Annotated in this window: 96 protein-coding genes and 3 rRNA genes (2 of these 99 cut by a window edge); 85 read left to right on the top strand and 14 right to left on the bottom strand. The window is 37.1% G+C overall.

The features are described from left to right. A protein-coding gene (cls, locus tag CACET_RS18295; RefSeq protein WP_044825527.1) for a cardiolipin synthase crosses the window boundary here: on the top strand, positions 1 to 934 show its 3' portion. Its footprint begins 506 nt before the window's first position; the window shows 934 of its 1,440 coding nt (coding positions 507-1,440); its start codon lies beyond the left edge, outside the window; the stop codon is at positions 932 to 934. 277 nt (positions 935 to 1,211) lie between these two features. Here the strand turns inward: cls and CACET_RS18290 are convergent, their stop codons facing one another. Next, complete coding sequence (locus tag CACET_RS18290) at positions 1,212 to 1,586, bottom strand: class II SORL domain-containing protein (RefSeq protein ID WP_044825526.1); 375 nt, start codon at positions 1,584 to 1,586, stop codon at positions 1,212 to 1,214. Between the two features lie 151 nt (positions 1,587 to 1,737). Continuing rightward, entirely contained in the window at positions 1,738 to 3,135 is a 1,398-nt protein-coding gene (gene argH, locus CACET_RS18285) for an argininosuccinate lyase (RefSeq protein ID WP_044825525.1), read from the bottom strand. A 194-nt stretch (positions 3,136 to 3,329) separates the two neighbouring features. Here argH and CACET_RS18280 point away from each other — a divergent pair, with 194 nt between their 5' ends. The 7 genes from CACET_RS18280 (at position 3,330) to CACET_RS18250 (ending at position 9,614) form a co-directional block, all read left to right on the top strand. Further along, on the top strand, positions 3,330 to 3,815 hold the full coding sequence (locus CACET_RS18280) for a dUTP diphosphatase (RefSeq protein ID WP_044825524.1): 486 nt from the start codon (positions 3,330 to 3,332) through the stop codon (positions 3,813 to 3,815). A 252-nt stretch (positions 3,816 to 4,067) separates the two neighbouring features. Next, positions 4,068 to 4,772, top strand: coding sequence for a FadR/GntR family transcriptional regulator (locus tag CACET_RS18275; RefSeq protein ID WP_044825523.1), 705 nt, complete (start codon positions 4,068 to 4,070; stop codon positions 4,770 to 4,772). A 250-nt stretch (positions 4,773 to 5,022) separates the two neighbouring features. Further along, a complete protein-coding gene (locus CACET_RS18270; protein WP_044825522.1) occupies positions 5,023 to 5,391 on the top strand; it encodes a CidA/LrgA family protein in 369 nt (122 codons plus the stop codon). After that, positions 5,388 to 6,089, top strand: a complete 702-nt coding sequence (locus CACET_RS18265; RefSeq protein WP_044825521.1) for an LrgB family protein — start codon at positions 5,388 to 5,390, stop codon at positions 6,087 to 6,089. Before CACET_RS18270 ends, CACET_RS18265 begins: the two co-directional genes overlap by 4 nt. Before the next feature lie 87 nt (positions 6,090 to 6,176). Then, the gene (locus CACET_RS18260; RefSeq protein ID WP_044825520.1) at positions 6,177 to 6,965 is read left to right on the top strand and encodes an electron transfer flavoprotein subunit beta/FixA family protein; all 789 of its coding nucleotides are present in this window, start codon (positions 6,177 to 6,179) and stop codon (positions 6,963 to 6,965) included. A gap of 24 nt (positions 6,966 to 6,989) precedes the next feature. Then, positions 6,990 to 8,207, top strand: coding sequence for an electron transfer flavoprotein subunit alpha/FixB family protein (locus tag CACET_RS18255; RefSeq protein ID WP_044825519.1), 1,218 nt, complete (start codon positions 6,990 to 6,992; stop codon positions 8,205 to 8,207). Between the two features lie 12 nt (positions 8,208 to 8,219). Continuing rightward, positions 8,220 to 9,614, top strand: a complete 1,395-nt coding sequence (locus CACET_RS18250) for an FAD-binding oxidoreductase (protein WP_044825518.1) — start codon at positions 8,220 to 8,222, stop codon at positions 9,612 to 9,614. Between the two features lie 477 nt (positions 9,615 to 10,091). Here CACET_RS18250 and CACET_RS18245 read toward each other — a convergent pair whose 3' ends face one another. Next, positions 10,092 to 12,047, bottom strand: coding sequence for a molybdopterin-dependent oxidoreductase (locus tag CACET_RS18245; protein WP_044825517.1), 1,956 nt, complete (start codon positions 12,045 to 12,047; stop codon positions 10,092 to 10,094). 623 nt (positions 12,048 to 12,670) lie between these two features. Here CACET_RS18245 and CACET_RS18240 point away from each other — a divergent pair. From CACET_RS18240 to CACET_RS18225, 4 genes are all read left to right on the top strand, one after another. Further along, positions 12,671 to 14,434, top strand: a complete 1,764-nt coding sequence (locus CACET_RS18240) for an aldehyde ferredoxin oxidoreductase C-terminal domain-containing protein (protein WP_044825516.1) — start codon at positions 12,671 to 12,673, stop codon at positions 14,432 to 14,434. 275 nt (positions 14,435 to 14,709) lie between these two features. Beyond that, on the top strand, positions 14,710 to 15,042 hold the full coding sequence (locus CACET_RS18235; protein WP_044825515.1) for a MoaD/ThiS family protein: 333 nt from the start codon (positions 14,710 to 14,712) through the stop codon (positions 15,040 to 15,042). A gap of 150 nt (positions 15,043 to 15,192) precedes the next feature. Then, positions 15,193 to 15,417, top strand: coding sequence for a MoaD/ThiS family protein (locus CACET_RS18230; protein ID WP_044825702.1), 225 nt, complete (start codon positions 15,193 to 15,195; stop codon positions 15,415 to 15,417). A 252-nt stretch (positions 15,418 to 15,669) separates the two neighbouring features. Further along, the gene (locus CACET_RS18225; protein ID WP_044825514.1) at positions 15,670 to 17,562 is read left to right on the top strand and encodes a sigma-54-dependent Fis family transcriptional regulator; all 1,893 of its coding nucleotides are present in this window, start codon (positions 15,670 to 15,672) and stop codon (positions 17,560 to 17,562) included. 427 nt (positions 17,563 to 17,989) lie between these two features. Here the strand turns inward: CACET_RS18225 and CACET_RS18220 are convergent, their stop codons facing one another. Next, on the bottom strand, positions 17,990 to 19,477 hold the full coding sequence (locus tag CACET_RS18220; RefSeq protein WP_044825513.1) for a sodium-dependent transporter: 1,488 nt from the start codon (positions 19,475 to 19,477) through the stop codon (positions 17,990 to 17,992). A 237-nt stretch (positions 19,478 to 19,714) separates the two neighbouring features. On the opposite strand from CACET_RS18220, the gene CACET_RS18215 reads away from it, so the two are divergent. From CACET_RS18215 to splB, 10 genes are all read left to right on the top strand, one after another. Then, positions 19,715 to 20,209, top strand: coding sequence for an ACT domain-containing protein (locus tag CACET_RS18215; protein ID WP_242846944.1), 495 nt, complete (start codon positions 19,715 to 19,717; stop codon positions 20,207 to 20,209). A 44-nt stretch (positions 20,210 to 20,253) separates the two neighbouring features. Then, positions 20,254 to 21,555 (top strand): homoserine dehydrogenase, encoded by a 1,302-nt coding sequence (locus CACET_RS18210; protein ID WP_044825511.1) that lies wholly within the window; start codon positions 20,254 to 20,256, stop codon positions 21,553 to 21,555. Beyond that, positions 21,555 to 22,628 (top strand): threonine synthase, encoded by a 1,074-nt coding sequence (thrC, locus tag CACET_RS18205; RefSeq protein ID WP_044825510.1) that lies wholly within the window; start codon positions 21,555 to 21,557, stop codon positions 22,626 to 22,628. The genes CACET_RS18210 and thrC overlap by 1 nt, the downstream gene beginning before the upstream one ends. Then, positions 22,621 to 23,508 (top strand): homoserine kinase, encoded by an 888-nt coding sequence (gene thrB, locus CACET_RS18200; protein ID WP_044825509.1) that lies wholly within the window; start codon positions 22,621 to 22,623, stop codon positions 23,506 to 23,508. Before thrC ends, thrB begins: the two co-directional genes overlap by 8 nt. A 131-nt stretch (positions 23,509 to 23,639) precedes the next feature. Then, a complete protein-coding gene (locus tag CACET_RS18195) occupies positions 23,640 to 24,974 on the top strand; it encodes a hypothetical protein (protein ID WP_044825508.1) in 1,335 nt (444 codons plus the stop codon). A 179-nt stretch (positions 24,975 to 25,153) separates the two neighbouring features. Then, the gene (locus CACET_RS18190) at positions 25,154 to 26,452 is read left to right on the top strand and encodes a glutamate--cysteine ligase (RefSeq protein ID WP_044825507.1); all 1,299 of its coding nucleotides are present in this window, start codon (positions 25,154 to 25,156) and stop codon (positions 26,450 to 26,452) included. Between the two features lie 7 nt (positions 26,453 to 26,459). Then, a complete protein-coding gene (locus CACET_RS18185; protein ID WP_044825506.1) occupies positions 26,460 to 27,794 on the top strand; it encodes a glutathionylspermidine synthase family protein in 1,335 nt (444 codons plus the stop codon). Between the two features lie 68 nt (positions 27,795 to 27,862). Continuing rightward, complete coding sequence (locus CACET_RS18180; RefSeq protein ID WP_044825505.1) at positions 27,863 to 28,576, top strand: DUF421 domain-containing protein; 714 nt, start codon at positions 27,863 to 27,865, stop codon at positions 28,574 to 28,576. Positions 28,577 to 28,897: 321 nt separating this feature from the next. Beyond that, positions 28,898 to 30,076, top strand: coding sequence for an AI-2E family transporter (locus tag CACET_RS18175; RefSeq protein WP_044825504.1), 1,179 nt, complete (start codon positions 28,898 to 28,900; stop codon positions 30,074 to 30,076). Between the two features lie 97 nt (positions 30,077 to 30,173). Further along, entirely contained in the window at positions 30,174 to 31,199 is a 1,026-nt protein-coding gene (gene splB, locus CACET_RS18170; protein ID WP_044825503.1) for a spore photoproduct lyase, read from the top strand. A 79-nt stretch (positions 31,200 to 31,278) separates the two neighbouring features. On the opposite strand, the gene asrC is transcribed toward splB, so the two are convergent. Genes asrC through asrA form a run of 3 tightly spaced genes read right to left on the bottom strand, consistent with a single transcriptional unit; the run spans position 31,279 to position 34,082 of the window. Continuing rightward, positions 31,279 to 32,274 carry a sulfite reductase subunit C gene (gene asrC / locus CACET_RS18165; RefSeq protein WP_044825502.1) on the bottom strand — a complete coding sequence of 332 codons (996 nt, stop codon included), beginning with the start codon at positions 32,272 to 32,274 and terminating at the stop codon, positions 31,279 to 31,281. A gap of 11 nt (positions 32,275 to 32,285) precedes the next feature. After that, a complete protein-coding gene (gene asrB / locus CACET_RS18160; RefSeq protein WP_044825501.1) occupies positions 32,286 to 33,074 on the bottom strand; it encodes an anaerobic sulfite reductase subunit AsrB in 789 nt (262 codons plus the stop codon). Continuing rightward, positions 33,075 to 34,082, bottom strand: coding sequence for an anaerobic sulfite reductase subunit AsrA (gene asrA, locus CACET_RS18155; protein WP_044825500.1), 1,008 nt, complete (start codon positions 34,080 to 34,082; stop codon positions 33,075 to 33,077). It lies immediately after the preceding gene. 520 nt (positions 34,083 to 34,602) lie between these two features. Here asrA and CACET_RS18150 point away from each other — a divergent pair. Continuing rightward, positions 34,603 to 34,938, top strand: coding sequence for a hypothetical protein (locus CACET_RS18150; protein WP_052661499.1), 336 nt, complete (start codon positions 34,603 to 34,605; stop codon positions 34,936 to 34,938). An 85-nt stretch (positions 34,939 to 35,023) separates the two neighbouring features. Here the strand turns inward: CACET_RS18150 and CACET_RS18145 are convergent, their stop codons facing one another. Beyond that, positions 35,024 to 36,637, bottom strand: coding sequence for a putative manganese-dependent inorganic diphosphatase (locus CACET_RS18145; protein ID WP_044825499.1), 1,614 nt, complete (start codon positions 36,635 to 36,637; stop codon positions 35,024 to 35,026). 349 nt (positions 36,638 to 36,986) lie between these two features. Here CACET_RS18145 and CACET_RS18140 point away from each other — a divergent pair, with 349 nt between their 5' ends. From CACET_RS18140 to CACET_RS18110, 7 genes are all read left to right on the top strand, one after another. Further along, positions 36,987 to 39,176 (top strand): methyl-accepting chemotaxis protein, encoded by a 2,190-nt coding sequence (locus CACET_RS18140; protein ID WP_044825498.1) that lies wholly within the window; start codon positions 36,987 to 36,989, stop codon positions 39,174 to 39,176. Between the two features lie 121 nt (positions 39,177 to 39,297). Then, the gene (locus CACET_RS18135; protein ID WP_044825497.1) at positions 39,298 to 40,212 is read left to right on the top strand and encodes a PstS family phosphate ABC transporter substrate-binding protein; all 915 of its coding nucleotides are present in this window, start codon (positions 39,298 to 39,300) and stop codon (positions 40,210 to 40,212) included. Positions 40,213 to 40,668: 456 nt separating this feature from the next. Further along, positions 40,669 to 41,607: a phosphate ABC transporter permease subunit PstC gene (gene pstC, locus CACET_RS18130; RefSeq protein ID WP_082058249.1), complete on the top strand. Its 939-nt coding sequence runs from the start codon at positions 40,669 to 40,671 to the stop codon at positions 41,605 to 41,607. Next, positions 41,608 to 42,453 (top strand): phosphate ABC transporter permease PstA, encoded by an 846-nt coding sequence (pstA, locus tag CACET_RS18125; protein ID WP_044825496.1) that lies wholly within the window; start codon positions 41,608 to 41,610, stop codon positions 42,451 to 42,453. It begins immediately after the preceding gene. 37 nt (positions 42,454 to 42,490) lie between these two features. After that, the gene (pstB, locus tag CACET_RS18120) at positions 42,491 to 43,243 is read left to right on the top strand and encodes a phosphate ABC transporter ATP-binding protein PstB (RefSeq protein WP_044825495.1); all 753 of its coding nucleotides are present in this window, start codon (positions 42,491 to 42,493) and stop codon (positions 43,241 to 43,243) included. Between the two features lie 15 nt (positions 43,244 to 43,258). Next, on the top strand, positions 43,259 to 43,909 hold the full coding sequence (phoU, locus tag CACET_RS18115) for a phosphate signaling complex protein PhoU (RefSeq protein ID WP_044825494.1): 651 nt from the start codon (positions 43,259 to 43,261) through the stop codon (positions 43,907 to 43,909). A 186-nt stretch (positions 43,910 to 44,095) separates the two neighbouring features. Continuing rightward, on the top strand, positions 44,096 to 44,713 hold the full coding sequence (locus CACET_RS18110; protein ID WP_048407557.1) for an FMN-binding protein: 618 nt from the start codon (positions 44,096 to 44,098) through the stop codon (positions 44,711 to 44,713). A 96-nt stretch (positions 44,714 to 44,809) separates the two neighbouring features. Here CACET_RS18110 and nhaC read toward each other — a convergent pair whose 3' ends face one another. Then, positions 44,810 to 46,225, bottom strand: coding sequence for a Na+/H+ antiporter NhaC (gene nhaC, locus CACET_RS18105; protein ID WP_341411039.1), 1,416 nt, complete (start codon positions 46,223 to 46,225; stop codon positions 44,810 to 44,812). Between the two features lie 486 nt (positions 46,226 to 46,711). Between nhaC and CACET_RS21255 the strand changes: the two genes are divergently transcribed. After that, positions 46,712 to 47,005, top strand: a complete 294-nt coding sequence (locus CACET_RS21255) for an iron-sulfur cluster biosynthesis family protein (RefSeq protein WP_332925431.1) — start codon at positions 46,712 to 46,714, stop codon at positions 47,003 to 47,005. Between the two features lie 44 nt (positions 47,006 to 47,049). Here the strand turns inward: CACET_RS21255 and CACET_RS20765 are convergent, their stop codons facing one another. Beyond that, positions 47,050 to 47,220 carry a hypothetical protein gene (locus CACET_RS20765; protein WP_169747298.1) on the bottom strand — a complete coding sequence of 57 codons (171 nt, stop codon included), beginning with the start codon at positions 47,218 to 47,220 and terminating at the stop codon, positions 47,050 to 47,052. Positions 47,221 to 47,518: 298 nt separating this feature from the next. Between CACET_RS20765 and CACET_RS18095 the strand changes: the two genes are divergently transcribed. The 21 genes from CACET_RS18095 (at position 47,519) to CACET_RS17995 (ending at position 69,726) form a co-directional block, all read left to right on the top strand. Continuing rightward, positions 47,519 to 47,956, top strand: coding sequence for a MarR family winged helix-turn-helix transcriptional regulator (locus tag CACET_RS18095; RefSeq protein ID WP_044825492.1), 438 nt, complete (start codon positions 47,519 to 47,521; stop codon positions 47,954 to 47,956). Positions 47,957 to 48,106: 150 nt separating this feature from the next. Further along, positions 48,107 to 49,543 (top strand): N-acetylmuramoyl-L-alanine amidase, encoded by a 1,437-nt coding sequence (locus tag CACET_RS18090; protein WP_044825491.1) that lies wholly within the window; start codon positions 48,107 to 48,109, stop codon positions 49,541 to 49,543. 172 nt (positions 49,544 to 49,715) lie between these two features. Beyond that, positions 49,716 to 50,021: a Veg family protein gene (locus CACET_RS18085; protein WP_479722642.1), complete on the top strand. Its 306-nt coding sequence runs from the start codon at positions 49,716 to 49,718 to the stop codon at positions 50,019 to 50,021. A gap of 476 nt (positions 50,022 to 50,497) precedes the next feature. Continuing rightward, on the top strand, positions 50,498 to 51,490 hold the full coding sequence (gene argF / locus CACET_RS18080; RefSeq protein WP_044825490.1) for an ornithine carbamoyltransferase: 993 nt from the start codon (positions 50,498 to 50,500) through the stop codon (positions 51,488 to 51,490). Positions 51,491 to 51,675: 185 nt separating this feature from the next. Beyond that, on the top strand, positions 51,676 to 54,039 hold the full coding sequence (locus CACET_RS18075; RefSeq protein WP_044825489.1) for a YcdB/YcdC domain-containing protein: 2,364 nt from the start codon (positions 51,676 to 51,678) through the stop codon (positions 54,037 to 54,039). A gap of 197 nt (positions 54,040 to 54,236) precedes the next feature. Then, the gene (locus CACET_RS18070; protein WP_044825488.1) at positions 54,237 to 55,811 is read left to right on the top strand and encodes a DUF3794 and LysM peptidoglycan-binding domain-containing protein; all 1,575 of its coding nucleotides are present in this window, start codon (positions 54,237 to 54,239) and stop codon (positions 55,809 to 55,811) included. Between the two features lie 132 nt (positions 55,812 to 55,943). Next, positions 55,944 to 56,822, top strand: a complete 879-nt coding sequence (gene ispE / locus CACET_RS18065; protein WP_044825487.1) for a 4-(cytidine 5'-diphospho)-2-C-methyl-D-erythritol kinase — start codon at positions 55,944 to 55,946, stop codon at positions 56,820 to 56,822. Further along, positions 56,815 to 57,522 carry a GntR family transcriptional regulator gene (locus CACET_RS18060; RefSeq protein ID WP_048407556.1) on the top strand — a complete coding sequence of 236 codons (708 nt, stop codon included), beginning with the start codon at positions 56,815 to 56,817 and terminating at the stop codon, positions 57,520 to 57,522. The genes ispE and CACET_RS18060 overlap by 8 nt, the downstream gene beginning before the upstream one ends. 12 nt (positions 57,523 to 57,534) lie before the next feature. Next, positions 57,535 to 58,269 carry a nucleotidyltransferase family protein gene (locus tag CACET_RS18055; RefSeq protein ID WP_044826554.1) on the top strand — a complete coding sequence of 245 codons (735 nt, stop codon included), beginning with the start codon at positions 57,535 to 57,537 and terminating at the stop codon, positions 58,267 to 58,269. A gap of 160 nt (positions 58,270 to 58,429) precedes the next feature. Further along, positions 58,430 to 58,651 (top strand): hypothetical protein, encoded by a 222-nt coding sequence (locus CACET_RS18050; RefSeq protein WP_044826555.1) that lies wholly within the window; start codon positions 58,430 to 58,432, stop codon positions 58,649 to 58,651. After that, a complete protein-coding gene (locus tag CACET_RS18045; RefSeq protein WP_152640010.1) occupies positions 58,590 to 58,826 on the top strand; it encodes a CLC_0170 family protein in 237 nt (78 codons plus the stop codon). Before CACET_RS18050 ends, CACET_RS18045 begins: the two co-directional genes overlap by 62 nt. Positions 58,827 to 58,837: 11 nt before the next feature. Beyond that, positions 58,838 to 60,421 (top strand): spore germination protein, encoded by a 1,584-nt coding sequence (locus CACET_RS18040; RefSeq protein WP_044826557.1) that lies wholly within the window; start codon positions 58,838 to 58,840, stop codon positions 60,419 to 60,421. A 37-nt stretch (positions 60,422 to 60,458) separates the two neighbouring features. After that, entirely contained in the window at positions 60,459 to 61,703 is a 1,245-nt protein-coding gene (locus CACET_RS18035) for a Ger(x)C family spore germination protein (protein ID WP_044826558.1), read from the top strand. Positions 61,704 to 61,727: 24 nt separating this feature from the next. Then, positions 61,728 to 62,837: a GerAB/ArcD/ProY family transporter gene (locus CACET_RS18030; protein WP_044826559.1), complete on the top strand. Its 1,110-nt coding sequence runs from the start codon at positions 61,728 to 61,730 to the stop codon at positions 62,835 to 62,837. Between the two features lie 37 nt (positions 62,838 to 62,874). Further along, entirely contained in the window at positions 62,875 to 63,987 is a 1,113-nt protein-coding gene (locus CACET_RS18025; protein ID WP_044826560.1) for a GerAB/ArcD/ProY family transporter, read from the top strand. 89 nt (positions 63,988 to 64,076) lie between these two features. Beyond that, entirely contained in the window at positions 64,077 to 64,739 is a 663-nt protein-coding gene (gene spoIIR / locus CACET_RS18020; protein WP_044826561.1) for a stage II sporulation protein R, read from the top strand. A gap of 271 nt (positions 64,740 to 65,010) precedes the next feature. Further along, entirely contained in the window at positions 65,011 to 65,562 is a 552-nt protein-coding gene (locus tag CACET_RS18015) for a CBO0543 family protein (protein WP_158386131.1), read from the top strand. 45 nt (positions 65,563 to 65,607) lie between these two features. Further along, the gene (locus tag CACET_RS18010; RefSeq protein WP_044826563.1) at positions 65,608 to 66,867 is read left to right on the top strand and encodes a hypothetical protein; all 1,260 of its coding nucleotides are present in this window, start codon (positions 65,608 to 65,610) and stop codon (positions 66,865 to 66,867) included. A 176-nt stretch (positions 66,868 to 67,043) separates the two neighbouring features. After that, the gene (locus CACET_RS18005; protein ID WP_044826564.1) at positions 67,044 to 68,093 is read left to right on the top strand and encodes a D-alanine--D-alanine ligase family protein; all 1,050 of its coding nucleotides are present in this window, start codon (positions 67,044 to 67,046) and stop codon (positions 68,091 to 68,093) included. An 18-nt stretch (positions 68,094 to 68,111) separates the two neighbouring features. Continuing rightward, positions 68,112 to 68,534, top strand: coding sequence for a YwiB family protein (locus tag CACET_RS18000; RefSeq protein ID WP_044826565.1), 423 nt, complete (start codon positions 68,112 to 68,114; stop codon positions 68,532 to 68,534). A gap of 97 nt (positions 68,535 to 68,631) precedes the next feature. Beyond that, on the top strand, positions 68,632 to 69,726 hold the full coding sequence (locus CACET_RS17995) for an HD-GYP domain-containing protein (RefSeq protein ID WP_044826566.1): 1,095 nt from the start codon (positions 68,632 to 68,634) through the stop codon (positions 69,724 to 69,726). 102 nt (positions 69,727 to 69,828) lie between these two features. On the opposite strand, the gene CACET_RS17990 is transcribed toward CACET_RS17995, so the two are convergent. Next, positions 69,829 to 70,812 (bottom strand): P1 family peptidase, encoded by a 984-nt coding sequence (locus CACET_RS17990; RefSeq protein ID WP_044826567.1) that lies wholly within the window; start codon positions 70,810 to 70,812, stop codon positions 69,829 to 69,831. A gap of 787 nt (positions 70,813 to 71,599) precedes the next feature. On the opposite strand from CACET_RS17990, the gene CACET_RS17985 reads away from it, so the two are divergent. Further along, positions 71,600 to 72,754 carry an iron-containing alcohol dehydrogenase gene (locus CACET_RS17985; protein ID WP_048407555.1) on the top strand — a complete coding sequence of 385 codons (1,155 nt, stop codon included), beginning with the start codon at positions 71,600 to 71,602 and terminating at the stop codon, positions 72,752 to 72,754. A 49-nt stretch (positions 72,755 to 72,803) separates the two neighbouring features. Here the strand turns inward: CACET_RS17985 and CACET_RS17980 are convergent, their stop codons facing one another. After that, positions 72,804 to 73,898: a GerAB/ArcD/ProY family transporter gene (locus CACET_RS17980; protein ID WP_044826382.1), complete on the bottom strand. Its 1,095-nt coding sequence runs from the start codon at positions 73,896 to 73,898 to the stop codon at positions 72,804 to 72,806. A 135-nt stretch (positions 73,899 to 74,033) separates the two neighbouring features. On the opposite strand from CACET_RS17980, the gene CACET_RS17975 reads away from it, so the two are divergent. Together CACET_RS17975 and CACET_RS17970 are read left to right on the top strand one after the other, a co-directional pair. Beyond that, entirely contained in the window at positions 74,034 to 75,449 is a 1,416-nt protein-coding gene (locus CACET_RS17975; protein WP_044826388.1) for a spore germination protein, read from the top strand. Continuing rightward, positions 75,446 to 76,558 carry a Ger(x)C family spore germination protein gene (locus CACET_RS17970; protein ID WP_044826381.1) on the top strand — a complete coding sequence of 371 codons (1,113 nt, stop codon included), beginning with the start codon at positions 75,446 to 75,448 and terminating at the stop codon, positions 76,556 to 76,558. The genes CACET_RS17975 and CACET_RS17970 overlap by 4 nt, the downstream gene beginning before the upstream one ends. A gap of 368 nt (positions 76,559 to 76,926) precedes the next feature. On the opposite strand, the gene CACET_RS17965 is transcribed toward CACET_RS17970, so the two are convergent. Next, positions 76,927 to 78,015 carry an HD-GYP domain-containing protein gene (locus tag CACET_RS17965; protein WP_052661588.1) on the bottom strand — a complete coding sequence of 363 codons (1,089 nt, stop codon included), beginning with the start codon at positions 78,013 to 78,015 and terminating at the stop codon, positions 76,927 to 76,929. Positions 78,016 to 78,763: 748 nt separating this feature from the next. On the opposite strand from CACET_RS17965, the gene CACET_RS17960 reads away from it, so the two are divergent. The 25 genes from CACET_RS17960 to CACET_RS17840 all read left to right on the top strand — a co-directional run bounded on the left by CACET_RS17960 (position 78,764) and on the right by CACET_RS17840 (position 108,713). After that, positions 78,764 to 78,967 (top strand): helix-turn-helix domain-containing protein, encoded by a 204-nt coding sequence (locus tag CACET_RS17960; RefSeq protein ID WP_044826380.1) that lies wholly within the window; start codon positions 78,764 to 78,766, stop codon positions 78,965 to 78,967. A gap of 382 nt (positions 78,968 to 79,349) precedes the next feature. Beyond that, a complete protein-coding gene (locus CACET_RS17955; RefSeq protein ID WP_144414803.1) occupies positions 79,350 to 79,679 on the top strand; it encodes a hypothetical protein in 330 nt (109 codons plus the stop codon). 24 nt (positions 79,680 to 79,703) lie between these two features. Then, entirely contained in the window at positions 79,704 to 80,852 is a 1,149-nt protein-coding gene (locus CACET_RS17950; protein WP_044826378.1) for a THUMP domain-containing class I SAM-dependent RNA methyltransferase, read from the top strand. Positions 80,853 to 81,013: 161 nt separating this feature from the next. After that, complete coding sequence (gene kamA, locus CACET_RS17945; protein WP_044826377.1) at positions 81,014 to 82,267, top strand: lysine 2,3-aminomutase; 1,254 nt, start codon at positions 81,014 to 81,016, stop codon at positions 82,265 to 82,267. A gap of 74 nt (positions 82,268 to 82,341) precedes the next feature. After that, the gene (locus CACET_RS17940) at positions 82,342 to 83,076 is read left to right on the top strand and encodes a vWA domain-containing protein (protein WP_044826376.1); all 735 of its coding nucleotides are present in this window, start codon (positions 82,342 to 82,344) and stop codon (positions 83,074 to 83,076) included. 147 nt (positions 83,077 to 83,223) lie between these two features. Further along, positions 83,224 to 84,048 carry a protein kinase domain-containing protein gene (locus CACET_RS17935; protein ID WP_048407554.1) on the top strand — a complete coding sequence of 275 codons (825 nt, stop codon included), beginning with the start codon at positions 83,224 to 83,226 and terminating at the stop codon, positions 84,046 to 84,048. 110 nt (positions 84,049 to 84,158) lie between these two features. Beyond that, positions 84,159 to 85,550, top strand: a complete 1,392-nt coding sequence (gene tilS / locus CACET_RS17930) for a tRNA lysidine(34) synthetase TilS (protein ID WP_044826375.1) — start codon at positions 84,159 to 84,161, stop codon at positions 85,548 to 85,550. Between the two features lie 103 nt (positions 85,551 to 85,653). After that, positions 85,654 to 87,597, top strand: coding sequence for an ATP-dependent zinc metalloprotease FtsH (gene ftsH / locus CACET_RS17925; RefSeq protein WP_048407553.1), 1,944 nt, complete (start codon positions 85,654 to 85,656; stop codon positions 87,595 to 87,597). A gap of 236 nt (positions 87,598 to 87,833) precedes the next feature. Further along, entirely contained in the window at positions 87,834 to 89,381 is a 1,548-nt protein-coding gene (locus CACET_RS17920; protein WP_044826373.1) for an acyl-CoA carboxylase subunit beta, read from the top strand. Positions 89,382 to 89,411: 30 nt separating this feature from the next. Then, on the top strand, positions 89,412 to 89,819 hold the full coding sequence (locus CACET_RS19680) for an OadG family protein (RefSeq protein WP_052661584.1): 408 nt from the start codon (positions 89,412 to 89,414) through the stop codon (positions 89,817 to 89,819). Positions 89,820 to 89,993: 174 nt separating this feature from the next. Beyond that, complete coding sequence (locus CACET_RS17910; RefSeq protein ID WP_044826384.1) at positions 89,994 to 90,359, top strand: biotin/lipoyl-containing protein; 366 nt, start codon at positions 89,994 to 89,996, stop codon at positions 90,357 to 90,359. A gap of 33 nt (positions 90,360 to 90,392) precedes the next feature. Further along, complete coding sequence (locus CACET_RS17905; protein WP_044826372.1) at positions 90,393 to 91,523, top strand: sodium ion-translocating decarboxylase subunit beta; 1,131 nt, start codon at positions 90,393 to 90,395, stop codon at positions 91,521 to 91,523. Positions 91,524 to 91,882: 359 nt separating this feature from the next. Beyond that, on the top strand, positions 91,883 to 92,863 hold the full coding sequence (locus tag CACET_RS17900) for a biotin--[acetyl-CoA-carboxylase] ligase (RefSeq protein WP_044826371.1): 981 nt from the start codon (positions 91,883 to 91,885) through the stop codon (positions 92,861 to 92,863). A gap of 323 nt (positions 92,864 to 93,186) precedes the next feature. Next, positions 93,187 to 93,726, top strand: a complete 540-nt coding sequence (locus CACET_RS17895; protein WP_044826370.1) for an ECF transporter S component — start codon at positions 93,187 to 93,189, stop codon at positions 93,724 to 93,726. A gap of 26 nt (positions 93,727 to 93,752) precedes the next feature. Next, positions 93,753 to 94,544, top strand: coding sequence for a type III pantothenate kinase (locus CACET_RS17890; protein ID WP_044826369.1), 792 nt, complete (start codon positions 93,753 to 93,755; stop codon positions 94,542 to 94,544). 83 nt (positions 94,545 to 94,627) lie between these two features. Then, positions 94,628 to 95,605 (top strand): tRNA dihydrouridine synthase DusB, encoded by a 978-nt coding sequence (dusB, locus tag CACET_RS17885; protein WP_044826368.1) that lies wholly within the window; start codon positions 94,628 to 94,630, stop codon positions 95,603 to 95,605. A gap of 302 nt (positions 95,606 to 95,907) precedes the next feature. Next, positions 95,908 to 96,816, top strand: coding sequence for a hypothetical protein (locus CACET_RS17880; RefSeq protein ID WP_044826367.1), 909 nt, complete (start codon positions 95,908 to 95,910; stop codon positions 96,814 to 96,816). A 295-nt stretch (positions 96,817 to 97,111) separates the two neighbouring features. Next, the gene (gene greA, locus CACET_RS17875; protein ID WP_044826366.1) at positions 97,112 to 97,603 is read left to right on the top strand and encodes a transcription elongation factor GreA; all 492 of its coding nucleotides are present in this window, start codon (positions 97,112 to 97,114) and stop codon (positions 97,601 to 97,603) included. Between the two features lie 50 nt (positions 97,604 to 97,653). Beyond that, positions 97,654 to 99,150 carry a lysine--tRNA ligase gene (gene lysS / locus CACET_RS17870; RefSeq protein ID WP_044826365.1) on the top strand — a complete coding sequence of 499 codons (1,497 nt, stop codon included), beginning with the start codon at positions 97,654 to 97,656 and terminating at the stop codon, positions 99,148 to 99,150. A 448-nt stretch (positions 99,151 to 99,598) separates the two neighbouring features. Beyond that, positions 99,599 to 101,239 (top strand): 16S ribosomal RNA (locus CACET_RS17865). Between the two features lie 129 nt (positions 101,240 to 101,368). Further along, positions 101,369 to 104,305 (top strand): 23S ribosomal RNA (locus tag CACET_RS17860). A gap of 49 nt (positions 104,306 to 104,354) precedes the next feature. Then, positions 104,355 to 104,471, top strand: a 5S ribosomal RNA gene (gene rrf, locus CACET_RS17855). Together the 16S, 23S and 5S rRNA genes form the textbook arrangement of a ribosomal RNA operon. A 411-nt stretch (positions 104,472 to 104,882) precedes the next feature. Further along, the gene (locus tag CACET_RS17850) at positions 104,883 to 105,392 is read left to right on the top strand and encodes a thioredoxin family protein (RefSeq protein ID WP_044825894.1); all 510 of its coding nucleotides are present in this window, start codon (positions 104,883 to 104,885) and stop codon (positions 105,390 to 105,392) included. A 329-nt stretch (positions 105,393 to 105,721) separates the two neighbouring features. Beyond that, positions 105,722 to 108,076, top strand: a complete 2,355-nt coding sequence (gene nrdJ / locus CACET_RS17845) for a ribonucleoside-triphosphate reductase, adenosylcobalamin-dependent (protein ID WP_044825893.1) — start codon at positions 105,722 to 105,724, stop codon at positions 108,074 to 108,076. Positions 108,077 to 108,224: 148 nt separating this feature from the next. Next, the gene (locus tag CACET_RS17840) at positions 108,225 to 108,713 is read left to right on the top strand and encodes a pyridoxamine 5'-phosphate oxidase family protein (protein WP_082058280.1); all 489 of its coding nucleotides are present in this window, start codon (positions 108,225 to 108,227) and stop codon (positions 108,711 to 108,713) included. A 54-nt stretch (positions 108,714 to 108,767) separates the two neighbouring features. Here CACET_RS17840 and CACET_RS17835 read toward each other — a convergent pair whose 3' ends face one another. Then, complete coding sequence (locus CACET_RS17835) at positions 108,768 to 109,286, bottom strand: superoxide dismutase family protein (RefSeq protein ID WP_044825891.1); 519 nt, start codon at positions 109,284 to 109,286, stop codon at positions 108,768 to 108,770. A gap of 645 nt (positions 109,287 to 109,931) precedes the next feature. Between CACET_RS17835 and fusA the strand changes: the two genes are divergently transcribed. The 5 genes from fusA to CACET_RS17810 form a co-directional block, all read left to right on the top strand. Beyond that, complete coding sequence (gene fusA / locus CACET_RS17830; protein ID WP_044825890.1) at positions 109,932 to 112,001, top strand: elongation factor G; 2,070 nt, start codon at positions 109,932 to 109,934, stop codon at positions 111,999 to 112,001. A 184-nt stretch (positions 112,002 to 112,185) separates the two neighbouring features. Next, on the top strand, positions 112,186 to 112,644 hold the full coding sequence (locus tag CACET_RS17825) for a CtsR family transcriptional regulator (protein ID WP_044825889.1): 459 nt from the start codon (positions 112,186 to 112,188) through the stop codon (positions 112,642 to 112,644). Positions 112,645 to 112,657: 13 nt separating this feature from the next. Continuing rightward, positions 112,658 to 113,167, top strand: coding sequence for a UvrB/UvrC motif-containing protein (locus CACET_RS17820; protein ID WP_044825888.1), 510 nt, complete (start codon positions 112,658 to 112,660; stop codon positions 113,165 to 113,167). 11 nt (positions 113,168 to 113,178) lie between these two features. Beyond that, positions 113,179 to 114,201 (top strand): protein arginine kinase, encoded by a 1,023-nt coding sequence (locus tag CACET_RS17815; protein WP_044825887.1) that lies wholly within the window; start codon positions 113,179 to 113,181, stop codon positions 114,199 to 114,201. 16 nt (positions 114,202 to 114,217) lie between these two features. After that, positions 114,218 to 115,343: the 5' end (the start) of an ATP-dependent Clp protease ATP-binding subunit gene (locus CACET_RS17810; protein ID WP_044825886.1), read on the top strand. It continues 1,319 nt past the right edge of the window; 1,126 of the gene's 2,445 nt are visible here — the first part of the coding sequence; its start codon is at positions 114,218 to 114,220; the stop codon falls past the right edge of the window.

The following is a 115,343-nucleotide window of genomic DNA, read 5'->3' as shown; positions in this document are numbered from 1 at the left end:
GGAAGGCTTAGAGGTAAGAGTGATCTACGATGCAGTAGGTTGTTGGCATTTAAAAGAAAACTTTCTAGGACCCTTACGGGATGCTGGTGTAAAACTAAAACCTTTTTTGCCAGTAACATTGCCTTTCTTTGGAAGCAGGTTGAACTATAGAAACCATAGAAAAATTTTAGTTGTGGACGGAAGGATTGGGTTTGTAGGAGGTTTAAATATTGGTGACGAATACCTGGGAAAAAATAAAAAAATGGGATTTTGGAGAGATACCCACTTAAAAATAGAGGGGGAAGCTGTCTATTTATTACAAGTGATCTTTTTAAGAGATTGGTTTTTTGTCAGTAAGGAGGAAATAGAGGATGCTGTATATTTTCCTGCACAAGGAAATTGTGGACAACAAATGATTCAGGTAACCTCCAGTGGCCCGGACTCTTACTGGGAGTCCATACATCAGGCTTATTTTGCTGCTATCACTACCGCTAATAAGAGGGTATTTATAACAACGCCTTATTTGGTACCAGACGAAAGTATTTTAATGGCCTTAAAAACTGCTGCCATTAGAGGGGTGGACGTGAGAATATTGCTACCAGGAAGACCAGATCATCGTACAGTTTTTTGGGCTTCCAAATCTCATTTTCTAGAACTATTAGAAGCGGGGGTAAAAATCTACCAATATAAAAAAGGGTTTGTTCATAGCAAAATTTTTATTGTAGACGATAACTTCTCTTCTATAGGGACCGCAAACTTGGACATTCGCAGTTTACAGTTAAACTTTGAAGTAAATGCTTTTATCTATGATGAAGAACTTAATAAAAAACTAAAGAAAAGTTTTTATCAGGACATACAACAAAGCAAAGAAGTAATATTACAACAGTATAGAAAAAGACCTGTGCACCATCGGTTTAAGGAATCTATCGCTCGATTATTTTCACCAATACTTTAAATAAGCTAGGTTAAAGTTAAACATGAAGATCATAAACGTTAACTTAATACAATTATTTCCAACATTCTATGAAACTGTCATCCTGAGGGTAGCGAAGGATCTTGTAATAACGAGGAGATAACAAATTACGGTTTAGGTTAACGCTAATGACATAAAGATAAAGTTATAGAAAACCTAAAAATGATAGATATGTATCCTAGCTTTAAAAGTGTATATCTACAGATACAATAAAGGGTAGCTTTTGAAAAAAGCTACCCTTTATATTGTCCTACAACTATTATTCTACAGTTATTTTTTTGCTGTTTTCCCATACACCATGGATATTACAATAGGTAATAGCATGAATCGTACCGGATTTATCTAACTTTATTTTTGTTAGACCTACTGGTTCTGCAAAATTACCACCTTCTCCATGAGCATTAAATTTAAAGGTTGCAAGTTCTACAGGGAATTTACCTCCATCTTGAAAGAAATATACCTTTCCCCATGCAATATAATGTTCTAATGAATTGGGGTGAGGAATTTCATCCCCAACAGAGATTTTTAATTCAAAAGCCTCACCAGCTTTAACACTTTCAGGGGCATGAATAACAGGTACATGTTTTTCGCCCTTCCAGTCTCCTGATTGTAAAAATTCTCCAAAGCTCTTCATAAATTTTTCCTCCTTTTACTATAACTATAAATCTTTTTCTACACTATTTATAACCAAAGTGTCGGGGTTATAACCATAAATTTATAAAAACCATATAAATTTTTTAAAATAGCAAAAACCTGCTGTGGAGGATCAGCAGGTTGATAGGAACCTAAAGGTTAAAAACCTCTAGGATGTTTTTTCCTTCTTGGATTTGGCGATTTACTTCACTACGTGCAGTACCACCAAAAGTTTTTCTTCGGTCTACCGCCAGTTGAGGAGATAAGATATCATAAACATCTTTTTCAAAGGCGGCACAATAATTTTGCCATTCCTCAATCGTTAGGTCCTCAAAGGTCTTGTGATGTTTAATACAATACTGAACCAAGTTACCCACAATTTCATGGGTCTCTCTAAAAGGAACGTTCTTTGAAACTAAATATTCTGCTACATCTGTAGCTAGTAAGAAGCCTTTATTTAAATGAGGTTTGATACTTTCTTCTTTGGGAGTAATGCCTGCCACTAAAGGTGTCAACACATCTAGAATCATATTAACCGTATGTATGACATGGAGTACTGGACGCTTGTCCTCTTGTAGATCTCTGTTATAAGTTAAAGGAAGCCCTTTGATGTTAATCATAAGATCATACAAGCCGCTTAACACGCCGCTGGTCTTACCTCGTGTTAATTCTAAAGCATCAGGGTTTTTCTTGTTGGGCATCATACTAGAGCCTGTACAGAAAGCATCTGGCAGTTCGATAAAATCAAACTCTGAAGTGCTCCATATGATCAAGTCCTCACTTAATCCGCTGGTATGCAGCACAAGGGTAGAGGCAGCAAATAGAAACTCTAAAAGATAGTCTCGATCAGATACAGTATCTAGACTGTTTTGAGTATTTACTTCAAAGCCTAGTTCTTCTCTAGTAAACTCTCTGTCTAAAGGCAAAGTGGACCCTGCTAAAGCTCCAGCACCTAAAGGATTTACATTGGTTGTATCATAAGCTGCTTGAAATCTTTTTAAATCGCGGGTAAACTTCCAGAAATAAGCCATCCAGTAATGACCCAAAGAAATAGGCTGAGCATGCTGAAGATGTGTAAACCCAGGAATAACAACGTCAATATCTTTTTCTGCCCGTTGTAGTAAAGCTTCTAAAAATAAAAGCACCTTTCCTTTAATATCATTAGTAGCCTTCTTCATATATAATCTATAGTCTGTAGCTACTTGGTCATTTCGTGAACGACCTGTATGAATTTTTGCTCCTAAAGGACCCAATTTTTCAATTAGTCTTGCTTCTAGATTCATATGTACATCTTCTAAAGAAATCTTGGGTTGCAGGGTACCTTGATCCACTTCTTCTTGAATTTCTTCTAAAGCTGTTAAAATTTGTTGCAGTTCTTCTTCAGAGAGAATTCCAATGTGGTGCAGCATCTTTCCATGAGCCTTACTTCCCTGTAGATCTTCTTTATATAAGTGCCAATCAACATCTAATGACTGACTATACTTTTGCATAATTTCTGCTGGAGATTCAGCAAAACGTCCGCTCCAAAGTGCTTTATTTTTATCATCCATAAAATAATCAACCTCCTAAAGAATGTATATTTATACTATATATTACATAAATATATAAGTCAAGAATAGAAATAAAATTTACTTAAAGGGAATAGAAAGAAATTACACCTTAATAGAGATTTTCATAGTTTTTTCAAAGGAGATGTGCTACAATATTGTCAAAACCTTAAGGGGATAAAAGGAGGAAGTTCCTTATGGATATGCAGCAGTTATTTACTATTCAAAAACAGTTAGATGAAACTATACTTAAAAATCATCATTTATATGATCAAGATTTAGTACCTGCTAAAGTATTAGCCCTCGAGGTAGAACTTGGGGAGCTAGCTAATGAAACAAGATGTTTTAAGTTTTGGAGCACAAAAACATCTTCTCCAAAGGCAGTTGTCTTAGAAGAATTTGTAGATTGTTTACACTTTTTATTAAGCATAGGCTTAGATAAAAATTTCCATAATAGAGAATTTCAAGGAACCAATAATGATCATAATCTTTTACAACAATTTCAAGAAGTCCTTAAGCTTAGTACTGAATTCTATCAATCTTTATCAGAAGAAGGTTATACTCAATTATTTGAAGGATTTTTAGCGCTAGGCATAAAATTAGGTTTTACCTTCGATGAAATAAAAGAAGCTTATTTAATGAAAAATCAAATTAATCATCAACGACAGGCAGATGGTTATTAAAATATATCACTCCCTTCTATAATATTCTGTACTGTGAAGCAGATCAATATGCTTTGGAATTGTAGGAAACTTTTATTAAGATATCACTAGCATTAACCTAAACCATAATTTGTCATCTTTTCATTATTCCAAGATCCTTCGCTATCTTCAGGATGACAGTTTAACAGGATTTTGCAAATGATTGTATTAAGTTGACACTTGTGATTAAGATATAACTTTAGATGAACAAAGTAAAGATGAAAGAGGAGGATTATGTTTAAACCTATAAAAAATACAAAAGTGTATGAACATATTATTGAGCAAATTCAAAATATGATTGTAGATGGAACCTTAAAACAAGGAGACAAATTACCTTCAGAAAGAGACTTAGCTGAATCTTTAAAAGTAAGTAGAGCTTCTGTAAGAGAGGCTTTAAGGGCTTTGGAAATTATAGGAATAACTGAGGTAAGACAAGGAGAAGGAAACTTTATCAAAACAAGTTTTGATAACTGTTTATTTGAACCACTATCGGTGGTTTTTATGTTGAATAAAGGGAAACCAGAAGATATTTTAGAATTGAGAAGTATCTTAGAAATTGAAACAGTAGCTTTGGCTGCTGCAAGGATTACTGAGGAAGAGTTAAAGGAACTAGAGGAATTACTAGTACAGTTGCAAGATACAGAAAACGAAGAGATTAATGTTCTTTTAGATAAAAAATTTCACTATAAAATTGCTCAAGCTTCTAAGAATTTTTTAATTGTGAATGTATTAAATGTTATATCTTCTCTCATGGATACCTTTATTAAAGAAGCCAGAGGAAAAATATTAAATAATAAAGATAATGCAGATATTTTAATGCAACAGCATGAAGAAATATATTTATCCATAAAGCATAGAAACCCTAAGGCAGCTTCTTTAGCTATGTCAAAGCACTTACAATTGATTTATGATACGTTAATGAAGAAAGAACACCTATAAAATGCCTATAGGTGTTCTAAAATTTCAGATAAAGTAAACGATCATTAGCATCAGCAAAATTCTTCGTTATTCCAAGATCCTTCGCTATGCTTCGGATGACAGTTCCAGAGAATTTTGGTAATAGCTGTGGTAGGTTAACGTCTATGAGTAAACTATAAAATAACAGTTGAAATATTTTAAAAACAGTGATAATATCTTGATAACTGGTAAGACCACTATACCTAAAGATTTTTATAAAGGAGGAATTTGTTTGGCTATATTTAGACAGCTTTGTATTATTCTAATAGTTTGTTTAGCCGGAGAATTCGCAAACAAAGTAATAGGTATCCCTATACCAGCAAATGTACTAGGGATGATCTTCATGTTGATATTGCTTTTAACGGGAATTGTGAAGCTAGAGATGATTGATAAAATTACTAAATTTTTATTAGATCATCTGGCTTTCTTTTTTATACCAACAAGTGTTAGTTTGCTTGCTAATTTACACCTTATCCAAGAACAGTGGCTAGCTATTGTTAGTGTTATTCTTTTATCTACCGTCATTGTTATGGGTGTTACAGGTTTGACAATACAACTTATAAGAAAAAAAATAGCAGTAAAGGAGAAGAAGACAGCATGATGACTTTTTTAGATACCCCTTATTTTGGTATTGTTTTATCACTTTTATTTTTTGAGCTAGGCGTATTCATTTACAAGAAAACAAAAATAGTCTTTTTTAACCCTCTATTACTTAGTATTATCTGTATCATGGCGGTCTTAACTACTTTTAACATTGATATAGAATACTATAATAAGGGGGGAGATTTGATCATGTTTTTTTTGGGTCCAGCTACAGTGATTTTAGCAGTACCTCTTTATAGACAGAGGGAACTTTTAAAAGCTAACTTGGCTGCAATCTTGATAGGAATCACAGCTGGATGCGTTGCTGCGGTAAGTAGTATGATCATCCTTACAAATATTTTCAATATAGAAGGAGCAATTGCTGCGTCTTTAATCCCCAAGTCAGTAACAACCCCTATAGGGATAGAAATATCCAGACAGATAGGAGGAATTCCTTCTATTACAGTGGGAGCCATCACTATAGCAGGGATTTCCGGAGCAGTAATTGGACCAATGGTATGTAATGCTTTTAGAATAAAAGATGAAGTAGCTGTAGGGATTGCTATAGGTACCGCCTCCCATGCAGTAGGAACCACAAAGGCTATGGAACTAGGAGAAACTCAAGGGGCCATGAGCGGTTTAGCAATAGGTGTGGCAGGTCTGACTACTGTACTGATTGTGCCATTATTAATGCAGTTATTTAATGTAGCATGGTAAAAAAGTAATCCCTCAAAAGACTTTTCAACTTACTATTAGCAACATCTATCTTTAATACAGATTATTAAAAAGCAAAGGAGAAATGATATGGATATTTTAGTATGTATTAAACAAGTTCCTGGTACTACCAAAGTGGAAGTAGATGAAGTGACAGGGGTTTTAAAGAGAGATGGTATTGAGGCTAAGATGAATCCCTATGATCTATATGCTGTAGAAGCTGCCCTTAAAATCAGAGAAGAAGTCGGTGGAGAAGTAAAGGTAATGACAATGGGACCTCCCCAATCGGAAGCAGTGATTAGAGAATGTTTTATGATGGGTGTAGATGATGGGATTTTGCTTTCAGATAAAAAGTTTGCTGGTGCAGATGTACTAGCAACCTCCTACACCCTTGCACAGGGTGTAAAAAAAGCAGGTCCCTTCGATTTAATCATCTGTGGTAAGCAAACAACAGACGGAGATACTGCCCAGGTAGGACCAGAAATGGCGGAAATTTTGGGTATGGCTCATGTGACCAATGTAAAGAAGATACTACAAGTCGATACAAAATCCATCTTAGTGGAAATCGATATGCCAACTACGGTAGAAACTGTAGAAGTACAGCTGCCTTGTTTGATTACAGTAGAAAAAGGAATATTCCAACCTAGACTGCCTTCCTTTAAGAAAAAACTAGCCACAAAAAATAAAGAAGTTGCTGTATATGGATTAAAGGATTTTGAAGAAAAGAACGAAAAGTGTTATGGATTAAATGGTTCTCCTACACAAGTAGAAAAAATTTTTCCGCCGGATACCAATAGAGATCAAGAAATATGGAGGGGAACTGGTGAGGATTTGGGAGTGAGGATTTCTGACAAACTTAGAGCCTTAAAATTTATTTAATAAAGATCCGGGAGGTTTAGAAAAATGGCGAGAATTATTATAAACCAAAACAAAATTAAAAATATCAAAGAAACTTTGGAACTCTGTCCCTTTAATGCTATAGAAAACAACAATGGTGTGATAGAAATAAATGCCGCCTGTAAAATGTGTAAAATTTGCATCGACAAGGGAGATGAAGGTGCTTTTCAATGGATGGAAGAAAAGACTACGGAGATAGATAAAAAGCTTTGGAGGGGTATCGCTGTATATGTAGATCATCTAGAGGGAGAAATCCATCCTGTAACTATGGAACTGATAGGGAAAGCCAAGGAGTTGGCGGCAAAGTTAAATAACCCAGTTTATGCGGTATTCATTGGACATAATATTTATGAAAAGGCTCAAGAACTGCTATATTATGGAGTAGATGAGGTTTTCGTCTATGACGAAGAACCCTTGAAGCATTTTAAAATAGAGCCCTATACTGCAGCATTTGAAGACTTCGTGTATAATAAAAAGCCTTCTATTGTACTAGTGGGAGCAACTACCGTAGGGAGATCTCTAGCACCAAGGATATCTGCTCGATTCAAAACTGGGTTGACTGCTGACTGCACGATATTAGATGTAAAAGAAAACTCTGATTTAATTCAGATTAGACCAGCCTTTGGTGGAAATATTATGGCAAAAATAATTACGCCAAATCATCGACCACAGTTTGCTACCGTACGCTATAAGGTGATGACAGCAGCAGAACCTAACCAGGAGGCTTTAGGAAAGATAACAAAATGTTCGATAGCTAAGGAAAAGCTAGTATCTCAAATCAAAGTAATAGATGTGAAACCGAAGGAACAGGAAGAAGACCTCTCAGAGGCAGAAACCATCGTAGTAGCCGGCAGAGGTATTAAGTCTCAAAAAGATTTAGATATGATCTATAAATTAGCAGAAAAACTAGGAGCACAGGTGGCTTCTACCAGACCTTTAATCGAAGCCGGATGGGGAGATGCTAAAAAGCAAATTGGGTTAAGCGGTAGAACAGTGAGACCAAAACTCTTAATCACTTGTGGTGTGTCTGGATCAGTACAGTTTGTAGCAGGTATGAGTAATGCTGAGTGTATTTTTGCCATGAATCAAGATGAAAATGCACCGATATTTAAAGTAGCTCATTATGGTATCGTGGGAGATATTTATGAGATTATACCTAAGTTAATAGAGGAAATAGATAAAGGGAGCATAAAAATAGAAGAACTAAAGACAAAGATTGTATAGGGAGGTAGGAAGATGGCTTACAAAAAAGTAGATGAAAGAGATGTAGAAGCTTTAAAAGCTATTTGTGGTGAAGATAGCGTATTCTTTGGAGAAGAGATTAATGAAGATTTCGGACGGGATGAGCTGTCAGAAATTAAATCTATGCCAGAGGTATTGGTGGAACCCCTCTCTACACAAATCGTTTCAGAAGTGATGAAATACGCTTATGAAAAAAATATCCCAGTTACTCCTAGAGGTCAGGGTACAGGGTTAGTAGGGAGCTCTGTAGCCATTTACGGAGGAATTATGATAAATATGAGCAAGATGAATAAAATTTTAGAACTAGACGAAGAAAACTTAACATTAACAGTAGAACCAGGGGTACTACTGATGGAGATAAGTAAGTTTGTAGAGGAACAGGATCTTTTCTATCCCCCAGATCCTGGAGAAAAAAGTGCCACCATTGCAGGAAATATCAATACCAACGCTGGGGGGATGAGGGCGGTAAAATATGGTGTTACTAGAGATTATGTGAGGGGCTTAGAGGTGGTACTGCCTAATGGAGAAGTTATGGAAATAGGGGGCAAGGTGGTAAAAAACAGTTCTGGATACAGCTTTAAAGACTTGATTGTCGGCTCAGAGGGTACTCTGGCCATCGTAACAAAAGCTATTTTAAAACTTTTGCCATTGCCTAAAAAAACCCTCAGTTTATTAATTCCCTTTGAAAATTTAGAAACTGCTATTGAAACTGTACCTAAAGTTATAAAATCAAAGGCCATTCCCACTGCCATAGAGTTTATGGTAAGGGATACAATTATCGCTGCGGAAGAATTTCTAGGCAAACAATTTCCAGACAGCTCTTCTGATGCCTACCTATTGTTGACCTTTGATGGAAATAGCAAAGAAGAAGTAGAAAAGGCCTACGAAACAGTAGCACATATTTGTCTAGAAGAGGGAGCTTTAGATGTGTATATCTCAGAGACGCAGGAAAGACAAGAGGCTATTTGGTCTGCTAGAGGGGCCTTCTTAGAAGCAATTAAATCATCCACCACAGAAATGGACGAATGTGATGTGGTGGTTCCAAGAAATAAAGTAGCAGAATTTATCAAGTATACAGATGAATTACAGCATCAATTCAATATTAGGATTAGAAGCTTTGGACATGCAGGAGATGGTAATCTTCATGTATATATTTTAAGGGATGCATTGTCGGAAGAAGACTGGAAAAAAACCCTACAGGATGTAATGGATTGTATGTACAACAGAGCAAAAGAACTAAGGGGCCAAGTCTCAGGAGAGCATGGTATTGGTTTTGCTAAAAAAGGATTTTTAAAGGACTCCTTAGGAGACCAACACTTAATCTTAATGAAGGGCATTAAAAGTACCTTTGATCCTAAAAACATATTAAACCCAGGAAAAATATGCTAATAACTTCAAAATTATTTGGAAGTATAAAAACCTCTCCTATTTACAAGCTTAGGAGAGGTTTTAGGTTTTACAACTTAGTCATAGGCGTTAACTTAGTACAATTATTACCAGAATTCTCTTGAACTGTCATCCTGAGCGTAGCGAAGGATCTTGGAGTAGCCAAGAATTTTACTAACACTAAGATCCTTCGACTCCGCTTTGCTCCACTCAGGATGACAAATTATGGATTAAGTTAACACTAATGACAACTTAGTATGAAATAGCGTAGTCATGGGGACGGCAGACTGTGTAGAAACTAACCTTATTCGTGTTTTTGTCATTCTGAACGTAGTCAAGAATCTTGAATTTTAGAGGTTTAAGACCCATTCGCTACGCTCAGGGTGACAATTCTCACCCAGTCTGACGGTTCATCTGGCACGTTTATTTTTATGTGCCAGTGTCCCCGTGGCGTAGCGAATGTAACATATCTACTACAACTTATATAGCTGCAATTTTACATCGACAATTATTATAAATCGCCTGATCTCCGATATCAGAAACCCCTTCAGGTGTAAGAGAATTTACCCCTTGGTTTTTTAACCACCAACCCTCGTAAGAAATAACGATATCATGACCTACACCATCGTCAATCAAGATTTTTACCTTTAATTCCCCCTGTGGAGAGATGAGCATTGCCTCTTGACCTTCTTTTAAATGCCATTTTTCTAGGGTGGATTTATTGACGAAGGCTTCAGGAAGTCTATTTTCTTCTATATCTATAAAATGCTGAGAGTGCAGAGAAGCTTTAGGGTGTAAGGTTAAGAATTGTAGTGGATAATGAGGTTTATCTATGGTGCTTTTCTCTAAAACATCCTGCTGTGGTAAAATAAATTCAAACCTTTTAGAAGGGGTAGCAAACTGTTTATCTTGCCAAGGAATATCCCCAACTTCTAGCTTTAATCTCTTACCTTTGATAGCTTCAAGGTTGCAGTCTAGCTTTTCTAATAAAGGGGCTAGCCCTCTTTCCAGATACCTCTGTGGATCACTGTAATTCCTAAGAAAATCCTTCATCTCCATATATTCCGCTAAAAGATGAAAAATTTCAAACTCATGCTTTGTATTTTTAGGGGCAGGAAGAATCTTTTCTGTGTGGGTAAAATAGCTATGCCACATAGAGGAAAACATAAAATCCTCTTCCTCGTAAATGCCAGTACAGGGCAATATATAATCAGAAAGGGCAGCGGTGTCGGTGATAAAATGATCTATAACGACTTTAAAAGGGATGGATTTAAAGGCTTCAATGGCCCTTTGCGTATTGGGAAGCTGTAGAACAACATTGCTTTTCGTTACAAAAATTCCCTGGATTTTATCCTTCTTTTCCTCTAAAACATACTTCGAAAACAAAGGACGTTTAAAGGTAGGAGACAGAGGAGGGTGATTTTTTATATAATCCCAATCAATAAATTTTGCAATAGATCTATTGGCATAGCTCACACCGCCGCCAGACAGGCCGAGATTACCTGTCAATGCCCCTAGAGCATCAATAAAACGAATATTGTTGCCTCCTCGTCTATAGCGTTGCAAACCATAGCCCAAAATGATACAGGAGGGTTTCTGCTGACTATAAACAGCAGTAAGCTGATATACCTCTTCTTCCGTAAGACCTGTAGCTTTAATAAGCTGTGATAGCTGCAAACCATCAATAAACTCCTTAAAACCACTAAATCCGATACAATGTGTTTCTACAAAGGCAGTATCATATTTTCCTTCCTGAAGAATGATCTTTGCCATTGCCAGTGCTAGATCACCATCGGCCTCAGGCTTTACTTGATAATAATAGTCGGCTAAAGCAGCAGTGGCTGTTCTGACAGGGTCAATTACAACGAGTTTGGCACCTTTTTTTTGAGCCTCTTTTAGAAAAGGGACAAGATGAACATTGGTAAAGGAGGGATTTCTCCCCCACACAAGAATCGTTTCAGCGTTAAGATGGTCATGAGGATCATGGCCGAGAACATCACCAAAATCTAAAAGCTGTGCCTCGATACCGGCACCCCAGCAGAGGCTACCTTCAGGTGTTGTTACTCCTCCGTAGCCACTGAAAAAAGCAGTATCTATATTTTTTAAAAGTCCCCCATGGCCAGATTCGCTATAATGAATAAGGGAGTCAGAACCATGCGTTGTTTTTATTTCTAAAAGTGCATCTCCAATTTCTTGAATGGCCTTCTCCCAACTGATAGTTATCCACTGTCCTTCTACTTTTTTTAAAGGCGTAGTAACACGGGTCCTATGGTTTAGTCTCTCCAAAAGACTGTTGCCTTTTTTACACAAGAAACCCTTAGTGATAGGATCTCCAGCATCACCTCTTACAGCTGTTAGTTTACCTTCCTTCATATCCACTTCAATAGAGCAGACATCAAAGCAGTCCAGTGGACAGGCAGTTTTAAAAGTCTTCATAGCTTTTCCTCCTCTTTAAAATAGATATCATAGGTGTTAACCTAACACAGTTATTACCAAAATTCTCTCCAAATGTCATCCTGAGGGTAGCAAAGCATCTTGGGATAAGAAAGAATCACAAATTATGGTTTAAGTTAACGCTAATGAAAAATATATAAGCCTATTATATATTTTTGCAAAGAAGAATAAAAGCTGTAGTTTTTAGACCAAAATTTCGAGATCACTGCCTTTAGCTAGAATTTCCCATTTAAATACAATACTTAATGTTGTTGGTATAAATGTAAAATATTAGAACCGGATAAAAAAAGGAATTTTCACATAAAAATAGAATATTAATCAAAGAAGAATAATTTTCAAATTAGGAAGTCTTTCGTAAAAAAAACTGTAACAAAACGATACACTGTAACGAAATGGTACAACCCTTAAAGGGTTTTGTGTTTCGTTTTAGAACATTTATTTAAAGGATAAAAAAATATACTGAATTTTATAATAAGAAAACGTTGTATTTCAGTATCTTCCTTAAAAGAAAAGAGTTCTCCGTAGCAATTGGCATAATAATTGCATTATACTTAATTGAACGAAATTTTGAAAAACAACATAAATTATTCAAGGGGGTTAGTTTAATGAACAAGTTTATCAGGGTTGATATGACAACATTAAAGGTTACTACTGAAGAAGTACCTGCTCAATACGCAGGATTAGGTGGACGTGCTCTTACTTCTAATTTTGTAGCAGCAGAAGTAAAGCCTACTTGCCATGCATTAGGAAAAAATAACAAGTTAATTTTTGCTCCTGGTTTATTAAGTGGTACTAGTGCTCCTAACTCTGGCCGTCTTTCTGTTGGTGCTAAGAGTCCATTAACTGGTACAATTAAAGAAAGTAACGCTGGTGGTTCTTTCTCTCAAAAAATGGCTAAAATGGGTATCAAGGCTTTTACAATCGAAGGAATGCCTGCTGATGACAAGTTTTATGTAATCAAAATTGATATGAATGGTGTTACTATTGAAGAAGCTCCAGCTGAAATTCTTGGTGGCTGTGGTAACTACGAAGCAATCAAAATCTTAAGTGAAAAATATGGTGCAAAAGTTGGTATTGGTTTAGCTGGACCAGCTGGTGAAAACCGTCTACCTTCTGCTAATATTTCTTTCAAAGATCCAGAAGGCAACATCCGTAGTGCTGGCCGTGGTGGTTTAGGTGCGGTATTAGGTTCTAAGAAAGTAAAAGCTATCGTTATCGATGACAATGGTGCTCCTGGAGTTCCTGTAGCAGATCCAGAGAAGTTCAAAGCAGCTTCAAAAATATTTGCTAAAGCTATGTTAGATCACCCAGTTGCTGGTCAAGGTTTAGCTGCATACGGTACTAACGTATTAGTTAACATCTTAAACGAAGCAGGTGGTTTACCAGCGAAGAACTTTACTGCTGGACGTATTGATTACAACGACAATATTTCTGGTGAAACATTAAACGCTACAATCACAGAGCGTGGTGGAGACGGTAAAGTTTCTCATGGTTGTCATGCTGGTTGTATCATCAGATGTTCTCAATGGTACCCAGACAAAGATGGTAAATACATCACAAGTGGTTTCGAATATGAAACAATTTGGGGTCTTGGTGCAGATGCTGGTATCCAAAGCTTAGATGATATCGCTTACTGTGACCGTGAAATGGATGATATCGGTGTTGATAGTATCGAAACTGCTGTTGCTGTAGCTACTGCTATGGAAGGCGGATTAATTCCTTATGGTGATGGTAAAGCTGCATTAGAAGCTATCAAAGAAATCCGTAAGCCTACCCCACTAGGAAGAATCTTAGGTAGTGGTACTGCTGTTGTAGGTAAAGTTTGTGGTCTATTTAGAACTCCTGTAGTAAAAGATCAAGGTATCCCTGCTTACGACCCACGTCCAATCAAGGGTATTGGTTTAACTTATGCTACAAGTACAATGGGTGCTGACCATACTGCTGGTTACTGTATTTCTGGTAACATCTTAAAAGTAGGTGCTGACATCGATCCACTTAAGAAAGATGGACAAATCGAATACTCTCGTGCTATGCAGATCGGAACAGCTTCTGTTGATAGTACAGGTATGTGTTTATTCGTATACTTCGGTGTTGCTGATAATCCTGGTGGATACCAAGCATTAATCGACATGATCAATGCTCAATACGGAATTAACTTAACTGCTACAGATGTAGATAAGTTAGGTGAATCTGTTCTTAAAGTTGAGCGTGCTTTCAACAAAGCAGCTGGTTTCACTAACGCTCATGACAGATTACCTGAATTCTTCGAGTATGAGCCATGTCCTCCACACAATGCTGTTTGGGACTTTACTCCAGAAGAAATCGATGAAGTTTATGCTTTCGAAAATGAAGGCGCTTGTAACTGCTAATTAAATCTCTATAAGATATATATTAAATTAATTGAAGCCGGACTTAGGTCCGGCTTCAATTTTCTAATCTTTTAATCCCACACTTTTAATTGATGTTTAGAAAATGACATTTCTATCGATTCATAAGGTTATCAGGATGATTTTTAAGCATGGGCTTGTTAGTAAATTTTGTGATATAATAAAATTATGGAAATATTGACACCCTTGTTTCACAGAATTCATTGATGAACCTTTATGAGAGGAAATCACAGTAATTAAGGGAGGGGTATGTTTATATGACGGAAGAAGGTAAAAAAACCATTGAAGTAAGAGGATTTTTAAAGCTGGATGCACATCTTAGAAAGAAGTATGGGTCTATACCTGTGATTATGGAGCTAGAGAAACCCATAAAAGGTACAGAACTGGCTGACATGATGGAGGTTTCTTGGGAGGATGTGGAGGTTATTTTTGTAAATGGCTTCGTTGAAGCATTAGACCATATCATTCACCCAGGGGATAGAGTAGCTTTTCTACCACCGGGATGTCCTGGTCCATATAGAATAGCTATGGGCTTTTATGGAAAAAATAAAGGAAATCCAGCTAGTTTTAAAATCCCAGGAAGAGAATAAGAGTTTGACATAGAAAGTAAATATTATGAAGAAACTGAAAATCTCTAAGGTGGGAGCATAAAGCTCCAATGGGGAAGTGGATTCTTGTTAAACTCTCCTCTTTGCTAGGGAAAATACATTATAGTATAATAAAGATAGGAGGTGAAGATGGTGCAGGTAAATGTGAGATTGTTTGCGACTTTTAGAGAAAATCGTGAAAAAGAGATGATGATGGATTTAGCACAAGGGGCTACTCCTAGAGATGTGATAGAGTATCTAAATATTCCTGAAGAGGAAGTAGCAATTATATTGATTAACGGAAGACATCAGGAATTGGGGACGGCTTTGCAGGACAACGATACCTTATCTCTTTTCCCGCCAGTAGGAGGAGGGTGAAGCCTACCTACATTATACATTGAAGAAAACAATAGGAGTTTTTAAACATAATATAGAAGATGATTTTTATAGCGCAGAAAAAAACTTCAGAATATCTTGGGTTCTGGAGTTTTTTTCTGTGCTGTTTTGTTTAAGAGGAAAAAAATTTTCAACTTAGAATAAAAATGGTAGTTTTCATAAAAATAAAAAGAAGGAATCTGTATAAGGAAGTTGAATAGTTTAAAAAACGGTTTTTAAGCTGGAGGGTTACCTATGAGTGCAAAAGACTATATCACAAGATCCCATCAAAGATCTATCAAGTTTGGGATAGATGACAATCGAATCTACAGCAGTAGAATTTTAAATGAGGATGAACTGCAAAAGCGGCTTGAAGCCAATAGTAATCTTATTGTAACTACAGAACCCTTTATGAACCAGATGTATAACTTTGTAAAGGGCTCCTATTTCTTTGTAATTTTAACAGATGATGAAGGATGTATCTTAAATGTTATAGGTGATGAAGATGTATTGGAGGAAGCTTTTAACCTAGAAATGATACCAGGGGCTTTTATGAATGAAGAACATATAGGAACCAATGCGATGGGAACAGCTTTAGCGGAGGGCATCCCAGTACAAATTTCAGGAAAAGAGCATTTCATAAAAGCCTATCATCGATGGACTTGTTCCGCTGCTCCCATTAGGAATGCTAAAGGAGATATGATAGGAACGCTAAATCTTACTGGATACAGCCATCTTGTACACTCCCACACACTAGGGATGGTGGTGGCAGCTGCCCATGCCATAGAGCAAATGTTGACGATAAGAGAAACCAATAAAAAACTGGAAGTAACAAAAAAATATATTGAAACCATCATAGATTCCATCACCATAGGAATTTTTACCATAGGGCCTAAGGGTTTTATGAAGACCATTAATAAAACTGCCATGGAGATGTTAGGATACACTTATCAAGAAGTGATAGGTATAAAAGTAGAAGAGTTGGTGGAGGGATGGAGGGGAATTCAGGATAGCGTAGCGAGACGTATTACTTACTTGGAAGAAGAGGCTTTTTTGAAAGGTAAAGAAGCAAAAATTCATTGTACATTAAGTGCTTACCCTATAGTAGATCCCAATCGTACCCCACAGGGCATTGTCTGCGTCATTCGAGAAATAAAAAAAGCTAGAAAATTAGCCAACAAAATGACAGGGCAACAGGCTTACTACACCTTTGATAAAATCATAGGTCAAAGTCAACGATTTATGCAAATCATAGAATATGCAAAAAAAATATCTGACAGTCCCTCCACAGTATTGATTACAGGGGAAAGTGGTACAGGAAAAGAGGTTTTTGCACAATCTATTCATAATCATAGCAGTCGTCACGAAGAAAGCTTTGTAGCTATTAACTGCGGAGCATTACCAAGAAACCTCATAGAATCAGAACTTTTTGGATATGAGGAAGGAGCCTTTACTGGAGCTAAAAGAGGAGGACACCCCGGGAAATTTGAGTTGGCAGATGGAGGAACTTTATTTTTGGACGAAATAGGAGAAATGCCTTTAGACATGCAAACTAATCTTTTAAGGGTGTTAGAGGAAAGTAAACTTTTTCGTGTGGGAGGAAATAAGGAAATCGAAGTAGATGTTCGTATTATAGCTGCCACTAATAAAGACTTAAGACAAGAAGTGGAGAAGGGCAACTTTAGGAGAGACCTTTATTATAGGTTAAATGTACTTCCTTTAAAGCTACCTTCCTTAAGAGAAAGAAAAGAGGATATTCCTCTCTTGATTGATTATTTTATGGCCACTAAATCACTAAAACTAGGGAAAAAAACAGTAACTCTTTCCAGAGAAACAGTAGAGAGTATGACAAATCTCCCTTGGCCAGGAAACATCAGAGAATTAGAGAATATGGTGGAACAAATCATTAATGCAGAGGGAAATCACCTATGGGAAACAGGAGATTCTCCTAAAATAGTAATAGAAAAGCCCACTGGTATCTCCCAAGAAGATAGACTTGAGGAAATAGAAAAAAAGCATATTAAAAAGGTACTAGAGAAAACAGGCGGCAATATTAGTTTAGCGGCTGAGGTGCTAGGTATTGGAAGAAATACACTGTACAGAAAAATCGACAAGTATCATATCGATTGCAGTAAAGTAGAAGAATAGCTTAATAAAAAAACCATAGGCGTTAACTTAACACAATTATTACCAAAATTCTCTTAAACTGTGATTTTGCTAATACTAAGACCCTTCGACTTCGCTTTGCTCCCCTCAGGATGACAAATTAAGGTTTAAATTAACGCTAATGATAAAAAAATAGAGTATATAGATGCTACCTATAATATATACACAGTATATTGTGGGTACTGGGGATAAAAACTTCGTTTCAATACAAAATATGTGGATATAAAAAACACGGTAACAACAAAGCTACCGTGTTTTTATTCGTGTTAAGAAGACTTTTTTATTTATTAGCCTTTGACTGAAAAACCTTAGCTAACAAGAAAACAAATCCTAAACCATAAAACCCTAAAACCGTAATCATCATAATGATAGATGTAGTAGACATAATATTTTCCTCCTTAGACCAACATTAGGATACTTGTTTTGTAATATCTTGGCCTTTTATAATTTTGCCTGCAAGCCAGTTGTTGGTCAACCAAGCAAATACCAAGAGAATAGCAAATTGGAATACAATGGTGCCAAAACTAAATACTTCAAATGGATTCCACCAGTCATCAGGATACCAAGTAATGGCTTGCCATAACCACCATCCAGTAATGATTGTAAAAAATACTGGGAATAGTTTTATACATGTGCTCCACCAGCTTCCAACTTGGAAGTCTGACCATGGGGTATTAATAATGGTATTCCTAGCTTTTTCTAATCCGTACTTCATAAGGGCAAAAGCAACGAATAAACCACTTACCAATAAACCGATTCCCCAAACCCAGTCTTGGTTATCTAAGAAATTTAAGCTGTAGGCAGAAGGAACGCCCAATATAAATCCGCTGATTACAATAATTAGAGTAGATTTCTTTCTTTCGAAGCCCATATCCATAAGATTTCTTACCCCTACCTCAATCATCGGTAGAAGGGAGGATAGAGCTGCGATTGCCATAGATCCAAAGAATATTGCTGCAAGCCATCTTCCAGCAGGCATCTGAGCAAATAACTGTGCTAAGTAAATGAAGGTAATGCCTGTATTGCCAGAGGCTAATGCTTCACTGGCAAATTCTTGTGTAGGAGATAAAGCATAAATGGCAGGAAGTACTGTCATACCCGCGATTAATGCACCAAGGTTGTCCCCAAAACCCATAATCATACAGTTTCCTGCAATATCTTCCTTGGCACTTGTATAAACTGAATAGGTGATAATAAAACCCCAACCTGCTCCTGTTGACCAAGCTGCTTGTGTAAAGGCTTGTAACCAGATTTCTGGATTAGCTAACATCTCCAATTTAGGGCTAAATAAGTATTCAAGCCCTTGAGCAGCCCCAGGTAAGGTTAAAGATCTTACAACCGCTAGAATAAGTAGTATAAATAATGTAGGAATCATAATTTTGCTGGCTTTTTCTATACCGTTTGTAACACCTTTATAAATGATAAAACCAGCCAATAGCATGGAAATAAAATGAAAGAATATGGTTTGGGAAGGTGTAGTAGTGAAGACCTGCCAAATTGCCTCGGTAGCTTCTGTAGTCATACCTGGTTCGAAGCTTCCAGACAAGGCTAAAGTAAAGTATTTAACACACCAGCCCATTACAACAGAATAATAAAACATAATACCCAAACACACTACAGCAATCCAGGTCCCCATCCAAGTGAACTTAGGACCTACGAAATCTCGGAAGGCACCAATAGTACCTAATCCGGTTTTTCGACCCATGACCATTTCTCCCATTAAAAGAGGAATAGCCCACACAAATAATGCGATGGTCCAAGCGATAATAAAGGGACCTCCTCCGTTGGCGGCAGCAACTCTAGGAAATCTCCATATGTTACCAGTTCCTATGGCCATTCCAATAGATGCTGCAATAAATCCCCACCTACTGCCCCATTGCTCTTTTTTTTGACTCATTAAACTTATACCCCCTTTGTTCCTTCTTTAGTAAAAATAATATACTTAAAAAGTTCTAATACTCTATATAATATCACACTTTTTCAAAAATTTACAATACTTTACAGAAGGATTTTTCTGAGATAACTATAGGCATATCTTTTTAAAATTAGAGGCGTATGTCTGCTAAGAAAACATAAAAATTTTCTAGGAAAAGTAGTTGAAAGTAAAGACGCTTTATGGTAAGATGTTCATTATATGAAAACATTTGTTTACCATATACAAACAAAAGGAAGTGATAGCCACATGGAATCTGATGGGAATAACTATTATATCGTAAAGGCAGAAGTGTTGCCAGAAGTTTTTATAAAAACCATGGAGGTAAAAAATTTACTGAAAAAGGGAAAAGTTACTACTATTTTTGAGGCAGTAGAGAAGGTAGGCATGAGTAGGAGTGCCTATTATAAGTACAAGGATGCCATCTTTCCCCTTTATGAGATGAATACAAGTAGAATGATTACAATGGCGTTGATTTTAGAACATTCGCCAGGGGTGCTTTCAGAGGTGTTAAATGAGATTGCAGATGCTCAAGCCAGTATCTTGACGATTAATCAAAATATTCCCGTACATGGGGTAGCCAATGTAACTATATCACTAGAGCTAAAAAATATGATGATTCAAGTAGATAAGTTAATTCAGATCCTTGAAAGCATGGAGGGTGTAAATAAAGTAACGATATTAGCAAAAGAGTAAGTTTATGAATAAAAATTAAGTATTGAAAGGGAAGGGATGTAGGAATGAAAAAGATAAAAATAGCTTTGTTGGGCGCTGGAACCGTAGGAGGAGGCGTATGGGAAATTCTTCAGACCAATAAAGATAACATTATAAAAAATTGTGGTTATGACATAGAGGTAGCGAAGATTTTGGTTAAAGATGCTGCTAAAAAAAGAAAAGATATTGTTCCAAAAGATTTACTTACTTCCAATTATGAAGATATTATAGGGGATAAAGAAATTGAGATTATTGTAGAAGTCATGGGAGGCATTGAGCCAGCCAAAGACTACATATTAAAAGCACTAAAGAGCAAGAAACACGTTGTTACTGCTAATAAAGCTCTTTTAGCCAACCATGGGGAGGAAATCATTAAACTAGCTAAGGACCAAGGGGTACATCTCTATTATGAAGCTAGTGTAGCTGGTGGAATACCTATTGTTCAAACCCTTAAAGAGAGTCTAGTAGGAAATAAAATTCAGAAGATGATGGGGATCCTCAATGGTACCACAAACTATATTTTAACAAAAATGACAGCAGAAAAAGTGGACTTTGCTGATGCATTAAAGGAAGCACAAGAAATGGGTTATGCAGAGGCAGATCCTACAGCAGATGTAGAGGGCTATGATGCTGCTCATAAACTTACTATATTATCTTCTTTAGCTTTTGGTACTACTGTGAAGTTTGATGAAGTATACAGAGAAGGAATTTCTAAAATCACGTCTATTGACATTGATTATGCTAGAGAATTAGGCTATGTGATAAAACTTCTTGCTATAGGCAAGGAGGAGGAAGGTATCATAGAGATGAGAGTACATCCCACCTTTATTTCGAAATCTCACCCTCTAGCTTCAGTGAATGACTCCTTCAATGCAATTTTTGTAAAGGGAAATGCTGTAGGGGATTTAATGCTGTATGGTAGAGGGGCTGGAGACTTACCCACTGGAAGTGCGGTAGTAGGAGATATTATTGCTGTAATTAAGGGGAAGGATCAACCGCCAGTTCAAATAGAAGAAACTGCTTCTGTAGACAAAACAATAAAGCCTATGGGCGAGACAGAATCAGAATATTATGTTAGACTGATTGTAAAAGATAAGCCAGGGGTATTAGGAACAATTGCCAGCTTATTTGGCAAGCATAATGTTAGTTTGTCTTCAGTGCTTCAAAAAGGTGAGGGGGTTCCTTCTGTATCCCTTGTATTTATCACTCATTGTACAAAAGAAGCAGATGTACAGGAGGCTGTTGAAGAAATTATGACAATGGAGGAAGTAGTAGAATTAGCAAATCTAATCCGAGTAGAAAACGGTAAAAAGAGAATGGGGGCATAATTATGTGGAATGGAATTATTGCAAAGTATGGAGATTATTTCGGAGTAAAAGAAGGAGAGACAGTCGTTAGCCTTAATGAAGGAAATACGCCACTGATCCCTGCAGAAAACATTGAAAAAATGTTGGGGGGCATAAAACTATACTTAAAGTATGAAGGATTAAACACCACTGGTTCTTTTAAAGATAGAGGGATGACCATGGCAGTAACAAAAGCGGTGCAGGCGGGAAGTAAGGCAATTATTTGTGCTTCTACGGGTAATACTTCTGCATCAGCAGCTGCCTATGCTGCTAAGGCTGGATTAAAGTGTTTTGTACTTATCCCTAACAATAAAATTGCACTGGGAAAGCTAGCTCAAGCAATATTATATGGAGCAGAAATTATCCCTGTGGAGGGAAACTTTGATGATGCACTAAGGATGGTGCGGGAAATAGCTGAGGAGGGAAAGGTTACTTTAGTAAACTCTGTAAATCCTTATAGATTAATCGGTCAAAGGTCAGGGGCATATGAAGTGTGTGACCAACTAGAGGGTCAAGTAGATTACTTATCTATTCCTGTAGGGAATGCTGGTAATATTTCTGCTTACTGGGCAGGCTTTAAGGACTATTATGAAGCTAAAAAAATAGAAAAACTGCCAGTAATGCTAGGCTTTCAGGCAGAAGGAGCAGCACCTATTGTAGAAGATAGGGTGTTCGATGAACCAGAGACAGTTGCCACCGCTATTAGAATAGGAAATCCTGCTAGCTGGGATAAGGCAGTAGCTGCAAGGGATGAGTCCAAAGGTATGATTGATAAGGTAACAGACGAGGAAATCCTACAGGCTCAAAAATTATTGGCTTCTAAAGAAGGGGTATTTGTAGAACCTGCTTCTGCTGCCAGTGTCGCAGGGGTGATTAAATTAAGCCAAAAAGGATACTTTGAAAAAGGTAAAAAGGTAGTATGTGTACTAACTGGGAATGGTTTAAAAGATCCTTCTGTAGTGGCACCAGAAAAAGAATTAAAGGTATATGGTGTAAAGATAGAAGAGATCAAGGCTATTATTGATGACTGTCTAGGAAGTGAGCAAAATGATTAAGGTGACAGTCCCCGCTACAACTGCTAATGTAGGACCAGGATTTGATTGTTTAGGCATTGCCCTTTCCCTTTACAATGAAATAGAGGTAGAGGAGATAGAAGAAGGACTACTGATAGAAGTTGAGGGTAGAGATCAAGAAAAAATAGAAAAGAACAAAAACAACTTAATTTATCAGAGTATGTTAAAAACCTTTGATAAAATAGACAGATATCCAAAGGGGTTAAGGATAAAACAATATAATAACATTCCTCTTGCTAGGGGGTTGGGCAGCAGTGCTGCTTGTATTGTAGGAGGAATTGTCGCTGCAAATAAATTGATGGGCAATCTATTAAGTCAAGAAGAAGTTTTAGAGTTAGCTGTAGAAATAGAGGGTCACCCTGATAATGTAGCTCCAGCTTTGCTGGGTGGCGTGGTAGTTTCCTGTCAGGATGAAGGAAAAACCAGCTATGTAAGATTTCCTGTTCATGAAACCCTGAAGTTTATTGTGGCGATTCCTGAAGTAGAACTAAGTACAAAGGCCTCCAGGGGTGTTTTGCCAGAGAGCGTTCCCTTCAGAGATGCTGTAAAAAACGTGGGAAAGTCTTCTTTACTGGTGGCGGCTTTGATGTCAGGAGAATTAGAAAAAATCCCATATGCTCTACAGGATTGTCTGCACCAACCCTATAGAACGAAGTTGATGGCCTCATTAGAAACTATTTTTTCAAAAGCAGAGAAACTAGATTTAAATCAATTATTTTTAAGTGGTGCAGGTCCTTCTATTATATATTTATCCTGGAAACAAGAAGAAGAAAGGGCAAGGACTTTTATAAATTTAGTAAACACGATGCCGGAACAATGGAATATTAAAACTTTACAAGGAGATAACAAAGGGACTAGCTAAGCTAGTCCTTTCTTTATGTTGCAATTCAAGTTGCTGATCCTCTTCATTTAAATATACAAAAAGACTATCGACTAATTTTAAGCAATACAGGAGAAACTATCAACAAATCAACAGTGGAAAGGAGAATGACTTTGAAAAAAAGCAATGGTTTTTTCAATGTTATGGTATTAATATATATTGTTTTGTTATTAGTCGCCTGTAATGACAACCCAGATAACCATTCAGACAATAAAGAAAACCCAACAGCACTTCAAAAGGTAGAAGGTGTAAAGGGGTTTTCTACCATAAACGGATATAAAGTGGAGGAGGGAAAGTTTTATTTCAGTGCAACAAAGAAAAATGAATGGAATTTTTATTCCCTTGACCTAGAAACACAGGTGCTTGAAAAAAGTCATGAAGAAGCTGGGGAGTATGATTTGTATATACCGATAGAAGAAGAAAGTGCTGTGTATGTTGACTTAGAGGGACAGTTGTTTTATAGAGTAGGAGAAGAGGAAAAAAAAATAGATGAGGAAATAGTAGGTCTGCATCGACCCAACTTGTTGATTTCCCCCAATAAAACTGCTGTTTTATATACAAAGGGTTCTCGAGAAAAAGCAGACTTGTACTTATATTATTTGGACCAAGATCAATCAAAGCTAATTAAAGAAAACATAGGAGAAGATGCTTTTCAAACCTTTTCCTTTACAACTCAGTGGAGTCACAAAACTAACTATTTTATATTTTATAATTCTGAAATCTATGATGATGAAGGAAAATACTACAGCACACTAGAAGCTACTACAGCCAAATGGGCACCAGACGATAAGTACATTGTATATATTAGGAAGCCGCAGGAAAAAGAAGAAGTACTGATAGGTGATTGGAGGACATATATAGGTACAGAACTGGCTCTTTTACAGATAGAAGAAAAGGAAGATAAAACGATCTATGAAAATCCCATGGGACTAGTGGACCCTATAGACAGTATACAGTGGAGTAAAGATGCCTCTAAGGTAAGTATTTCTACCGGAGAAATCATAAAGGCCCCACATGGAGAGATAGAGGCAGTAAAGTATCAAGAAGTATTTGTCTACAACCTTGATAGCGAAAAAGGGATACTGGTAGAGAATATGCCTTATAATTATTATGAAATTTTGTTTGATAACTACCTTTATGGTAGCTCTTTAGGAAAAAGAGATGCTTTAGAATTAGTAGAAATCTACGGAAAAGATAGAAAGGTATATGAAAATCCTGTATTATTAAATAGTCAAGATATGTTTGTTATATCCCATGAAAAAGAGGCTTTTTTTCTAGATGGAGAAAAGTTAATAAGACGATCTCGAGAGGGGAAGGAAGAGGTAGTTTTATCTATACCTTGGGAAGTAAATGAAATATATTTTGATAAGAAAACAAAAAAAATTATTATTACCAGCAGAGAGGTAGCATTATACCTTTTCAAACTTGAAGAAAGGGAGGAGTCATGAAAACAAGATGAATAATTGTTATATTGGAGCTTGTCTGCAACGATGATTTTTAAGAAGGGTAACCTAAGCCTCATATAAAATAAGAGGGAAATCAGCAGTGAGGGAAGAAAAGTTTGTGTATTTTGATAAAAAGGGGGTAAATATTTAACTAGTTTTTACATAATCGAGGTGAACAGATGATGCAATATGAAAAACAAGTAAACGCTATTGTAGAATTTATAAAAGCTGGAGAAAAAGAAAGAAACGATTTTAAATTAGGTGTAGAGATAGAGCATATTGTTGTAAAAAAAGAAAGCTTCGATTCCGTGACTTATTATGAAGAGGAAGGAATCGAAACCATATTAAAGAAGTTAGCCTTACAGGGGGCATACAAGCCTACCTATGAGGATAAGTATCTTTTAGGATTAGAAAGTGATACAGAAGTTATTACACTAGAGCCAGGAGGACAGCTAGAAATCAGCATGCCTCCCACTATGGATATCCGAGAAATAGAAGCAAATTATCTAAGATTCTTGAAAAAGGTCATTCCCATCGTGGATGAGCAAAACCAATTGTTAATGGCAATAGGGTATCATCCTAGGACCTCTATTGAAGAAGTTCCTTTTAATCCAAAGCCACGCTATCAATATATGGCAGATTACTTTAAAGCAAAGGGTAAGTATGCCCATAATATGATGAAGGGAACAGCATCTCTTCAGGTAGTGATTGACTATGAAAATGAAGAAGACTTCGTAAAAAAATTTAAAGTAGCTAATTTTTTGTCACCATTACTTCATTTAATTACAGATAATGCCCCGATTTTCGAAGGAAAACTCTTTGAGAAACACAGTATTAGGAATATTATCTGGGAGAATACAGACCAAGAGCGTAGTAGTATTGTTCCAGGTACCTTTAAAAGTAAATTTGGATATAAAGAATATGCCGAATACATACTAAATACTCCCCCTATCTTTATCATGAAAGAAGGGGTATTCACACCTACTTATGATAAAAAAGCAAAGGATTTAATAGATCCCTATAATATCACTAACGAAGAAATTAGCCATCTTCTATCTATGGTATTTCCTGATGTAAGGGTTAGGAAATACATTGAAATTCGAATGGGGGATGCATTACCTTATCCCCTTAATCTAGGGTATATTGCTTTGATAAAGGGAATTTTCTATAACGACATTGCTTTAGAATATCTGTACGAAATGGCTAATAACATAGAAGAAGAAAAGGTACGGCAAGCAAAAAAAGATATTGTAGAAAAGGGCTTTGAAGGAAGATATAAGTGTAAGGTAATCATGGACTTTATTCCTGTTCTTTTTGATTTAGCTAAAAAAGGACTGCAAGAAGAGGAAAAAGCCTACTTAAAAACCCTAGAGAATTTAACAAGACATGAAAAAACCCCAGCATTGTTATCTAAAAGACTTATAAAAAGTAAAGGTATAGAGTCTCTGACATGGTGTGCTTTAAATCGATACGGGAGGTAAATAGCAGATGGCTGTAATGAATAGATTATTTACTGAGTACCATAAAAATGTTCTGCAAAACAAAGAAGCCTATTTGGAGGAGTACAAAAGAGTTTTAACAGCGGTAGAGACATCCCCTGCTAAGTATAAAAATAAGCCAGTAGAATTTTTATACCAGCCCATGTTTTTAAGCCAAGAGGATGTACAAAGGTTTCAGCAGCTTACAACACAATTATTGGGTATTTTAAAAAAAGTAATTCGTCAGTACCTAGAGGAGGAAGCCTTTAGAAAGCATTTTGGGTTTTCTCCACTGTTGGAAAAACTAATTTTAAAAGATCCAGGCTACAGTATTGATATACCTATGGGACGGTTTGATATTTTTTATCACTTCAACGAAGACTTTCAATTTTGCGAGTTAAATGCAGATGGCTCCTCCGGGATGGTGGAGGAGCGGGAATTACAGTATATTTTCAAAAATTCTTTAGCTATAAGGGATTTGCAAGAGAAAAATACTTTTACTACCTGTGAACTATTTGATAGTTGGGTAGAGGCATTATTGATAAATTACAAAGAGTTTAATAAAGAAGAAAAAAATCCTAAAATTGCCATTGTTGACAGGTTTTCTTCGTCAATACCCAGTGAGTTTATAGAGTTTCAAAAAGCATTTGAGAGAAGAGGCTATGCTACCGTTATTGCAGATATTAGAGATTTGACCTATAGAGATAAAAAACTGTACTATAAAGATTTTCAGATTGACTGTATTTATCGTAGAGCAGTGACTTGGGAGATCGTCGATCATGCTGAAGAGGTACAGGATTTTATAGAAGCCTATTTAGAAGGTGCCGTATGCGTAGTGGGGTCTATTCGCTCTCAGATTATTCATAATAAAAATATCTTTAGTATTCTTCATGATCCTCTAAAAACCCCCTTTCTAACAGAGGAGGAGAGGCGGTTTGTCGAAAAACACATTCCTTATACAGTGGTATTGGGTAGCAGCAATAAAGAGTTAATAGCCTTTGCCATAGCAAATAAGGAGGAGTTGGTATTAAAACCCATGGACAGATATGCCTCCAGCGGTGTATACATTGGAAGAGACTTTACACCAGAGCAGTGGGAAGAAATCATTGAAAAAGAATCAAAAAAAGATTATTTACTACAGCAGCTTTGTCGCATTCCTAAGCTGCCAATGGCGATGTTTACTGAGAATGACGTAGACTTTATAGAAAATAATTATATCATTGGATTATTTATGTATAATGAAAAGCTTCAAGGGGTTTATACCCGTGTAGGAAGAAAAAACATTATTGGGAGTATTGCAGAATGTTTTACTCTACCCAACTTTATAGAAGCCGAAAAACTCTAACCTAGAACTTCCCATAGGTTAGAGTTTTTTCTTTGCGTCAATAATAAGTGGTAAGGAGGTTAGAAAAAATGAGGGACTATATCTTAATATTTGGTAGAATCATAACTATCTTACCGCTATTATTGTTTTTAACTGTATATATTATGGGCAGACGTCCCATTGGAGAACTACCAGTTTTAGATTTTTTAGTGATCATCACCATGGGATCAGTAGTAGGGGCAGATATTGCAGATCCTAATATACACCATCTGCCTACTGCCTTTGCGGTAATTGTATTGGCTCTTCTTCAGAGTATAATAAGTAAGCTTGTATTAAAAAGCAGAAAATTTTCTAGATTTATTTCCTTTGAGCCCACCCTTATTATGGAAAATGGTAGGTTTATTGTAAAAAACATGAGAAACATACGATATTCTATTGATGAGATACTGATGATGCTTAGGGAAAAAGATATATTTCGTTTTCATGAAGTACATTATGCTATTGTAGAATCCAATGGAAAGCTAACGGTTCTTAAAAAATCCGATGTGCAGCCTTTAAAACCAAAGGACATGGCTATTGTTACTGAAGAGGAAGAAATTCCTATGGTAGTGATCTTAGAAGGAAAGCTAGATAAAAAATCGATAGGTAAGATGAAGTTATCAGAAGAAATGCTTGTTTCACTAGCACAGCAGCAAGGGTATAATAAAATGAAAGATATTTTTCTTGCTACTTATTCATTCAAGGAGGGTTTAGTAATTTCTCCCTATAAGTCGGGAGAGGCATCAATCAATATTGAACACTAAAGATATGGATTTATCATAACGTTAACCTAACACAGTTATTACCAAAACTCTCTCTAGATGTCATCCTGAGGGCAGTGAAGGCTCTTAGGATAACGAAGAATGACAAATTATGGTTTAAATTGACACTAATGATAAATTTATTAGAATAGGATAAGAAATGATTTAAAAGATGAGGTAGCAGACGGCTATAAAATCATGTATAATAAAGTCTAAAGTAGTAAACAGGTTTATCTAAAAAAACTCCCGCGTGCGGTATAGACTAACTGTGGAGGCTGGATACCTAAAAAATTGAGATGAATATAGACAATGGAGGTGGGTAGTATGAAGATTCAGTGGGATAGACAGTATTTAAAATATTCTCTGTATGCCAGCATTGCCATAATCTTGCCAATTGTATTTTTTCAGGTACTGGATAATATAGGGATTTTGCTGGGAAATATTTCTGGTAGTTTTGGTTGGGTAAGAAGAGTGCTTAGTCCCTTTATCATGGGTGGATTTATTGCATATATTTTAAATCCTGGTGTTAGATGGTTTGAAAAAAAGTTATACAGTGAGGTAAAATATATTAACGAAAGAAAAACACTTCATAGATTTGTAAGTATACTGACAGTATACGTCGTTTTATTGGGTTTTATTACCACGCTGCTGATCTTTGTGGTGCCACAAATTACTAACAATATACGGGAGATATTAAGAAGAGTCCCTGAATATGATAGAATCACAAGAAACTGGTTGGCAAACTGGGAAAATGATATGGGATTAGATAATTTATATAACATTGCAGAATACATCGAGAAAAATAGTAAGGACATTTTCGATACTGCCAGTCAAGTACTTGAGTACGTTTTAAATAATATCGTCACCAGTATTATGACGGTTACATCAGGAATTTTGAACTTTGTGTTGGCGATGATTATTTCCTTCTACATGTTGTCGGACAAAGAGTCCTTTAAAATTAGCAGTGAAAAATTTCTAAGAGCCATCATGAAGGATGAAACCGTTGATAGAATGAGGGAATTTGGCAAAGAAGCAGATGAACTCTTTGGGAAGTTTATCATAGGAAAATCTTTAGACTCCTTTATTATAGGTGTGCTTTGTTTGATTGGTCTAAGTATTATGAATATTCGCTATGGTCTTTTGTTAAGTACCATCATAGGAATCACCAATATGATCCCTTATTTTGGGCCTTTTATTGGAGGTGTACCAGTGGTAATTATTACCTTCTTCGATAGTCCTATGAAGGCCTTTTGGGTAACGCTATTTGTTTTAGGATTGCAGCAATTTGATGGATTGTTTCTAGGGCCTAAAATATTAGGAGACAGCGTGGGCTTAAGACCATTTTGGATTATCTTTGCTATCGTGGTAGGAGGGGGATTGTCAGGAGTATTGGGCATGTTCTTAGGGGTACCTATTTTTGCCATCATAAGACTAATGGTACTGCGATTTATTGATGAACAGTTGGAGAGGAAAAAGATAAAAAAATTGGATAATACTTTATAATCTGCATACAAAAAAACCTTCTATATATTTCTATAGAAGGTTTTTTGTATGGTTTTTGTTTCATGTGAAAAACTAAGAAAAAAAAGGAGGGATGACCTTGCAGCTTTGGACACCAGATCGTGTTTATTTTGAACCTTCTGCAAAGGAAACAAGTGTAGGAAAAAGAATTCTAGCCTTTTGTGAGGATAAAAATATTCCTATTTTGCACACTACTTCCCACAATCAAGTTAGAGGTTTACCAGGAAAGGATGAAAAAGGAAAGTATGCAGCTGCAAAAAAGACTTTGATTGTAGGGACAAAAAAGAGTATGCAATTAGAAGTATGCAAACCCTCTGCCCACTATCAATTTTCTCTTATGACCAATTGCCCTGGAAATTGTGAGTACTGTTATCTCTTTACAACACAAGGGAAGAAACCCTATGTTAGAGTATACGTTAACATGGAGCAGCTGTTTAATACAATAGACAAATATATAGAAAAGAGACTTCCTCATGCCACCATGTTTGAAGCCGCCAGCACCGGCGATCCTTTGGCAGTAGAACACATTACGGGAACCTTGAAGGATACAATAGAGCACTTTGGTACATTACACAGGGGAAGGCTTCGCGTAGTTACTAAGTTTAGCAATGTAGATCCTTTACTAGATGCGAAACATCATGGGCATACTCGCTTTAGGTTTAGCATTAACTCTAGTCACGTTATAAAAAACTTTGAGCATAATGTGGATGATTTAGAAGAGAGACTGAAGGCAGCAGAAAAGATAGCTAGAGCAGGGTACCCTCTAGGCTTTATCATTGCCCCTATTATATTGCATGAAAACTGGAAAAAGGGTTATAGTGAAATGATGGAAAAGCTACACAACTATCTTAGTTTCAAGGAAAAAAGTACGATTACCTTTGAATTAATTCAACACCGATTTACTATGAATGCAAAAAAAATCATAGAAGAACGCTTTCCAAACACCAACCTAGAAATGAATCCCTACAGAAGAGCGAAAAAGTGGGGGAAGTATGGAAGGGTAAAATATGTTTATAAAAAGGAAGAAGCGATAGAGGCGAAAGAGTACATTGAGAAACTCATCAAAAAGCACTTTCCCTACAGCCATATACAATATTTTACGTAAAGCTTTGATATTGTAGTTTTGGGAGAAAATACAAAGATGACAATAGCTAAGGGGGAAGCTGTTGTCACCTTTTAAGAAATTACCCAAGATCTAAATTGTTATCATATTTATATCCACGAAACTCTATATATTTTGTGACCTTAGCCTTGGGAGTTAAAGTAACACCCTTGAGGGCGTACTCTTTAAACACCTGATAACCTGCTCTGTCTACAATATAACCTATATGCTCCTTGCCTAAAGGAGCCTCTTGATCAATATAGGCTTCAATAAAATCATAGGTATTGGTAATGATTTTTACCACGGTTTCCTCATTAACCCACTGTAAAAAGGTTTCTGCTAGACGGGGATTTTTCTTTCCTGTTCTACCCATAATTACTACTCTAAAAAACTTTTCAGGGTTTCTGGACCACGCTGAAGTGGGACATTTTAAAATACATTCTCCGCAGCCGAGACAACGGTTTTCATCTCTTTCAACTTTTTCGTTAAACATCTCCAATGCTCCTGTAACGCGTTTTTTGCAATTTTTTACGCAGGAACCACAACTAACGCATCGATGTGCATGATACACTGGTTCTACTTGACCAATGATACCAAAATCCTGCATATGTGCCTTGATGCAATCATTAGGGCAGCCGGTACAGGCAATTTTTACATGACGATGATTAGGAAAGATTTCCTTTTCGATTTTAATAGCAAGGGCTGTAGTATTGTAATTAGCAAAGGGACATACCTTATTTCCAATACAGGCGGATACATTTCTCGTGCCAGCAGCGGGATAGCCTTCGGCAGGGTTTTCGATGGCAACACCATAGTCCAGCTCTAGCCCTTTAATAATAGGGGCTATTTTTTCATTGATTTCTGGGATTTTGTCAAAGGAAATACCTGGAATTTCAAATCCTTGTCGAATAGTAATATGAACTGTTCCATTGCCATACTGTTCAGCAATGTCTTTAATAATGTCAAAATACTTTACTTCTAAATGGCCTCCTGGTACCCGGATTCTTAAAGCAGTTTTACCTCGTTCCTTTGTTACACGATAAGCATTTTTTTTAATATTTTTAGTGTGTACAGACATAACTTTACCTCCTAATCCATTAATTGCTTTGCCTTTGTATAGTTAAAAACAGGACCTTCAAGACAAACATAGGTTTCATCAATTTTACAATGACCGCACTTTCCAATACCACAACTCATTTTCCTCTCAAAGGATACCCATATCTTTTCTTCAGGAACCTTTTCTAAAAAGGCTAGGGATGTAAACTTCATCATTGGGGGAGGACCAACGATAATAACTTCAGAATTTTCTTCTATAGAAATTTCAGGGACATATTTTGTAATAAGACCGACATTGCCCTGCCAATCGTCTTCCTCTTGGTCTATAGTTAGTAAAACACGAAAATTTTCCTTCTGTTGCCACATTTTAATTTCATCTAAAAATAAGATATCTTTGCTGCTCTTGAAGCCTATGAGAAGGTCCAACTGTTGTATGGCATGGGAATGATGATAAAAATAATTAATAATGCTTTTTACAGGGGCTAGACCCGTTCCTCCAGCTGCAAGGATAAGATGCTTATGTTTGTAGTTCTCCAAATCAAAGCCATTTCCATAGGGCCCCCGCAGGTATAAAAAATCTCCAGGCTTTAGCGTGTTAAGATAATTGGTGACTTTGCCAACATTTCTAATGGTCATGTCTATATAGCCTTCTCCAAAATCGCTGATGGAGATAGGCGCTTCCCCTATACCAGGGATGGAAATTTCTACAAATTGACCACCTATGGGAGTTTTATCATAAGCCACTCGATAAGTATAGTCTACAGCGGTTTGGGGTGTAATCCCTATAATTTTATGTTTATGGGGTAGATAACAATTTTCCATCTATTGTCCCTCCTCTAATGCTTCTGTAACTTTATTGATACATTTTGAAAAAGATATATATTCAGGACAGGCATCATCGCAACGGCCACAGCCAATACACATAGACATTCCATTTCGCTTTTTAAAGTCATAGATTTTATGCATGGTTTTAAATCTCATGCGATCTCCGTAGTTTTTTCTAAACCCATGACCACCAGCCATGTCAGTAAAACCATCTACATGACATCCTGCCCATACTCTTCTTCGCTCCCCTTGGTGAGGGTTATCTTGATAAGAAATATCCTGCATTGTCCAGCAGCTACAGGAGATACATACAAAATTACAACGACCACAGGCGATGCATCTTTCGCTATATTCCTTCCATAAGGATGAGTCAAAAAATTCTGGAGTGATTTTTTCAGTGGGGGGTAACTTTACTTCTAATTTATTTTTTTCTATAAATTCAGGTTGAAAATCTATTTGTTTTTCCTCCTTAAAGTAGTGCAATAAATCATCATCTTTTAGGTCTATGGAAATATTTTCATCGAAACGAATAGCTGCTGTATATAAGTCGGTTTTGTTGGCCTCCATAGAAACGCAAAAACAACCGTCAAAACCTGTAGTACATTCTATCATGAAAAACTTTATTTTGTTTCGCAGTTTTTCATAGTAAACATCTCTAATATTACCATTTTGTAAAAAAACCTGGTCTAGTTTCAAAATGCCATGGATATCGCAGGGTCTTAAAAAAACAATGATTCCTTCGCTAGATGTGTTAGCTTCTATGACTTCATCCTGTAGAAAGTAGAGCAGGGTTTGGCGAATAGGGTGCAGCACTTCTTTTGGAGAAAAGTGAGACTTTTCATCTAAAACAATTTCCTCAACCTGCTTAATTTCATCATAGCGGATGACATCCGTATCAGAGAACCTTCCTTCCCCTTTAAATCCTACAGGGGCATAAATTTTATAGGACTTACTTAAGGATGCTAGTGTTTTGTTAAAAGCTTCTCTTGTCATGGTATATCCCATTACTTCAACCTCCTTTATTTTAAATAAGCGTTTACATCATAAGCGTTAACTTAATACAATTACTTCCAAAATCCTCTCATACTGTCATCCTTCAACTCCGCTTTGCTCCCCTCAGAATGACAAACTATGATTTAAGTTAACGGCAATGATAGAGCTAGAAAAAAGAAAAAACGCTACATATCTTGTTAATAAAATAACATGAAAAGGGAGGCTTTACTGTGATGATTATCACGAAGTGGTAAGAATTTTTAAAAAATTTAGTGTTAGATTGTTAAAGGTGAATAGCTTTTTTAACAAAATAGCTGAAGTATTATTTACAAGACACAATTCTTAGAAAAGTTAATATAATACTAATATACACTGAAAGAGGTGATAGCCCTCAATGAAGGATTTTCAACGTAACTTTCTTATGATTATTGTATTTATTCTTGCATTTCGTTTTGCTACAGGGAGAGCGGTACCACAGCCAGGACTACAACCACCAATTGTTATTCCAATATAGGTGCATAGGAGGGGTGTTATGTTTTCTTCTGAACAAATCGATGATATGGTAAAGAAGTTAAAGATGCAGTTAAAAGCTGATGAAAAAAATAAGAGTCTTCAACCCTTTGACAAAGAAGATTGTCAGGAGAGGATAAACTTAACACCCTCTCAAATCTTGACTATTTTAGCACTTTTGGCTGGGACACTAGATGTGACCTCAGTTGTTTTTGATAGAGATCAAAGCGTTCAAATTGTCCTTTCAGGCACCCTGCAAAAAGAAGAAGAAGAAAACGAACTGGAAAAGCTCATAGGCCATCTGGGTGCCATGCCTTTTGATCAAGTAATGAAGGCGATGCTGTCTAAATTTCGATAGAAATATATTAAGAAATGTAATGAGAAAAGCAATGAAAATAGACCTCCATCAAGGTGAATAAGAGGTCTATTAAAGGATTTTAGATTTATTTTATTAAATGGATGGCTTCCAGCAATCTAGGGATAACTTGCTTTTTTCTAGAAACAATGTTTTCTACAAAAATTCCTTGAAGCCCTTCCACATGAAATGCAGAGGAGATAAGATGATTGTTTTTACACTGAAATAAAATATAAGAACCTTCCTTGAGAATATCTGTAATCAGTAACAAAGTAATATCATAGTTATTATTCTTATGGGTACGCTCCATAAAATCAATGAAGGAGTCTTTTCTATTGAAAACATCCTCAATATCTAAGGTAAATACTTGGCTAATACCAGTTTTATAGGTTTCTAGATTGAATTCTTTAAAATCTTTATAGAAAATTTGTTCGATACTCTGACCCTCTAGGGAAGTTCCTGTTTTAAACATCTCCATAGCAAAGGTTTCAATATCCATGTGGAGAATTTTATTTAATTCCTCCACTGCTCTTCGGTCCATATCTGTTGTAGTAGGTGACTTAAACAGTAGGGTATCAGAGATAATACCTGCCATAAGCACCCCTGCCATCGCCTTGTGTATTTCTATATTAAAGTCTCTAAACATCCAGTAAACGATGGTACAGGTACTGCCTACTGCATTATTACGAAAATTAATAGGCATAGAAGTAGAGATATCTCCTAGTTTATGATGATCAACAATTTCCAATATTTCTGATTCCTCTAGTCCCTCCGCACTCTGACGATACTCATTATGATCTACTAAGATAGTTTTTTTCCTTTGAGGATTAAGAATATGCTTTTTATTAATAAAGCCTAAGAAAGTATTTTGATGATCTACGATAGGGTAATTTCTAAAATGTGTATTAATAATCTCTTCTTTGATCTCTTCTAAGTAGTCTTCTTCATAAAACTTAATAATATTTTTTGTCCTCATAATAGTAGACACATCATTACATTGATTAATCACTTTTGACACATAGTAGGTATCCATAGGAACAGAAAGAAGGGTAACTTTTTTTTCCTGTGCCATAGCAATATATTTTTCAGGAAGTACTTTACCGCCTGTTATAACGATTAATTGTACTTTTGATTGGATAGCGGATTCAATGACATCATAGGTATCCCCTACAATAATGATATCCTCTTCCCCTAAGGACCCAGCGATGGTTTTATAGTAATAAGTGATAACAGAAATCTTTCCATCAAAATAGTCACGATCTCCTGTTAAAACCTCTCCCTTTAAGGCAGCCACAAGGTTTTCTAAAGAACTTTGTAAATGATAGAAGTCCCCTTTGATTAATCCCATAGCAATATCCTTCATGCTAACGATCCCTAGCAGTTTATGATTCTCATCTACAACAGCTACTGTTTGAAGCTGCTCCTTCTCCATTAACTTATAGATAGATAGAATACAATTATCTCCCGAAACCCCCTCATCAAAACTATATTTTAAATCTTTTACCTGTACCTTTACATTATCAATCAGTTTAGGGGTTGGAAGACCAAAATAATTTAATACATAACTGGTCTCCTTATTCACTTCTCCCAAAACACAAGGAATTGTATCAAAACCCAGCTTGTTTTTCAGATGGGAAAAGGCAATGGCTGAAGAAACAGAGTCGGTATCGGGATTTTTATGACCAAAAACAAAAATAGACATATGTAATTCTCCTTAATATTTTTATATTTATTTATTATGATAGGCGTTAACTCAACACAATTACTTCCAAAACCCTCTCGAGCTGTCATCCTTCCCCTTCACTTTACTCCCCTCAGGGTGACAAATTATGGTTTAAGTTAACAGGAATAATTGCACTACTACTACAAAGTATTATACCAAAAAAGCATGAAAAAATAATCCTTGCTGCTAAATATCTTATAGCAGAAGAAAAAAGCATATGATGAAAGTTAACAGAAACTTAACGTGAACTTAATCTGTTAATAAAAGTTAAAACATATAGTGGTATTTGGAATAAAGTAGAAAATTTCATTCGTAAAGGGGACGTGTTATGAAATTTAAAATTGCAACAAAGCTAATGGCAGTTTTTTTAATCCTATGCACCTTACCTACTTTCGTATTAGGAACCTATGCTTATAGGGCAAGTTTTAAAGCTTTACAGGAGGGAGAGGTACAAAAATACAATATTTTATTGCAGGGTATTGTAGGAAATACAAGAACTACATTACAGGATACGGAGTTTTTATTGAAAAACCTTTCTGCTAATGCCTCCTTTACCCACGTGTTGGAAAGCTATAACCAAGGGAGGGAAGTGGAAGATGAGATTGCCTTAAAGGAGAGTAATCAAATATTGAGAAAGATTTATGTAGATTCTATGGGATACTATGAGAGCATTTTCATTGTGGGGCTGGATGGAAATATTGTTGTAGACAGCTTAGGGCGAACTGGTTATAGTTTAGGAATCGAGGATTTACAGTTTGCTAAAGATGCCATGACTAAGAAAGGTTTTATCATGAGTGATGTTTATCTTTCTTCCTTAAGCCAAACTGGGGTTAAAATACCTACTTTATCTATGGCATACCCTATTATGCATCAAACGGGCCAGGTCTTAGGAGCTATAGCGATTACCTTCGATTTTGCCAATTTTGATAGGGTAGTAAGAAACACAGAGATAGGAGAGGCTGGTTATGGTTTTATCATCAACACAAAAGGAGAAATGCTGAGCCATCCAGATGCAAAGATGCTGATGGAAGAGGGAGAAGATGCTATAAGTCTATCTATTTTGGAGCATATAGCACAAGAACAAACCTATGGTTTTCAACAGATTTCTATAGAAGGTAATAGGTGGAGCTATTTTTATCACTGGGTACCTTCAACAGACTGGGTGATTGCCTTTACACTTCCAGAAAAAGAGTACTTAAGTGTAGCACAAGAAATCAGAAACAATACCCTTTTGATTATTTTAATTGCTGTTATGATGGCTATTGGGTTATCCACCGTCTTTGTTAGAAGACAGTTTATTAGGTATATAAACGAGATGGTAAAGGTAATGAAAAAAATAGCTGAAGGAGATTTTACTATATTTGCCCACTGCAATTCTAAGGATGAATTTGAAGACTTATCCAACAGTATCAATGGCATGGTGACATCACAAAGACAGGTATTGGAAAAGCTTTCTACTACTACAAGAAATCTACATGAGGCTGAAGAGCAGATGCTAGAAACCAGTGACTATGCAGAGCATTACATGGAGGAAATCGCCGCTACAGCCCAACAGTTTTTATCTACTGCAGAGGAAAGCCGCAATGTTGTTTGCAACATCCAACAAGCTATTTACGGTGTGACAAAACAAGCAGAAGAAGTGGAAAACATGAGTGTAGATGCAGTAGCAGAAGGGGTCAAAGCGAGACAGTCTATAAAAGCAGGACTTGAAGCTACAGAAAAAGCAGTAGAAGGAATTGTGGAGATTGATCATGCTATAGAAATGACGGTGAAGGATGTATTGACGCTGGTAGAAGACTCTAAGAAAATCCGACAATTTGTAGACTATATTAAGAAAATAGCCAAGGATACAAACTTATTAGCTTTAAATGCATCTATTGAAGCAGCTAGAGCAGGGCAAGAGGGTAGGGGGTTTGCTGTAGTTGCACAGGAGGTAAGAAAGTTATCTGAGCAAAGTAATGAAACTGCCATTGAGATAACAGCGGTTGTTGCTGATATATTAAATAAGGTGCAGGATGTTCGTAACAAAATTCACTATGCACAGCAACAGTCTATAGAAGGGAAAAAAGCTTCAAACTATGCAAAGCAAAGCTTTAATACTATATATCAATCCATTGAAGCAGTAGGTGAGATGACTTCTAAAAATAATGAAGCGGCAAAAAAACAGGTTTTAGGTATTGAAGCAGTCAATGAGTATATGAAAAAAATCGAAGAAATGATTTATTACACGGTGGAAGGAGCAAAACAGATTGCAGAGGGTACACAACAACAATCCAATACAATGCATAATATCACCCATGTAAGTAATGAATTGAGGGATATGGCTACTGAACTAACCTCCATTGTTTCATGCTTTAAAATAAGTGATGAAGAAAAAGAAGAGTCATCCGTAGACGAAGACCAGGGACTTTCTAATGAAAGCGTAGAAAGGTTACAAGAAGAGCTAGAACTAGAAATCATTCCTTCAACAATGGAAGAAATAGATGAAGAAAAATTGGAAGAAGAGAAAATCGCTTAACATAAACATAACATTCCATTAACTTTTCCTTAACCATAGGAAAAGCAATAAGCAATATAATAGTTTATGTAGTTGAGACCAAAGGTCTAAAAAATTAGGAAGATTGAAAGGGGAATAGGTAATGAAAAAAATAGCTTTATTACTAGTAGTAGTAATGATAGCAGCAGTTGCACTTGTTGGATGTGGAGGCAGTCAATCACAGGAACCAGCCAACACCACCAATGGAGATCAAGCTTCAAACGAGACAAACACATCTAATGATGTAGATTTTAGTAAATTAGTACAAGTTCGTGGATCTGATACTATGGTAAACTTAGGGCAGCAATGGGCAGAAGAGTTTATGGACCAATACCCTGAAGCACAAATCGCTGTCACAGGTGGGGGTTCAGGAACAGGAATTGCAGCTATTATCAATGGCACCGCTGATATGGCACAATCTTCTAGAAAAATGAAAAATGAAGAGATGGACCAAGCAAAGGCAAATGGCTTTGAGTTAAAGGAATTTATAACTGGGACAGACGGTATTGCTATTGCAGTACACAAGGACAACGAAATCGAAAGCTTAACCTTAGAAAATTTAAAAGACATCTTTACAGGGGAGATTACTAACTGGAAGGAAGTAGGGGGCAAAGATGCAGCCATCACCCTGTACTCAAGAGAATCTAACTCTGGTACTTATGCCTTTTTCAAGGAGTTTGTATTAAAGGATGAAGAATACGCAGCACATTCAAATCTAATGCCTTCAACCCAAGCGATCGTAGAAGGATTAAAGCAAGATGTTAATGGTATTGGATATATCGGCTTAGCTTATCTTAGTGGAGATATAAAGGCTGTACCAGTAGCAAAAGAAGCAGGAAGCGAAGCGATTTTACCATCTTTACAAACAGTACAAGGTGGAAGCTATCCAGTAGCAAGACCGTTATTTGTTTATACAGCAGGAGAACCAACTGGTGTTATGAAATTATACATGGACTTTATCATGGGTACAGAAGGTCAAAGAATTGTTGAAGAAGTAGGATTTATACCAAATAACTAAGAAGCATAACAGAGGATTTGTTAGAGGATGGTTAGTGTGCTAACTATAGATAACGAATTTTATACCTTAACAAAATGCGCCCTCCTGCGGTTTCAGAAATGAACAATGTTAGCAATTCATTCCAGTGAAAAATCCTAAAATTTGCAAACTCGCTACCGCTCAAACATGCAAATTTCTTTACGGATTTTTCACTTACATGAATTGAACATTGTAGTCATTTCCTGCAAATGCATACGGTCTGCATTTTGTTAAGCTTTGTAGTTGGTTATCTGTATCCTCCTATCCTTATATTTTATCAATAATTTGTTTCTACTATTTTCTATGGGGATAGAAAAGATAGGACAATTTTTAAGATTAAATGATGTGGAGATTTTAGGCTGTAAATGTAGTTCTTAGTATATTAAAGGGATTAGAGAAATAGCTTTAGTATCCTTTAATGATTGAAAGGTGGTTAGCATGAGGGAAGCAACTGTAAAGGTAAAAGAAATGAAGCATGAAAAGAGCCTTAAAAAAGGCATTAAACATAGATTAGGAGAGTTTTTCATTGAAAATGTGATTATGTTTATGGGGGTTACATCTGTCGTTATTGTTGCTTTAATCTTCTTTTTTCTATTTAGATCAGGTGTAATGCTTTTTAAAGATGTCACTTTAAAAGAATTTTTATTTGGGAGAAGCTGGTTTCCTATATCAGTGAATCCTCAATATGGCATCTTACCATTGGTGGCAGGGTCACTCATGGTAACTTTGGGAGCTATCTTTATTTCCGTCCCCATAGGTATCGGTTGTGCCATCTATATTGCTGAGGTGGCACCACCGAAAATAAAGACGGGTTTGAAGGTGATTATAGAATTTTTATCTGCGATTCCTTCTGTAGTACTGGGCTTTCTTGGAATTGTAGTACTATCCAATTGGGTAAGGATTACCTTTTCTTTATCCTCAGGATTCACTGTGCTAACTGGATCTATTTTAGTTTCTCTTATGGCATTGCCTACTATTATTAGTATTTCTGATGACGCTATAAGTGCATTACCAAAGGAATATAAAGAAGCCTCTCTTGCTCTTGGAGCGACAAAGTGGGAAACCATCAAGCATGTTTTAGTCCCTGCTGCTTCATCAGGAATTATTGCAGCAGTGATGCTGGGGGTTGGTCGTGCTATCGGTGAAACCATGACAGTCATGATGGTAACAGGTAATGCAGCCCAAATACCAGATTCTTTTCTGGTTTCAGGAAGGACTATGACAGCCACCATTGCAGCAGAAATGGGGGATACAGTAAGGAACGGTACCCATTACCATGCGTTATTTGCAGTAGGAATTGTGCTGTTGTTTATGACAACTACCATCAATCTTATAGCAGACGCCGTTCTTTCTAAAGCTAAGAGGGAGGGAATGTAAATGACAAAACAAATGAGAGAAAAGCTTGCTTTTGGCGTATTGACCCTCACCATGCTATTGGTAGTCGTCCCTACGTTGTTGATTATAGGCTACATTATCTACAAAGGAATAGGTGGCATCAGTTGGGAGTTTATTACTGGGATGCCCCGTAAAGGTATGCGAGAGGGAGGGATTTTTCCAGCGATTGTTGGTACCATTTACCTAGTGCTGGGTACCATCAGTATTGCCTTGCCGCTAGGGATTGGTTCTGCTATTTACCTAACAGAATATGCAGCCCATGGAAAGATCTATAGACTTATCCGGTTAGCGATACTAAATTTAGCAGGGGTACCCTCTGTTGTATATGGATTATTCGGTTTAGGCTTATTTGTACTATTTTTAGGTTTGGGTTCTTCGATTTTGGCGGGAGCATTAACCCTAGCTTGTCTTATTCTCCCTATTGTTATTACAGCATCAGAAGAGGCTCTTAAAAGTGTTCCCAAAAGTTATCGTGAAGCATCCTTAGCTTTAGGGGCTACAAAGTGGCAGACGATAAAAAATGTTGTACTGCCTCATGCGATGCCAGGGATTTTAACTGGAGCTATTTTAGGGATCGGTAGGGCAGCTGGAGAAACAGCACCTATCCTTTTGACAGTGGCGGCCTTTTTCCTGCCAAGACTACCAAAGTCTATATTTGATCAAGCAATGGCATTGCCTTATCACCTATACATTATATCAACCCAAGTGCCTAATATGCCAGAAGAAGTCAAATACGGAACAGCATTGGTGTTATTAAGCATTATCTCTATATTTTTTATGATTGCCACCACCATAAGGATAAAATTTAAAAAGGTGAATAGAGCTTAGAGAAAACAAATCAACCCTAGAAGCTGGAGGAATTTTCATGTCTAAACTATCTGTAAGGGATTTAAACTTATATTACAGTGATTTTCAAGCCCTTAAAAATATTTCTTTAAATATAGAGGCGAAAAAGGTAACAGCCTTTATCGGTCCCTCGGGCTGTGGTAAATCCACTTTTTTAAGGACATTAAACCGTATGAATGATTTAATAGAAGATGTTCACATAGAGGGTTCGGTGTATTTAGAGGATCAGGATATCTATAAGGAGGATGTAGATGTCGTTGCTTTAAGAAGAAGAATTGGTATGGTATTTCAAAAGCCCAATCCTTTTCCTAAGTCAGTTTATGAGAATGTGGCCTATGGTCCTAGACGATATGGCATGAAGGATAAAAAGGAATTAGATAGCATTGTTGAAAGAAGTTTGAAAGAAGCTGCCCTATGGGAAGAAGTAAAGGATCGGTTAAATAAGTCAGCCTTAGGTTTATCAGGAGGTCAGCAACAAAGGTTGTGCATAGCCAGAGCTTTAGCTATGAAGCCAGAAGTGCTGTTGATGGATGAACCTACCTCTGCCCTTGATCCCATTGCAACTGCAAAAATTGAAGAACTAATCATGGACTTAAAAGAGAATTACACAATTATTATTGTTACCCATTCTATGCAGCAAGCTGCAAGAATTTCTGACAATACAGCTTTTTTCCTAATGGGGGATTTAGTTGAGGTAGATAAAACGCAAGCTATCTTTACTACCCCAAGAGATAAAAGAACAGAGGATTATATTACAGGAAGATTTGGTTAGAGGAAGGAGAGGTATATGAGAAGCAATTATTTTCAACAGTTGAAGGAATTAAATATTTTGTTATTGAAAATGGGAGCTATGGTGCAGAATATTATTGAAACAGCGGTTCAAGGCTTGGCAAAACAAGATTTACAAATGGCTAGGCAGGTGTATGAATTGGATGATGCTATAGACGAGCTTGAACTAAAGATAGAGCAAGAGTGTATGTCTTTATTGGCTTTACAGCAGCCAATGGCAAAGGATTTAAGAGTAATAGGTACGATACTGAAAATTATTACAGATTTAGAGCGCATGGGGGACTATGCCGTAAACATTGCTAAAGTTACCTTAGATATTGGAGATACCCCTTTAATAAAACCTTTGATTGATATTCCTAAAATGGCTACACTGACGGAAAATATGGTAAAGAAAAGCTTAGATGCATTTATGAAGGCAGATGTTGATTTAGCAGAAGAAGTGGCTCATGATGACGAAGCAGTAGATCGGTTATATGAAGATATCTATATGGAACTAATCAATATGATGATAGAAAACCCAGAAATCATTCAACAGGCAACCCACCTGCTGTTTACTGGGAGATATTTAGAGCGGATTGCAGATCATGCCACCAACATTGGTGAAAGAATTATCTATATGAAAACTGGGAAAATAGTAAAAATCAACTAATTTTTTAAGAAATATAGTAGATGTAGGAAAAAAATTATTTCCTACATCTATATTTTTCTGCAAAAAGGGTAAATAATAGGATGACAAGAGGAGTTAACAACAATAATTGTTAATTAAAAATTATTTTAATTAACAGGAATTTATGTTATGATAGTAGATATAATAACAATCAGGAGGTGCATGACATTGTCAAAACAACAAAAAATTGCTATGGTAATCCTTCCATTATTAACAATTGCCATATTGTTTGGAGGAAATATCGTTTTTGGAGGTCCAGAAAGTCAGTTTTTAGAAGGTGTGGCAGAGGGTTATGGTGGAGAAATTAAGGTAAGGGTAGAAGTAGCAGAGGGAGAAATATTATCCGTGGATATCCTTGAGATCAATGATACTCCGGGTTTAGGTGATAATGCAGCAAGAAGAGTTGCGGATAGTATTATTGAAGCGCAATCAACAGAAGTGGATATTGTATCAGGTGCTACATTATCTAGTAAAGGGCTGATCAATGCAGTAGAGGATGCCTTAGCTAATGGACCAATAGCTTATCCTAATGGCTCCCATGAAGGAGAGGCAAAAGGATATGCAGGGGATATTAAAGTTCAAGTAAATGTAGTCAGCGAAAAAATTCAGTCTATAGAGATCGTAGAAATCAATGATACACCGGGACTAGGAGATACTGCTGCTGATACCATTAAGGAACGTATTATTGAGGCTCAATCAACAGAAGTAGATGTTGTGTCTGGTGCCACGTTGTCCAGTAGAGGAACGATAGAAGCTGTTAGAAATGCCTTAGGATTAGAGGAGTAGTTAAGTTTTTAAAATAAAGTGCAAATATAAAACCTCGAGAAGAATTCTCGAGGTTTTATATTTGCAAAAAGGAACCTTTAAGGTTCCTTTTAAAATCTAGTTAGATGTTACTGGTTTCTTCTCAGTCTCATCAAGTTTTGTGATGGTAAACCCAAGATAACCGTAAATGATGGCTATGATTGGTGTTAGGATATTCAAGAAAGCATAAGGTGCATAGGCAAATGGATGGATACCTAAAGTAGTCCACATATAGGCACCACAAGTGTTCCAAGGAATTAAGGGTGAAGTGATAGTACCAGCATCCTCCAAGGTTCTAGATAAAACCTTAGGATGAATTCCTCGCTTTGCATAAATTTCTTTATACATTCTACCAGGGATTACTAAAGACAAATACTGTTCTCCAGTTAATAAGTTTACAGCAATTCCTGTTAATATCGTAGAGAAGATCAAAGACCCTGTACTATTGGCAAGCTTCATAATAGCCTCACCAATTGCATTAAGCATACCTGTTTTTTCTAATATACCACCAAAGGACAATGCAATTAAAATTAAGGAAACTGTCCACATCATGCCGTCTAAACCACCACGACTTAATAAGTCATCCACGATTTCAACACCTGACTCCATACCAAAGCCATAGTGGGCTGCATCGATGATATCACCTAGACCAGCTCCCTGGAAGATTGCTGCAAAGATACCACCTACCAGTGTACCAGCAATTAAGCCCGGCAGAGCAGGAATCTTGAACATAACAATAATGATAACAAAAACCGGGGGTATTAATAATACCGGTGAAATCATAAAGTAGTCCGTCATAGTAGATAACATCAATTGGATGTTTTGCATATCCAATTCACGACCTGCATATCTAGCACCAATAACGCCATAAAGAATAAGTGCAATGATTAAGCTAGGCACTGTTGTATAAAACATGTGCTTAATATGATCGAATAAATCCGCGCCTGCCATAGCAGGAGCTAAGTTTGTTGTATCAGAAAGTGGTGACATTTTGTCTCCAAAATAAGCTCCAGAAATAATTGCACCCGCCACCATAGGGGCAGGAATATTTAAACCTTGACCAACACCTAGTAATGCAATCCCTACTGTACCAGCAGTAGTCCAGGAACTTCCTGTAGCTACAGAAACGATAGAACAAATAATAACAGTTGCCACAAGGAAAATCCCTGGCGATAACAATTGCAAACCGAAATAAATCATTGTAGGTACAGTACCACTTAAAATCCATGTACCAATTAGGGCACCGATGACCATTAAAATTAAACTGGCCTGCATCCCCATCTTGATGGTATCAATAATTCCTTCCTCTAATTCACCCCAAGTGTATCCCAACAGATAGATTGCCACAAGTGCTGCAACGATGATGGCCAAAATAAGTGGAATGTGAGGGTCTGCACCAAATTTAATAATAGATAAAGATAATATACCGATTAAAAAGGCAATGGGAATTAGTGCATGACTTAGAGTAGCTTGTTTTTTAGGTTTCATACTCATAAATTATCCTCCTTGTTAAAAATTTTTAAGCTTAATAGTGTATAAGATTACTTTATATAGTACAGGGCATTGCTTTGTTATGTTTTTTACCATATCACCTCTTTTCCTAAGAACGACATAGCTTTGTACTATCATATCATAAAATATCAGAAAATTCAAATCCATGTTGGATATTCCAGCGAGATTGAGAGACTTCTGTACTTTAAATAGATCCTTCTACGCATAAGGAAAATGAGGATTTTGTATAAATTCTAAGAAGACTTTTCATAGGGTCAGATATGATAAAGTTAGTTTTCATCCAGTCTGACGGTTTCTCTGACACAGTGGATGTAATGACTTAAATATACACAAAAACAATTATACTTGAAAATGAATAATAATTCAAACGCTTTATTTCATGTAAATATTGACTTTTTTGCTGGTGTTGCATATAATAATGTATACACCCCCCTTCTAAGGGGGTATATACTGGAGGAGGGGAAGGTCATGAAGATTACAGTAACTCAGACAGCAAAAGAAGAAATGCTGAAGCATCATGAAACAAATAAGGCACTACGTATATTTATCAGTGGTATTGGCTGAGGCGGCCCCAAACTTGGAGTGTCTCTGGAGGAGCCGAAGGATACAGATATTATAAAAAGTGTAGATGGCATACAATTTATTGTGGATCAACAGCTGCAGGGTCAGTTTATGCAGAAGGATTTGGTACTGGATTATACAAAAAGTTGGTTTGCAAAGGGTTTTGTCATAGGTCAAAAACATAGCAGCGGATGTTGTTAATCTAATAACAGAAAATAATTAACCCCCTTTTATGCAAAAGGGGGTTAATTATTTTCTGTAAAGGCAACGGCGAAGGTACTACCATCCTCTAATATTTTTAGAATTTGTAATTCACTGGCTCTGGAATAAAAAATTTCTATAAAGCAGTTACTGCAAAAATATCTAGACTTACTAAGTCTGCCTGTATCTTCGTTACCACAAATAGGACATCGCATTATATCCCTCCTAAAGTTTAATAGGATTTCCAATTAAAGTTAATTATATTGTATATTGTATAATTTTTTTTGCGTAAAAATTTAAAAACTATGTAAAGAAACAATATCCCAAAGCATAAAAAAAGTAAAAATCTTTACTTAAGGGAATAGTAAAAATAAAACTTTTCCTTATATTATAACGGATAAAAAATATTTTGACAAGCAAATATTTCTAAAAACAAACTATTTTGACTTGAAACTATTAACACAATAATTATATAATAGATAGCATACACCAAAAAAGAAAGGTTGATGTAGCTTGGAAGAACAACAGATTCCTCAAACACTTCAAAATTTTTATATTTCTTTTGGCGGTTGGATGAAGTATCAGTATAAAAATATTAGGAGTGAAGAAGGTTTAACCTTAGCTCAGTTTCAAGCACTATTTATAATTCACCGTTTTGGTCTTTGTAATATGTCAAATCTAAGTGAAACCATTGAGGTTAGTAAGGGAACCATGACTTGCATGTTAAATAAATTGGTGGAGGATGGTTATGTAGAAAGAAGCAGTTCTGCTAAGGATCGCAGAAATGTTTATGTAAGTTTGACTCAAGCAGGAGAAAAGAAAGTAAAGCAAATAAAAAATAAATTACTGGTTACAATTGATGAAAAAGTGAGGAATTTAGATGAAAGCATGCAAAAGGAAATCCAGGGAGTCTTAGAGATCTTAATGAATATCTTTCAAGAGAAAAAATAAATAAATAAATTATAAAACAATGCCTATATGCAATAGAAGTTGGAATTATGCACAAGGTATTGTTTTTTTTCATATTATATACTACAGTCAGGGATTCCAATAAAGGAAATTGAGATCTGTAGAACTCAAAAGAATAAGGGGGTAAAGGAGTTGAAGCAAGTAGGTGAAAGCATATATGTCGACGTATACAACCCGTATGAAAAAAAAATAATATCAAAGCCGCTAGAGGAACTGGTCAAAGAGTTGGTAGCTTGGAGTATGCCGCTAACTTTTAATATAGAAGCCCTAAAAAGTCAGAGTATTATTATGAGAACAAGAATAGCTAAAAGACTAAAGTTTTTTGGTGGTAATGGTGTTAAGGATATACTAGAGGCAGATCTATCTTTGGATGAATTTCAAGGGGTTTTAACTCTGGAGGACTATCGACAAACTTGGGGAGAAGGTTACGAAGAAAATATAGACATCTTAAAAAGAGTAATAGATGATACAAAAAATATCATTATTTTTTTTAATGATAGACCTATTGATGCAAGATTTCATACGGTTTGTGGAGGAGCCACAGAAAACAGTGAAAATGTGGATGGAAACATTGTTCAATATTTACGACGAGTATTATGTAGTTACTGCCAAGAAGCACCTTATTCCTTTAATTATAAGGATTTGTCTATAGAAGATATAGAAGAAAGATTAGGTGTTCAGTTTGCTAAAGAAAGTGCAACGAAAAACATGGAAATAGAAAATATGTTTTATGATATTACAAGAGATCAACAGAATCGAGTAACAAAATTAAAGGTGGCAGGCAAGGAGTTTGAAGGAAAACAATTAATGGAGCTGTTAAGTTTAAATTCTACTCGGATTAGCTGGAGACCAGAAAAAATTCGTTTCTTTACTAAGGGTAAGGGGGATGGTGTAGGTCTGTGCCAATATGGGGCGAACCAGATGGCGCAAGAGGGTAAAAAAGCAGAAGAAATTTTAAAATATTATTATACCGGCATTGTGTTGAAAAATATCGAAATAAGGGACATAAAAAAACCCCTAAAAGGTAAAACTATCGTTATTGATGCCGGCCATGGTGGAGAGAAGGCAGATGACAATGTAGGTTTCTCAGGCTTAAGAGAAAAAGACGTAAATCTAGAAATCTGTTCTTATTTACGAAATCGTCTGCTGGAGTTAGGGGCAACGGTATACACCACTAGAGAAAAGGATGAGTATATTCCTCTTACTCAAAGAGCTGCCATCGTGAATGAAATTTCACCTGCTTTTTTTATTACGATTCATCAAAACTACTTTAAGCACCCCTCTATTTCGGGTACAGAAATTTATTATTATAGAGGCGATAAGGAGGCCAGAAGATTAGCGAAAGAAATTATAGAAGAGGTCTCGGAAAAGTTGGGAACTATTAAAAGGGGTATAAAGACTGCTGAGTTTTTTTTACTGCGGGATGTAAAGGTAAGCTCCCTTCATATAGAGGTAGTATATATATCTAATCCGGAAGAGGAAAAGCTTTTGATGAAGGAAGAATTTAAGAAGAAGGCTGCATTGGCTATAGCTAATGGTATTGTTAGATATTATGGATATTCTTTATAATAGAGGAAGATATTGAAAAGCTGTTAAAGTTAAAGAAATCAAGGGATTTACCTTTATTATAGAGAAAAAATTAGTTTTTATTGTAAATATGGAAAAAAGATTTATTGACAACCTATGAGTAAACATTGTATAATATTTTATTAAGTGTTTGACAACCTTCTAGAAATGTGATATGATATATGTTGTTATAGATGTGAAAGAAGGTGATGGTTTGGCAGATAAAAATACCTTAAATGAGATTAGAAGAAATATCGAAGGTTATGTAGGACAAAAAGTGACCCTAAAGGCTAACAAAGGGCGGAAAAGAACAATGATTCGTGAAGGGGTTTTAGAAAACACTTACCCCAATATATTTATAGTGAAGATAAATGGAGATTATAATTCCGTTAGAAGAGTGTCCTACAGTTACTCTGATATTCTTACTGAGTCAGTTGAAGTCACCATAAGTAAAGACAATCAGCAAATTAAAGTTAGTTAATATAAGCCACCTATAATAGGTGGTTTATTATTTTTTTGTTGCCCAAGAGGGTTTTATAAATTATGATAGAAGTAAGGCGTTTGAGAAAATTTTCCTAAGATAAGCAAGTTCAAACTTTAATTTTGATATACACGGTCTACGGTTTCGCCCCAAAACCGTGGGCTGCAAATGTAGCCCTTAGTATATCAAAATTAAGTCCTGATGTTGTTTATCTATAGATTATTAAGATACTAATATAGTCTCGACTTGTGCAATTTTCTTAAGTACTTTCCAGAGAAAATTAAATATATTAAGCAAAAACATTTGAAAGTATTGTAACAACGCTTAGTGATCGAAAATGAAAAATCCGTTAAGAAATTTGCATGTTTGAGTGTTAGCCAGGTTGCAAATCAAGTAATAATATTTCATAAAAACTGAAGATTATAAAAGTACTAAGGGAATACTTATAACAAAACAAAATTAAGGAGGAAGAATTTATGCCAGTGAATTTAAAAGGAAGAAGCTTACTTACACTAAAGGATTTTACCCCCCAGGAAATTCGTTATTTGCTAGATTTAGCAAGAGACTTAAAAGCTAAAAAAAGAATGGGTATTCAAGGTAACTTATTGGCAGGTAAAAACATCGTTTTGCTATTTGAAAAGACGTCTACAAGAACGAGATGTGCTTTTGAAGTAGCAGCTTTTGATGAAGGGGCACATGTGACTTTCTTAGGAGCCAATGATTCCCAGATCAGTAAAAAAGAATCTATAGAAGATACAGCAAAGGTATTAGGAAGATATTATGATGGCATTGAATTTAGAGGTTACAAGCAAGAAACAGTAGAGTTGTTGGCAAAACACTCAGGTGTACCAGTGTGGAATGGATTGACAGATCTTTATCACCCTACGCAAATTTTAGCGGATTTATTGACGATTACAGAGCATGTACATAAACCTTTAAACAAGGTGAAGTTTGCTTATATTGGCGATGCAAGAAATAACATGGGAAATTCCCTTATGATTGGTGCAGCTAAGATGGGGATGGACTTTAGAGCAGTGGCACCAAAGGAGCTATTTCCAGCAGAAGAATTAGTAAATCAAATGAAAGAAGTAGCAAATGAGACAGGAGGAAAAATTACTTTAACAGAAGATGTTGCAGAAGGCGTGAAGGGTGCAGATGTAATTTACACGGATGTATGGGTATCGATGGGGGAAGAGGATCAATTTGAGGCTAGAATTAAACAATTATCTGCTTACCAAGTGAATATGGACATGATAAATAAGACAGAAAATCCTGATGTAGTCTTCATGCACTGTTTACCTGCCTTCCATGATTTAGAAACAAAGATAGGTACTGAAATTTATGAGAAGTTTGGTTTGAAGGAAATGGAAGTTACGGATGAAGTCTTTAGAAGCAAACATTCTGTTGTTTTTGATGAAGCAGAAAATAGAATGCATACAATCAAAGCAGTGATGGTGGCAACTTTATAGGGAGCTGGTTCCAGTGAGTGGAACCCTCCCTGTTTTTTTATCTTAACGCTTTCAAAACCCTATGACAAATTTGTTCTCTTACACAGAAAATCTTCATATATTTTCATTTAACTGAAACTTTTTTATAATAACTGCATCTTAATACTTAAGGAAAATATTGTATAAAATGGGAAGGATGTGTTTTTATGAAGTTGAAGAAGACGCTCAGCGGCTTCATTGTAGGAGGATTGTTGGTTTCTCACATTGGTTTTGTTACTGCTGCTCCCCAAGTTGTAGCAGTAACAGAAGTAACTGCACACGCTGCTGTAGATGCTTCTTATGGGATATCAGAAAATACTTTAGTTTCACAGAAGGCCAACTTGACTGAAGAAGAGGCACTGCATTTAGCAAAAAATTATATAAAACAGTTTCTAAGTGTAGATATCGAAGAAGAACAAAATTTTCAGGTGAATGTAAATTATCGTGAAGATTGGAACAGAAATGACAGGTACGTGTGGGAGATTAGGTATACTCAGCAGGGGAGAAATCAATATCTTAGTCTTCAGGCTACTATCGAAGATGAAGATAAAGAGCTGGTTGAATTAAGAAAGTACCAAGATGATAGGGGTCAAGGAAATCATGTCGCCCAATACACGAGGGAAGAGGCAGAAGAAAAAGCCCGTCAATTTTTATTAAGTACCAGCCAGCACCTTCTTAACCAACTGATCATAGAGGATAGTGGCAGCAGTATGCATTATTATGCTGCAGATAGTGGCAGTGGTCTAAACCCTACAGAGTACAACTTTTATTACACTAGGCAAAAAGATGGTATACCAGTGATGCATGATGGGATACAAATAGGTGTTAACAGCGGGAGTGGGGAAGTGACCTCCTATAGAGTGAACTGGAGTGAAAAGGTTTTGCCTGAAAAGAAAGCAGTCATCATAGAAGAAGAAGCCAGAGATATATTTAAAGAAAACTTAAACTTCAACTTAAGCTATTTGCCAGTAAGAGATACCAGTAAGCAGTATGCAGATGTAGTAAAAGAAGTGAAACTTGTGTACTCTCCACACTATGAAGGTGGGGTATGGGTAGATGCCATCACTGGAGAAATGGTAAACTATTCAGGAACACCTACGTCAGAAGCTAAAAAAATCAATGTATCTCAAAAAGATAAAGCAGCTTTTGAAAAGCTATCCTCCACAAGGAAAATCCGTAATAAGGAAATGAACCAGGAAGAAGCTTCTACCTTGGCTAGAGATATTTTAAATAAAATCTATGGTGAAGAAGATGCTAAAATCCAAAATGTAAATTACAGCTCCAACATCATCCATGGAGATGGAAACAAAAGAAAAGTGTGGAATGTCCAATTTCAGTTAAAAGAGGATCCCCATAATAATGGCCACATAATGATAGATGCCTCAACAGAAGAAATTCTTCAATTGAATTACTATAATTGGAGAATGAGGGAAATGATGTTGATGACAGAAGAGAGCTTTCAACCGGTTTTAGCATGGGAAGATGCTTACTACAAGGCGATTGAAGTGCTAAAACAACTATATCCTGAGAAACTAAGGAATCTTGAGTTAGAACAAACCTATCAAGAATCCATTCACTATTATAATGACCATAAAATAGTTAATGCAGAATATTATTTTAATTTCACAAGAAAAGAAAAGGAAATTAACTATCTAAACAATTACATACAAGTAGTGGTTGACAGTGCTACAGGTGACATACAAGGAATACAGTATAGATGGGATGATGTTGTCCTTCCACATCCCCAAAACCTACTTGATAAAGAAAAAGCATTAGATCTCTTTATGCAGCAGTCAGAAACAAAATTATCCTATGTACAACTAAAAGAGGCAAAGGATCAGCAGAAAAATCAAGTAAAATTGGTCTATAGCAATACACCCAAAAGTCCGCTAATATACAACTATTTAGACGCCCAGACAGGCAACTTTTTAGATTGGAGTGGTCAAGAAGCGAGGGTGAAGGATGGAAAAGTAATCACTATAGCAGAAAAATTACAAGACCATTGGGGAGAAAGAGAATTAAAAATCATGGCAGGTAGTGGAGTAATAGATTTAGAAAAATTCGATTTACAAGATGAAGTGACAAGAAATGATATTGTAAAGATGCTGGTAAAAGCTATGGGGCACTGGTATTATCCTACAGAAGAAATAGAAGAATTAGAGTTTACGGATATCGCTGCTGGTGATGAGGTGTACCAATATCTACAGGCGGCGGTTCAATATAAGCTTATAGACAACAAGAGGGAAGCTTTTCGAGGAGGAGATATCGTATCTAAAGAGGAGTTTGCCACTATGTTAATAAAGGTAACACCACTGGAAAAAGCAGCTACAGCAAAAGGAATTTATACCCTTCCAGTAGAGGATGTTGATAAAATAAGTCCTGAAAAATTAGGGGCTGTGGCATTAATGTATGGTATGGATATACTGAGAGAAGAAGGAGAGACTTATCAACCAAATAAAAACGTTACTTTAGATCAGGCAGCAGTGGGGATTTATCGTACTTTCAAGCTGTTTGGCAGAAGTCAGTGGTAAACTTTATATTACAGAGAAGTGAAAAGTAGTATTTTTCACTTCTTTTTTTTATGTCTTATACATATATATGATAGAGAAAAATTTTATGGACAGAAGCTGAAATTGACAAACTTTCTAACATATTTTGCTGAAAGACAAATAAGATATAATAAGTATTTTATTTAAATTTAATGACTCATGAGGGGGGGAAAAATAAGATGGCGATTGAGCTTATGAAGGATTTGTTGAAAATAGACCAGCTAGTAGGCGAAAACACTGTTCAAGCCATTATAGAAGGGGATATATTAGCTCCTGATATAAAGCCAGACATTTCCAGAGTGGTTGCGGTAGAGGGCAACATCCAGGTGACAAAACAAGAAGCTCAGGAAAACAAAATTCTTGTAGAGGGAAGAATTCAATTTAAGGTGTTGTATGTATCAGAAAAGGGAGAAGCACCACTATATAGTATTGATAGCAGCACGGACTTTAAACAGAATATAGAATTAGAAGGTTTAACATCTCAAATGAAAAGTGAAGTAATAGCAGAAATTGAGCATATAGATTACACCTTAAATAATGAACGAAAAATAGGTGTCAAGGCGGTCATCAATGTAGAGGGTAAAGGCAAACAAGAGGGGCATATAGAGATCACCAAGGATTTAGAAGGAATGGAGGATATCGAAGTATTAAAAGAAACCCTACAATACACCGATGTCATCGGCAGCAATAGTTCAGATACCTTAGTGAAGGATGCCTTTGAGCTAGAGAAGGACTTACCAGAGGTAAAGGAAGTATTGAAGTGGCAAGCGGTGGCCATTGAAAAAGAAACAAAAATCACCGACGGTAAGGTGATTGTAGGAGGAAATGTCTTATTAGAGGTATTGTACATAGGAGAAGAGGAAGAAAACTCTTTGAACATTGTAAAAAAAGAGATTCCCTTCACACACTTTATTGAAGTTCCAGAGGCTTATAGTGATATGGAATATAAGCTAAAAATGAAGGTAGACGAGGTATATACTGATATTAAAGAAAATGCTGAAGAAGAAAGAAGAATTCTAGAAGTAGAAGGTATAGTCAATATTGAAGCGGTGGTGATGGAAAACCAAAAGCGAGAAGTTGTAGTTGATGCCTACTCTCCAACGCAAGCTTTGAACTTGGAAAAAAGCAAACTTCAGTTAAAGGAACATTTGGGCATACATCGTTCTCAAGTATTATTAAGGGAAACTTTAGAACTTCCTTCTAGTCATCCACCGATGGCACAGGTTTTCTCCATCAGTGCAAAACCTATTGTAACAGATTATAATATAGTGGACCACAAAGTAATGATGGAGGGGGTATTGGAAACTACAGTGATTTATACCTCTGAAGAAGGACTACAGCCCATCTATAGCTATATGCAGGAAATTCCCTTCAGGAACCATATGGAAATTGAGGGCTTAAAGGGGAATATGGATGCAGATGTGGAATTTGTAGTACAGGACTTAGACTATAACACCATCAACGAAGAACAAATAGAAATAAAAATCAATATAGGCACTACTTGCCAAGCCTATTGCATTAAAAACATTGATGTAGTCGCCAATGTGGAGGAATTGGAAGAACTGGTGGATGTTACTAAGCGACCAAGTTTAACCATTTATTTCTTCCAAGAGGGAGACTCCTTATGGAAAATAGCTAAGAAATACAATACCACTGTTCAGCATATCATGGAGAGCAATGAGATAGAAAAACCTGAAGATATTAAGGCAGGAGATGAGATTATTATAGAAAAAGTATATAATTTTAAGTTTTAACATGAGACCGCAGCTTTACTTCTGCGGTTTTTATTTTTGCAAAAAAGAATTTATTCTAAAAAATTTGCAGGAAATACAGTATATAATATATAATATATAGTATAGTTAGCATATATGAAGGAGTTCATTCCTATGAATAAAATACAATTAAAATCTAGAGCAAAGATCAATCTGTCTTTGGACGTATTAAGAAAAAGGCCAGATGGCTACCACGAAGTACAAATGGTTATGCAGCAAATAGACCTTTATGATCTGATTACGTTGATAGAAAGAAAAGATAAAGAGACGATTGAAATTGTCACCGATTGTGAATACATTCCAAAAAACAGCGGAAATATAGCCTATAAAGCAGCTGAGTTGTTACGAAACCATTTTCATATTTCCCAAGGACTAGAAATCCATATCAATAAACGCATACCTGTAGCTGCAGGGCTGGCAGGGGGAAGTGCTAATGCTGCAGCGGTGCTAAAGGGATTAAATAGGCTTTGGGAGTTAAATCTTTCCACAGAAGAATTAATGAAATTTGGTGTAAAGATAGGAGCAGATGTACCCTTTTGTATTCAAGGGGGAGCTGCTGTAGCAGAGGGTATTGGTGAAAAGCTTACCACGATAAAAGGACTTAAAAATGTATGGATGGTGATGGCAAAACCTTCGATTTCCGTATCGACAGCAGAGGTATATAGCAGGCTAGATCTGTCAAAAATAACAAATAAACCTGATCTTGTTAGACTCCTTCAAGCATTAGAAGATGAGAATTTGTATACATTATGCAAAAATATGGTTAACGTTTTAGAAACAGTAACGGAAAAAAAACATCCAATTATTAGAGAACTTAAGAAAAAAATGGTAGAATATCATGCTTTGGGCAGCATGATGTCAGGTAGTGGACCAACAGTATTTGGTATTTTTAAAAATTATGAAAAGGCAAAAGCAGCATACGAGAATTTAAGGATTATTAACAGGCAAACCTATTTAGTACAAAGCTATAGTAAGGGGTATGGAGATGAATAGTTTAGGGAAACTAAAAATTGAAAATTATAAGCCTTTAAGAGAACTTGTATTTCAGCATTTACGGGAAGCTATTCTGGAAGGAAAACTGGAACCGGGTCGGCGACTGATGGAAATGCAGTTGGCGGAAGAACTGGGGGTCAGCAGAACACCAGTAAGGGAAGCTATCAGAAAACTAGAACTGGAAGGTTTAGTGATGATGGTGCCTAGAAAAGGTGCCTATGTTGCGGATGTATCTGTAAGAGATGTTATGGAGGTATTAGAGATTAGAGGAGCCTTGGAGGGGTTAGCAGCTTCCTTAGCAGCAGATCGCATGACGGAGGAACAAATAGAGATGCTAAAAACAATAGCAGAAGAATTTAAGGACTGTCATTTAAAACAAGATACACAGGGGATGATAGATAAAGATATTGAATTCCACGAGATTATTTTCTTATCTACAAGGAATCAAAAACTTTATCAAGTTTCCCAAAGTCTGCGGGAACAAATCTATCGTTTTCGTGTAAAGTATATTTCGGAGTACAGTAAATCTGACGAAATCGTGGCAGAACACAGGAAAATCTGTGAAGCCATAGCAGAAAGAGACGCTGAAAAAGCTTATGTATGCGGTATGGAACATATCTCTAGTTTAGCAAATCATATGATGGAACAGGTATGGCCTGCCGGCAAAAAGAAGCAGAGGAGCCAAGAACCTAAGCGCTAGGGAGGCGTAAGTATGAAAACAATTATACTAGCGGGGGAAGGTAAAAAGGATGAAACAGGTTTTCCAGTAAGCAAGGGAGCTTTTCCTATGAAGGGGATACCCATGATTCAATATGTGGTTAACTGTTTGAGAAGCAGTGGATGTGTGGATACCTTAATAGCGGTAGGAAACTTACAGGACTTGAAGCCCATTATTGATAGTCAAGTAGACTTGTTGCTACAGCAGAAATCTTCTATGATGGACAATCTATTAGAGGCTTTAAGCTATGTAGAGGGAGAAGAAGCAGTGCTTATTACTACCTGTGACATTCCTCTTATTCACAGGGATGTGGTGAAAAGTTTTATAGAAACTGCATTGGAGATGAAGGTGGATATTTGCTATCCTATTGTGGAAAAGCAGATTTGTCAAAAATGTTATCCTGATGTCAAAAGAACCTATGTGCACCTAAAGGACGGCAGTTTCACAGGTGGAAATATGATTGTGTTATCCCCTCCTGCCATTGATAAAATTGAAGCTCCCGCTAGGTGGATGATAAAGTATAGGAAAAACCCTATAAAAATGAGTCGGGCTTTAGGTTTTAAATTTATACTAGGAGCATTATTTCAGCAACTGACCATTAATGGATTAGAAGGCTATATAGAAAAGCGGTTTGGTATACGGGCTAGGGCAGTGATCAGTCAATATCCTGAGATAGCTAGTGATATTGACAATATACGGGACGTACAACAAATGGAAAAATACTTATAGAGCAGGGAATGATAAAAGCAGAGAAATCATTCTCTGCTTTTTTTGTAGTCTGTAAAAACAATTCTATAGGGATATCATTAGCGTCAACTTAAAGCATAATGTGTCATCCTGAGCAAAACTTCGTTATTCCAAGATCCTTCGCTACGCTCAGGATGACAATTTGAGAAAGTGGAACCATCCCCACGGAGTCATGGGGACGGTTCATCTGGCACGTATGTTTTTTTATGTGCCTGAGGAACTGTCCCCGTGGCGTATATCAAAGATTTTAATGGCTGATGGTATAGAAGTATCCAAAACTGTAAACATTATAGGGAGAAGTTATGAAATGGAAAAGGGTGAAAAAATTGCAAATGTTCATGGGGAAGTTCAAAGAAATTTATGACGGCTATATGTTAGTTTTGGTAGTTTTTGCAGGTACGTTTCTGCTGTTAAGAGATGTACCCCTGCTAAGGAAGAAAAAGCTGATACGAGATATGAAGATTGCAAAGGTTTTAGGATATACTTATATCGTTGGTGGTATTGCATTATTTATTATAGCAAAGATGTATAGAGGGTAGGAGGCATTTAAATGGGACTTTGGCAGAAATGGTTTGGGAAAAAAAATAAAACAAAAAAAGCAGAAGAAATGAAACCAAATAAAAGCTTAGAAAAAAACCTCGCCATAATTAAAGAGGGTTTTTTAAAGGATTGTGAGGATATTGTCTATAGAGAATTTGAAATTGGTAAAGAAGGACAGTACAAGGCAGCCACCATCCACGTAGACGGCATGGCGGACAAGAAGCTGGTAAATGAGTTTGCCCTAAACAATCTAATGGTGATGGCTAGGGATATAGACCCAGAGCCAGGCCTACTAAAGAAGGGTTTGTATGAACTCATAGAAAAGCAAAATATAGCGGTAACCGAGCTGAAGGAAGTAGAAACCATCGATGAAGCTGTGCTAAACATTTTAAGTGGTGAAACAGTTTTATTATTAGATAATTATGAAAAAATTATCATCATAGCTTCCAAGGGATGGCCAGCCCGTTCTCCAGCAGAGCCTGAAACAGAGGCGGTGATTCGTGGCCCTAGAGACGGACTTGTAGAAACTTTAAGGATGAATACCACCTTGATTCGACGTAGAATCAGGGACCATCGGCTCAAGGTCAAAAACTATCAAGTCGGGGTAAGATCCAAAACCGATGTATCCGTCATGTATATTGACGATATTGCGGATAAAAAGGTTTTGCAGGAATTAGATACAAGATTAAATGCTATTGATATCGATGCTATATTAGACAGTGCTCAGCTGGAGGAGTTGATTGAGGACAAATGGCTTTCTATTTTCCCTCAGATACAAAATACTGAACGTCCAGATGTAGCTGCTTCAGCCATTTATCATGGAAGAATTGTAGTCGTAGTGGACAATAGTCCCTTTGCACTCATTGTACCCTCCACCATCAATGCCATGATGCAGTCGGCGGAAGATTATTATGAGCGGTGGCAAATTGCTTCTGTAGTTAGACTATTAAGATATTTTTGTCTACTTATTGCTCTTTTTGCTCCAGCACTTTATGTGAGTATTACTTCCTTTCATCCCCAGATGATTCCTACAGATCTGGCATTGACCTTAGCAGGAACCCGAAGAGGGGTGCCCTTTCCCGCCATTGTAGAAGCCTTAATTATGGAGGTTACTATTGAAATCCTTCGGGAAGCGGGGGTTCGTTTACCGGGGGCTATTGGCTCCACCATCGGTATTGTCGGAGGCTTGGTTATCGGGCAGGCAGCAGTGGAGGCAGGTATCGTAGGACCTTTGATGGTCATCGTGGTGGCGATTACTGCCATAGCCAGCTTTGCTATCCCCAGTTACAACGCTGCTATCTCTATTAGAATGTTGCGGTTTGTTGTATTGTTTGCAGCAGCAGCCTTTGGACTTTATGGGATTATGCTGGTAATACTGTTAGTTCTTATTCATCTCTGTAGCTTGAAAAGCTTTGGAATTCCTTATTTATCTCCATTTACCGCCTGGGTGCAGAATCTCTCTGATCTAAAAGATACGGTAGTGAGATCTCCCCAGCTCATCATGAACGACAGAGACATGAATGCCAACAAGAACCAAAAAAATCGCTTCGATGATAAGCGGCAGGAAAACTTTGATATAGAGGAGCAGGAATAAAAGAACAAAAGGAATTGTTGAGGAAAGGGGAATACAAGTGACGAAGAAGAAAATATTGTTGCTAATAGTAACCATACTCATTATGACATCCACTCTAACCGCCTGTTGGGATGCCATCGAAATCGATGAGCGAGCCTATGTTATGGCTTTAGGGGTAGATAAATATGAAGCACCTCTAGGGGAACCTACTGGTAGGGAAGGAGCAGATAGAGATGAAGAGGGTAATCAGATCAGTGCCAACATTCCTCAGGACACCCCCAGAAACCGATTTAACTTTACTTATGCTATCCCCAATGTAGAATTTCTAGTAGGAGAATCGGAAACAGCCAATATCCTTTACAAGACTGTTGGAGAAAACCTCTATTCAGCTAGCCGGGTACTGACTACCCGCTTAAACAAACAAATTTTCTTTGGTCATTTAAAGGTGTTGGTGGTTGGTGAGAGTGTGGCAAGGGACTCCAAGCTATTTCGGGAAATACTAGATGTAGTAGAGAGAGAACAGTTTATTAGCAGAAGAATCGGTATTGTTATCGCCCCCGACAATGCAGCAAATGTGTTGGAGGTGGAGCCAGAAATCAATCCCATGACGGGACAGTTCATGGCAGATCTCTTCCGAAACAAGGATCGTTCTCCTCGTTCCGGTGGAGGCATGATGGGAGAAGTGCTAGAGGATCTACATCGATGGGGGGATACGGTGATACCAAGGGTGATCCCAGGGGAGACTGCTGTTAAAATTGCAGGCTCTGCTGTTATCAAAAACTATCAATTACAGGGGTGGCTAGGAGAAATAGAAACAAGAGCTTTAGAGATTATGAGGGGGACCGCTCGACCGGGAGGATTAAGTGTTAAATATGATGGGACCATAGATGCTGGAGAAAAAGGTAGAGATCATGAACACATTGTTCCTGTAGACCTTACCTATTTATCTAGAAAGTTTCATCTAGATAGAGCTTCTGATAATATCAAGATTACTATAGAGATTGAAACCGAAGGAGAAATAGAGCAGTTTTATCTTGACCCTGAGCACGACTTGCTGGAGCCAGATACAATACGGGCAATAGAGGATTTACTATGTGAAAAGATAGAAGAGGAATTGAGTGCTACCATTGAAAAGCTACAGAAGGAGTTTGAAGTAGATGTGATTGGTATCAACCATTACCTCAGCAGATTTCATCCAAGGCTATGGGAAGAGGTGAAGGAGGAGTGGGGAGAGATTTTCCCTACGATTGATATCGTAGTGGATGTAGATTCAAAAATACGTCGGATAGGCTTGACCAGGTAGGCTGTCTTAGGAGGAAGAGATGTGATGTTTTCTAATAATGATAAAATATCGGTTTCCCAAATGATTCATATTCTTATCTTAGCTATGGTGGGGGTCGGGATTTTGGATCTACCAAGGAGATTGGTGGAGGAAGGAAGAACTGACGGCTGGATCATATTGGTTTTAGGAGGTTTGACCGTCCTTGGATTTTCCTTTTTACATGGGTATATCGTAAAGGGTTTTCCGGGAAAGAGCTATTTTGAAATTGTCTCCTTGACCTTAACAAAGCCTGCAGCCTATTTTGTGGTAGCCTACTTTTTTATCTACTTTATTGGGATTACAGGTCTTGTTACCCGATTTTTTACGGATGTGATAAAGACCTATGCATTACCCCGTACCCCTAAAGAGATCATTATTCTAGGTATTTTACTTGTTGCTGCTTATCTTAATAGAAAAGGAATCGAGGTATTAGGTAGACTGGCGGAGCTGATAGGAATACCGATGGGGGTAGTGATATTGGCATTGTTTGCAGTATCTTGGCCAGAAGTAGAGCTTGGCAACCTTCTTCCAGTTTTTCAGACACCTTTTATAGAGATACTTCGTGGAATACCCTTTGTATTTTTTAGTTTCTTGGGTTTTGAAATCATCTTGGTTTTTGGCATGTTTCTTAATGAACCCCACAAATCAACAAAAGCAGGACCCATAGCCATCTTCGTTGTATTAATGCTATACATTCTTATCAATACTTCAACTTTAGGAAACTTTGGAGAGCAGCAGATGCAACATCTTATATGGCCCTTATTGGCCAATTTTGAAACCATCCAATTGCCAGGAGCCTTTATTGAAAATGTGGGAATTTTTGTTATGGGGATATGGATTCTCACAGTATTTATGACGATCGCTCCTATGCACCTAGGGGGTAATTACATGATCACCCAGTTATTTCATGGAAGAGAGCATAATTATTTAGGTTTGCCTTTGCTGCCAATCATTTTTTTTGTTTCTATGTGGCCTGATAGCATAACCGATGTCTATGAATATATAGGGATACTTACGGACTATACTGGCTATGGCGTTGTTATCATTATACCTCTGATGATCCTATCATCTATGGTAATTAAGGGAAAAACCAAAGGAGATACTACAGGAGCATAGAAGAAAAAGCATCACAATAAAGAAGGAGGAAATGAAAATGTTTCCCAATAATGATCGTATAACCATTTACCAGATGACGAATATAATAATTTTAGCCTTGATAGGCATAGGTATTCTTACGTTGCCTAGGGATCTAGTAGAGGCAGTAGGAACTGATGGATGGTTGATTTTGATCGGTGGAGGGATTCTTACAATGGCTATAGCTTTTCTTCATGGGTATATTGTAAAATCCTTCCCCAGGAAGAGTTTTTTTGAGATTATTGCCCTTACTTTGACAAAGCCCATAGCTTATTTACTAACAGGATTTTTTATCCTTTACCTAATAGGAAGCAATGGTTTTCTCTTAAGAATTTTTGTTGAGGTAGTCAAGACCTTACTACTTCGAAGGACTCCCCTAGAGGTGACAATCCTTGCGATGTTGGTTCCTATTGCCTATTTGGCAAGAAAGGGCATAGAACCCCTAGCTAGGCTGACCAATATCATATTTCCTACATCGGTGGTCTTTGTTATCATCCTATTTGTCTTGACTCTTGGGCAAGCAGATCCGTCAAACTTACGACCTTTTTTTCAAGCCTCTCCATCAGAGCTATTTGGGGCATTGGATATCGTGTTATTTAGTTTTTTAGGCTATGAACTCCTACTGGTTTTTGGTATCGCCTTAAATAAACCACAGGAGGCCACGAAGATAGGCCCTGTTTCTATATTGGTGGTGCTAATTATTTATCTAGGGCTAAATGCAGCTATTCTATCAAATTTTGGTGTGGCACAAACCAAGCATCTTATATGGCCCACTATTAGTGTGTTTAAAACCATCCAGCTACCGGGAGCCTTTATTGAAAATGTTGAGGTTATTGTGATGGCGGTGTGGGTTTTCACCATTTTTATGACACTGGCCCCCTTTCATTTGGCAACCACCATGTTGATGGCAGATATGGGGGCTACAAAGGAACATAGCTACCTTGCTTTGCCAGCATTACCCTTTGTGTATGCTGTTGCTATGTACAGCAGTAGTATCTCCGATGTTTATTATCACTTAGGGGTTTTTACAGATTATACCGCCTATATCGCTATCATCGGTACACCTGTTGCTATTCTAATAGGAATGGTAATCAGGAAACTACTAAAAAAGAATGGCAAGGAAAGTATGTAAGAAAAGATAAAGGTAGGGCTGTATATTTTTTCCCCTACTTGTACATACTGATAGTAGAACAATCAAATGGAGATTTAGGGGGAAATTATATGTATAAAAAGTTTATAGTGGCTTTTATGATAGTAGGAGTTATAAGTGTTTTAATCTTTCCTATGAAGGAAAGCAAAGGAGCGTTTCAATTGGAAAGACGAGGAAACAACCTTATAAGATTTCATGTATTGGCTAACAGTGATAACCCTGAGGACCAGCTGTTGAAGCTAAAGGTAAGGGACAAAATTATAGCAGCTATGGGAGATACATTAGAGACCTCCAGCGGGATTGAAGAAACTAGAAATATTCTTAGGGAAAATTTATTAAAAATAGAAGAAGTGGCGGAAGAGGAAATTACTGCTAATGGTGAAAACTATAAGGTATCAGCGGCACTAGTGGAGGATACCTTCCCCACAAGACGCTATGGGGGCGTTGTATTTCCTGCTGGAAAGTACGAAGCTCTTAAGGTAGTAATTGGAGAAGGAGAAGGACAGAACTGGTGGTGTGTCATGTTTCCACCCCTCTGCTTTGTAGATGTTAAAAATGGTTTGACGGATGAGAGAACCCAGCGTGAATTAAAGACTGCTTTAACGGAGGAAGAATATACACTGGTTTATAATGCTTCTAATAAAGGAGAATTACCTTTACAATTAAGATCTAAAATCGTTGAAGTTTATCAAACTTCAAAAAATCGCTTAAGTCGTTTTGCAGCTACATTTTAAAAATTAATAGCAAATTTAGTGGCGAAGAATCTTATTTCTTCGCTTTTTCACCTCAAAATAATAAAAATTCAGTAAGGAAACCATTAGCGTTAACCGAAACCATAATTTATCATACTAAGGGGAGCAAAGCGGAGTCGAAGGATGACAGTTCGACAGAATTTTAGAAATAATTGTGTTAAGTTAACGCTTATGATAAAGAAATATCAAACATATAAAGAACGAACTAGGGAAAAAATAAGCGTATATACAGGAAGGAGTGAACAAGTAAATCGTGAATGGTGGAAATGAATTGACCAATAAAATGATAGAGGCAAAAAGACTGTATAGGGACAGGTCTCTTTCCCACTGGTATACATCTGAATTTGGTACATGGCAGTGGTTCCTTCATTTAGCTGTCTTCATTTTTTTGCTATACATATGGTGGAAGATGATTGATAAGAAACGAATCTATGAACTCCTATCCTACGGATTTTTAGTGAGTACAATTTCAATCGTGCTAGATGTTATAGGTACTGAACTTGTACTGTGGACTTATCCGATTCGATTACTGCCCACGATACCTCGTTTATTTTCTATTGATCTTACAGTGATGCCGGTTGTCTATACAATTTTCTATCAAAAGTATCCTGAATGGAAACAATATATTATTGTAGCCACCATCGTAGCCCTTCTATATGCCTTTGTCGCAGAACCTATGTTGGTATGGATAGGTATTTATAAATTATTTCACTGGAGATACATATATTCCTTCCCTATTTATATTGCAATTGCAGTCTTCTGTAAGTGGATCATCATGTGGCTTGGCAGGAGGTCTAAGGTTTAAGTAAAAGTCATAAGGAAGTATGAAGCTTGAAAGGGTGCATTTGTTATGAATAAAGATATAATGAATCGGTTTTCACCCCGTCGCCAAAAGGCCTATGTCAGCATATTCGGCACAACACAATTGCATTTACGAAACCCTTATGTAATCGCATGGTGGTCTGCTGCCTTCCCTGGTGCGGGACATATGCTGCTATCAAAATATCTAAGGGGATTTCTTTTGTTTTTATGGGAAGTAATCGTTAATATACAGTCTAATTTGAATCTTGCAATTCTCTATTCCTTCATAGGAAGATTTGATAGGGCAAAAGAAGTGCTTGATACCCAGTGGCTATTGCTTTATATTGCGACCTATATTTTTGCTATATGGGATGGCTATCGTACAGCAGCAGACATAAATAATTACTATGTTTTGGCAGCAAGGGAAGATGCACAAATTACACCACAAATAGTAAGTGCAATGGAAATCAATTATTTAGACAAAAGAAAACCATTGGTGGCAGCAGGATGGTCCTTTATCATGCCAGGATTAGGTCAGCTTTACATTCATCGAATTGTTACTGCAGCATTTATTCTTATTTGGTGGATTGTTATTATGTACTTTTCAAAGCTGCTTCCGGCAATACACGCATCTTTCTTAGGTAATTTTCAGGAAGCAAAATCTATTGTTGATCCACAGTGGCTTTTAAATATTCCCTCCGTATATATGTTTGCCATATACGATGCCTATGTAAATACCGTTGAGAATAACAAATTGTTTGAGTGGGAACAATCTAAGTTTCTTAAAAGGGACTATCAGAGTCAAAACTTTCCTATGCCGAAGAGAAGAAAAAAGAGCGAGGGTGATCCTGTGTATATCATATCAACATTTGAACATTCAGTGTACTTGGAAATGGCTATTACGGCAATTCAAATGAAGGGGATTCCAAAAGAAGATATTTTTGCTGTTCCTATGGATAAAAGAGGGGAAGACAGGGTACTGTTTGATAGTATGCACTTTTCTGATGGGTTGAGTTTATTTGATTTGCCTGCAATATTAGGAGCGATATTTATGCTTTTTGGGACGATTTATGGCTTTATACTAAAGTGGGGACCTATATGGTGGGCACTAATTGGTTTGGCCTTTGGTTTTAGTTTAGGCTTAATCATAAAGTTAATCATAACAAAAAAATATTCAAATAGACAGGAAAAATATAGAGCAACAGAAGTAGTCCTTATCATCCAGTGCAAAGAGACTCAATTAGAAACAGTAAAAGACACACTTTGGTCTCATTATGCTTTGGGTGTTAGAAAGTTAGATTTAGAGTAGTATGGGAGATATTGAATCAAAGTAAAATTTGTAGAATGTAAAAGAAGGAAAAAGATAAGCTGTCCCAGCGGAGAATTTATTCTCTGCTTTTTTAAATTTTTGGCAAAGATATAAAAGTTGAATAATACTTATGATAAAGGTAGAATATTAATTAAGAAGTAAAGGAAGGTGGAAATATGAAAAAGCTAAATATCATGGTGGTCTTTGGAGGGCAGTCTGGAGAGCATGAAGTATCTCTTATGTCGGCGGCTTCCGTACTAAAGGTAATGAATAGAGAAAAATACAATATTATACCTGTAGGGATTACAAAAGAAGGTATTTGGAAACATTACGATGGACCTATAGATAAAATACCTACCGGTGAATGGGAAGGCTTAGGAAAAAAACAAGAATTTCTTTCTTTGGGTAAAACTGCGACATCTCAAATAGATGTTGTCTTTCCTATCTTGCATGGACCCTTTGGTGAGGATGGTACGATTCAAGGTCTACTAGAAATGATCAACCTTCCTTATGTAGGTGCCAGTGTAATGGCGTCTGCTATAGGGATGGATAAGGCAATGACAAAAAAACTATGTATTGCAGAAAATATACCTCAAGCCAAATATAAAACGGTACTTCATAGCAGCTATATAAAAAAACAAGAAGAATATATAAAAGAGATGGAAGAAAGCTTGGGGTATCCTATGTTTGTCAAGCCTGCTAATCTGGGTTCAAGTGTAGGGATTTCTAAAGCGAAAACGAAGCAGGAGTTGGTGGAGGCTGTAAAAAAAGCCTTTGAATATGATAGAAAAATTGTGGTTGAGGAGTTTATTGATGGAAGAGAAATCGAGTGTTCCGTTTTAGGTAATGATGAAGCTGTAGCCTCCCTGCCGGCTGAGATTATACCCTCTCATGAATTTTATGACTACAAAGATAAATACTTTGATGGTACCAGCAGGTTTCAGATTCCTGCGGACTTACCAGAGGAGGTCACTAAGGAAGTACAGCAGCTAGCTTTAAAAGTGTATAAATTGATGGATTGTTGTGGATTAGCTCGGGTAGATTTTTTTGTTGCAAGACAGGGCGGTCGAATATACTTCAATGAAATCAATACGATGCCGGGTTTTACAAAGATCAGTATGTATCCTAAAATGTGGGAAGCCACGGGATTGTCTTATGAAGCATTAATTGATAAACTAATAACATTGGCGATTGAAAGATTTCAAGAGAGACCGCAACGATACTAGTGAAAAAGGATGGATGAGATGAAGGAAACAAGGATGATCCGAGTAATGGGGATTCAAAAGGATAAAAAAGGCGAAGAGAATAAAATAGAATTAGTAACAGAAGGAACCTTTTATGATAAAAAAGAAAGTCTGTATATTATTTATGAGGAGTCGGAAATTTCCGGGATGGAGGGTGCCACCACCACATTAAAGATTGAAGGAAAAAACAGAGTGTCCATGAAGCGTTTTGGCAGCTCAGGGCTACAACTGGTTTTTGAAAAAGGAAAGAGCTTTATCTCCCAGTATAGTACACAATACGGCGACTTTGAAATGGAGATTTTCACAAAAGAACTAAATGTTCATTTGCAGGATGGGAAAAAAGGTGCCATCGAAATTCACTATGACTTATGGATTGAGGGGCTGGCGGACACTACAAATCAACTAAAAATTCAGTTGATGTAAAGGATAGAAAAATGTGATAATATAAAAAGGGATTTAGAGCCACATAAGAGATATATCTATAGCAAATGATAGCAGTTAAGCAGTAGGAGGAAGGAAAATGAGATATGTACCTATCGATTATGCTAGAGAAGGAGACTTTCTGGCCCAGCCCCTATTTAATGAAGAAGGATTGGTTCTTTTAGCGAAGGGTGTTAAATTAACGGAGGGGTTAATCCATAAGATAAAAAAGCAAGGGTACTATTCTCTTTATATATTGGATGATATCAGCCATCAAGAAATACAGGATATGATTAAACCTGAGATTCGACAAAGGACCACTGCTGTTATAAAAAAAATCATGCATACAATTCCACAAGATAAAAAACTACTATCCAATGAAGCTAGAGAAATCCAACGAAATATGAAGGAACTAGTGGGATTAATGAAAATTATAACAGATGAAGTGTTCACCCAAAAGGCTTTAGTGATGAGCCTTGTGGATATAAGAAATGTTGACAACTATACTTACGCCCACTCTGTCAATGTTATGCTACATGCTCTACTTTTAGGAATTAGTGTTGAGCTAAACCGCAATGAACTTTATGATTTATCTATTGGTGCCACGGTACATGATATAGGTAAGGTCTTTGTACCAGAAAGCATATTAAAGAAACCTGGTGCTTTAACTGACGAGGAGTTTCAAGAAATGCAGCAGCACACTACCAAGGGTTTTAGCTTTCTAAAGGAGTATACAGACTTTTCTGCTACAGCTCGAATTATAAGTCTACAGCACCAAGAGAGGATAGACGGCAGTGGTTATCCAGTAAATCTAAAGGGAGACGAGATACACCTTTACTCAAGAATTACAGCTATCGCTGATGTCTATGATGCCCTAACTGCCGATAGACATTATCGGCGGGCCCTGCCAGCAAAGGAAGCTATAGAGTACATTATGGGTGCAAGTGGAAGATTTTTTGATGGAGAATTGGTAAAAGCCTTTGTTTCTAAGGTAAATCCTTATCCTGTGGGAACCCTAATAAAACTTAGTAATGGTTTTGAAGGCATTGTAGAGGAAGTAAATGATTTTACTTACTTAAGACCAGTGGTGAAGATTTTAACAGAGGAGGGAAAAAAAGTAACACCATGGCTATGTAATCTTTTAAAGGAAAATAGCTTAGTAATTGAAGACACGATTTATAAGCTGAGCACATAAGCAAACCCTATTCTTTGCCAAGAATAGGGTTTGCCTATCTAATAGGATTACTTAAAAATCATTAGCGTTAATTTAAACCACGACTTGTCATCCTTCGTTATTTCAAGATCCTTCGCTATGCTCAGGATGACAGTCAGCATAACACTTTAGGCCATCTAAAGAAGTAGCATGCTTTACTGCTCTTACTACGGCTTCTTCCATTACTTTAGCTGCTAATAAGCCTGTTGCACTGATATCCGCCTCTACCTCACCAGTAGCCATAGTGAAGATAGTGTCTCCATCCACCATGGTATGAGCTGGACGGATACTTCTTGCATAGCCATTATGGGCCATGGAGGCAACTTTGCTGGCTCCTGCTTTTGTGAGTTTTCCATTGGTTGCAATAACACCTATGGTGGTGTTGCCTGTAAATAAATTTTTATTATTATTGTACTGCTGAAGTAGGACCTTTTCTGTATTAGCAAAGGATAGTCCATCAGGGGATAATGCACCGCTAATCACTTCTCCTGTAGAGGGATCTACTACATCTCCAAAAGAATTGACCGCCACCAAAGCTGCTACCATTAAATCCCCCACTTTTATACCGTAACTTCCGACACCTCCCTTCATAGCATACTCAGGCCCTAAGCACTTCCCAATAGTTGCCCCTGTACCTGCCCCTATTGTTCCTTGAAGAGGGGGCTGGCTGCTGGCATTTTCACAGGCTTTATAGCCCATCTCTTTATCAGGACGAATCTTATAATCTCCGACTAGCAAATCAAATAGCACAGCAGCCCCTACAATAGGTACGGTGGTAACACCTACATCAAAACCTATTCCTTTTTCTTCTAAATAGGACATTACCCCTGCTGCTGCATCTAGTCCAAAAGCACTTCCACCTGCTAAAAGAACAGCATGAAGTTTTTCTACAAGATTTAATGGATTTAAAAGTTCTGTTTCCCGAGTACCAGGAGCACCTCCTCGTACATCGACGCCTCCGACAGCCCCTTCCTCACAAAGAATGACAGTACAGCCCGTAGCTGCCTCAAGGTTTTCTGCATGACCTACCTTAATTCCTTTTATAGCAGTAAATAAAATTTCCTCCAAGTGAATGCCTCCTTTTTTCTATACAAAGAACTCAACTTGTACAACTTTTTAGCTACCAGCTTAGTTCTAAGCATATATCTATTATCATATCATAAGCGTTAACTTAAACCATAATTTGTCATCCTGAGGGGAGCAAAGCGAAGTTGAAGGATCTTACGTATTAGCAAAGTTCTTGGTTATTCCAACTATGCTCAGGATGACAGTTGGAGAGAATTTTGGAAATAATTGTGTTAAGTTAACGTCTAAGATTATCATATACGTTTTTTAATATATAGATAAACAACATCAGGACTTAATTTTGAACTTGCTTATCTATCAGAAGAAAATGAATTTAATTGAATTCTTCTAAAATTGGAGAAGTATTACATGGAAATTGTTACTACAAAATCATTATTATTACTATTCAATCGTTTATTTCAACAGTTCATACATAATTTCTTACAATTCATTCAATTTTGAATATATTTTTCTTTGCAATATAGTAAAATAAAAACAGAAAATGAGATTGATAGCCTCTTATAAGTTTAGTGAATATATTGATGATTAAGTTTTTATTGCAATCTTTTGCTGTAAAGGATAAAGAGTGTTAATAAAAAAATATTAAAATATATTCATAAAAGATTCATAAAAGAGAGAGCTTGACAATATATTAAGTTAAAGGGTTGTCTACTTTATTAGGGGAAGTGGACAATTAGACACCAGAAGAAAAACGATTTCATTTGTCTATTGGCCTATTTTAAATAGGCAATATTATAAACCATTAATATTTTAAAAGGGGGAAGATTTAATGAGTCAAGTGTACAGCTATTTTATGCCAAACGTTAACCTAATGGGACCAGGTGCAGTTCAAGAAGTTGGAGAGCAAGCAAAAGCATTAGGAGCAAAGAAACCTTTAATCGTTACTGATGTTATGCTTAACAAAATGGGTATGGCTGATGAAGTAAAAGCTATCGTAGAAGCAGCTGGATTAGAAGTTGTTGTATTTGATGGTGCTGAGCCAAATCCAACTGACAAGAACGTACATGATGGATATGATATGTACAAAGCAAATGGTTGTGACATGATTATCTCTTTAGGTGGAGGTTCTCCTCATGACTGTGCTAAAGGTGTTGGTCTTGTAGCATCAAATGGTGGAAACATCAGAGAATATGAAGGCGTTAACAAGTCTACTAATCCTTTTGTTCCATTTATCGCTATCAATACTACAGCTGGTACAGCTAGTGAAATGACACGTTTCTGTATCATCACTGATACAGACAGACATATCAAAATGGCAATCGTTGACTGGAGAGTAACTCCAAGCGTATCTATCAATGATCCATTAATGATGATGAAGAAGCCACCAGCCTTAACAGCTGCAACAGGTATGGATGCTTTAACTCACTCTGTAGAAGCTTATGTTTCAACTATTGCTACACCAGTAACTGATTCAGCTGCTCTTATGTCAATCAAGTTAATCTCTGAAAACTTAAGAAACGCTGTTGCGAATGGCCAAAACTTCAAAGCTAGAGAAAACATGGCTTATGCTCAGTTCCTAGGCGGTATGGCATTTAACAACGCTAGTTTAGGTTATGTTCATGCTATGGCTCACCAATTAGGTGGATTCTATAACCTTCCTCATGGTGTTTGTAATGCGATCTTATTACCACACGTAGAGCAATACAACTTAATCAGTAATCCTCAACGTTTTGCTGATATCGCTGTTGCATTAGGCGAAAACATAGAAGGATTATCTGTAAGAGAAGCTGCTGACAAAGCTATCGCAGCTATCAAGAAATTATCTCAAGACGTTGGTATTCCAGCTGGCTTAACTGACTTAGGCGTTAAGGAAGAAGATCTTAAAGTTATGGCAGAAAATGCTATGAAGGATGCTTGCGGTTTCACTAACCCAAGAGTACCTACTTTAGAAGACGTTATCCAAATCTTTAAGAACGCTATGTAATTAAAATTATATATACTGAGAGACCTCGGGAAAAGAATCCCGAGGTCTTTTAATGATTTTTTGAAGCAGGGGATTTCTGCTTGCTTTTCTTTATATGAAAGATGGTAAAAACAAAGAAGGGAATGATAATAAAATTTACTAAGGAAAAATAAGTATAGTAATTTAACAGCCTTAAAAGAAGAAACAAATTATTGGCAGCCAAATAGCCACAGACACCAACAAGAATTGTGATAAAATAAGGCACCCACTTCTTTCTAATCCCCATCTCCTCTAGGAGGATTAAAAAACCATAGAAAGTAATGATATATTTTAAGTACCATCCCCCCACCATCTGTAGCATAACAAACAACTCTCCTGCCTCTAGATAACGAAAATAGGTCACCAATTGGGTCTGCAAGAGGTTAGGATAAATCATCTCATTGACGACTTCAATATGAAAGGTTTGAATCAAACCGGTTAGAGAAACAAGCTGCATCTGAATAACAAATAAAAGACCTAAGACACTATGTTTTAATAACTTTTTATTATCTTTGATTTTGGTTAAGTAGGGAAAGATAATAGTAACAGCTCCGTAAAGACCAAGAATTTGCAAAATAGACAATAGAAAGCCTTTAGTGAAACCCCTTTCAAATACTGGCAGCAGGTAGGCAAGGTGTTTATCCTTAGCTGTCAATATAGCTAGGTTAATCCCCGATATGGTTACAAGGGTGATACCAATCAAGGTAACGACAATAACAGGCACAAGACCTTTTGATACTGTATAAAGGGTGGGAAAAATAAAAAACACTAAAAAATACCAAATAGGGGTTTCTACCAACATATTGACATGCATTGCATTTGACTGTACAGCAGCGGCTTCTACTAAAGTGAGGAATAAGGAGAATAAAAACAAAGCAATCAGTAGATTACCTAAACCCTTTCCTAAAGCTTCCTGATAAATTTTATAAAAGTTGTAATTCTTATGACTTTGACAAATTTTCATCATACAAATCAAATAAAGCAAGATAAAAATAGAAGCAACAATCATAGCAATCCAACTTTCCCGCATACCATTTTTAGTATAGACGGTGGGATAGGTTTTTAAGGAAACCACGCTAGTGGCTACAATAAAGACGCCAAAATGCTTTGAGGAAAACTTATCCATGCTGCTAACCCCCTTAAGGAAAAAATTACTTTATATTGTATTATCTATCAAAAAAATAAAAATTATTCCTTAGAATACATATTTCGACTTGTTGCTACAGAAAATAAGCTGGGTGATATAATGAGTAAAAAGTCAATGAATGAAAAAAAATATCAAGCTAGATTGAAAGAAATTAAAGAAAAGTTAGGAGATAACTATGATGTTATTTTAAGAGAAATTCATACCGACAAGGGTGTTATACAGCTGATCTTTCTGGATAGCATCAGCGATAGTACTTATATTAGTCAATACATAATTTCACCACTATTACAGCAAGAGGAAATAAGTGATGATATAGAAGTAATAAAAAGCAGAGTGTTGGCAGCCAATCATATAGGTGATGTGGAGAAAATCGATGCAATTCTATTGCACATTTTATCTGGGGATATCATCTTGCTTTTTAGTTTTATTGACGCTGTAATTTATTGTTCAGCAAGACAGTACAGCTCTAGAGCTATCGAGGAACCCCCCAGTGAAGTGGTCATTAAAGGTCCAAGGGAAGGATTAACGGAAAATATTGCAGAGAACATATCTTTAATCAGAAAAAAAATTCGAAACAGAGATTTAAAGTTTGAAAGGGTAATTATTGGGGAGGAAAGCAACACCACCGTTTTGCTGGTGTACATTGAGGGCAAGGCACCACAGCATCTAGTACAATACATAAAAAGGCGATTAGAAAATATAAATAACCACTTTTTATTTGAAATTAACTTCATCGAAGAAGAATTAAAGTGTAAAAGAACCCCCTTTGATACCATAGGTTATACGGAAAAGCCAGATGTTCTGGTGTCGAAGGTATCAGAAGGAAGGGTGGCTATCCTAGCAGACAGCAGTCCCTTTGCCCTGACGGCACCACATTTCTTTTTAGAAGAAATCCAGATGGCAGATGATTATTATTTAAATAAATATCCTCAAAATTATTTTCGTTTAATTAGGTGGGTGGCTCTTTTAATTGCACTATTGTTACCAGGATTATATGTGGCACTGACTACGTATCATTTTAGCTTAATCCCCTCTATCTTTGTGTTTCGTCTGGCGGTTTTAAGGGCAGGGGTGCCCTTCCCCACTATAGTAGAGGTGGTTATTATGATGTTTTTCTTCCAGTTGTTAAGGGAGGCAGGTATCCGATTGCCTCAGGCGATAGGTCCTGCCATCAGTATCGTAGGGGCATTGATTTTAGGAGATGCCGCCATTCGTTCCGGTATGGCATCGGAGATTACCGTACTGGTGGTGGCTTTGTCGGCAATATCCTTATTTTTAATTCCAAAACTCTATGGGGGAGTTAGTATATGGACCAATATTATCATGATATTTTCTGCTTTATTGGGACTGCCGGGTTTTTTTATTGGTTTTATAGTCTTTTGTTCTCATCTAGCCAGTTTAGACAGCTGTGATTATCCTTATCTTTACCCTCTGGGAACCTTGAAGAATTTTAACTTTAAGGACAATCTTCTTCGAGACGATATGAATAAGATCTCTAAGAATATACTGAAGGGGGATGAGAAGGAATGAAGAAAATTTACGTGGTTGTACTTTTGATTTGTAGTTTGCTGTTAAAAGGTTGCTATAACTACAATGATATTAACAGAATGTTGTTTCCCACCGCCATGCTTATCGATATCAATGAGGAGGGGGACTATGTAATAAGTTTGGAGATTTTCCATGCCTACCGCAGTAATCAGGACAATACAGAGCAGGGGCAGAGGATTTTGTACCAACGGGAAGGAAAGACCTTTTTTGATGCCATATCGGATTTTGAGTTGATTGGTGCTCATCCCTTTGATTATACACAAAATAAAGCCATTATTTTCACTGAAAGAGCAGCCCAGGTGGGGCTGGAAGGAATGATTGATTATCTTCATCGGCATCAGGAGCTATTGCTTCGCCCCTATGTAATGGTATATTTTGGGGACCCAAACGAGCTTCTCGATGTTCCTTTAAAACAAAATGAATACTTAGGTCTGTATCTCTTTGATTTAATGGACCGACCTCTTTCTAGGTTGACGATAGAGCATCGTAAACTATATGAACTGCTAAATGATCGAAGAATGGGGAAAAACACCTCTATTATTACCGCTATTAAGGTAGATGAAAACCATCTAGAGACGAAGGTAAAGAAGGATGGAGCGGCGGTCTTTCATAATGACAAGCTGGTGGATAAATTAGAGGTAAAGGATATGGTGCCAATAGCCTTTATAAACGATAAAGTGCGAAAGGGGTACTTAGATGTTCCTCACCCTGAATTTGCTGAAAAGAAGGTAACCCTTGAAATCGTAAAAAGCAATACTATCACAGATATTCTCTACGAAGAGGGCAGGATCTATCTAAGACAAACCGTCAATGTTCAAACGGTAATAGCGGGGATGGAAGAAAGACTGATTTTGGATGAGGCAGCAGTGAAGACAATAGAGCAAAATGGAGAAAAGATAATTCAACAAAAGTGTCATAGATTATTTAATGAATATAAGGAAAAGGGAATCGATCTATTTGATGTTCAGGAGATCTTTAAAAGAAAATACCCTAGGATGGATATAGACAATGTCATAGAGGTGACACAACTAGAAATGCAGGTGAACCATCATCTGAAGGGCAGTACGGACGTGCTTGATTTTAGAAGATGAGATGGAGAAAATACCTGTAGACATACGCCCCTAGAAGCATATGTCTATAAGTCAAAAGTTGTTCTCGACGATATAGAGTTGTAATGAAACTTCTACAACGCAAAAACTAATCTTATTGGTGTTTTATCATTGTTATGAAAGTACTATTTTGTCCTCCTGAGGGAGATAACGACCGAAGGATCTTAAGATTCTTCGCTGTGCTCAGAATGACACTTTCCTTTATCGTGGTGTGGTCAACCCGTGGAATTCTGAAGGTAGTGAAGAATCTTGTATTTTAGAGCTTTAAGACTCATTCGTTACCCTCAGGATGACAATGCTGACGCAGCCGGAAGAAACTGTCCCTGTGGCGTTTGTAGTAGTGTAGAATATTAAATCTTACTTACGGTACTCTGAATAACTAGCGTACGATTTTCTAATAAATTTACCGTCTGGTTGATCTTTTTCTGGTACTGGTCCATTACTAATCGCACCACGGGCCTTGAATAAAACCGACCATTTACCTGAATAACTACCCCAGTGCTACCGTCATTTAGCTTAACAAGCGTGTTGATGGGATAGGGGTTGATGTGTAAGATAAAAGCCTTGGTTAAGGTGGGGTGAAACAATGTGCCACCGCTCCCCATAATATATTCCAATACCTCTGCCACCGGCAGGGCTTTTCTATAGGGTCGATCAGAGGTCATAGCATCAAAGGTGTCTGCTACACTGATGATCCTAGAAAACAAATGAGTTTCATGATAGGATACTAGGTCGGGGTAACCAGTATCATCATAACGTTTGTGGTGTTGTAAAGCAGGAATACGAATGGTAGGGTTTAAATCTGTTTTTGTTTTTAAAAATTCATAGCCTTTATAGGTATGGCTTTTCACTTCTTCCATTTCTTCTGGAGTTAAGGGACCTTGTTTTTTTAGAATGTTGTCGGAAACAAACATCAGTCCAATATCATGCAGAGCTGCAGCCAATGCCAGCTTTTCTAACTCTGCCATGGCTAAACCCAGGCTACTGCCTAAAACCAAAGAGTGAATCATCACATTGATGGAGTGCTCATAAATATAACCCTCTACAGTTTTTAGGTCTAATAAATCGATGACAATATCTTTTTTAGAAAAAATTTCCTCCACAATGGTAGAGATGGTAGCTTTGGCCATTGTTAAGTCTGTATTAAAGGCTTGCTGTTTATTTGCAGTCTCCTTGGGGTCGTCTTTTGCTATAGAGGCTAATTTTCGAATATGACCAATAGCTTTTTGGCGGACATGGGGTTTGATGATATCTTCAATTTCTTTTTCGCTATACTCATCCTTTATATATACTTTGGTATATCCCATGGCTAATAGCTTAGATGCTAAAGAGGGTTTTAATTTGACTCCTTTAGATAATAGGATTTTTCCTTGGTCATTAAAAAGTGGAATAGCCAAGACGTGGTCTTCAGTAGCGTGGATTAAGTCAATCATTCTCATTTCAATCACCTTTTTCTGTGTTAAGATAGCATAGATATACGTTTTTAAATTTAAAAGTAACCACGTGTGTTTCGCTTTCCTTAATACAATATCATACTTTTAGTAAATTCGTCTAGCTTACAGTCAAAAATGAAGGTTTATCTTGATTCTCCGATGTTTCAGCTTGCTGGAAGGAGTTGGGGAATATTTGTAAGTTTTTTTAAAAAGTATATTGACATAATTTTAACAATAATATATAATCATATTAAAGATAATACCCCTAAATTATCTTCCCTCTTTACCCCTAATTATGTGCAATGACTCATTAAGTTCTAGAATCAAGTATAACTATGAAGACCTATTCGTCTATAAGACGAGGGTCTTTTTGTGTTTTTTTTAACTAACTTTCAACTTAATGGTTATTGTGGATAAGTTTGTTGTTATTAACAATCTTATCTACAGGATTATGGCTTATTGAGACTGCATTATTAACAATACTATACACAATATCCACAGAAAAACCACAAAAGTATCCACAGAAAAAGGGTTAGTAATGAATCCATTTTTTTCTAGGCACTTATAAGAAGGAGTGTGTTATTTTTTGTAGAAGTTAATCTCAAAGGAGTTTTCAGAAATTTTAATAAATAATTCTATCCAAGTTAATAGACACAGATTTATAAACATATAATGAAGAAAAGCCTTTAGTTAAAATAAAGCTGCTTGTATCACCATACTTTTATTCATACTTTTAGTAATGGGGGGATTTAGTATGTTAAATGGATTCAAAATAAGAGAGATAAGAATGAAGAAGGGGTATACCACTATGGATGTATCCAGAATTACTCAGATCTCTAAGAGCTATATTGAAGAGTTAGAAAGGGGTGACAAAAAGAATCCTTCCTTTAACAAAGTAGTATCTATAGCTGCGGCTTTAGGCATCCGTATAGATGATCTTGTAGTAAAATTTCCATGACTTCTACAAAAATTGCTGACCAGTGGTAAGTTTACTGCTGGTTTTTGTTTTGGATAAATAAATTTGTTATAATGATATCATTAGCGTTAATCTAAACCATAATTTGTCATTGTTATGAAAGTGCTATTTTGTCCTCTGGAGGGAGATAACGACCGAAGCATCTTAGGATTAGCAAAATTTCTCGTTATGCCAAGATCCTTCGCTACGCCTAGGATGATAGTTCGATAGAAATTTGCAAATAATTGTATTAAGTTAACGCTTATGACTCATATTTGAAACCAATTATCTGTAGAAAAACAACTATTTAAGTTGCAATAAAACTTTTACAGCTGTAACATATTTATTACAACTTATATAGTTAAAATAATAAGAGGTGATGATGTTGAAAAATACCAAGAAACAAAGGTCTAAAGAAAATCACTCTATGCAGAAGAATAAAAACCTGGAGGTATTGTATAATAAGGGTAAAAGCAACTACATAATAAGACATGGTATTTTAAGCTGGGGGATTTCTACCGGTATTATTTTCATACTACTAACTGGTGTATTTCAATATGGATTTTCCTTAAAACAAGTAGTGGGAAATCTTTTTAGCAGCAATGGTCTTTTTATATTAAGTATCTTTGCTTTAGGAGGATTTGTATGGGGAAGTATCATGTGGAAATGGTTGACAAAGGAAATAGAAAAAAACAAGGCGAAGAAGAAAAAGTAAAATACGATGGAATGGAGAGATACAGTGAAGAAACTAGAGTTGATTGCCACCGCTGCTTTTGGATTGGAGGCAGTAGTAGCTAGAGAGGTAAAAGACTTAGGCTATGAAGAGGTTAAAGTGGAAAACGGGAGGGTTTCATTTGTTGCAGATGAAATGGCTATAGCTAGATGTAATCTATGGCTAAGGACGGCTGATCGGGTACTTTTGAAGGTAGGAGAGTTTAAGGCCACCAGCTTTGAAGAATTATTTGAAGGGACAAAGGCACTTGACTGGGAGGAGTGGATTCCTGAAGAGGGAATCTTCCCTGTGGAGGGGAAGTCTATCAATTCCCAGCTTGCCAGTGTTCCTGACTGTCAAGCCATTGTTAAGAAGGCTGTGGTAGAAAAGCTGAAGGCAAAGTATCATACATCATGGTTTAAAGAAGAGAAGGGGCAGTATACGATAGAAGTAGCTCTTTTGAAGGATATTGCAACCTTAACCATTGATACCAGTGGAGCTGGTCTGCATAAAAGGGGCTATAGAACGCTTTCTAATAAGGCTCCTCTCAAAGAAACCCTAGCCGCAGCGTTAATCTTACTAAGCTATTGGAACCCCGATAGGGTTTTAATCGATCCCTTCTGTGGTTCAGGCACCATACCTATAGAAGCGGCATTGATAGGAAAGAATATCGCTCCGGGAATGAACAGAGGCTTTGTATCAGAGGAGTGGGAAGCAATTTCAAAAAATATATGGCGAGAAGCTAGAAAAGAAACCCATGACTTAGCAAATTACGATAAATCCATAAGGGTCTATGGTTCAGATATAGATGCAGAGGTGTTAAGTCTGGCAAGGTATCATATAGGAGAGGCTTTTTTGGAGGAGGATGTTCATATCCAGAAGTTAGATATAAGGGATCTAAGATCAAGATTTCAGTATGGCTGTATCATTTGTAATCCTCCTTATGGTGAAAGACTAGGAGAGAAACAGGAAGTAGAAAAACTATATAAAACCATGGGAAAAGTATTTGAAGGATTAGATACGTGGTCTCACTATATTATTACTTCTCATCCTGAGTTTGAAAAGTTTTTTGGAAAAAAGGCAGATAAAAAAAGAAAACTTTATAATGGGCGAATCCAGTGTAATTACTACCAGTACTATGGACCAAGGCCTCCTAAGGGACAGGATAAAGAATAGGGTGTAAGATCTTCAGGGAAAATTTGAAATTTTAAACAATTTAATATATAATGAGAATAGATAAAGTTTATAATAATAAAACAAAATAATTGCCAAGTATTTGGCAATTATTTTGTTTTATTACCTAGAAAATTAGGTTTTTAAAAAAGGGGTGGAAGTAAATGCGTTATTTTAAGGAAATAGCTAGATGGAAAGATGTCACAGAGGATGAATGGAAGGATTGGCAGTGGCAGGTAAAAAATAGGATAACTACTTTAGAAGACTTAAAGCAAGTGATTCACGTAACAAAAGAGGAAGAAGAAGGAATATTAAAATGTCTTGAGACCTTAAGGATGGGGATTACGCCGTACTATGCGGCTTTAATGGATGAAAGAGACGCTAACTGTCCTGTTAGGAAACAGGCAGTGCCGAGGAGTATGGAATTAATAAAGGGCAGTGCTGATATGGAGGATCCATTACACGAAGATGGGGATTCTCCTGTACCGGGCTTGACCCATAGATATCCAGATCGTGTACTTCTTCTTATTACAGATATGTGTGCTATGTACTGTAGACACTGCACTAGAAGAAGGTTTGCAGGGCAAGGGGATACTGAGGTTTCTCTTAGTCAGATTGATAAGGCTGTTGAATATATTCGTAAAACCCCTCAAGTAAGAGATGTTTTGTTATCTGGTGGAGATAGTCTCCTGGTTTCTGATGAAAAGCTGGAGTATATTATTAGCAGACTCAGGGGCATACCTCATGTGGAAGTGATTCGATTAGGCAGCAGAACACCGGTGGTGATGCCTCAGAGAATTACACCAGAGCTAGTAAATATGCTTAAGAAATATCATCCTATTTGGTTGAATACTCACTTTAATCATCCTAAAGAACTAACAGAAGAGGCAAGAGAAGCACTGCGGCTGTTGGCTGATGGAGGAATTCCCTTGGGGAATCAGTCAGTATTACTACGAGGTATTAATGATTGTGTTCATGTTATGAGGGATTTGATACAAGGATTAGTAAAAAATAGAGTCCGACCCTATTATATTTATCAGTGTGATCTTTCTATGGGGATTGAACATTTTAGAACAAGCGTAGGAAAGGGGATTGAAATTATAGAAGCCTTAAGGGGTCATATATCTGGCTATGCTGTTCCACGTTTTGTTGTAGATGCTCCTGGGGGTGGGGGAAAAATCCCTGTGATGCCCAATTATGTACTATCTCAATCCCATAATAAAATTATTTTGAGGAATTATGAGGGAGTAATCACTACTTATACAGAACCCGCTGCCTATGAAGATAGCTGTAGCTGTGATGTATGTCTAAATGAAAAACAACAGAAGCTTCATGGTATAGCAGGACTATTGCAGGGTAATAAAATAGCATTAGAACCACAAAACTTAGAAAGACATGAAAGAAGTAAAAAAGCGTAGGGATCTTCCCTATGCTTTTTCTGTATAGAAAACCTCTCTATGGCAATACTTTCAAGAAACAAGGGAGGTAAATTATGGATAACAAGCAAGCGGTTATAAAACAGATTATTATTGTTACGGATGGACAATCAAATGTAGGGGGAAACCCTATTTTCGTTGCGAAGGAGGCTTTTCAAAAGAATATTATTGTTAATACAGTAGGCATTATAGATCAAAATCAAAAAGAAGAGAAGCCTTTAGAAGAAATTATTTATATAGCAGAGGCGGGAGGCGGTATCCATGAATATACCTATGTTGATCAACTTTATCAAACAATGCAAAGTGTAACCTATAAAACAGTAAATAGAACCCTGCAGGAAACTGTAAATAAGCAGTTAAAGGAAATGATTGGACAAGATTTACACGATATGCCGCCGGAATCCCGCAGTAAAATCCTACAATATATTGATTCTTTTGCAGATGAAGTGACGCTGCAATGTTGTATCTTAATGGATACCAGTGGCAGTATGGCAAATAAGATGATGATGGCAAGGCATAGTATTTTAGATTTAATGGACTCATTTAAAGGAAGAAAAGGAAAATGTGATATAGCCCTGATTACTTATCCCGGAAATGTAGGGGAGGATTACAAAGTTATTCATAACTTTGATGATACAGAAAAGGATCTAGAAAAGAGACTTTACCAGATTCAGCCAAGAGGCACAACGCCTACAGCTCCAGCCCTGCGATATGCTATAGAGCTTATAGAAAATTATCATGGTGAAAGTTTAGGAGAAGAAATATTACAACTAGAAGAAACTATGGGTTAAGAGGGAGAAAAATTCTCCCTTTCATACTATATAGATGTAGGTTTTGAAAATTTGATAAATAGGTGATCAAATGGGAGTACCTCAATTAGAACTCTCTAGTATTTTAGAGGGAAAATGGAAAAAAAATAAGTATAGAGTGAAAAAAAATTGGGTGAAGGAGGGGTTGCTGCTGTATATTTAGTAGAAAATATAGAGGATAAGAAAAATTATGCGCTAAAAATCAGTAAAGATAACTTTTCTATTAATAGAGAGTATGCCTTATTGAAAAAATTTCATAAAGTTGATATGATTGTTAATGCTCACGACATTGATGATTGGCAGATTGAAGGAGAAGTGTATTACTATATTATATTGGAGTATATTGAGGGGAAAAACTTAAAGGAGTACTGTGAAAAAAATAAGCTGGATAAAAATATAATAATATCTATTATTCTTATTATTTTAAGAGGAATCCATAGCTTCCATAGCGAAGAATATATCGTTGGAGATCTGAAACTGGAAAATATTATGTTGGACAAAAATAAAAAACAATTAAAGTTCATTGATTTAGGAGGTGTAGTGAAGATCGGTGAAAATATCAAAGAGTTTACGCCTGTATATGATCGTGCCAGTTGGAGATGCGGAGATCGGAAGGCGGAGGATTCCTACGATATTTTTACGGTGATGATGTTGTTTGCAAATCTCCTATTGAAGGAAAATATTCATCCAGCAAAACAGAATATAGATGATGTGATTAAAAGTTTCAAAAAACTAAGTTTAGGAAAAACCCTTGAAGGGTATATTGAAGAAGGCTTCTTATACAGTAAAAAACCTTTGAGTTATTTTATAGAGAAATTAGAAAAAATATATGTTGCGGAGAGGGAAAATCAAAGAAAAAAAATGTTATTATTAAAGGATAGAAAAATTAATTTCTTATTAGGATTTAGTATGTTTTTTTTTATGATAACAATAATTTTTATTTTTTTGACTTAAAACTTGCAGCGTATGGCATATAATTAAAAAGAAATGTATCAGGAAAGGGCTTTGGATTTAGATAAAGCTCAAAAATTATGATAATCGAGATAAACGAGGGATGAAGAGATATGTTGAATAAAGTAAAGAAAACGATAAAAAAATATAATCTCATTGATATAGGGGACAAAATTATTGTAGCTGTTTCTGGGGGGCCAGATTCCATAGCTTTGTTACATATTTTACATCATTTAAGAGAAGAATTTGAAGTACAGATCTATGCTGCTCACTTAAACCACAACTTTAGAGGCATTGAAGCACAAATGGACGCTCAATATGTAGAAAACTTTTGTGAAGAGTTAAAAATTTTGAGTTTTATAAAAAGTATGGATGTGCCTAAATACGCGAAGGAGCAGGGACTATCAGCAGAAGAGGCAGGACGTGTGCTGCGCTATGAATTTTTTGAAGAAATTGCAGAAGGGGTGGGAGCTACAAAAATTGCAGTTGCCCACAATCAAAATGATCAAGCAGAAACAGTATTAATGAGGTTATTAAGAGGAACAGGTATTCAAGGTTTAACAGCTATTCATCATGAAAGAGGAAAAATTGTTCGACCATTGCTAAATGTTAGTCGTAAGGAAATTGAATCCTACTGTCTAGAGCATCAACTATCTCCAAGAATAGATGAAACAAATTTAGAACCTATCTATCATCGTAATAAAATACGTTTGGAGTTGATTCCTTATTTAGAAGAACATTATAATCCTAATATTATAGAAGGCTTAGCAAAAACTGCGGAGATCTTAAAAAAGGATAATGAATTTATGGAGGAGGCTGCTAGAGCTGCCTATGAGCAAGTAATGCTTGGGGAAGTGCAAGGATGTTTAGAACTATCTGTAGAAGGTATAAATAAATTACATGCTTCTTTACAATCTAGAATCTTCCGACTAGCATCAGAAAACCTAGTAGGGAAAAAAGAAAGTTTAGAATATAAACATATCCAAAGTATTATTGATTTGATGCAAAAAAATGAAACGGGTAAAAAGATTTTGTTGCCTATGGGGATTTTAGTAAAGACTAGTTATAATAAAATCATTTTTACTACTAAAACTGAAGAAGAAGCGAATTTTTACTACAACTTATTAGAAAAGGACCATTTACGTATTGAAGAAATAAAGGGAGAAATTCTTACACAAGTAGTTATGCGAGAGGATATGAAAGGAATTAGTAGGGATAAATATATCAAGTGTTTTGATTATGATAAAGTAAAGGAAGGTTTAAATGTAAGAAATCGCAGGGAGGGGGATCGTTTTTGGCCTCTAGGTTTGACAGGTAGTAAGAAGTTAAAGGATTTTTTTATTGATTATAAAATAGATAGAGATAAACGCAATGAAATACCTCTTGTGTGTGATGGAGAAGAAATCATGTGGGTGGTAGGCTACAGAATCAGCGAGAAGTACAAGGTTACTGAAGAAACTTCTAGCGTATTAATGGTGGAATATAAAAAAGTCTTAAAAGAATAATAATTATTAAGAACTGTTTTTTCCTTGTGTTGTTTTTAAATGGATAGTGTGGTAAAATATTTAAATGTAACGTAAAATGGTAGTCATGAGAGGAGGACTTTGATTGAGGAGATTTTTCCGAGGAGCGAGCTTTTATATATTGATTTTTATTATATTGTTGATTCTAGTACAACAATTTGCACGAGCCCCTCAGCAAACGGAAGACATAGACTTTTCAAGATTATATAAAGAAATTGTCGATGGCAATGTTAGAGAGATTCATATAGTGGACCGTTCTATAGAAGGAACTATGATAAGAAATAACCAGATTGTTTATTTCACCTCCTTTATTCCCACTGTATTCAGCGAAGAGAGGTTTACTGAAATCATAGAGGAACGTATGGTGGAGCAAGGAGATTTAAGGGTTACAGGAGCGCATCCACCAGGAACACCGTGGTTTATTGAGTTATTACCTTCCATCTTTATGATACTTATCTTTGTTGTTTTCTGGTTTGTATTCATGCAACAGTCTCAAGGCGGCGGTAATCGTGTTATGTCCTTTGGCAAGAGCAGGGCAAAACTGCATAAAGATGATGATAAACATAAGACTACTTTTGACGATGTAGCAGGATTAGATGAAGAAAAAGAAGAGCTTCAAGAGTTAGTGGATTTCCTTAAAAATCCTAGAAAATATATAGAATTAGGAGCAAGAATTCCAAAGGGAATTTTGATGGTAGGTCCTCCTGGTACAGGGAAAACCTACTTGACAAAAGCTGTGGCGGGAGAAGCCGGCGTTCCCTTCTTTAGTATAAGTGGTTCTGACTTTGTGGAAATGTTTGTGGGTGTTGGTGCATCCCGTGTAAGAGACTTGTTTGAGCAAGCGAAGAAAAGTTCCCCTTGTATCATATTCATTGACGAGATTGATGCGGTAGGTAGAAAAAGAGGTGCTGGTTTAGGAGGAGGGCATGATGAAAGAGAGCAAACTCTAAACCAATTGCTAGTTGAAATGGATGGTTTTGGCATCAATGAAGGTATTATTATTGTTGCCGCCACCAATAGACCAGATATATTAGATCCTGCACTTCTTAGACCAGGAAGATTCGATCGACAGGTAATGGTAGGTGCTCCAGATATAAAAGGACGAGAGGCCATCTTGAAAGTTCATTCGAGAAGCAAGCCTTTAGATAAGGATGTAGATTTAAAGGTGTTAGCAAGAAGAACACCAGGATTCACTCCTGCTGATATTGAAAATCTAATGAATGAGGCAGCGCTATTAACTGCAAGAAAAAATGAAAAGAAAATCAAAATGGCGACAATCGAGGAAGCGATTACTAAAGTGATTGCTGGGGTAGAAAAGAAAAGTCGCGTTATTAGTGAAAAGGAAAGAAAGTTAACAGCATACCATGAAGCTGGTCATGCGGTGGTAGCTACGCTGTTGCCAAATACTGATCCAGTACATCAGGTAACAATTATTCCTAGAGGAAGAGCTGGTGGATTTACTATGATTCTCCCAAAGGAAGATAAGTATTATGCTACAAAAACAGAAATGGAAGAGCATATTGTTCATCTGCTGGGTGGTAGAATAGCAGAAAAACTTGTATTAAATGATATTAGTACAGGTGCACAAAACGACCTTCAAAGAGTATCGGATATTGCTAGGGCAATGGTAACAAAGTATGGTATGAGTGATAAAATTGGACCTATGGCTTTAGGTGGTGGTGACGATGAAGTTTTCTTAGGTAAAGATTTTACCTCCAAGCGTAATTACTCAGAAGAAGTAGCTTCGGAAGTGGATCATGAAATTAAACGAATCGTTGATGAAGGTTATGCTACGGCAGAAACGCTGCTAAGAAAAAATATGGATAAGTTGCATATTATAGCGAAGGCTTTATTGAAGGTGGAAACCTTAGATGCTGATATGTATAAAAAAGTTTTCACTGGCGAATTAGTTATTGGAGAAGAGGATACAGTAGAAGACATTGAAAGAAAAGTGAAGGAACTAAAAGCGATTGAGGCGAATAAAATTAATTTAAATAAAGAAGATCACCTTAACGAGGAAGATAAATAAAAGAAACCTGAATCTATAGATTCAGGTTTCTTTTATTTATATATCCTGTGATCTATCTATATAGCTATAGTGGTAAAACAAGACGTTGTTTTAAGAGATGTTGAATGAAGATAAAAGATGTTGGAAAAAATAGGAAGATATATTGGTAGAATTTTGTGAAAGGTGACAAAATTTAGTAGGCTATGGTATAATGAAAGCGGCATAGCTTTGATAAGTAATTTCATTGGGAGGTAATTATGACTTTAGATAAACTAGAGGACCTTCGCCAACGGAAAGAAAAAATTCAGTTAGGTGGAGGAAAAAAGAAAATTGATAGTCAACATGAAAAGGGAAAATTAACTGCAAGAGAGAGAATTCATCTATTATTTGATGAAGGAACTTTTGTGGAAATAAACGCTTTTGTTAAACACACATGTACAAGCTTTGGCATGAATAAGATAGAAACACCGGGGGAAGGTGTGGTGACAGGATATGGCATGGTGGAGGGTAGGCTCGTCTATGCATATGCCCAGGATTTCACTGTAATAGGTGGATCCTTAGGACAGATGCATGCACAGAAAATTGTAAATTTACAGGATATGGCACTAAAAATGGGAGCCCCTATTATAGGAATGAACGATTCTGGTGGTGCTAGAATTCAGGAGGGGGTAGATGCTCTTTCGGGGTATGGACACATTTTTTATCGGAATACGATTTCTTCAGGCGTGATACCGCAAATCACTGCTATTATGGGACCTTGTGCAGGTGGAGCAGTATACTCACCAGCCATTGCTGATTTTATTTTTATGGTGGATAAAACTAGCCAAATGTTTATTACAGGACCCCAAGTAATTAAGACTGTAACAGGTGAAGAGGTGAGTGCAGAAGTTTTAGGTGGTGCCACGACCCATAATTCTATCAGTGGGGTAGCGCACTTTATTTCTCCTACTGATGCAGACTGTATTAGTGAGATAAGAAGGTTGCTTGCTTTTCTGCCATCCAATAATATGGATGTACCACCGGTTTTGGCAACAGAAGATGACATAAACAAAGTTATTACAGAACTAGATGAAATCATTCCAGAGAACCCCAATAAGCCTTATGATATGAAACAGATTATTGGGCAGGTAGCAGATGAAGGGAACTTTTTTGAAGTACAACCTTACTTTGCTGCTAATATAATTACTGGTTTTATTAGATTAAATGGTCAGTCGGTTGGTGTTATTGCTAACCAACCGAAGGTGTTGGCAGGCTGTTTGGATATTGATGCTTCTGATAAGGCAGGAAGATTTATTCGTACTTGTGATGCTTTTAATATACCGGTTGTAAACTTTGTAGATGTGCCAGGATTTTTACCTGGTACAAGTCAGGAATACGGTGGCATTATACGGCATGGGGCAAAAATGCTTTATGTTTATAGTGAGGCTACTGTTCCTAAGATTACGCTTATTTTAAGAAAAGCTTACGGCGGTGCTTATATTGCAATGTGTAACAAAGAACTAGGGGCGGATATTGTGCTGGCATGGCCAACGGCAGAAATTGCTGTTATGGGACCAGAAGGGGCAGCAAATATTATCTTTAAAAAAGAAATTGCTGATGCAGAAGACCCTCAAACTGCTAGGGCAGAAATGATAGAAAATTATAAAAAAGAATTTGCTACACCTTATCAAGCAGCCGAAAGAGGATATGTAGATGATGTAATCGAACCTTCGGCTACTCGTCCTAGATTAATTGATGCTTTGAATATGTTGGCTAGCAAACGTGAAACAAGACCGCCTAAAAAGCATGGAAATATACCATTATAACAAAAGGCAACTTAAAAGAGGTGATCTACGATGGAATTAATAGAAAGAATGAAGATGGCTTCAGACTTAAGAAATATGTCAGCCGGAGAGAAAGTTCTTGGAAGTGTACAGGTAGCTTTATTAGGTATAAGTATTGTTTTTGCTGTTCTTTTTCTGCTGTTCTTAGCTATTCATCTAATGGAGAAGCTTTTAGATAGAAAAAAAGTTAAAAAAAAGGTTATTCAACCCCAGCCCATTGCTGAAGTAGAGGAAGTGTTAGAAGAAGTATCGGTGGATGATACTGAATTGGTAGCTGTAATTACTGCTGCTGTTGCTGCTAGTTTAAACACGCCTACCGATAATATTATTGTTAAAAACATTACAAGGATACCTGATACAACACCGGTTTGGGGGAAACTGGGGCGTATGCAGCAAGTCAAAGAATACAATAGGCGTTAACTTAACACGATTATTACCAAAATTCTCTCGAACTGTCATCCTGAGGGTAGCGAAGGATCTTGGAATAACGAGGGATGACAAATGATGGTTTAAGTTAACGCTAATGAATAGAATACAATAGTATTTTGGCTAAAGAATAACTGACAAGGTGATAGAACAAGGAGGAACTATATGATGAGAAAGTTTCATATAATCGTTAATGGTGTGAGTTATGAAGTAGAAGTTGAAGAAATAAAAGATAATGTTGCAACTCCAAAGATACAGACGCCCCCTATAGCAGTAAAGTCTGCTCCTGCTAGGCCGTCAGCAAAGTCGATGGCTGTACAAGCTGCTAAAGTGGAGTCGCCAATGCCGGGAATTGTTTTAAAAGTTTTTGTTAAGGAAGGTCAGGAAGTAAAAGAAGGGGAGGTATTGCTTATATTAGAAGCAATGAAGCTGGAAAATGAAATCTATGCTCCGGTGGATGGTATTGTAACTGGAGTTCATGTGACAGAAGGTGCATCTGTAGCTAATAATGAACTGCTAATATCTCTAGAATAGAAGTATGAAACTGGATTGAAAGGAGATGCACACATGAAGGAAGTGTTATTTAAGCTTTGGACTACGACTGCTTTTCCCAGTTTTACTTGGCAGCAGTTGATCATGATTTTTGTAGCCTGCATATTGCTGTACTTAGCTATTGGAAAAAAATTCGAACCATTGCTTTTGGTACCTATTGCCTTCGGGATGTTGATGACGAATTTTCCTCTTAGCGGTGTTATGGAGGTGGGAGATGGAAGGACGCCTGGGGGGCTATTGTATTACTTTTACCAAGGGATCAAGTTAGGAATTTTTCCACCACTGATTTTTTTAGGTGTTGGTGCTATGACGGATTTTGGGCCCCTAATAGCGAATCCTAAAAGTTTATTTTTAGGAGCGGCAGCACAGTTTGGTATATTTTTTACTTTTGTTGGTGCAATTATGATGGGTTTTACCAGCCAGGAAGCAGGGTCTATCGCTATTATAGGTGGAGCAGACGGTCCTACGGCTATTTTCTTAACATCACAACTAGCACCCCATCTGCTGGGACCTATTGCGGTAGCGGCTTATTCGTATATGGCTTTGGTTCCTATTATTCAGCCTCCGATTATGAAGGCACTTACAACCAAAAAAGAGCGTATGATTAAAATGAAACAATTGAGGAATGTATCTAAGCTAGAAAAAGTCCTTTTTCCTATAATGGTTACCATAGTAGTGTGTATATTATTACCATCTGCTACACCATTAGTGGGTATGCTGATGTTTGGAAATTTACTGAGAGAATCAGGGGTGACAGAGCGTCTTTCTAAAACGGCACAAAATGAACTGATTAATATCGTAACAATTTTACTAGGTCTGGGTGTAGGGGCTACAGCACAGGCAGAGTACTTTTTGCAGTGGGGAACTATACAAATTATTGTACTAGGGGTTGTTGCCTTTGCTGTAGGAACGGCAGGCGGTGTGCTTTTAGGAAAAGTAATGAATAAGTTTATGGGGGGAGATGCTATTAACCCTCTAATCGGCTCAGCAGGTGTATCGGCGGTGCCGATGGCAGCTAGGGTTTCACAAGTTGTTGGACAAAAAGAAAATCCCGGTAATTTTCTGCTGATGCATGCAATGGGACCTAATGTTGCAGGAGTCATAGGCTCCGCTGTAGCAGCGGGTGTGCTGTTGTCTTTATTCTAAAGTAAAAATAATACAAGAAGCTGTATAAAGAGGATGTGTTCAGTACATCCTCTTTTGTGTTACAATATAGATGTGTTCTTGTAAAATTAAATTTAAATATCATAAATTCTCTCGAACTGTCATTTTACTAACACTAAGATCCTTCGACTCCGCTTTGCTCCGCTCAGGATGATAAATTATGGATTAAGTTAGCGCTAATGATTTTAATATAAAATTTAGAGCCCCATAGCTATAAGCGGAGTCGTGGGGATTGTTCGTCTGGTACGTATGTTTTTTATGTACCTGAGGAACTGTCTCTGTAGCGCAGCGGAGGTATAATATAGGTTTTGACATACATTAAAAAAAGGTAGGTGCAAGACTTGAAGGAGAAAATATTAAAGGAACTTTATACCCATCAGGGTAAATATGTTTCTGGGGAAGAACTTAGTGAAAAGTTTCAAGTGTCTCGAACTGCCATTTGGAAACATATGAATAACTTGAAAAAGCAAGGTTATACTATAGAAACCACTCATAAGAAAGGCTATAGACTAGTAGAAACTACTGAAAAGTTAATAAAGGAAGCATTGAAAGAACATCTAGAAACAGAAGAGATAGGACAGGAAATTCTTTGTTTTGACAGTATAGATTCTACCAATAATTACTGCAAAAAAATTGCAAAAGATGCCGTTCATGGTACTGTAGTCATTAGTGAAGAACAAACAGTAGGGAGAGGAAGATTAGGTAGAAACTGGAGTTCTCCTAAAGGAGAAGGTATATGGATGTCTATAGTCTTAAAACCATCTATTCCTCCCACTGAAGGTATGAAAATGACTCAGATAGCAGCAGCCTCAGTATGCAAGGCAATAAGAGAGATAACTGATGTAGAGGCTTATATCAAGTGGCCGAATGATATTGTTGTTGGTGGAAAGAAGGTTTGTGGTATTCTAACAGAAATGGCTGGAGAGTTACATAAGATTGACTACTTGATAGTAGGTATGGGAATCAATGTGAACAACCAAGAATTCCCAGAAGAGTTTCAGGGTATTGCCACTTCTTTAACCATACAAAAGGGTAAAAAGATAGATCGTAAAACCTTGATTCTCTGTATATTGAAAACATTTGAGGAACTTTATCAACATTATATATGTCAAGGTACTTTAGAGAAAACCTTAGAAATCATAAGACTTTATTCTGCTGTTCTTGGAAAAACTATTAGGATTATAAAAGGAGAGGAAGAAATAAAGGGAAAGGTATTGGAAATTAACGATGAAGGACTATTAAAAGTACAACTAGAGGACGGCAGACAAGAAATGCTAATATCGGGGGAAATATCTATACGATCTGAAAATGGATATATATAAGATATATATAAAAAATGTACGCTTCTGTATTTTAATTTTACTTAAGTGTGTCTATATAGATGTGTACTTCTAAAGTTAAATTTTAATATACACGGGCTACAGTTTCGATCCAAAGTCCTGGGCTGCAAATGTAGCCCTTAGTATATTAAAATTTAGGAACACACATCTATAAAAAAAGGTTGAACTATAAAAAAGAAATTGATAAAATGGTACAGTAAAACGGCTAATATCTATGCAGAGTTGGACCGTTATACAATTAAATCAATAGGTTTTAATAATTTAAAATGTCCGGCATCGTAAAGAGCTGGAACGGAGGTGTTTTTATGTCAATTTGCAGTAAAGAGTTAAAAGGCAGTAAAAACAGAATTTCTACCAAAAAAATGGCAGTCGCAGGAATGTTAGGAGGGTTTTCTGTAGCCCTAAGCATGACGCCTATTGGGTACATCCCTATTCCTTTTTTAGGAATCAACGCTACAACAATGCACATACCAGTCATTATCGGAGCGATCTTAGGGGGACCTATGGTAGGAACTTTTGTAGGGATGATTTTTGGCGTTAGTAGTTTTTTAAGGGCGACAACACCATTTTTTGCAGATCCTCTTGTAGCCATCTTGCCTAGATTGTTGATTGGTATCATGAGTTATTATACCTACAAACTATCTAGGAATGCTATTGTGCCAGCAGTAGTAGGTACAGCTACCAATACATTAGGTGTTATGGGGATGATTTATTTAAGAGGATATTTGCCACTAGAAGCTGTACTAAGTATAGCAGCTATCAATGGTACTGCGGAGGTAGTGGTTTCATCCTTTATTATATATGCTGTAGTGAAGGCGATGAAAAACTTTATTAAAACAAGTTAGTCCATAAACTTTAAGAAGGTGAACAAATGATTTTAGTTTTTGATGTGGGTAATACAAATATTGTATTAGGACTATATAGGGATGATGTGTTGATAGACTCTTGGCGAATTTCTACTGATAAAGATAAGTCTTCAGATGAATATGGTATTTTAATTCATCAGTTGTTTCAATATAGCGGAAGAAATCCTCAAGAGGTTGAGGATGTGATTGTATCTTCTGTAGTGCCTAATATCATGTATTCCTTAGAACATTCCATCAGAAAGATATTTAATATTGAGCCGTTAATAGTAGGGCCTGGCGTAAAAACCGGGATGGACATTAAGTATGATAATCCTAAACAGGTGGGAGCAGACCGAATTGTAAATGCAGTAGCCGCTTATGAAAAATACGGTGGTCCCTTGATTATCGTGGACTTTGGTACGGCAACTACTTTTTGTGCTATATCTGCAAAAGGTGAGTACTTGGGCGGGACGATTGCTCCAGGAATAAAAATTTCCAGTGAGGCACTGTTCCAAAGAGCCGCTAAGCTTCCTAGGGTGGAACTAATAAAACCAGGAAAAGTGATTTGTAAAAATACTGTAAATAGTATGCAATCAGGTATTATTTACGGATATGTAGGTCTGGTGGAATATATCATCAAGAAAATGAATAGAGAACTTAAGGGACATAGCACAAGAGTAATCGCTACAGGTGGATTATCCACCCTGATTGCTAGTGAAACTAAATACATTAATATAGTAGATAAGTTTTTGACCTTAGAAGGACTAAGAATTATTTATGAAAGAAATAGAGAAGATCGAATAACAAAAGTAAAATAGAGCCTTTAGGCTCTATTTTACTTATATGAAACAGCTTTTATAGGAAAGCTATAAAAAAGATGAAGATGAAAGTGGTGAGAACAATGAAGATAGGAGAAAACATTTTAGAAAACAATGTATTCCTAGCTCCTATGGCAGGAGTAACAGATTTACCTTTTCGTTTAATTTGCCGAGAAATGGGTTGTGGCATGGTTTACACAGAAATGGTAAGTGCAAAAGGTCTTTATTATGGTGATAAAAATACAGAAGAATTATTAAAGATTGAGGAAAATGAAAAGCCTGTAGCTTTACAAATTTTTGGTTCTGAACCAGATGTTATGGCCAAAGCTGCTTATTATCTTAATGATAGAGAAAATGTTATTTTAGATATCAATATGGGTTGTCCCACACCTAAGATTATAAAAAACGGAGATGGCAGTGCTCTTATGAAAAATCCTAAATTGGCTCAAGAAGTGATCCAGGCGGTTGTTAAGGAGTCTGTAAAGCCAGTGACGGTAAAAATTAGAAAGGGTTGGGACAGCGAAAATGTCAATGCTGTAGAGATGGCAAAGAGGATAGAGGATGGGGGGGCTAAGGCGGTGGCAGTGCACGGTAGAACCCGTGAACAGTTTTATACTGGAAGAGCAGATTGGGAGATTATTCGACAAGTAAAGGAAGCGGTGAAAATTCCTGTGATTGGAAATGGAGATGTATTTACCGTCGAGGATGCTATGAATTTATTAGATCAAACTAAATGTGACGGTATTATGATAGGTAGAGGTGCCCAGGGAAATCCTTTCTTATTTCATCGAATCTATCATTACATAAAGACACAGGAGATATTACCAAAGCCTACAATAAAGCAGGTAATTGACACAATACAAAGACATATGGCTTTGGTTATTAGGTACAAAGGAGAATATGTGGCAGTAAGAGAAATGCGTAAACATATTGCATGGTATCTAAAAGGTTTCAAAAACGCTGCTGAAGTACGACGAATGATCAACGTTGTCCAGTCCATAAACGAAATGGAAAACATTCTTCTCCAATATTTAAATACATTTTCTTCTGAGAAAGTGTAAAAAAATCGTATAACCCTATGTTAAAGGTTAATAATACAAGTACGCTTATAGATGTATGCTTCTAAAAGTTAAACTAGGCGTTAACTTAACGCAATTTGTCATCCTGAGGGCAGCGAAGGATCTTGGAATAACGAAGGATGATAAATTATGGTTTAAGTTAGCGCTAACGATTTTAATGTACATCGTCTATTCTTTCGCCCAAAACCGTGGGCTGCAAATGTAACCTTTAGTATATTAAAATTTAAGGGTGCACATTTATATTGCGTTACTTGCTGAGAGCTTTTTAAGGAGGTAGAGGATTTATGAAGCGAATCGTCAGTATTAGCATAGGGAGTTCTAAACGGGATCATTGTGTAGAAGTAGAACTGTTGGGAGAAAAATTTTCTATAGAGAGAATTGGCACTGACGGTAGTATAAAAAAGGCTATAGCGCTGATTGAGGAATTGGATGGAAGAGTAGCGGCATTAGGAATGGGAGGTATTGATTTATATTTATGGGCTGGAGAGAATAGATATATAATCAGAGAGGCACTAGCCCTGAAAAAGGCGGCAAGATTGACCCCTATAGTAGATGGTTCAGGTCTGAAAAATAGCCTAGAACCTAGAGTGATTCGGCACTTAGGGGAAACAGGTATTATAAATTTCAAAAGGAAAACAACTTTAATTACCTGTGCACTAGATCGTTTTGGGATGGCGCAAGCTATCGATGCGTATAAAGGCAAATTGATTTTGGGAGATCTTTTATTTGCTTTAGGTATGGATCTACCGATATCTTCTTTGCAGCACATACAAAAAATCGCCCAGTGGCTTGCACCTATAATCTGTAGGCTGCCCTTTAAGATGTTGTATCCCACTGGGAATAAACAAAACAAAAATACAAGAAGCAAGGTAACTAAATACTACGATATAGCAGATATCATTGCTGGGGACTTTCATTATATAAAGCGATATATGCCTCAATCTATGAAGGGAAAAATAGTAATTACCAATACCATTACCAAAGAGGATGCCTTAGAACTCAAGGAAAGAGGTGCATATCTTTTAGTGACTACTACCCCACAATTAGGTGAGAGGTCTTTTGGTACAAACGTTATGGAGGCCATGATGGCGGCAATGATACAGGAGGGGAAATATAGAACTTATGAGGACGTTATTGAAGCTAGCAACTTTAAACCGCGGATAGAATACCTACAACCTCAATCCAATGTTTAATTTGACCTTTGTTTTGGCTTGACAATTAAAAATTGCTGGCTTATAATAACTACAATATATTAATTGGAAAGCACTGTAAAAAGGCAGTGCTATTGTGATGTTATAAGGATAAAATTACCACTATACAATTAAGAATAAATTAGACATAAGGACATATATTATCAAAATATATCATACACATTTACTATTCCTTTGTGATATGGATAGGTACCTATCTATAGGACTAGGAAGGTAGTGAAATTTTTAATATAAATCAGATAAATAAATATCTTACATAAAAAAAGGAGAGAGAGTTATGGTAGATAAAGAGGTTGTTTTAACCCTTAAAGGGCTAAAAAAAATAGAGGATGAGCTAGAGCACTTAAAAACTGTTAGAAGAAAAGAAGTGGCAGAACGTATTAAACAAGCCATCGCTTTTGGAGATATAAGCGAGAACTCTGAATATGATGAAGCAAAAAATGAACAAGCACAAATGGAAGAAAGAATTATGAAGCTAGAGGGCATGTTGAAAAAAGCAAGGGTAATTGATGAAGATGACATCAACTTAGACCAGGTTAGCATAGGGACTACTGTGCAAGTAGAAGATATAGAATTTGATGAAATCGTAGAGTACACGATTGTTGGTTCTGCTGAAGCAGACCCATATGAATTAAAAATATCTAATGAGTCTCCTGTAGGAAGAGCCCTTTTAGGTAAGAAAATAGGAGATACTGTAGAGGTGCAAATTCCTGATGGCGTAACAACGTATAAAGTGTTAAAAATAGAAAAAGGTGAGATAGACGGATAAGCATTAAAATGATACAAAGGACTACGTATTACGGGAGGGTGGGTAAACAAATGACAAGTAACCACGAAGAAGAAAAAAGTTTAAGCGAACTATTGAAAATAAGAAGAGAAAAATTAGATCACTTAAAGAATATAGGAAAAGATCCTTTTAAGGTAGAAAAGGTAGATATAACACATTATAGTCAACAAATAAAGGAAAATTTCGATGCACTAGAGGGACAGAGGGTAACGATTGCAGGAAGACTTATGGCTAAAAGAGGTCATGGTAAAGCAGGCTTTATAAATATACAAGATAAAGAAGGTCGTATTCAAGCTTATGTAAGAGAAGATGCTATTGGTGAAGAAGCTTATAGTTTATTTGTTGAGTATGATATCGGAGATATCATTGAAATCAAAGGGGATATATTCAAAACTCAAAAGGGTGAAATATCTGTAAAGGCATCTGAAGTATACCTAGTATCAAAATCACTACAGATTTTACCAGACAAGTGGCATGGTCTAAAGGACCCAGATTTAAGATATAGACAAAGATATGTAGATTTAATCGTCAACCCAGATGTTAAGGAAACTTTTTTAAAGAGAAATAAAATCATTAAGGCAATAAGAAACTTTTTAGATGATAGGGGTTATCTAGAGGTAGAGACACCTATATTAACAACCGTTGCTGGGGGTGCGGCAGCAAGACCATTTTTAACCCATCACAACACATTAGACTTAGATATGCAGCTTAGAATCGCAAATGAACTTTATCTTAAGCGGCTCATCGTAGGTGGATTCGATAAAGTTTATGAAATGGGGAAGATGTTTAGAAATGAAGGAATTTCTATAAAACACAACCCTGAATTTACTAATATAGAACTTTATGCAGCCTATGAAGACTATGAGTCTATGATGGAAATAACAGAAAATCTAGTGGCATACTGTGCAGAGAAAGTAAATGGAACTACTTTAGTAAATTATCAGGGAACAGAAATAGATTTTAAACCACCTTGGAAGAGAGTTTCTATGCATGACTTAGTAAAAGAAAAAACCAGTGTTGATTTCTATGCTGTTGAAAGTGATGAAGAGGCTAGAAAAATTGCTAAGAGTCAATTGCATTTAGAGGTTAAAGACAATATGACAAGAGGACATCTAGTGAACTTGGCCTTTGAAGAGTTTTGTGAAAAGGACCTAATGCAGCCAACATTTGTATTGCATCATCCTGTGGAGGTTTCTCCTCTGGCCAAAAGGAATCCAGATAATCCACTTATTACAAATAGGTTTGAGGCTTTTGCAAATACATGGGAAATAGCGAATGCTTTTTCAGAGCTAAATGATCCTATTGACCAAAAACAAAGGTTTGAAGAGCAGCTAAAACAAAGAGAATCTGGAGATGAGGAAGCACATCCAATGGATGAGGACTTTATCAATGCATTGGAGGTAGGACTACCTCCTACAGGTGGGCTAGGTATAGGGGTAGATAGATTAATTATGCTTCTTACAGATTCAGCTTCAATCAGAGATATTATTTTATTTCCAACAATGAAGCCAATAATAAAAGAGGACTAGGGTAACCTAGTCTTTCTTCATTATATTATATAGTATAAATAATATAGTATAGATAGAAAGATATGCAGGGGCGACCTAAAGATATGTAGGGGCTACCTGTGGTCGCCTGTTTCCGCTTCTATAATAAAGACGACCACAGGTAGCCCCTGCACTTGTATAATATATTTTGCGGTTAAACAAAAACAAATTTCTAAAAAGAGTTGACAAGCAAAGATGAATCTGATATAGTAGTAAAAGTCGCCGCTACTGAAGGGGCGATGGGATAGAAGAAAGTTCGACACAGAAGAAAAAGAAATTAAAAAAAGTGTTGACATAATATAGCCAAGTATGATATAGTAGTTAAGTCGCCGAATGAGGGCGGCAGAAAAAAAGGTCTTTGAAAATTAAACAGTATAGATATTAAGCCAGCAAAATACATCTATCAATTAATGATAGAACCCAGATATTTTTTATTAAGAGTTTGATCCTGGCTCAGGATGAACGCTGGCGGCGTGCCTAACACATGCAAGTCGAGCGAGGCAAATATCTAACATTGAGTACTTGAGAGATAAGGGAGAAAGAGAGGCAGCGTTAAGCAGGCCTGTAGACCCTTTGTGAGCAAAGGCTAGCTTTACGCCATAAAGTGCCAACACATGATGAGAATCGAGTATTGAATGTTAGATATTTGCCTAGCGGCGGACGGGTGAGTAACGCGTGGGTAACCTACCTTGTACAGGGGGATAACAGTCGGAAACGATTGCTAATACCGCATAAAGCTATTCTAAGGCATCTTATGAATAGCCAAAGATTTATTGGTACAAGATGGGCCCGCGTCTGATTAGCTAGTTGGTGGGGTAAAGGCCTACCAAGGCGACGATCAGTAGCCGACCTGAGAGGGTGACCGGCCACACTGGAACTGAGACACGGTCCAGACTCCTACGGGAGGCAGCAGTGGGGGATATTGCACAATGGGGGAAACCCTGATGCAGCGACGCCGCGTGAGCGATGAAGGCCTTCGGGTCGTAAAGCTCTGTTTCGAGGGAAGATAATGACGGTACCTCGGGAGGAAGCCCCGGCTAACTACGTGCCAGCAGCCGCGGTAATACGTAGGGGGCAAGCGTTATCCGGAATCACTGGGCGTAAAGGGTGCGTAGGCGGCCAATAAAGTCTAGGGTGAAAGGCTACGGCTCAACCGTAGTAAGCCTTAGAAACTTATTGGCTTGAGTGCAGGAGAGGAGAGTGGAATTCCTAGTGTAGCGGTGAAATGCGTAGATATTAGGAGGAACACCAGTGGCGAAGGCGACTCTCTGGACTGTAACTGACGCTGAGGCACGAAAGCGTGGGGAGCGAACAGGATTAGATACCCTGGTAGTCCACGCCGTAAACGATGAGTGCTAGGTGTTGGGGGTCAAACCTCAGTGCCGCAGCTAACGCATTAAGCACTCCGCCTGGGGAGTACGCACGCAAGTGTGAAACTCAAAGGAATTGACGGGGACCCGCACAAGCAGCGGAGCATGTGGTTTAATTCGAAGCAACGCGAAGAACCTTACCTGGACTTGACATCCTTTTGACCGCTTTTTAACAGAAGTTTTCCCTTCGGGGACAGAAGTGACAGGTGGTGCATGGTTGTCGTCAGCTCGTGTCGTGAGATGTTGGGTTAAGTCCCGCAACGAGCGCAACCCTTGTCTTTAGTTGCCAGCATTTCGGATGGGCACTCTAGAGAGACTGCCGGGGATAACTCGGAGGAAGGTGGGGATGACGTCAAATCATCATGCCCCTTATGTTCAGGGCTACACACGTGCTACAATGGCCGATACAAAGGGCAGCGAAGGAGTAATCTGGAGCGAATCTCATAAAGTCGGTCTCAGTTCGGATTGTGGGCTGAAACTCGCCCACATGAAGTCGGAGTTGCTAGTAATCGCGAATCAGAATGTCGCGGTGAATGCGTTCCCGGGTCTTGTACACACCGCCCGTCACACCACGGGAGTCGGAAGCGCCCGAAGCCAGCTGCTCAACCGTAAGGGGAGAGCTGTCGAAGGTGAAGCCGATGACTGGGGTGAAGTCGTAACAAGGTAGCCGTATCGGAAGGTGCGGCTGGATCACCTCCTTTCTAAGGAGAAATGGCAATACTATACTGTTTAATTTTGAGAGACCTCTTTTAATAAGGTCTTTTCAAATTGTTCTTTGAAAACTAAACAATGATATGAGAAAAGAAACAAAGCTAAAGTAATTCATCAAAGGTCAAGTTATTAAGGGCAAAGGGTGGATGCCTTGGCACTAGGAGCCGAAGAAGGACGTGGTAAGCTGCGAAAAGCTACGGGAAGCTGCAAGCAAGCATTGATCCGTAGATGTCCGAATGGGGAAACCCACTTGGGGTAATGTCCAAGTATCTATTACTGAATTCATAGGTAATAGAAGGTAGACCGGGGGAACTGAAACATCTAAGTACCCCGAGGAAGAGAAAGAAAAATCGATTCCCTCAGTAGCGGCGAGCGAAAGGGGAAGAGCCCAAACCAAGAACTTAAGTTTTTGGGGTTGTGGACATTTTCATTAAGAAGATTGGTAAGTGTAGTTGAAAAGAGTTGGAAAACTCCACCGTAGAGGGTAAAAGTCCCGTAAGCGAAACACTGAAGAACTTTGAGAATGATCCAGAGTACCACGGGACACGTGAAACCCTGTGGGAAGCAGGGGGGACCACCCCCCAAGGCTAAATACTACCTAGTGACCGATAGCGCATAGTACCGTGAGGGAAAGGTGAAAAGAACCCCGGAAGGGGAGTGAAAAAGAACCTGAAACCTTTTGCCTACAAGCTGTGGAAGCGCTTTTAATGCGTGACCGCGTACTTTTTGTAGAACGGGCCAACGAGTTATGGTATGTAGCAAGGTTAAGTACTTCAGGTACGGAGCCGAAGGGAAACCGAGTCTTAATAGGGCGATTAGTTACATGCTATAGACCCGAAACCGTGCGATCTACCCATGGGCAGGATGAAGCGGAAGTAAAATTTCGTGGAGGTCCGAACCAGTTGACGTTGAAAAGTCATTGGATGACCTGTGGGTAGCGGAGAAATTCCAATCGAGCTCGGAGATAGCTGGTTCTCGCCGAAATAGCTTTAGGGCTAGCCTTGAAATGAGAGTGACGGAGGTAGAGCACTGAATGGTCTAGGGGCCTTCACCGGTTACCAAAACCTATCAAACTCCGAATGCCGTTAACTTATTTTCAGGAGTCAGACTACGAGTGATAAGATCCGTGGTCAAGAGGGAAAGAACCCAGATCATCAGCTAAGGTCCCAAAGTATACGTTAAGTGGGAAAGGATGTGGAGTTGCACAGACAACCAGGATGTTGGCTTAGAAGCAGCCACTCATTTAAAGAGTGCGTAATAGCTCACTGGTCGAGTGATTCTGCGCCGAAAATGTCCGGGGCTCAAACGTATCACCGAAGCTATGGGAATAGAAATATTCGGTAGGCGAGCATTCTATGTGGGTTGAAGCTATACCGTAAGGAGTAGTGGACTGCATAGAAGAGAGAATGTTGGCATGAGTAACGAGAGGTAGGTGAGAATCCTACCCGTCGAAAACCTAAGGTTTCCTGAGGAAGGTTCGTCCGCTCAGGGTTAGTCGGGACCTAAGCCGAGGCAGAAATGCGTAGGCGATGGACAACAGGTTGAGATTCCTGTACCACCTAGAATCGTTTGAGAGATGGGGTGACACAGAAGGATAGGTTGAGCCCACCGTTGGTTGAGTGGGTCTAAGCCAGTAGGGAGCTAAGACAGGCAAATCCGTTTTAGCATAATCCTGAGAGGTGATGGGGAGCGAAAAACAAGTAGCGAAGCAACTGATTCCACACTGTCGAGAAAAGCCTCTATTGAGAAACTAGGTGCCCGTACCGCAAACCGACACAGGTAGGTGAGGAGAGAATCCTAAGACGAGCGGGAGAACCATTGTTAAGGAACTCGGCAAAATGACCCCGTAACTTCGGGAGAAGGGGTGCCGAAGGGTGTGAAGGCTATACGCTGTAAGCACACTTCGGTCGCAGAGAACAGGCCCAAGCGACTGTTTAGCAAAAACATAGGTCTCTGCAAAGTCGAAAGACGACGTATAGGGGCTGACGCCTGCCCGGTGCTGGAAGGTTAAGGGGAAGTGTTAGGGTAACCGAAGCACAGAACTTAAGCCCCAGTAAACGGCGGCCGTAACTATAACGGTCCTAAGGTAGCGAAATTCCTTGTCGGGTAAGTTCCGACCCGCACGAAAGGCGTAACGATTTGGGCGCTGTCTCAACAATGGACCCGGTGAAATTGTAATACCAGTGAAGATGCTGGTTACCTGCGACAGGACGGAAAGACCCCGTGGAGCTTTACTGCAGCTTGACATTGGATTTTGGTACTAGATGTACAGGATAGGTGGGAGACTGAGAACCTAGGACGCCAGTCTTGGAGGAGTCGATGTTGGGATACCACTCTTGTAGTACTGAAGTTCTAACCATGAACCATGATCTGGTTTTGGGACACTGTCAGGCGGGCAGTTTGACTGGGGCGGTCGCCTCCTAAAAAGTAACGGAGGCGCTCAAAGGTTCCCTCAGCACGGTCGGAAATCGTGCAAAGAGTGCAAAGGCATAAGGGAGCTTGATTGCGAGACCAACAAGTCGAGCAAGGACGAAAGTCGGACTTAGTGATCCGGTGGTACCGAGTGGAAGGGCCATCGCTCAACGGATAAAAGCTACCCCGGGGATAACAGGCTTATCTCCCCCAAGAGTCCACATCGACGGGGAGGTTTGGCACCTCGATGTCGGCTCATCACATCCTGGGGCTGAAGTAGGTCCCAAGGGTTGGGCTGTTCGCCCATTAAAGTGGTACGCGAGCTGGGTTCAGAACGTCGTGAGACAGTTCGGTCCCTATCCGTCGCAGGCGTAGGAAATTTGAGAGGAGCTGTCCTTAGTACGAGAGGACCGGGATGGACGTACCGCTGGTGTACCAGTTGTCTTGCCAAAGGCACCGCTGGGTAGCTATGTACGGAAGGGATAAGTGCTGAAGGCATCTAAGCACGAAGCCCCCCTCAAGATAAGATTTCCCATCACGCAAGTGAGTAAGACCCCAGAAAGACTATCTGGTAGATAGGTCGGAGGTGTAAGTGCAGTAATGTATTAAGCTGACCGATACTAATAGGTCGAGGACTTGACCAAAAATAACTCATACATTGTTTAGTTTTGAGGGAACAATCCTTCAAAAGAATATCGTGACAATAGCGAAGGGGTCACACCTGTTCCCATACCGAACACAGCAGTTAAGCCCTTCAGCGCTGATGGTACTTGGCGGGAAGCTGCCTGGGAGAGTAGGTCGTTGCGATATAGAAAAACTTCTACAAAAAACGTAGAAGTTTTTCTAGTTTTCGTTAATTTAAAGTTAACGCTGAAAGGGCTTAATTAAATTAAGGAGGTTAAAAAACTTCATAAAAAAATACTACTGTTAAACAGAAGGATGAGCATGAAGTTTTTTAACTAAGTGACTGACACAAAAGCCAAACCCAGGCTTTTGGTCATCTACTTAACCGCTGATGGTACTTGGCGGGAAGCTGCCTGGGAGAGTAGGTCGTTGCGATATAGAAAAACTTCTACAGAAAACGTAGAAGTTTTTTTAGTTTTTGCAATTAGGTTAAATATGAATAATAAATATTAAATGTAACAAATTCACTTAAATTCCATAGCAAATAATGATATAATGTATAAATAGTATGGTCAACCACAAGGGGGGATGATAAGAATGATTTTTCGCGAAATTTTTGCATCTGCAGGATCTTTCCAAGCTTTTTTAAAGGAAGATCAAGATGTTCATCGGGAAAAGACATTGGAGATATACAAAGGTATTCTTTTACAGGAAGAATTGGTGGAGAAAATTAAGTTGATTGATAAAACAGTATATATATTGGCTTTTGCTGAAATATGGTGCCCGGATTGTGTGATTAATGTACCAGCACTACAAAAAATGAGCGATAATAACGAGAACATTAAAATCGGTATATTGCCTAGAAAGGGCAATGAGGTTTATATGGAGAAATATAAAGTAGGAGGGAAGACAAAACTCCCTACATTTGTGATTCTAGATGATCAATATAATGAAAAAGGTGTTTTTATAGAAACTCCCAAAATTTTGCGGGATGCTATAGCAAAGGGCAATGAAGTAGAGATTACCATTGCAAAAAGAAAATATAAAAAAGGTGAGTATATAACCAATACAATTGAAGAAATATTAGATACCATTTTTAGAAAGTAGGCGGCAGCCTACTTTTGTTTTGTCTACTATGTCTTTGGAATCCTTTATAAATTTTATCATTCAGAAAGGACCAGAAAGAAGATTTTGACTTTCAAAAAAATAGGTGGTACAATATATTGTACACAAATTAGACGACGCATACCAAATGTTGTTTTAAAAATCTGAGTGAACTCATTTCAGCAAGTTGAAACATCGGGGAATCAGGTAGAGGATCTACTCCACATGATTTAGAAAGCTCACCTACGCTAACGCTTAAGTGAGGAGGGCGTAACCCTAAAAGAAAAAGTTCAAATAAATAGCTATAATAGATGTTGTGAGGAGGCATATGTATGTTTAAAGTTAAGAAGCGGGATGGTAGGATGGTGGATTTTGATAGTTCTAAAATTATTGGTGCAATAAAAAAAGCAATGGGAGAAACAACAAAGGGGATAGACGAGGATTTAAGTAAAAAAATAGCTGATGAGATTGTTGGTAAAATTGAAAATGAAGAATCCCCACTGCATGTTGAAGAAATACAAGATATCGTAGAGGATATGTTGATGTCCAGTGATAGGAAAGATGCGGCAAAAAGATATATTATTTATAGAAATCAAAGAAATAGAAGTAGAAGTGTTAGAAATAAGGAAGAAAATAAGTTATTGACGGATGCCTTCATTAGTTCCTACAAGCATAGATTTTCTCCGATGCAACAATTGGGAAGTTTTGTTTACTATAGAACTTACGCTAGGTGGATCCCTGAAGAAAGTAGACGGGAATATTGGTGGGAAACTGTTAAAAGAGCTGTAGAATATAACTGTAGTTTAGTTCCTACAACAAGACAGGAAGCAGAGAAGTTATTTGATAATGTTTATAATCTAAAACAATTTTTATCTGGCAGAACTTTTTGGGTGGGAAATACGACGGTAGCTAGAAGCTATCCAATGGCTAACTATAATTGCGCATTTTTAGTGATTGATGCTTTTGAATCCTTTAAAGATTTATTTTATCTCTTGATGGTGGGATCGGGAGTTGGCGTCAGGGTCTTAAAAAAGGATGTTCAGGCACTGCCTAAAGTTAGGACTGACTATGATATCATACATAAGGATTATGCGCCTATACCTAAGGATTTAAGAGAAGATAATACTAGCTTAGAGTTTGCACATAAAAACATTGTAAAAATCACTGTAGGAGATAGTAAAGAAGGCTGGACTCAGGCATTGGATTTCTTTTTTAAGTTGATATATAGTCATGAATACAGAAGTATAAAAACCATCATCATTAACTATGATCATGTAAGACCTAAGGGAGAAAAGTTAAAAACTTTTGGGGGGACAGCCAGTGGTCACGAAAGTTTGAAAAATATGTTTTATAAAATAAATAAAGTCATTACAAACAGTAAAAAAGCAAGCATATCAGAAAAAGTCAAACTAGGTGCTGTTGATTGTCTAGATATAGCCAATATTATTGGAGAAAATGTTGTTGTTGGGGGAGTAAGGCGTACTGCTGAAATGATTTTGATTGACCCAGAGGATACGGTGTCTATTGAAGCTAAGTCTAATTTATATAAACAAATTGAAGGGCAGTGGATTGTAGACCAAGAGATTATACATAGACAAATGAGTAATAATTCTATTTATTATGAGTCTAAACCTAGTAGGGAAAAGCTACATTGGCTAATGGAGAAGATGAGATACTCTGGTGAGCCTGGATGGGTAAATGCTGAGGCTGGCAGTAAAAGAAGACCGAGTATGAAGGGGGTAAATCCTTGCGGAGAAATTCTTTTGGACTCTAAGGGATTATGTAATTTAACGACAGTGAATGTGTTTGCTTTTGTTCAAGAGGATGGCGTTTTGGATCAAGAAGGATTGATAGAAGCTCAGAGATTATCTGTGAGGGCAAGCTATAGAATGACCTGTGTTGAGCTAGAATTGCCTAAATGGGATGAAGTACAAAAAAGGGATAAGTTGTTAGGTTGTTCCTTAACAGGGTGGCAAGATATGGTGAATGCTACTGGCATGACTAAAGAAGAAGAAATAAAGCTATTAAAGACCTTAAGAAACACTGCTCATAAAGAGGCTGAGGTTTATGCTGATGCTATAGGAGAAAAGGCTCCTTTGTTAGTAACTACTATTAAACCTGAAGGTACACTGAGCCAGTTACCGACTGTTTCTAGTGGGGTTCACTACTCTCATTCCCCTTATTATATACGGAGAATACGGGTAAGTGCTGATGATCCATTAGTAAAAGTTTGTGAGGAGCTGGGATATCCTGTTTTTCCAGAGGTAGGTCAAGAATGGGAAACCTGCTCAACAAAAGTAGTAGAATTTCCTATAAAAGCTCCCAAAGGTAAAACCAAATATGATGTCTCTGCAATACAACAACTAGAAAACTATAAAATGTTTATGGAACATTATGTAGACCATAATTGTTCCATCACTGTACATACTAAAGAAGATGAATGGCATCAGGTAGAAGAATGGGTATGGAATAATTGGAATGATATAGTAGCTTTATCTTTTTTATCGTTGGAAGATCATTTTTATAAATTGCTGCCTTATGAGGCAATAGAGGAAGAGGAATATACTAAAAGGGCAGAGGCTATGAAGGGTTTTATTCCTTCGTTAATCACTAAGTATGAAAAGCAAGAGATAGAAACGGAAATCACCAGTGATGACTGCGAAACAGGAGTATGTCCAATACGATAAATCATAAATAATGAAGGATAGGGTGAGAAGACACCCTATCCTTCATTAATATTGTATAGTTTTTTTAAAAAGCTAAATAATATTTAGGTAAGAAAGAAGTCGATCAATGAAACTATTAAAGCCGATGAATTAAAAGGAGATGATAAAAATGGATAAAAAAATGGCACCACTAGAGCTAAGACAACACATTGTAGAATTTTTGAGGGAACATAAAAGTGCCTCTTTAGCTACCTGCAAAGACGGCATAGCTAGATGCAGTCCTGTACAGTACTTTCTAGGAAAAGAAACGGATATATATATTTTATCTGCTGGCGGAGAAAAGTTTAAGGCAATTCAACAAAATCCTAATGTATGTTTATTAGTAAATACAGAGTATATCAACCATAGACGTATTAAAGGTGTTCAGGTGTTTGGAGAAGCAAGAATTTGTGCTCAAGATAAAAAGATTTTTGAAGAGGCTATGAAATATAACCCAGACAATGAAATTGTAGAGTTTAAAGGGGATCAGCTAAAGGCCATCAAGATTGTGCCAAAGGAAGTGGTGTATTTAGATTCCTTAGAAAAAGGCGATAGAACAAAGCAGATTTTAAGACATGAGGAAGTTTTTCTTCAACAAGAGGACTTAGTAGTGCACTAAATAGATGTGCGCCTCTAAATTTAACTTTAAAGGCGTACATCTAACTGTTTTATATTAACAACAGTACCACTGAATAATACCGCAAGCCAGCCGTTTACCAGCATCCCCTGTGGGTTGGGAACGATAATCGTCTGGATTCTTATGAATAATTACTGCCTTTCCGATAGCATCAGCAGGTTTAAACTTATTGGTAAAAAAGCTCATCCTTGCATAACCATTATTTGAAAATAATACGGGAAAATCTCCTGCATGATTACCATGGGGTTGACCATGAGGTGCCCAATGTTGACCTGCTTGTTGAAATGGATCTTCTGGGTTGCTAATTTCACAGCTTCCAAACTCATGAATATGAAAGCCGTGAGGTCCTACAGGATCTTCGTCATTGGTGGCTGGTTGGTAGGGGGGGAGACCATTCACCTCCACAAAAACCTCTGTACCTCCAGGGACCTCTTTAAACCAAACGGACCCCTGGATTTCAGGTTGAAGAGGACCTCCTTTTATATAGGCTACTGCCAATGAGTTAGTATGAGGATGTTGGTAAATAGGATTATAGTTGGAATAATACTGATACATGTGTCTTAACTCCTTTACAAATTATTTTGAAGGAAGTAAATGATTTTCTTTGTGTAATACATACTATGTAGTTTATATCATTAACGTTAACCTAAACCACAATTTGTCATCCTGAGCATCGCGAAGGATCTTAGAATTAGCAAAATGCTTCATATTCCAAGATCCTTCGCGATGCTCAGGATGACAGCTCGACGGAAATTTGGGAATGATTGTATTAAGTTAACGATTATGTAATTTATATAAGCGTGGTTAAGCTAAGAAAAGAGCGGAGATGATATCTCTGCTTTTTTCTTACTTAGAAACATTATAAAAACTTTTATTGATAATTTTTATAATGACAACATATCTTATAGATGTGTGACTAAGAATTTTGATAGATACGGTCTGTGATTTTGCTTAAAACTATAGGCTGCATATATAGTCTTTAATATATTAAAGTTCAAGTGTCGTGTCATACAGCTCAAGAAAGTTACTGGTTTTGTGTAAAAAAGAAAAAAACAAGTAATAAATATTAGAATATTTGGAATAATTAACTTATACAAAATATTTTTAAAAAACAAAAATAAATAAAGGAGTTTTACAAAAAGTATCGAATATTTAATTTAATCTAATAATTCAAACGATATCATGCGAGGGGGAAAATATATGAAAATATACGAAGCTGGCAAAATAAGAAATATCGCATTATTAGGACACGGAGGATGTGGCAAGACCACACTAACAGAATCAGCATTATACACGGCTAAACTTATCAATCGAATTGGTAGAGTGGAAGACGGGAATACGGTTTCAGACTTTGATAAAGAGGAAATAGCGAGAAAAATATCTATTAATACTTCTGTTATTCCCATGGAGTGGGAAGGGCACAAGATTAACTTTATAGATACTCCTGGTTATTTTGACTTTGTTGGTGAAGTGCAGAGTTCTATTAAAGTAGCGGGCGGATTGATCATATTAGTCGATGCTACTAGTGGTATTGAAGTAGGAACTGAAAAGGCATGGGACTATGCCGAAGATAAGAAAAAACCAACATTTATGTTTGTAAACAAAATGGATAGAGAAAATGCTGATTTTGATAAAGTGTTGAATGAATTAAGAGAAAAATTTGGTAAAAAAGTAGCACCTTTTCAAATCCCTCTAGGCGAAAAAGAAAGTTTTATTGGAAATATTAATGTTGTAAAAATGATTGCTAAAGAGTATGATGGTAAAACTTGTACAGAAAAGCCTATTCCAGAAGATAAAATGCAGCAGGTAGCAGAAATTAGAGAAATGCTGATGGAATCGGTTGCAGAAACAGATGAAATGTTATTAGAAAAGTATTTTGCAGGAGAAGAATTTACCCAAGAAGAAATCCAAAATGGATTGCGTAAAGGAATTCTTAGTGGTGAGATTGTACCTGTATTGTGTGGTGCTACTGCTAAAAACATAGGAATTCACAGCTTACTGAACATGATCAATGATTATTCCCCATCTCCTATGGATATGCCACCGAAACAAGGAAAACATCCTCATAAGGATGAGGTAGTAGAACGGTCTTTAGAGGAAAATCAGCCTTTTTCTGCTCAAGTATTCAAGACCATTGCAGATCCATATATGGGTAAAATTTCAATATTTAAAGTGATATCAGGTAGTCTAAAGGCAGACATGGAAGTTGTAAATGCCAACAAAGATGAAAAAGAAAAAATCGGAAACCTGTTTTTATTAAGAGGTAAAAACCAAATAGACATATCGGAAGTAAAGGCTGGAGATATAGCAGCAGTAGCTAAGCTGCAGCATACCAATACTGGAGATACGCTATGCAGTGTGAGTGACCCTATTATTTATAGTGGTATAGAATTTGATCAACCCCAATTATATCTTGCAGTAGAGCCTAAGGCTAGAGGGGATGAGGAAAAAATAAGTTCTGGCCTACAGCGTCTAGCGGAGGAAGATCCATCCTTCAGCTTTGAACGAAATGTAGAGACAAAACAGACGTTAATTCGAGGTCATGGTGAACTTCACATCAAAGTAATCACTAGTAAGCTAAAAAATAAATTTGGTGTTGAAGTAGAACTAAGTGATCCTATCGTTCCATATAGAGAAACAATTAAAGGTAAATCTGACGTACAAGGAAAACACAAAAAACAGTCTGGAGGACATGGACAGTATGGAGATGTTAAGATAAGATTTGAACCTGCTGTGGAAGGGTTTGAATTTAATGAAGAAATCTTTGGAGGTTCTGTACCAAAGTCTTATATACCAGCGGTGGAAAAAGGTTTAAGAGAGTGTTTAGAATCTGGTGCTTTAGCAGGTTATCCCGTAGTAAATATCAAGGCGACGCTTTATGATGGTTCTTATCATGATGTAGATTCATCAGAGATGGCTTTTAAGATTGCTGCCTCCTTAGCCTTTAAAAAGGGAATAGAAACTGCTAAACCAGTGTTATTAGAGCCAATTGTAAAAGTCAACGTTATTGTTCCAGAGGAGTATATGGGAGATATTATGGGGGACTTAAATAAACGGCGTGGTAGAATTATAGGTATGGAACCACAACCAAAAGGAATGCAAATGGTAGCGGCAGAAGTACCTCAATCAGAAATGTTTAAGTATGCCATTGATCTTCGATCTATGACCCAAGCTAGAGGTGTCTTTACAATGGAGTTTGTGAGATATGAAGAAGCACCTCAAATGATTAGTGAAAAGGTAGTGGAAGCTGCTAAAGCAGCAAAAGTATAAACTTTTTCTTTAAAGCATATGCATAGCATATGCTTTTTTTTTTGTAAAATCAGAGGGAAAGAAAAAGTTTTTGATTAATTTCTCTGTTTTTGTGGAATTATTTTAATAAATAGTAGTTGACAAATATTTTCATATTATATAAAATTAAAGTCAAAGAAGGTCAAAGTTTAAAGAAGGTGGTTTTGTGGCAAGAATAAGTGATGCTATTGAAGCTTTTTTAAAAGAGTTAATTAAAGAAAGTAAGAATCAAACGGTAGAAATACAGAGGAATGAACTAGCTAAGTACTTTGAATGTGCTCCTTCACAAATAAACTACGTACTAATGACTCGGTTTGACTATTCTCGAGGATATTATATAGAGAGTCAAAGAGGTGGTGGAGGATATATTAAAATTAGACAATTGATATTTAGTGAAAACGAAAATCTCTATTACTTTCTTATAAAGGAAATTGGCAACAGCATAACAAAGAGTGATGCAAATCGACGAATAGAATCTCTTAGGGAGAGGGGTATTATTTCTTTACGGGAGTCAAAGCTTATGAGGGCAGCAGTTGATGATGCTGCTATTATATCACCGTTGAATATTAAGGATGAAATTCGAGCAAACATTTTAAAAAATATGGTGGCAACATTGCTAGGATAGGAGGAAAAAGAACATGATGTGCCAAGAATGTAATAACAGGCAGGCGACAGTGCATATGACAAAAATAATCCAAGGAAAAAAAGAAGAAGTTCATTTGTGCGAGCAATGTGCCAAAGTAAAAGATACCTTGAACTTTGATAATGCTTTTTCCATACACAACTTTCTAGCAGGACTCTTAGATGTTACCAAAGATCCTCAAGTTAAGATGCAGTATGACAACTTGATAAAGTGCAGTCAATGTGGTAATACCTATGATAGTTTCAAACAGATAGGAAGGTTAAGCTGTCATCAATGCTATACGGAATTTAAAGTGAAACTAGCCCCTTTAATACGAAAGGTTCATGGCAATCTTCAACACACAGGCAAGGTTCCTAAAAGGGCTGGGGGCAGGATTCGTCTAAAACGGGAGGTCAACGAATTAAAATTACAATTAAAAGAAGCTGTTGAGCAACAGGCTTTTGAAAGAGCAGCACAACTAAGAGATACGATTAAGGAATTGGAAGAGAAAATAGAAGGAAGGTAGGAGGGAGACGGATGACCGAAGCGTTAGAAAAAGTAGGGCCAGAGGCAGATATTGTTATTAGCAGCAGAGTTAGAATAGCAAGAAATGTTGAAGGTATTCCCTTTCCTCATAGTCTTAATGATCATAGAGCGCAGGAAGTCGTAGATAAAGTGCACCATGGTATAGTAGAAGGAAATAGTAGATTAAAGGACGACTTTCAATTAATTTCTATGAAGAGTATCAGTGAGTTGGATCGTATGAATTATGTAGAAAAGCACCTTATTAGTCCTGACTTAGTTAAAAATGCAGCTATAGGGAATATGCTTTTAAATAGTGAGGAAACTATCAGTATTATGATCCATGAGGAAGATCATATAAGAATCCAATGTTTACTTCCGGGGTTGCAATTAGAAAAAGCTTGGGATACGGCAGATAAAATAGATGATTTGCTGGAGGAAAAAATAGATTATGCTTTTGATGAGGGGTTAGGTTACCTGACTGCTTGTCCCACAAACTTAGGTACAGGAGTTAGGGCTTCTGTTATGATGCACTTACCAGCATTAGGTCTAACCAGATATATTCAAGGAGTTTTGCGAGCGGCAAGTCAAATTGGTTTAGATGTGAGGGGAATTTATGGAGAAGGAACAGAGTTTTTAGGAAGTTTATATCAGATCTCTAATCAAGTAACTCTTGGTGTAACAGAAAAAGAGATTGTAGGCAATCTTCATGATGTTACATTACAAATTATTGAAAAAGAAAGAGCAGCAAGACATAGTCTATTGGCAACAAAAAGAATTGAACTAGAAGATAAAGTATTTCGTTCCTTCGGTATTCTTAAAAATGCTAGAAAAGTAAGTGCTCATGAAGCTATGCAATTGATTTCAGATGTAAAGCTGGGTGTTAGTTTAGGATTAATCCAAGAAGTACAATTAGAAAAATTGAATCGTCTCATTATGATGATTCAACCAGGTTATTTACAAAAATATTTTAATAGAATGTTGGCTACAGATGAAAGAGATATACAAAGAGCTGAATTAGTGAGAAAAGTATTATAGGATAGGAGGTTATATTATGGCAGTAGATGGTAGATTTACAGAAAGAGCACAACAATGTATTATTTTATCTCAACAATATGCTCAGCAGTTAGGACATAACTATGTAGGAACAGAGCACTTACTACTGGGGCTATTACAAGAAGGAGAAGGCATCGGTGCTAAGGCTTTAAAAAACTTAGGAATAGAAGTTGCACAGTTGCAAGAGAAAGTCATTCAAGTTGTTGGAAAGGGATTAGAACAACCTCAACTAGTAGGCTTTACGCCAAGAACTAAGAGGGTATTTGAACTTAGTTTTGAGGCGGCAAGAGGTTTGGGTCATAATTATATTGGTACAGAACACTTATTGCTAGGATTGATCGCAGAAGGTGAGGGAATCGCTGCTAAAATTCTTATGCAAATGGGGATAAGTCTAGAAAAGGCCAAGGATGAGGTGCTGAAATTACTAAATAGTAAGGGCCCTCAGAATACTAACTACAATACAGGCAATGTACAAAAAAGTTCCAATAACACACCAACCCTCAACAAGTATGGTCGGGATTTGAATGAGATGGTAAGAGAAGGAAAAATTGATCCTGTTATTGGTAGAAACAAAGAAACACAAAGGGTTATACAAATACTAAGTAGAAGGACAAAAAACAATCCTTGTTTAGTAGGGGAACCTGGTGTTGGAAAAACTGCTGTAGCAGAAGGGCTAGCACAGCAAATCGTTGAAGGCAACATTCCAGAAGTTTTAAAGGATAAAAGAATCATTACTCTAGATATCTCATCTATGTTAGCAGGAGCTAAGTATAGGGGAGAATTTGAAGAACGTCTTAAAAAAGTTATGGAAGAAATAAGGCAGGCAGGAGATATCATTTTATTTATTGATGAAATTCATACTATGGTTGGAGCAGGGGCAGCAGAAGGAGCTATTGATGCTTCTAATATACTAAAACCAGCTTTAGCCCGTGGGGAACTGCAAACTATTGGAGCTACAACAATTGATGAATATAGAAAGCACATTGAAAAAGATGCTGCACTAGAAAGAAGATTCCAGCCTATTATGATTGAAGAACCTTCTACAGAAGACACTGTTAAAATATTACAGGGCTTAAGAGATAAATATGAAGCACATCATAGAGTAAAGATAACAGATGACGCTT

Origin of the sequence: Clostridium aceticum, assembly GCF_001042715.1 — a bacterium.
GTDB lineage: Bacteria > Bacillota > Clostridia > Peptostreptococcales > Natronincolaceae > Andreesenella > Andreesenella acetica.
This window is presented reverse-complemented; position numbering and strand designations above follow the sequence as displayed.

Excerpts from the sequence above, each read along its gene's own strand:
- CACET_RS18290 (WP_044825526.1), bottom strand. The coding sequence starts at position 1,586 with ATGAAGAGCTTTGGAGAATTTTTACAATCAGGAGACTGGAAGGGCGAA.
- argH (WP_044825525.1), bottom strand. The coding sequence starts at position 3,135 with ATGGATGATAAAAATAAAGCACTTTGGAGCGGACGTTTTGCTGAATCT.
- CACET_RS18280 (WP_044825524.1), top strand. The coding sequence starts at position 3,330 with ATGGATATGCAGCAGTTATTTACTATTCAAAAACAGTTAGATGAAACT.
- CACET_RS18275 (WP_044825523.1), top strand. The coding sequence starts at position 4,068 with ATGTTTAAACCTATAAAAAATACAAAAGTGTATGAACATATTATTGAG.
- CACET_RS18265 (WP_044825521.1), top strand. The coding sequence starts at position 5,388 with ATGATGACTTTTTTAGATACCCCTTATTTTGGTATTGTTTTATCACTT.
- CACET_RS18260 (WP_044825520.1), top strand. The coding sequence starts at position 6,177 with ATGGATATTTTAGTATGTATTAAACAAGTTCCTGGTACTACCAAAGTG.
- CACET_RS18255 (WP_044825519.1), top strand. The coding sequence starts at position 6,990 with ATGGCGAGAATTATTATAAACCAAAACAAAATTAAAAATATCAAAGAA.
- CACET_RS18250 (WP_044825518.1), top strand. The coding sequence starts at position 8,220 with ATGGCTTACAAAAAAGTAGATGAAAGAGATGTAGAAGCTTTAAAAGCT.
- CACET_RS18245 (WP_044825517.1), bottom strand. The coding sequence starts at position 12,047 with ATGAAGACTTTTAAAACTGCCTGTCCACTGGACTGCTTTGATGTCTGC.
- CACET_RS18240 (WP_044825516.1), top strand. The coding sequence starts at position 12,671 with ATGAACAAGTTTATCAGGGTTGATATGACAACATTAAAGGTTACTACT.
- CACET_RS18235 (WP_044825515.1), top strand. The coding sequence starts at position 14,710 with ATGACGGAAGAAGGTAAAAAAACCATTGAAGTAAGAGGATTTTTAAAG.
- CACET_RS18225 (WP_044825514.1), top strand. The coding sequence starts at position 15,670 with ATGAGTGCAAAAGACTATATCACAAGATCCCATCAAAGATCTATCAAG.
- CACET_RS18220 (WP_044825513.1), bottom strand. The coding sequence starts at position 19,477 with ATGAGTCAAAAAAAAGAGCAATGGGGCAGTAGGTGGGGATTTATTGCA.
- CACET_RS18215 (WP_242846944.1), top strand. The coding sequence starts at position 19,715 with ATGAAAACATTTGTTTACCATATACAAACAAAAGGAAGTGATAGCCAC.
- CACET_RS18210 (WP_044825511.1), top strand. The coding sequence starts at position 20,254 with ATGAAAAAGATAAAAATAGCTTTGTTGGGCGCTGGAACCGTAGGAGGA.
- thrB (WP_044825509.1), top strand. The coding sequence starts at position 22,621 with ATGATTAAGGTGACAGTCCCCGCTACAACTGCTAATGTAGGACCAGGA.
- CACET_RS18190 (WP_044825507.1), top strand. The coding sequence starts at position 25,154 with ATGCAATATGAAAAACAAGTAAACGCTATTGTAGAATTTATAAAAGCT.
- CACET_RS18185 (WP_044825506.1), top strand. The coding sequence starts at position 26,460 with ATGGCTGTAATGAATAGATTATTTACTGAGTACCATAAAAATGTTCTG.
- CACET_RS18180 (WP_044825505.1), top strand. The coding sequence starts at position 27,863 with ATGAGGGACTATATCTTAATATTTGGTAGAATCATAACTATCTTACCG.
- CACET_RS18175 (WP_044825504.1), top strand. The coding sequence starts at position 28,898 with ATGAAGATTCAGTGGGATAGACAGTATTTAAAATATTCTCTGTATGCC.
- asrC (WP_044825502.1), bottom strand. The coding sequence starts at position 32,274 with ATGTCTGTACACACTAAAAATATTAAAAAAAATGCTTATCGTGTAACA.
- asrB (WP_044825501.1), bottom strand. The coding sequence starts at position 33,074 with ATGGAAAATTGTTATCTACCCCATAAACATAAAATTATAGGGATTACA.
- asrA (WP_044825500.1), bottom strand. The coding sequence starts at position 34,082 with ATGGGATATACCATGACAAGAGAAGCTTTTAACAAAACACTAGCATCC.
- CACET_RS18150 (WP_052661499.1), top strand. The coding sequence starts at position 34,603 with ATGTTTTCTTCTGAACAAATCGATGATATGGTAAAGAAGTTAAAGATG.
- CACET_RS18145 (WP_044825499.1), bottom strand. The coding sequence starts at position 36,637 with ATGTCTATTTTTGTTTTTGGTCATAAAAATCCCGATACCGACTCTGTT.
- CACET_RS18140 (WP_044825498.1), top strand. The coding sequence starts at position 36,987 with ATGAAATTTAAAATTGCAACAAAGCTAATGGCAGTTTTTTTAATCCTA.
- CACET_RS18135 (WP_044825497.1), top strand. The coding sequence starts at position 39,298 with ATGAAAAAAATAGCTTTATTACTAGTAGTAGTAATGATAGCAGCAGTT.
- pstC (WP_082058249.1), top strand. The coding sequence starts at position 40,669 with ATGAGGGAAGCAACTGTAAAGGTAAAAGAAATGAAGCATGAAAAGAGC.
- pstA (WP_044825496.1), top strand. The coding sequence starts at position 41,608 with ATGACAAAACAAATGAGAGAAAAGCTTGCTTTTGGCGTATTGACCCTC.
- pstB (WP_044825495.1), top strand. The coding sequence starts at position 42,491 with ATGTCTAAACTATCTGTAAGGGATTTAAACTTATATTACAGTGATTTT.
- phoU (WP_044825494.1), top strand. The coding sequence starts at position 43,259 with ATGAGAAGCAATTATTTTCAACAGTTGAAGGAATTAAATATTTTGTTA.
- nhaC (WP_341411039.1), bottom strand. The coding sequence starts at position 46,225 with ATGAGTATGAAACCTAAAAAACAAGCTACTCTAAGTCATGCACTAATT.
- CACET_RS20765 (WP_169747298.1), bottom strand. The coding sequence starts at position 47,220 with ATGCGATGTCCTATTTGTGGTAACGAAGATACAGGCAGACTTAGTAAG.
- CACET_RS18085 (WP_479722642.1), top strand. The coding sequence starts at position 49,716 with ATGATATATGTTGTTATAGATGTGAAAGAAGGTGATGGTTTGGCAGAT.
- argF (WP_044825490.1), top strand. The coding sequence starts at position 50,498 with ATGCCAGTGAATTTAAAAGGAAGAAGCTTACTTACACTAAAGGATTTT.
- CACET_RS18075 (WP_044825489.1), top strand. The coding sequence starts at position 51,676 with ATGAAGTTGAAGAAGACGCTCAGCGGCTTCATTGTAGGAGGATTGTTG.
- CACET_RS18070 (WP_044825488.1), top strand. The coding sequence starts at position 54,237 with ATGGCGATTGAGCTTATGAAGGATTTGTTGAAAATAGACCAGCTAGTA.
- ispE (WP_044825487.1), top strand. The coding sequence starts at position 55,944 with ATGAATAAAATACAATTAAAATCTAGAGCAAAGATCAATCTGTCTTTG.
- CACET_RS18060 (WP_048407556.1), top strand. The coding sequence starts at position 56,815 with ATGAATAGTTTAGGGAAACTAAAAATTGAAAATTATAAGCCTTTAAGA.
- CACET_RS18055 (WP_044826554.1), top strand. The coding sequence starts at position 57,535 with ATGAAAACAATTATACTAGCGGGGGAAGGTAAAAAGGATGAAACAGGT.
- CACET_RS18045 (WP_152640010.1), top strand. The coding sequence starts at position 58,590 with ATGAAATGGAAAAGGGTGAAAAAATTGCAAATGTTCATGGGGAAGTTC.
- CACET_RS18040 (WP_044826557.1), top strand. The coding sequence starts at position 58,838 with ATGGGACTTTGGCAGAAATGGTTTGGGAAAAAAAATAAAACAAAAAAA.
- CACET_RS18030 (WP_044826559.1), top strand. The coding sequence starts at position 61,728 with ATGTTTTCTAATAATGATAAAATATCGGTTTCCCAAATGATTCATATT.
- CACET_RS18025 (WP_044826560.1), top strand. The coding sequence starts at position 62,875 with ATGTTTCCCAATAATGATCGTATAACCATTTACCAGATGACGAATATA.
- spoIIR (WP_044826561.1), top strand. The coding sequence starts at position 64,077 with ATGTATAAAAAGTTTATAGTGGCTTTTATGATAGTAGGAGTTATAAGT.
- CACET_RS18010 (WP_044826563.1), top strand. The coding sequence starts at position 65,608 with ATGAATAAAGATATAATGAATCGGTTTTCACCCCGTCGCCAAAAGGCC.
- CACET_RS18005 (WP_044826564.1), top strand. The coding sequence starts at position 67,044 with ATGAAAAAGCTAAATATCATGGTGGTCTTTGGAGGGCAGTCTGGAGAG.
- CACET_RS18000 (WP_044826565.1), top strand. The coding sequence starts at position 68,112 with ATGAAGGAAACAAGGATGATCCGAGTAATGGGGATTCAAAAGGATAAA.
- CACET_RS17995 (WP_044826566.1), top strand. The coding sequence starts at position 68,632 with ATGAGATATGTACCTATCGATTATGCTAGAGAAGGAGACTTTCTGGCC.
- CACET_RS17985 (WP_048407555.1), top strand. The coding sequence starts at position 71,600 with ATGAGTCAAGTGTACAGCTATTTTATGCCAAACGTTAACCTAATGGGA.
- CACET_RS17980 (WP_044826382.1), bottom strand. The coding sequence starts at position 73,898 with ATGGATAAGTTTTCCTCAAAGCATTTTGGCGTCTTTATTGTAGCCACT.
- CACET_RS17975 (WP_044826388.1), top strand. The coding sequence starts at position 74,034 with ATGAATGAAAAAAAATATCAAGCTAGATTGAAAGAAATTAAAGAAAAG.
- CACET_RS17970 (WP_044826381.1), top strand. The coding sequence starts at position 75,446 with ATGAAGAAAATTTACGTGGTTGTACTTTTGATTTGTAGTTTGCTGTTA.
- CACET_RS17965 (WP_052661588.1), bottom strand. The coding sequence starts at position 78,015 with ATGAGAATGATTGACTTAATCCACGCTACTGAAGACCACGTCTTGGCT.
- CACET_RS17960 (WP_044826380.1), top strand. The coding sequence starts at position 78,764 with ATGTTAAATGGATTCAAAATAAGAGAGATAAGAATGAAGAAGGGGTAT.
- kamA (WP_044826377.1), top strand. The coding sequence starts at position 81,014 with ATGCGTTATTTTAAGGAAATAGCTAGATGGAAAGATGTCACAGAGGAT.
- CACET_RS17940 (WP_044826376.1), top strand. The coding sequence starts at position 82,342 with ATGGATAACAAGCAAGCGGTTATAAAACAGATTATTATTGTTACGGAT.
- tilS (WP_044826375.1), top strand. The coding sequence starts at position 84,159 with ATGTTGAATAAAGTAAAGAAAACGATAAAAAAATATAATCTCATTGAT.
- CACET_RS17920 (WP_044826373.1), top strand. The coding sequence starts at position 87,834 with ATGACTTTAGATAAACTAGAGGACCTTCGCCAACGGAAAGAAAAAATT.
- CACET_RS19680 (WP_052661584.1), top strand. The coding sequence starts at position 89,412 with ATGGAATTAATAGAAAGAATGAAGATGGCTTCAGACTTAAGAAATATG.
- CACET_RS17910 (WP_044826384.1), top strand. The coding sequence starts at position 89,994 with ATGAGAAAGTTTCATATAATCGTTAATGGTGTGAGTTATGAAGTAGAA.
- CACET_RS17905 (WP_044826372.1), top strand. The coding sequence starts at position 90,393 with ATGAAGGAAGTGTTATTTAAGCTTTGGACTACGACTGCTTTTCCCAGT.
- CACET_RS17895 (WP_044826370.1), top strand. The coding sequence starts at position 93,187 with ATGTCAATTTGCAGTAAAGAGTTAAAAGGCAGTAAAAACAGAATTTCT.
- CACET_RS17890 (WP_044826369.1), top strand. The coding sequence starts at position 93,753 with ATGATTTTAGTTTTTGATGTGGGTAATACAAATATTGTATTAGGACTA.
- dusB (WP_044826368.1), top strand. The coding sequence starts at position 94,628 with ATGAAGATAGGAGAAAACATTTTAGAAAACAATGTATTCCTAGCTCCT.
- CACET_RS17880 (WP_044826367.1), top strand. The coding sequence starts at position 95,908 with ATGAAGCGAATCGTCAGTATTAGCATAGGGAGTTCTAAACGGGATCAT.
- greA (WP_044826366.1), top strand. The coding sequence starts at position 97,112 with ATGGTAGATAAAGAGGTTGTTTTAACCCTTAAAGGGCTAAAAAAAATA.
- lysS (WP_044826365.1), top strand. The coding sequence starts at position 97,654 with ATGACAAGTAACCACGAAGAAGAAAAAAGTTTAAGCGAACTATTGAAA.
- CACET_RS17850 (WP_044825894.1), top strand. The coding sequence starts at position 104,883 with ATGATTTTTCGCGAAATTTTTGCATCTGCAGGATCTTTCCAAGCTTTT.
- nrdJ (WP_044825893.1), top strand. The coding sequence starts at position 105,722 with ATGTTTAAAGTTAAGAAGCGGGATGGTAGGATGGTGGATTTTGATAGT.
- CACET_RS17840 (WP_082058280.1), top strand. The coding sequence starts at position 108,225 with ATGGATAAAAAAATGGCACCACTAGAGCTAAGACAACACATTGTAGAA.
- CACET_RS17835 (WP_044825891.1), bottom strand. The coding sequence starts at position 109,286 with ATGTATCAGTATTATTCCAACTATAATCCTATTTACCAACATCCTCAT.
- fusA (WP_044825890.1), top strand. The coding sequence starts at position 109,932 with ATGAAAATATACGAAGCTGGCAAAATAAGAAATATCGCATTATTAGGA.
- CACET_RS17820 (WP_044825888.1), top strand. The coding sequence starts at position 112,658 with ATGATGTGCCAAGAATGTAATAACAGGCAGGCGACAGTGCATATGACA.
- CACET_RS17815 (WP_044825887.1), top strand. The coding sequence starts at position 113,179 with ATGACCGAAGCGTTAGAAAAAGTAGGGCCAGAGGCAGATATTGTTATT.